The 97,382-nt window shown below is 68.6% G+C and carries 69 protein-coding genes, 3 tRNA genes and 3 riboswitches; of the genes, 32 read left to right on the forward strand and 40 right to left on the reverse strand.

Going from position 1 to position 97,382, the window contains the following annotated elements; translation table 11 throughout:
• Positions 1-355: 355 nt before the first annotated feature.
• The 3 genes from glgB to FCK90_RS11740 form a co-directional block, all read right to left on the reverse strand.
• Positions 356-4,135: a 1,4-alpha-glucan branching protein GlgB gene (glgB, locus tag FCK90_RS11730; RefSeq protein ID WP_246180254.1), complete on the reverse strand. Its 3,780-nt coding sequence runs from the start codon at positions 4,133-4,135 to the stop codon at positions 356-358.
• A gap of 42 nt (positions 4,136-4,177) precedes the next feature.
• Positions 4,178-5,953, reverse strand: a complete 1,776-nt coding sequence (gene treS / locus FCK90_RS11735; protein ID WP_425481707.1) for a maltose alpha-D-glucosyltransferase — start codon at positions 5,951-5,953, stop codon at positions 4,178-4,180.
• A gap of 108 nt (positions 5,954-6,061) precedes the next feature.
• Entirely contained in the window at positions 6,062-8,122 is a 2,061-nt protein-coding gene (locus FCK90_RS11740; protein ID WP_158034550.1) for an alpha-1,4-glucan--maltose-1-phosphate maltosyltransferase, read from the reverse strand.
• 238 nt (positions 8,123-8,360) lie between these two features.
• Here FCK90_RS11740 and glgP point away from each other — a divergent pair, with 238 nt between their 5' ends.
• Entirely contained in the window at positions 8,361-10,943 is a 2,583-nt protein-coding gene (gene glgP, locus FCK90_RS11745) for an alpha-glucan family phosphorylase (RefSeq protein ID WP_158034494.1), read from the forward strand.
• A 96-nt stretch (positions 10,944-11,039) separates the two neighbouring features.
• On the opposite strand, the gene glgX is transcribed toward glgP, so the two are convergent.
• The 6 genes from glgX to FCK90_RS11775 form a co-directional block, all read right to left on the reverse strand.
• The gene (gene glgX, locus FCK90_RS11750; protein WP_246180256.1) at positions 11,040-13,253 is read right to left on the reverse strand and encodes a glycogen debranching protein GlgX; all 2,214 of its coding nucleotides are present in this window, start codon (positions 13,251-13,253) and stop codon (positions 11,040-11,042) included.
• Between the two features lie 10 nt (positions 13,254-13,263).
• Positions 13,264-14,265 carry a 23S rRNA (guanosine(2251)-2'-O)-methyltransferase RlmB gene (gene rlmB / locus FCK90_RS11755; protein ID WP_158034495.1) on the reverse strand — a complete coding sequence of 334 codons (1,002 nt, stop codon included), beginning with the start codon at positions 14,263-14,265 and terminating at the stop codon, positions 13,264-13,266.
• Between the two features lie 58 nt (positions 14,266-14,323).
• Complete coding sequence (gene cysS, locus FCK90_RS11760; protein WP_158034496.1) at positions 14,324-15,784, reverse strand: cysteine--tRNA ligase; 1,461 nt, start codon at positions 15,782-15,784, stop codon at positions 14,324-14,326.
• Between the two features lie 44 nt (positions 15,785-15,828).
• Positions 15,829-16,347, reverse strand: a complete 519-nt coding sequence (gene ispF / locus FCK90_RS15780; RefSeq protein ID WP_158034497.1) for a 2-C-methyl-D-erythritol 2,4-cyclodiphosphate synthase — start codon at positions 16,345-16,347, stop codon at positions 15,829-15,831.
• A gap of 69 nt (positions 16,348-16,416) precedes the next feature.
• Entirely contained in the window at positions 16,417-17,163 is a 747-nt protein-coding gene (ispD, locus tag FCK90_RS15785; RefSeq protein ID WP_158034498.1) for a 2-C-methyl-D-erythritol 4-phosphate cytidylyltransferase, read from the reverse strand.
• Between the two features lie 72 nt (positions 17,164-17,235).
• Positions 17,236-17,718, reverse strand: a complete 483-nt coding sequence (locus tag FCK90_RS11775; protein WP_047691866.1) for a CarD family transcriptional regulator — start codon at positions 17,716-17,718, stop codon at positions 17,236-17,238.
• A gap of 239 nt (positions 17,719-17,957) precedes the next feature.
• Between FCK90_RS11775 and FCK90_RS11780 the strand changes: the two genes are divergently transcribed.
• A complete protein-coding gene (locus tag FCK90_RS11780) occupies positions 17,958-18,503 on the forward strand; it encodes a hypothetical protein (RefSeq protein ID WP_158034499.1) in 546 nt (181 codons plus the stop codon).
• A gap of 49 nt (positions 18,504-18,552) precedes the next feature.
• Here the strand turns inward: FCK90_RS11780 and FCK90_RS11785 are convergent, their stop codons facing one another.
• Both FCK90_RS11785 and FCK90_RS11790 read right to left on the reverse strand, forming a co-directional pair.
• Positions 18,553-19,236: a response regulator transcription factor gene (locus tag FCK90_RS11785; protein ID WP_158034500.1), complete on the reverse strand. Its 684-nt coding sequence runs from the start codon at positions 19,234-19,236 to the stop codon at positions 18,553-18,555.
• Positions 19,233-20,546, reverse strand: a complete 1,314-nt coding sequence (locus FCK90_RS11790; protein ID WP_158034501.1) for a sensor histidine kinase — start codon at positions 20,544-20,546, stop codon at positions 19,233-19,235. Before FCK90_RS11790 ends, FCK90_RS11785 begins: the two co-directional genes overlap by 4 nt.
• Positions 20,547-20,837: 291 nt before the next feature.
• Here FCK90_RS11790 and phoU point away from each other — a divergent pair, with 291 nt between their 5' ends.
• Positions 20,838-21,533, forward strand: coding sequence for a phosphate signaling complex protein PhoU (gene phoU / locus FCK90_RS11795; RefSeq protein ID WP_158034552.1), 696 nt, complete (start codon positions 20,838-20,840; stop codon positions 21,531-21,533).
• Between the two features lie 178 nt (positions 21,534-21,711).
• On the opposite strand, the gene FCK90_RS11800 is transcribed toward phoU, so the two are convergent.
• The 3 genes from FCK90_RS11800 to FCK90_RS11810 form a co-directional block, all read right to left on the reverse strand.
• On the reverse strand, positions 21,712-22,467 hold the full coding sequence (locus FCK90_RS11800) for a phosphoglyceromutase (protein WP_158034502.1): 756 nt from the start codon (positions 22,465-22,467) through the stop codon (positions 21,712-21,714).
• 111 nt (positions 22,468-22,578) lie between these two features.
• A complete protein-coding gene (locus tag FCK90_RS11805; RefSeq protein WP_158034503.1) occupies positions 22,579-22,941 on the reverse strand; it encodes a DUF2516 family protein in 363 nt (120 codons plus the stop codon).
• Positions 22,938-24,089, reverse strand: a complete 1,152-nt coding sequence (locus FCK90_RS11810) for a trans-sulfuration enzyme family protein (RefSeq protein WP_158034504.1) — start codon at positions 24,087-24,089, stop codon at positions 22,938-22,940. The genes FCK90_RS11805 and FCK90_RS11810 overlap by 4 nt, the downstream gene beginning before the upstream one ends.
• Positions 24,090-24,143: 54 nt before the next feature.
• Between FCK90_RS11810 and tmk the strand changes: the two genes are divergently transcribed.
• The 4 genes from tmk to FCK90_RS11830 all read left to right on the forward strand — a co-directional run bounded on the left by tmk (position 24,144) and on the right by FCK90_RS11830 (position 27,680).
• Positions 24,144-24,839, forward strand: coding sequence for a dTMP kinase (tmk, locus tag FCK90_RS11815; RefSeq protein ID WP_425481708.1), 696 nt, complete (start codon positions 24,144-24,146; stop codon positions 24,837-24,839).
• On the forward strand, positions 24,836-25,975 hold the full coding sequence (locus tag FCK90_RS11820) for a DNA polymerase III subunit delta' (RefSeq protein WP_158034505.1): 1,140 nt from the start codon (positions 24,836-24,838) through the stop codon (positions 25,973-25,975). Before tmk ends, FCK90_RS11820 begins: the two co-directional genes overlap by 4 nt.
• 29 nt (positions 25,976-26,004) lie before the next feature.
• Positions 26,005-27,513: an alpha/beta hydrolase gene (locus FCK90_RS11825; protein WP_246180257.1), complete on the forward strand. Its 1,509-nt coding sequence runs from the start codon at positions 26,005-26,007 to the stop codon at positions 27,511-27,513.
• A gap of 94 nt (positions 27,514-27,607) precedes the next feature.
• A tRNA-Thr gene (locus FCK90_RS11830) sits at positions 27,608-27,680 on the forward strand.
• Positions 27,681-27,830: 150 nt separating this feature from the next.
• Here the strand turns inward: FCK90_RS11830 and FCK90_RS11835 are convergent.
• The 3 genes from FCK90_RS11835 to FCK90_RS11845 form a co-directional block, all read right to left on the reverse strand.
• Positions 27,831-28,310 carry a hypothetical protein gene (locus tag FCK90_RS11835; protein ID WP_158034507.1) on the reverse strand — a complete coding sequence of 160 codons (480 nt, stop codon included), beginning with the start codon at positions 28,308-28,310 and terminating at the stop codon, positions 27,831-27,833.
• A 189-nt stretch (positions 28,311-28,499) separates the two neighbouring features.
• Positions 28,500-28,715: a YbdD/YjiX family protein gene (locus tag FCK90_RS11840; RefSeq protein WP_158034508.1), complete on the reverse strand. Its 216-nt coding sequence runs from the start codon at positions 28,713-28,715 to the stop codon at positions 28,500-28,502.
• 42 nt (positions 28,716-28,757) lie between these two features.
• Positions 28,758-31,055, reverse strand: coding sequence for a carbon starvation CstA family protein (locus FCK90_RS11845; protein WP_158034509.1), 2,298 nt, complete (start codon positions 31,053-31,055; stop codon positions 28,758-28,760).
• Positions 31,056-31,309: 254 nt separating this feature from the next.
• Here FCK90_RS11845 and FCK90_RS11850 point away from each other — a divergent pair.
• Positions 31,310-31,397: transfer RNA gene (locus FCK90_RS11850), tRNA-Ser, on the forward strand.
• Positions 31,398-31,479: 82 nt separating this feature from the next.
• Here the strand turns inward: FCK90_RS11850 and FCK90_RS11855 are convergent.
• Together FCK90_RS11855 and FCK90_RS11860 are read right to left on the reverse strand one after the other, a co-directional pair.
• On the reverse strand, positions 31,480-32,046 hold the full coding sequence (locus FCK90_RS11855; RefSeq protein ID WP_158034510.1) for a hypothetical protein: 567 nt from the start codon (positions 32,044-32,046) through the stop codon (positions 31,480-31,482).
• A gap of 8 nt (positions 32,047-32,054) precedes the next feature.
• On the reverse strand, positions 32,055-32,915 hold the full coding sequence (locus tag FCK90_RS11860; protein WP_158034511.1) for a glycosyltransferase family A protein: 861 nt from the start codon (positions 32,913-32,915) through the stop codon (positions 32,055-32,057).
• 195 nt (positions 32,916-33,110) lie between these two features.
• Between FCK90_RS11860 and FCK90_RS11865 the strand changes: the two genes are divergently transcribed.
• Positions 33,111-34,118: an acyl-CoA thioesterase gene (locus FCK90_RS11865; protein WP_158034512.1), complete on the forward strand. Its 1,008-nt coding sequence runs from the start codon at positions 33,111-33,113 to the stop codon at positions 34,116-34,118.
• Positions 34,119-34,205: 87 nt separating this feature from the next.
• On the opposite strand, the gene FCK90_RS11870 is transcribed toward FCK90_RS11865, so the two are convergent.
• The gene (locus tag FCK90_RS11870; RefSeq protein WP_281347453.1) at positions 34,206-35,627 is read right to left on the reverse strand and encodes an LLM class flavin-dependent oxidoreductase; all 1,422 of its coding nucleotides are present in this window, start codon (positions 35,625-35,627) and stop codon (positions 34,206-34,208) included.
• A 77-nt stretch (positions 35,628-35,704) separates the two neighbouring features.
• Positions 35,705-35,820, reverse strand: a riboswitch (SAM riboswitch).
• A gap of 208 nt (positions 35,821-36,028) precedes the next feature.
• A riboswitch (SAM riboswitch) is annotated at positions 36,029-36,147 on the forward strand.
• Positions 36,148-36,151: 4 nt separating this feature from the next.
• On the opposite strand from FCK90_RS11870, the gene FCK90_RS11875 reads away from it, so the two are divergent.
• From FCK90_RS11875 to FCK90_RS11900, 6 genes are all read left to right on the forward strand, one after another.
• Positions 36,152-37,018 (forward strand): ABC transporter ATP-binding protein, encoded by an 867-nt coding sequence (locus tag FCK90_RS11875; RefSeq protein ID WP_158034513.1) that lies wholly within the window; start codon positions 36,152-36,154, stop codon positions 37,016-37,018.
• A gap of 51 nt (positions 37,019-37,069) precedes the next feature.
• Entirely contained in the window at positions 37,070-38,110 is a 1,041-nt protein-coding gene (locus FCK90_RS11880; protein ID WP_158034514.1) for an aliphatic sulfonate ABC transporter substrate-binding protein, read from the forward strand.
• A 6-nt stretch (positions 38,111-38,116) separates the two neighbouring features.
• Positions 38,117-39,052, forward strand: coding sequence for an ABC transporter permease (locus FCK90_RS11885; protein ID WP_246180261.1), 936 nt, complete (start codon positions 38,117-38,119; stop codon positions 39,050-39,052).
• Positions 39,053-39,140: 88 nt separating this feature from the next.
• Positions 39,141-41,282, forward strand: a complete 2,142-nt coding sequence (locus tag FCK90_RS11890) for an AMP-binding protein (RefSeq protein WP_158034515.1) — start codon at positions 39,141-39,143, stop codon at positions 41,280-41,282.
• 120 nt (positions 41,283-41,402) lie between these two features.
• Positions 41,403-42,722, forward strand: coding sequence for an O-acetylhomoserine aminocarboxypropyltransferase/cysteine synthase family protein (locus FCK90_RS11895; RefSeq protein ID WP_158034516.1), 1,320 nt, complete (start codon positions 41,403-41,405; stop codon positions 42,720-42,722).
• Positions 42,723-42,733: 11 nt separating this feature from the next.
• On the forward strand, positions 42,734-43,237 hold the full coding sequence (locus tag FCK90_RS11900; protein WP_158034517.1) for a CoA-binding protein: 504 nt from the start codon (positions 42,734-42,736) through the stop codon (positions 43,235-43,237).
• A 118-nt stretch (positions 43,238-43,355) separates the two neighbouring features.
• Here the strand turns inward: FCK90_RS11900 and FCK90_RS11905 are convergent, their stop codons facing one another.
• A complete protein-coding gene (locus tag FCK90_RS11905) occupies positions 43,356-45,413 on the reverse strand; it encodes an FAD/NAD(P)-binding protein (RefSeq protein WP_158034518.1) in 2,058 nt (685 codons plus the stop codon).
• Between the two features lie 54 nt (positions 45,414-45,467).
• Here FCK90_RS11905 and FCK90_RS11910 point away from each other — a divergent pair, with 54 nt between their 5' ends.
• The gene (locus FCK90_RS11910) at positions 45,468-47,603 is read left to right on the forward strand and encodes a prolyl oligopeptidase family serine peptidase (protein ID WP_158034519.1); all 2,136 of its coding nucleotides are present in this window, start codon (positions 45,468-45,470) and stop codon (positions 47,601-47,603) included.
• Between the two features lie 90 nt (positions 47,604-47,693).
• Here the strand turns inward: FCK90_RS11910 and FCK90_RS11915 are convergent, their stop codons facing one another.
• The 4 genes from FCK90_RS11915 to FCK90_RS11930 form a co-directional block, all read right to left on the reverse strand.
• Positions 47,694-50,495 (reverse strand): HAD-IC family P-type ATPase, encoded by a 2,802-nt coding sequence (locus FCK90_RS11915; RefSeq protein WP_246180263.1) that lies wholly within the window; start codon positions 50,493-50,495, stop codon positions 47,694-47,696.
• 422 nt (positions 50,496-50,917) lie between these two features.
• Positions 50,918-51,006, reverse strand: a tRNA-Ser gene (locus FCK90_RS11920).
• 155 nt (positions 51,007-51,161) lie between these two features.
• Entirely contained in the window at positions 51,162-53,351 is a 2,190-nt protein-coding gene (locus tag FCK90_RS11925) for a RecQ family ATP-dependent DNA helicase (RefSeq protein WP_158034520.1), read from the reverse strand.
• A gap of 536 nt (positions 53,352-53,887) precedes the next feature.
• Positions 53,888-56,038 carry an acyltransferase family protein gene (locus FCK90_RS11930; RefSeq protein WP_158034521.1) on the reverse strand — a complete coding sequence of 717 codons (2,151 nt, stop codon included), beginning with the start codon at positions 56,036-56,038 and terminating at the stop codon, positions 53,888-53,890.
• 137 nt (positions 56,039-56,175) lie between these two features.
• On the opposite strand from FCK90_RS11930, the gene FCK90_RS11935 reads away from it, so the two are divergent.
• Positions 56,176-57,747, forward strand: coding sequence for a peptide MFS transporter (locus tag FCK90_RS11935; RefSeq protein ID WP_158034557.1), 1,572 nt, complete (start codon positions 56,176-56,178; stop codon positions 57,745-57,747).
• A gap of 36 nt (positions 57,748-57,783) precedes the next feature.
• On the opposite strand, the gene FCK90_RS11940 is transcribed toward FCK90_RS11935, so the two are convergent.
• Positions 57,784-58,962, reverse strand: a complete 1,179-nt coding sequence (locus tag FCK90_RS11940; RefSeq protein ID WP_181954306.1) for a heparan-alpha-glucosaminide N-acetyltransferase domain-containing protein — start codon at positions 58,960-58,962, stop codon at positions 57,784-57,786.
• A 181-nt stretch (positions 58,963-59,143) separates the two neighbouring features.
• Between FCK90_RS11940 and FCK90_RS11945 the strand changes: the two genes are divergently transcribed.
• Positions 59,144-60,028 (forward strand): sugar phosphate isomerase/epimerase family protein, encoded by an 885-nt coding sequence (locus tag FCK90_RS11945; protein ID WP_158034523.1) that lies wholly within the window; start codon positions 59,144-59,146, stop codon positions 60,026-60,028.
• A 30-nt stretch (positions 60,029-60,058) separates the two neighbouring features.
• Positions 60,059-61,069 (forward strand): Gfo/Idh/MocA family protein, encoded by a 1,011-nt coding sequence (locus FCK90_RS11950; RefSeq protein WP_158034524.1) that lies wholly within the window; start codon positions 60,059-60,061, stop codon positions 61,067-61,069.
• Positions 61,070-61,105: 36 nt separating this feature from the next.
• Here the strand turns inward: FCK90_RS11950 and FCK90_RS11955 are convergent, their stop codons facing one another.
• From FCK90_RS11955 to FCK90_RS11970, 4 genes are all read right to left on the reverse strand, one after another.
• A complete protein-coding gene (locus FCK90_RS11955) occupies positions 61,106-62,140 on the reverse strand; it encodes a Gfo/Idh/MocA family protein (RefSeq protein ID WP_158034525.1) in 1,035 nt (344 codons plus the stop codon).
• Between the two features lie 93 nt (positions 62,141-62,233).
• Complete coding sequence (locus FCK90_RS11960; protein ID WP_158034526.1) at positions 62,234-64,090, reverse strand: glycoside hydrolase family 15 protein; 1,857 nt, start codon at positions 64,088-64,090, stop codon at positions 62,234-62,236.
• 121 nt (positions 64,091-64,211) lie between these two features.
• Positions 64,212-64,547, reverse strand: coding sequence for a branched-chain amino acid transporter permease (locus tag FCK90_RS11965; protein WP_158034527.1), 336 nt, complete (start codon positions 64,545-64,547; stop codon positions 64,212-64,214).
• A complete protein-coding gene (locus tag FCK90_RS11970; RefSeq protein ID WP_158034528.1) occupies positions 64,540-65,238 on the reverse strand; it encodes an AzlC family ABC transporter permease in 699 nt (232 codons plus the stop codon). Before FCK90_RS11970 ends, FCK90_RS11965 begins: the two co-directional genes overlap by 8 nt.
• A gap of 195 nt (positions 65,239-65,433) precedes the next feature.
• Positions 65,434-65,499: riboswitch (guanidine-III (ykkC-III) riboswitch) on the forward strand.
• 16 nt (positions 65,500-65,515) lie between these two features.
• Between FCK90_RS11970 and FCK90_RS11975 the strand changes: the two genes are divergently transcribed.
• The 5 genes from FCK90_RS11975 (at position 65,516) to FCK90_RS11995 (ending at position 70,365) form a co-directional block, all read left to right on the forward strand.
• Positions 65,516-65,830 carry a DMT family transporter gene (locus FCK90_RS11975; protein WP_158034529.1) on the forward strand — a complete coding sequence of 105 codons (315 nt, stop codon included), beginning with the start codon at positions 65,516-65,518 and terminating at the stop codon, positions 65,828-65,830.
• A 2-nt stretch (positions 65,831-65,832) separates the two neighbouring features.
• On the forward strand, positions 65,833-66,201 hold the full coding sequence (locus tag FCK90_RS11980) for a DMT family transporter (RefSeq protein ID WP_158034530.1): 369 nt from the start codon (positions 65,833-65,835) through the stop codon (positions 66,199-66,201).
• A gap of 210 nt (positions 66,202-66,411) precedes the next feature.
• On the forward strand, positions 66,412-67,362 hold the full coding sequence (locus FCK90_RS11985; protein ID WP_158034531.1) for a LysR family transcriptional regulator: 951 nt from the start codon (positions 66,412-66,414) through the stop codon (positions 67,360-67,362).
• A 301-nt stretch (positions 67,363-67,663) separates the two neighbouring features.
• A complete protein-coding gene (locus FCK90_RS11990; protein ID WP_158034532.1) occupies positions 67,664-68,968 on the forward strand; it encodes an aromatic ring-hydroxylating oxygenase subunit alpha in 1,305 nt (434 codons plus the stop codon).
• Positions 68,965-70,365, forward strand: a complete 1,401-nt coding sequence (locus tag FCK90_RS11995; RefSeq protein WP_158034533.1) for a flavin reductase family protein — start codon at positions 68,965-68,967, stop codon at positions 70,363-70,365. Before FCK90_RS11990 ends, FCK90_RS11995 begins: the two co-directional genes overlap by 4 nt.
• Positions 70,366-70,441: 76 nt before the next feature.
• On the opposite strand, the gene FCK90_RS12000 is transcribed toward FCK90_RS11995, so the two are convergent.
• Positions 70,442-73,063: a GcvT family protein gene (locus tag FCK90_RS12000; RefSeq protein ID WP_158034534.1), complete on the reverse strand. Its 2,622-nt coding sequence runs from the start codon at positions 73,061-73,063 to the stop codon at positions 70,442-70,444.
• Between the two features lie 136 nt (positions 73,064-73,199).
• On the opposite strand from FCK90_RS12000, the gene FCK90_RS12005 reads away from it, so the two are divergent.
• A complete protein-coding gene (locus tag FCK90_RS12005) occupies positions 73,200-73,934 on the forward strand; it encodes an IclR family transcriptional regulator (RefSeq protein ID WP_158034535.1) in 735 nt (244 codons plus the stop codon).
• A gap of 80 nt (positions 73,935-74,014) precedes the next feature.
• Here FCK90_RS12005 and FCK90_RS12010 read toward each other — a convergent pair whose 3' ends face one another.
• From FCK90_RS12010 to FCK90_RS12025, 4 genes are all read right to left on the reverse strand, one after another.
• Positions 74,015-76,441, reverse strand: coding sequence for a glycoside hydrolase family 31 protein (locus FCK90_RS12010; RefSeq protein WP_246180273.1), 2,427 nt, complete (start codon positions 76,439-76,441; stop codon positions 74,015-74,017).
• A 164-nt stretch (positions 76,442-76,605) separates the two neighbouring features.
• Positions 76,606-77,640, reverse strand: coding sequence for a sugar ABC transporter permease (locus tag FCK90_RS12015; protein WP_343029898.1), 1,035 nt, complete (start codon positions 77,638-77,640; stop codon positions 76,606-76,608).
• A gap of 1 nt (position 77,641) precedes the next feature.
• Complete coding sequence (locus FCK90_RS12020) at positions 77,642-79,261, reverse strand: ABC transporter permease subunit (RefSeq protein ID WP_158034537.1); 1,620 nt, start codon at positions 79,259-79,261, stop codon at positions 77,642-77,644.
• Positions 79,261-80,490, reverse strand: coding sequence for a sugar ABC transporter substrate-binding protein (locus FCK90_RS12025; RefSeq protein WP_158034538.1), 1,230 nt, complete (start codon positions 80,488-80,490; stop codon positions 79,261-79,263). The genes FCK90_RS12020 and FCK90_RS12025 overlap by 1 nt, the downstream gene beginning before the upstream one ends.
• A 373-nt stretch (positions 80,491-80,863) precedes the next feature.
• Here FCK90_RS12025 and FCK90_RS12030 point away from each other — a divergent pair, with 373 nt between their 5' ends.
• The 5 genes from FCK90_RS12030 to FCK90_RS12050 all read left to right on the forward strand — a co-directional run bounded on the left by FCK90_RS12030 (position 80,864) and on the right by FCK90_RS12050 (position 87,072).
• Complete coding sequence (locus FCK90_RS12030; RefSeq protein WP_246180280.1) at positions 80,864-81,925, forward strand: LacI family DNA-binding transcriptional regulator; 1,062 nt, start codon at positions 80,864-80,866, stop codon at positions 81,923-81,925.
• 210 nt (positions 81,926-82,135) lie between these two features.
• Entirely contained in the window at positions 82,136-83,053 is a 918-nt protein-coding gene (locus FCK90_RS12035; protein ID WP_246180282.1) for a methylenetetrahydrofolate reductase, read from the forward strand.
• Positions 83,054-83,147: 94 nt separating this feature from the next.
• The gene (locus FCK90_RS12040) at positions 83,148-84,452 is read left to right on the forward strand and encodes a glycine cleavage T C-terminal barrel domain-containing protein (protein WP_158034539.1); all 1,305 of its coding nucleotides are present in this window, start codon (positions 83,148-83,150) and stop codon (positions 84,450-84,452) included.
• 49 nt (positions 84,453-84,501) lie between these two features.
• Positions 84,502-86,217, forward strand: a complete 1,716-nt coding sequence (locus tag FCK90_RS12045) for a formate--tetrahydrofolate ligase (protein ID WP_158034540.1) — start codon at positions 84,502-84,504, stop codon at positions 86,215-86,217.
• 60 nt (positions 86,218-86,277) lie between these two features.
• Positions 86,278-87,072, forward strand: coding sequence for an IclR family transcriptional regulator (locus FCK90_RS12050; protein WP_158034541.1), 795 nt, complete (start codon positions 86,278-86,280; stop codon positions 87,070-87,072).
• A gap of 10 nt (positions 87,073-87,082) precedes the next feature.
• Here the strand turns inward: FCK90_RS12050 and nhaA are convergent, their stop codons facing one another.
• A complete protein-coding gene (nhaA, locus tag FCK90_RS12055; protein ID WP_158034542.1) occupies positions 87,083-88,882 on the reverse strand; it encodes a Na+/H+ antiporter NhaA in 1,800 nt (599 codons plus the stop codon).
• 278 nt (positions 88,883-89,160) lie between these two features.
• On the opposite strand from nhaA, the gene FCK90_RS12060 reads away from it, so the two are divergent.
• Positions 89,161-90,126, forward strand: coding sequence for an aldo/keto reductase (locus FCK90_RS12060; protein WP_220433327.1), 966 nt, complete (start codon positions 89,161-89,163; stop codon positions 90,124-90,126).
• A gap of 99 nt (positions 90,127-90,225) precedes the next feature.
• Here the strand turns inward: FCK90_RS12060 and FCK90_RS12065 are convergent, their stop codons facing one another.
• The 4 genes from FCK90_RS12065 to FCK90_RS12080 all read right to left on the reverse strand — a co-directional run bounded on the left by FCK90_RS12065 (position 90,226) and on the right by FCK90_RS12080 (position 96,265).
• Positions 90,226-91,674: a sugar porter family MFS transporter gene (locus FCK90_RS12065; RefSeq protein WP_158034543.1), complete on the reverse strand. Its 1,449-nt coding sequence runs from the start codon at positions 91,672-91,674 to the stop codon at positions 90,226-90,228.
• 145 nt (positions 91,675-91,819) lie between these two features.
• Complete coding sequence (locus tag FCK90_RS12070; protein ID WP_246180285.1) at positions 91,820-92,314, reverse strand: superoxide dismutase family protein; 495 nt, start codon at positions 92,312-92,314, stop codon at positions 91,820-91,822.
• A gap of 384 nt (positions 92,315-92,698) precedes the next feature.
• Positions 92,699-94,945 carry a multicopper oxidase family protein gene (locus tag FCK90_RS12075; RefSeq protein WP_158034545.1) on the reverse strand — a complete coding sequence of 749 codons (2,247 nt, stop codon included), beginning with the start codon at positions 94,943-94,945 and terminating at the stop codon, positions 92,699-92,701.
• Positions 94,946-95,206: 261 nt separating this feature from the next.
• Positions 95,207-96,265: a YeiH family protein gene (locus tag FCK90_RS12080; RefSeq protein ID WP_158034546.1), complete on the reverse strand. Its 1,059-nt coding sequence runs from the start codon at positions 96,263-96,265 to the stop codon at positions 95,207-95,209.
• A gap of 97 nt (positions 96,266-96,362) precedes the next feature.
• On the opposite strand from FCK90_RS12080, the gene FCK90_RS12085 reads away from it, so the two are divergent.
• The gene (locus tag FCK90_RS12085; protein WP_158034547.1) at positions 96,363-97,271 is read left to right on the forward strand and encodes a LysR family transcriptional regulator; all 909 of its coding nucleotides are present in this window, start codon (positions 96,363-96,365) and stop codon (positions 97,269-97,271) included.
• Positions 97,272-97,382 lie beyond the last annotated feature (111 nt).

Raw genomic sequence — 97,382 nt, forward strand, 5'->3', positions numbered from 1 at the left:
CAAAACACTATTGAGTTCTCAAACAACAGTCCGATCACGGTACCCACACCGCCGCAGACCGCTCAGCTCGTGCATCTGCCGTAGCTGATTCTTGGTTTTGCGGCTTCTCGGTGCTTCACACCGCGCCGAAGCGCTCCGCTACTCTACCGACTCGGTGTCCGTTCCGTCAACTCTGCGTTTCCAGCAGGTAAACGGTGAGGAACCGTGGTCGTCCGGTCGCCTTCCTCATCGGTCGGCGCCCTGAGCAACGACGTGAAACAGTACACCCACATCTGACCCCTCGCAACCAGGCCCGCATGACAGTGGCCCGGCCGTGGGGACGGCCGGGCCACTGCTCGATCTCTGGCTCAGAGGGCTAGCTCTGCACTGGCCGCAGCCACAGGGCCGCCAGCGGCGGGACGGTCACGATCGCATGAGCCGGCTGCGCATAGTGCGGCTTGTCGACAGCCGTGATGGTTCCGCCGTTGCCCACACCCGAACCGCCGTACTGCTCTTCGTCGGAGTTCAGCACCTCTTCCCACTCCCCGGCGAACGGCAGGGCCAGCCGGTAGTCGTAATGGGGGTTGCCCGCGAAGTTGACCAGGCACACCAGGGGATTGCCTTCACGGTCCCAGCGCACGAAGGAGAACGTGTTGCGGCCGGCGTCGTTGGCGTCCAGCCAGTTGAACCCGTCAGGGGTGTTGTCCTGCGCCCATAGTGCGGGGGTCTCCTTGTAGACCTCGTTGATCCTGGCCACCAGCTCCTGGACACCGTGATGCGGCTCCGTGTCGGCGAGCCACCAGTCCAGGCTGCGCTCGTTGTTCCACTCGGACTCCTGGGCGAACTCCTGACCCATGAACAGGAGCTGCTTGCCGGGGTGGGCCCACATGTACGCCAGGTACGCGCGGACCCCGGCCAGCTGCTTCCAGCGGTCGCCGGGCATCTTCCGCAGCAAGGAGCCCTTGCCGTAGACGACCTCATCGTGCGAGATCGGAAGGATGAAGTTCTCCGAGTAGGCGTAGACGAGGGAGAAGGTCATCTTGCCGTGGTGGTAGTGGCGGTACATGGGGTCTTCGGCCACGTACTCCAGCGAGTCGTGCATCCACCCCATGTTCCACTTGATCCCGAAGCCCAGTCCGTTGTTCTCGGTGGGCTGGGTGACGCCCGGGAAGGCGGTGGACTCCTCGGCGATCATCACGATGCCGGGGTTCCGGCGGTAGGCGGTGGCGTTGGCCTCCTGCAGGAAGGAGATCGCCTCCAGGTTCTCCCGGCCTCCGAACTGGTTGGGCTCCCATTCGCCGTCCTCGCGGGAGTAGTCGAGGTAGAGCATGGAGGCGACGGCGTCCACGCGCAGACCGTCGATATGGAACTCCTCGAGCCAGTACAGCGCATTGGCCACGAGGAAGTTGCGGACCTCGCTACGGCCGTAGTCGAAGATGAGGGTGCCCCAGTCCTTGTGCTCGCCGCGGCGAGGGTCCGGGTGCTCGTACAGGGGTGCGCCGTCGAACTTCGCGAGCGCCCAGTCATCCTTGGGGAAGTGCCCCGGGACCCAGTCCACGAGAACGCCGATGCCGGCTTCGTGCAGGGCGTTGACCAGGTACTTGAAGTCATCCGGGTCGCCGAATCGGGACGACGGCGCGTAGTAACCGGTGACCTGGTACCCCCAGGAACCGCCGAACGGATGCTCCGCGACCGGCATGAACTCCACATGGGTGAATCCGTGGGCCTGGACGTACTCGACCAGCTCGGTGGCCAGGTCCCGGTAGGACAGGCCCTGCCGCCACGACGCGATGTGCATCTCGTACACGCTCATCGGCGAGTTGTGCGGATCGGTCTGAGTCCGGCGGTCCATCCAGGTGTCGTCGGTGAACTCGTAGTCGCCGTCCCAGACGCGCGAGCCCGTCCGCGGCGGCTCCTCGGTCCAGCGAGCCATGGGATCGGCCTTGTCGCGCCACTGCCCGTCCTTGCCGAGCAGCCGGTACTTGTAGGTGGTGCCGACGCCCACGCCCGGGATGAAGACCTCCCACACACCGCTGCCGCCCAGCGACCGCATGGTGTGCTCCGTGCCGTCCCAGCCGTTGAAGTCGCCGATCACCCTCACGGCCTGGGCATTGGGGGCCCACACCGCGAAGCTCGTGCCGTGGATCTCGCCCATGGCCGACGGCCAGGAATGCACGTGCGAGCCCAGGACGTTCCACAGGGTTTCGTGCCGGCCCTCGCCGATCAGGTGCAGGTCCAGCTCGCCGAGGGTCGGCGCGTACCGGTAGGAGTCGTCGAGGTCGACCGGGTCCTGCCCGCCCCATGAGACGCGCAGCCGGTAGTCCGGGACTCCGTCTCCGTCAGCTGGAATCCGGCCCGAGAAGATCCCGCCCCACTCGTGGCTGAGGCGGCGCGTGGACCCGTCCGCGAGGACGACCGAGACCTCCTTGGCGAAACGGCGCAAGGTGCGGATGACGATCGTTCCATCTCCGATGGGGTGGGCGCCGAGAACCTGGTGCGGATCGTAGTATCTGCCTTCGGCCACTGCGGCCAAGACATCCTCAGAGGTGGTGTATGACACGGGATACTCGCTTCCGGTTTCTTCGGGCTCTCCAGCGGGATCCTCGCTGGATCCTTGCGCCCACGGTAGGAAAGTGGGGGTTTTCGGCTCAACCGCCACATCGGACTCGACGTCAATTTCCTGCTGTGTGACGTCGGACATACTCGGTTCGCCCGCAGCCGGGGCCAGGGCACGGTCGACCGCCTGGCGCGGAACGTCGACCCAGTCAGGACGGTTACGGGTCTCGTAGACCACCTCGTACAACGCCTTGTCCAGCCACAGGGCCCGGAAGGCCGGGTCCTGGCGGTCGACGGCGACGCGGCTGACGGAGGTCCACCCCTCCAGGAACGCGGCGGCGGCCGTCTCGCCCCACTCGGTGGTGTCGGCGCCAGAGCTCCTGTGTCCGAACGCCGCGGCGTAGTCCAGCGACCTCAGCATGCCGACGACGTCTCGCAGGGCGAGATCCGGCAGCACCCGCTCACGGATGGGGCGCAGCGGCTCACCCTCGAAATCCAGGATGCGGTAGGCGCCGTCGGCGCCTCTCAGCACCTGCCCCAGGTGGTAGTCGCCGTGGATGCGCTGGACGGCGGGCAGATCGCCCACCCGCTCGAGGTCTTCGACCACGCCCTCCAGGGCGGTGGCGTGCTCGTCCATCCGGGGGGCCAGGGCTTCTCCAGCCCACGCGATGCGCTTGGTGATCCCTTGCAGCAGCTGGCCGCGCTGCTGCGCGTCCATCGTCCGGGACCCGAAGGCGCTCTCCAGGTCACGGTGCATACGCGCGGTCGCGCGGCCCAGTTCACGGGCCTCCACGGAGAAGTCCCGGTTCTGCGCGGCCGCTTCCACGGCCGTGGCCCAGGCATCGGAGGCGCCGTCGATCAGTTCGGTGACGACGACGATCTGCCCGGTCTGCGCCGCACCTGCCGTTCCGGCTTCTGAGCCACCGTCACCGGTGTGATCGACCCAGCTCAGGTCCGCCCACCCCCAGGTCCGCGGGACCACTGAACAGCCCAGGTCGGTCAGCGCGCGGCCGACCTCCACATCCGGGTTGCTCCCCGGAGAGATCACCCGGAAGAACTTGAGGATGACCGCGTCCTCCCCCGGTTCGACGGGACGCACGATGACCGACGTGTTCGACTGTTCGCCGGAGATCACCTGGACCTGGTCCTCGGTGCGGACGGAGGTGGTGGCGATCAGCGCGGAGTTGGAGCCTCCGGTCAGCTCGGCGTCCTCCGCCCGCACCTTGCGCCGTCCCTCCATCAGGTTCAGGACCACTTCCAGGAACTCGACGTCGTCCACGGCTTCGCGGATGTGAAGCCTCGCCCCCGCACCGCCCTGGACGGTGCCGATGTCCTGCGGGCTCGCCTCGCGTGCGAACCGTAGGGGGATCTGCACGAGCTCGGTGCGGTCTCCGATGGTGGCGCGCACGAGGTAGACGAAGCTGCCGGTCTCGTCGTCGCCATGGCGGATCACGGGGATCCGGGCCACGACACCGAGCTGCGGCTCACCCTGGGCTGCGTCGAACGGGAACCAGCGGCGCGAGGGAAGCCACTGCCTCAGGAGCGCTTCCACGCCCTCGGACCTCTCTGGAGGTGCGGGCTCCGGGATCTCGGTGCTCAAGTGTGCTCCTGGTGATGAGTCGTATGGTGGCCGGTTCCGACCCTAGCCCAGGGAAGAGACGACGGGCAGGGCCCGGGTCTCCGGCTGGTTTCCTTCGGCGTCCGGTGCTCCGCGCAGCCGCAGCCAGTAGAAGTCCTGCGAGCCCAGGGTGACATGGAAGTTGCCGTCGTTGCCCACCATGCCGAACGTCTCGCCTCCGAAGATCTCGCGCAGTCCGCGCCCGGCGAACTCGGCCAGGTCCAGGACGGCGCGCACCGGGGTGTGGGACAGGTTGAAGACGCAGATCAGCGTCTCCGGGTACGGTCCGTGCCGGTCGTCCTCGGAACGGAATTCGCGGACGAAGGCCAGCACCGAATCGTGGTCCGCCGGAACGTTCCGGTAGTCGCCCAGCCCGAAGGCGGGGTGCTCGCGCCGGACCAGGAGCATGCGCCGGATCCAGTGCAGCAGCGACGAGGAGGAGGCGAGCTGCGCCTCGACGTTCGTCTGGGTGTAGTGGTGCACCAGCGACTGCACGACGGGCAGGTACAGCTTGCCCGGGTCGGCGGTCGAGAACCCCGCATTGCGATCCGGGGTCCACTGCATGGGCGTCCGGGAGGCGTCGCGGTCATCGAGCCAGATGTTGTCGCCCATGCCGATCTCGTCCCCGTAGTACAGGAACGGACTGCCGGGCAGGGCGAAGAGCAGGGCGTGGATCAGTTCGGTCTCCGCCCTGGAGTTGTCCAGCAGCGTGGCCAGACGACGACGGATGCCCACGTTCGCACGCATCCTCGAATCGGGTGCGTACCAGCCGAGCATGGCCTGCCGCTCCTCGGGGGTGACCATCTCGAGGGTCAGCTCGTCGTGGTTGCGCAGGAACGTGCCCCACTGGGTCCCCCGGGGAATCGAGGGGGTCTCCTCCATGGTCTCCACGATGGGGCCGGCCTTCTGGTCCCGCAGCGCGTAGAAGATCCGGGGCATGATCGGGAAGTGGAAGCACATGTGGCATTCGGGGTCCGTCTCCGTGCCGTAGTACTCGACCACCTCCTCCGGGGGCTGGTTGGCCTCCGCGATGATGACGCGGCCCGGATACTCCTCGTCCACCATGCGGCGCAGCCGCACCAGGAAGTCGTGGGTCCCGGGCAGGTTCTCGCAGTTGGTGCCGTCCTCCTCCACCAGATAGGGGATGGCGTCGGCGCGGAAGCCGTCGATCCCCATGTCCAGCCAGAACCTCACGACGTCGAAGACGGCCGCCTCGACCTTGGGGTTCTCGAAGTTCAGGTCCGGCTGGTGGGAGAAGAACCGGTGCCAGAAGAACTGGCGGCGCACGGGGTCGAAGGTCCAGTTGGACTCCTCCGTGTCCACGAAGATGATGCGCGCATCCTGGTACAGCTCGTCGGTGTCCGACCAGACGAAGAAATCCCCGAACGGGCCGTCCGGATCCTCCCGGGAGGCCTGGAACCAGGGGTGCTGATCCGAGGTGTGGTTCAGGGGCAGGTCCGTGATCACCCGAAGGCCCCGGGCATGCGCTTCGGCCACCAGGCGCTTGAAATCGGAGACCGTGCCGAAGTCGTCCAGTACGGAGTAGTAGTCGGAGATGTCATAACCGCCGTCGCGCAGCGGGGACTCGTAGAACGGCGGGACCCACAGGCAGTCGATGCCGAGCCACTGCAGATAGTCCAGCCGGTCGATCAGACCTGAGAAATCCCCCGAACCGTCGCCGTTCGCGTCGGAGAAGGCCCGGACGAGGACTTCGTAGAAGACCGCCTTGCGGAACCAGTCCGGATCGTGAGAGATGCCCGGGGCGTTGATACCGAAGTTCGAGGGGTTGATGGCATTCACAGAAGCACGGTCTCCTGACACTGGGGCGATGGGGAGTTCACGGGCGGAGCGAGCCGGAATCCGTGCGGCCCGGCTTCGAAGAGCCAGGCCGTACGGACACCTCGGGAGTCACCGGCTGCGACGGACCTGAACGATGTGCACCGGTTCGTAGAACGGGTCCAGCCGGACCCATACCCGCTCGCCCCAGCGCCAGGAGGCGCCGGTGAGGAGGTCGTCCGCGGCGAAGGCGCCGTCGTCCCCGACATCCTCGGGGCGGAGGCCCAGCTCGTTCAGGTCGAGGTCGATATTGGCCATCCGCACGGCGTGGGGGTCGGTGTTCACGACCACGATCAGGGTGTCCTCGTGCTCGCCGTCGTCGTCCATGACCGTCTTGGTCTTGGAGTAGCACAGCACCGCATCGTCGTCGGTGTTGTGCAGCGTGAGGTTCTGCAGATCCAGCAGGGCGGGGTGCTCGCGCCGGATCTGGTTCAGCCGCCGGACGTAGGGAGCCAGCGAGTCGCCGCGCGCCTCGGCCCCCTCGAAGTCCCGGGGCCTGTACTCGTACTTCTCGTTGTCGATGGCCTCTTCGGCGCCGGGCCGTTGCACGTTCTCGTAGAGCTCGTAGCCGGCGTACATCCCCCAGACCGGCGACGCCGTGGCCGCGAGCGCGGCACGGATCTTGAAAGCGGGCCGCCCGCCGTGGACGAAGTAGTCCGTCAGGATGTCGGGGGTGTTGACGAAGAAGTTCGGACGGTAGTGCGCCGAGGTCTCGTGCGAGATCTCCTGCAGGTACTCCTCGAGCTCCCACTTGGCGTTGCGCCACGTGAAGTAGGAGTAGGACTGCTGGAAGCCCGCCTTCGCCAGGCCCTGCATCATCGCCGGCCGGGTGAAGGCCTCCGCCAGGAACACGACTCCGGGGTCGATCTCGTAGACCTTTCCCAAGAGCCACTCCCAGAACCACAGCGGCTTGGTGTGCGGGTTGTCCACGCGGAAGATGCGCACGCCATGGGAGATCCACAGCTCGACGATCCGCAGGACCTCACGGGAGATCCCCTCGGGATCGTTGTCGAAGTTGACCGGGTAGATGTCCTGGTACTTCTTGGGCGGGTTCTCCGCGTAGGCGATCGTGCCGTCGGCCCGGGTGGTGAACCACTCCGGATGCGACTGGACCCACGGATGATCCGGGGAGGCCTGCAGGGCCAGGTCGAGAGCCACCTCGAGGCCCAGGGACTCGGCCCGGTCCACGAACGCGTCGAAATCGTCGAAGCCTCCCAGATCCGGGTGGATGGTGTCGTGACCGCCCTCAGCGGCGCCGACGGCCCACGGCGAACCGGGGTCCCCGGGGCCCGGGGTCAGCGAGTTGTTGGGGCCCTTGCGGTGGGCCACGCCGATCGGGTGGATGGGCGGCAGGTAGATGACGTCGAACCCCATCCCGGCCACGGCGTCCAGGCGCTGCGCCGCGGTCACGAGCGTGCCGGAGCGCCAGCGCCCGGTCTCGGGGTCCCACTCCGCGCCTTCGGAGCGGGGGAAGAACTCGTACCATGCGCCCCGGCCCGCCTTGTCGCGTTCGACGCGCAGCGGGTAGGCCCTGGACTCCGTCACCAGCGCACGGATGGGACGCGCCGCCACGGCGGCCAGGATCCCCCGGTCGGTGGCCTCGGCGAACCGCTGCCCGGCCGGTATCGAACGATCCTTCAGATGGTCGGAGACCTTGGCGAAGAGGCGTCGCTGCTCCTCGGGGCGATCCGTCTCGGCCGCCGCGCGCTCGAAGACCAGAGCGCCCTCGTCCATCATCAGCTCGACATCCTGGCCGACGGCCAGCTTGATGGCGGCGTCGTGGTGCCAGGTGCCGAAGACGTCCGACCAGCCCTCGACGGTGAAGCTCCACTCGCCTTCGGACTCGGGCGTCAGCCAGCCCTCGTAGCGGTCCGTGCCCTTGGCCTTGAGCTCCAGGGTCACGCGCTGCCGTTCCTCGCCGTCCGGACCGCGCAGGACGGCGGAGACCCCCAGCGCGTCGTGTCCTTCGCGGTAGACGGTGGCAGCCACCCGGATCGACTCTCCGGGGAGGGCGGTGGCGGGACGCCGCCCGTCGTGCACCACCGGGGAGACCTGCTCGATCGGAATGCGTCCGTAGACCAGCGACGAGCGGTCGACGACCGCCTCTGACTCGGGTTTGCCTGCCGCGGCCACCCCCGTCGTCGTCAACGGAGAACCGGCTGCCGGGGGCTTGGTGGCCGCATCGTTCGTCGAAGCTGGGACCTTGCGGTCCTGCGCGGGGGATGCGGGCTTGTTCGAGTCTGTCGAAGTCACAAGTCACACCGTAGTCAGTCCTGCCCCCAGACTGAAGTTCCATAAGAGATCTATGTCACGAAGACGAACGATTGCGGCGTGAATCGTGCGGGACTTCCCCAACGGATAGTCTGTGCCTGTGAAGGCTATCCGCAGGTTCACCGTACGTACTGTCCTCCCCGAGTCGATTCGCCCTCTGAGCAGGCTCGCCAACAATCTCCGCTGGTCGTGGAACAAACCCACCGAACAGCTGTTCGCTGAACTCAACCCACAGGCGTGGGACAGCGTCAACCACGATCCCGTCAAGCTCCTCGGCTCGCTCACCCGGGAAGAGATCCAGCAGATCGCCGAGGACACCGAGCTGGTGGAGCGCATCCAGGCCCTGGACGCTCAACTCGACACGTATCTGACCGAGCCGCAGTGGTACCAGCAGACCCAGCGGGCCGACGCCCCCAAGTCCATCGCCTACTTCTCCGCCGAGTACGGCATCACCTCCGTCCTTCCGCAGTACTCCGGCGGCCTGGGCATCCTGGCCGGCGACCATCTCAAGACCGCGTCCGACATGGGCGTCCCGATCGTGGGCGTCGGCCTGCTGTACCAGCACGGCTACTTCAAGCAGTCCCTGTCCCGGGATGCCTGGCAGCTCGAGGACTACCCCGTCCTGGATCCCGACGGCCTGCCCCTGAGCCTCCTGCGGGAGGAGGACGGCGCTCCCGCCCGGGTGGAGCTTCCGCTTCCCGATGGCCGCAGGCTCCTGGCGCAGATCTGGCGCGCCGACGTCGGGCGCGTCCCCCTGCTGCTGCTGGACTCCAACATCGCCGACAACGACGACCACGCCCGCAATATCACCGACCGCCTCTACGGGGGCGGCGGCGACCACCGCCTGCAGCAGGAGCTGCTGCTCGGCATGGGCGGCGTACGGGCGCTGCGCACCTTCTCCCGCCTCACCGGAGCCCCTGAGCCCGAGGTCTTCCACTGCAACGAGGGGCACGCGGGTTTCCTCGGCATCGAGCGGATCTCCGAGCTCATGTCCGCCGAGGAGGGGCGGAAGCCCCTGTCCTGGGAGGAGGCTCTCACGGCGGTCCGCGCGGCCACGGTCTTCACCACGCACACCCCCGTCCCCGCGGGCATCGACCGTTTCGAGAAGGACCAGATCTACCGTTTCTTCTCCGCGGGCCTCGCCCCCGGAGTCCCAGCCGAGAAGATCCTCGCCCTGGGCGACGAGAACTACCCCGGCGGCGACTCCTCGAAGTTCAACATGGCGGTGATGGGCCTGCGGCTGGCTCAGCGCGCCAACGGGGTGGCCAGGCTGCACGGCAAGGTCTCACGGGAGATGTTCGCCGGGCTGTGGCCGGGATTCGAGTTCGACGAGGTCCCGATCGGGTCGGTGACCAACGGAGTCCATGTGCCGTCCTGGATCGACCCCCGGATCGAGGCGCTGGCCGTGGACCGTTCCCAGCCCAGCCTCGAGTCCCGCTGGCGTGCGATCAACTCGATCGACGACGCCAGACTCTGGAGGATCCGCCGGGAACTGCGCGACACCCTGGTCCAGGACGTCCGGGCCCGCCTGCGGACCTCCTGGAAGAAGCGGGGTGCCGCGGATGCCGAGCTGGCCTGGACCGACTCCGTCCTCGACCCGAACGTGCTGACCATCGGCTTCGCGCGCCGGGTTCCCACCTACAAGCGGCTGACCCTGATGCTGCGGGATCCGCAGCGGCTCAAGCGTCTGCTGCTGGACCCGCAGCGGCCCGTCCAGCTGGTGGTCGCCGGCAAGTCCCACCCCGCGGACGAGATGGGCAAGCAGATGGTCCGCGACCTGGTGAAGTTCACGGACGACCCGGAGGTCCGCCACCGCATCGTGTTCCTGCCGAACTACGACATCGCCATGGCCCGCACGCTGTTCCCCGGCTGCGACGTCTGGCTGAACAATCCGCTTCGGCCCCTCGAGGCCTGCGGCACGTCCGGGATGAAGGCGGCCATCAACGGAGGGCTCAACCTCTCCGTGCTCGACGGCTGGTGGGACGAGATGTACGACGGCCAGAACGGATGGGCGATCCCCACCGCGGACAACCGCGCCACGGCCGAGGAGCGGGACAACATCGAGGCCGCCGCCCTCTACGAGCTGATCGAGGATCACGTCGCTCCGCGCTTCTACGGCGAGAAGATCGCCAACGGCGGCGATCAGGTCCCCCACCAGTGGCTGGCCATGGTCAAGCACACGCTCTCGACCCTGGGACCCAAGGTCTCCGCCAAGCGGATGATCGAGGACTACGTCACCGGCCTGTACGTTCCGGCGGCCCTGGCCGGCAGGACCGTGGCGGAGGAGGAGCATGCCCAGGCCCGGGAGGCCTCCCGCTGGGCGGCCCGGGTCCACGAGTCCTGGGGAGCCGTTCACGTCGAGCACGTGGAGGCGGCCGACGTGGCTGAGGTGCCGCAGATCGGCGACACCCTCCAGGTCACCGCCTATGTGCATCTCGGCAACCTGCGGCCCGAGGACGTCACCGTGGAGATCGGCTACGGCCGCGTCTCCGAGTCGGACCACATCCATGAACGCCAGTTCTCCGAACTCGACGAGCACCGCGGCACGGAGGCCGGCAAATGGGCGTTCGCGGGATCGATCACGATCGACCGGTCCGGCCCGTTCGGCTACACCGTGCGGGTGCTGCCGCACCACGAGTCGCTGACCAACCGGGCGGAGCTGGGGCTGGTGGCCAGCGCCTGAGCTCAAGACCATGATGACGGCCGTTCTCGATGGATCCTGGATCCATCGAGAACGGCCGTTCATTTTTAGGGATGCGAGCCCGAGACCCGGGCGCGCTCAGATCACCCGCAGCACCGTCATCGACAGGGCCGGCGCCACGGTGGAGGCACCCGCCCGGTACTGCGTTCCGTAGCTCGTACGCAGGGCGGCCTCCGTCGAGAACAGCAGCTCGAACCCGCTCGGGGATTCCTCGGGGTGGGTGTCCTCCCCCTGGGTGATGAGCCCCTGCAGCGCATCCAGCCCCGGGAGGGTGACCTCGACGTCGCTCGAGTCGCCGTTGACGAGCACCAGCCCCGTCGTCGTGCTGGCCCGGGCCCCCACCACCATCTGCACCGTGCGGAACCCGCTGGTCTGCCACTCATGGGGCTGCATGTGCTCCCCCGACGGTGAGAACCACTCCATGCGGACGTCGTTGACGCGCTTCATGTAGTCGTCGGGCTGGCTACGCAGGAAACGCCTGCGCAGCTGCAGCAGCTCCTTGGTGCACGCCAGCATGGCGCGGTCCGCCGGGGTCTTCTTCCAGTTCACCCAGCCGATCGGCGAGTCCTGGCAGTAGGCGTTGTTGTTGCCGTGCTGGGTCCTCAGGAACTCGTCGCCCGCGGTGATCATGGGAACGCCCTGGGAGAGCAGCAGCGTGGCCATGATGTTCCGTGCGGTCCGTGCGCGGGCTGCACGCACCGACGCCGTACGCGCCGGGCCCTCCTCGCCGTGGTTCCACGAGTGGTTGTCGTTGGTGCCGTCCCTGTTGCCCTCGCGGTTGGCCTCGTTGTGCTTCTGGTCGTAGGCGGTGAGGTCGTAGAGCGTGAAGCCGTCGTGCGCGGTCACGAAATTGACGGCGGCCAGCGGCGTGCGGCCCGAGGCGGCGAACCGGTCGACGGAGCCCGCCAGGGCGTCGGCCAGCCTGGACAGACCTCCGCCGGTACCGCCCGAGGCCTTGATGCGCTGGTCCGTGAGCCAGAAGTCGCGCACCGTGTCCCGGTAGGCGTCGTTCCAGTCGGCCCAGCCCGGGGGGAAGTTGCCCGTCTGCCACCCTCCCATGCCGACGTCCCAGGGCTCCGCGATCAGCTTGGAGGCCCCGATGACCGGATCGGCCACGGCCGCCACCAGGAAGGGGTGGCGCGGGCTGAAGATGTGGCGTGCACCGCGGGCCAGAGCCGGGGCGAGGTCGAACCGGAAGCCGTCCACGTGGAGCTGGCGCACCCAGTAGCGCAAGGAGTCCAGGGCCATGCGCACGACGTTGGTATTGGCGAAGTCCAGGGTGTTCCCGCACCCGGTCACGTCCAGGTAGTGGCCGTCGTGGTGCCGGTACCAGTCGGCGTCCCCGAGCCCCCGCCAGCAGTAGGCCGGTTCCGTGGGGCCGCCTTCGGCCGTGTGGTTGTAGACGACGTCCAGCACCACTTCCAGCCCCGCCGTATGCAGGGCCTTGACCATCGTCTTGATCTCCTCCAGCACGCCTTGCGTACCGCGAGCGCGGGCCTCGACCGTGGCGTACGCGGCGTGGGGCGCGAAGTAGGACAGGGTGTTGTAGCCCCAGTAGTTGCTCAGCCCGTTCTCGGTCAGATGGGGTTCGTCCAGGTGGGCGTGGATCGGCAGCAGCTCCACCGTGGTCACGCCCAGGTCGCGCAGATACCCGATCATCACGGGGTGGGCCAGCCCGGCGTAGGTGCCGCGCAGCTCCTCCGGGATGTCGGGGTGCTGGATCGTCAGGCCCTTGACGTGGGCCTCGTAGATCACGGTGTCCCGCCAGGGGATGTCCGGGTGGACGTCGCCGCCCCAGTCGAAGCGCTCGTCGACCACCGAGGAGACGTAACGGGTGCCGTAGGCATCCATCCGCGGGTCGTGCGCGCTCAGGGCGTCGGGCCGGGATACCCGCTCCAGGCCGTGCCCGTGGGGGTCCAGCAGGATCTGCTCGGTCTCCGGCGTCCGGTTGCCCTCGCGGAGCATGGCCGACGACGACGGGATGAAACCGTAGCGGGTCCCCGGCGGCAGGGCCATGAAGGTATAGGGGTCCAGGTCGCTGTCGGCCGCCGCCGCGGCGCGCTCGGCACTGACGTGGATCAGGTCGAAGTGCACGCCTCCCTCGAGGTACCCGAGGGTATGCCTCTGCCACGGAAGGCCGGGCTCCGACCAGATCAGGTCCACCGCCTCCAGGCCGGGCGCCCAGACGGCCACGTTGGCGGCCAGGCTGTCCCCCGGGGTCCGGGAGACGCCCAGCGGCCGGGCACGCGGGCGCGGGTAGTCCCCGCTGATCGGGCGGTCCGGCATCTGCATCAGGGGACGGTCAGACCTCAGCACGGCGACGCGCAATCTCGTACAGGGTGATACCCACGGCCATCGAGGCGTTGAGCGACTCCATGGCGGAGTCGATCGGGATGGACACGATCTGATCGCAGTTCTCGGTGGTCAGGCGGGACAGGCCCTTGCCCTCCGACCCCACCACCACGAGCAGCGGCTCGGTGGCCAGTTCCAGCGACGGCAGCTCGATATCGCCGCCCCCGTCCAGGCCCACCACGAAATAGCCGAGGGCCTTGGCCTTCTCGACGGCGCGGTTGAGGTTGGTGGCCTTGGCCACCGGGACCCGGGCAGCGGCGCCCGCACTGGTCTTCCAGGCGGTGGCGGTCACCCCGGTGGACCGTCGTTCGGGCAGGATGACCGCATCCCCCGCGAAGGCGGAGACGCTGCGGATGATGGCCCCCAGGTTGCGGGGGTCGGTGATCCCGTCCAGGGCGACGATCAGCGGAACCGTCCCGCTCTTGTCCCGCTGCCAGGTCTCCATGGTCTCGGCGATGAGATCCTCGGCGTCCTCGTATTCGTAGGGCGGTACCTGCAGCGCCACGCCCTGATGGACGGCGTCCTCGGTCAGGCGGTCCAGCTCGGGCTTGGAGGCCTCCAGGACGGGCACGCCGGACTCGGCGCACAGCTTGAGGATGTCGCGGATGCGGTCGTCCACCTCGAGGCGGCTGGCCAGGTAGAGGGTCCTCGCGGGAATGCCGGCCCGCAGCGACTCCAGGACGGCGTTGCGGCCGGTGACCAGGTCCTCGGTCTTGCCGGGGCCGCGGCGGTTGTGCCCTCGTGACGGACCGCGGTCCGGAGCGCCCTTGGGCCGTGCCGCGCTACGGCGTTCCGCGGCCTGCTTCATCTTGTACGCCTTGTGGTACGGGCGGTCCTCCGCCTTCGGAGTGGGGCCCTTTCCCTCGAGGCGCCGGCGTCCGTGCCCGCCCGTTCCTACGCTGGGTCCCTTCTTCTTGCTGTTACCCGAGCCCGGTCGACGACCTGCTGCCATGACTTTCAATCCCGCCTTTAGATATACGTTCTATACGTTCTGTAGGTTCTGCACTTGCTCAGGCCAAGGCCCAGGTGGAGCCGTCGGATCCGTCGGCCACGTGGATTCCGGCGGCCGCCAGAGTGTCGCGCAACCTGTCCGCCTCTGTCCAGTTCTTCTCCGCCCTGGCAGCGGCCCTGCGCTCGAGCAGGTCCTGCACCAGGTGATCCAATGCCGCGTGCTCGCCGCCGCCGGCCGACCCCTCCAGGTCCATGAGCTGGCGCAGTCCGAGAATCTCGGACATGGCGGCCACACCACGGGCGGCTGCCGCCGCGGGGTGGTCCGCCGTCGTGGACGACGGGTCGCCGGGACGCTGGGTATGCAGGGCCGCGTTGCCCTGGCGTACGGCCTCGTGCAGGGCACCCAGCGCCCTCGGGACGTTGAGATCGTCGTCCATGGCCTCCCCGAAACCGCCGGGGACGTCCGCGGGCGTCCAGACCAGATCGATCCCCGCGTCCTGCGCGGTCTTCAGGAAGGCCTCGATCCGCTCGACGGCGGCAGTGGCCTCATCCAGGGACCCCGGCCGGTAGTCCAGGACGGAGCGGTACTGCGCCTGCCCCAGGTAGTAGCGGACCGCCAGCGGGCGCGCCATCTGCAGCATCTCCTCCGGGGAGATGGTGTTGCCCACGGACTTGGACATCTTCTCGCCCTGATAGGCCACCAGCCCGTTGTGCATCCAGTACCTGGCGAACCCGCGCCCCGCCGCCGCGGACTGGGCCAGCTCGTTCTCATGGTGGGGGAACCGCAGGTCCAGGCCGCCGCCGTGGATGTCGAAGGTCTCCCCCAGGTACTTCCCCGCCATGGCCGAGCATTCGAGATGCCAGCCCGGCCTGCCGCGACCCCAGGGAGAATCCCAGGCCGCCGTGCCGGGATCCTCGGGCTTGTGCCCCTTCCACAGCGCGAAGTCGCGGGGATCCCGCTTGCCCCGGGGATCGGCGTCGGGGGCGTCCTGCATATCCTCCACGCGCTGGCGGGTCAGTTCGCCGTACCGCGGCCAGGAACGGACGTCGAAGTAGACGTCCCCGGAGCCGTCCTCGGCCGGATAGGCGTGGCCGGCCCGGATCAGCTGGTCGATCAGCTGATGCATCTCGGGAATGTGACCCGTGGCCCGGGGCTCGTAGGTGGGGTCCTCGATCCCCAGCGCGGCATAGGACTCGGCGAAGATCCTCTCGAAGCGGTAGGCCAGGGCCCACCAGCTCTCGTCCGGATGCTCGCCCTGGAAGCCGTCTGCGAAGGAGGCGGCCGAGTTGGCCAGGATCTTGTCGTCGATGTCGGTCACATTGCGCACGGAGATCACCCGGAACCCGCGGAACCGCAGCCAGCGGGTCAGGATGTCGAAGACGAGAGCGGACCGGACGTGACCGATGTGCGGGCGGCCCTGAACGGTGGCACCGCAGTAGTACAGCCGGACTTCCCCGTCGTGCACGGGCTCGAAGTCTTGGACGGAGGCTGAAGCTGTGTCGTAGAAGCGCAGGGTCACGCGCGCAAGTCTAGCGATCTCACAGGGTCGCCCCGACCGGCTGGTCAGGGCGCCGGGACCACCAGCGCGGTGGCCACGGCGGCGAGCCCTTCGGCGCGGCCGGTGAAACCCAGCCGGTCCGAGGTGGTGGCGGACACGGTGACCGGGCAGCCGGCTGCCTTCGAGAGGATCCTCTCGGCCTCCTCCCGCCGCGGGGCGAACCTGGGGCGCTGCCCGATCAGCTGCACCGCGATATTGCCGGGATCGAAGCCGGAGAGGATCACGATCTCGGCGGCCTCCGAGAGCACCCGGACCCCCGCCGCCCCCGCCATGTCCGGGCGGTCCACGCCGAAGTTCGAACCGAGGTCTCCGCAGCCCGCTGCCGAGAACAGGGCCTCCGCGGCCGCGTGCGCCACGACGTCGCCGTCGGAGTGACCCGACAGGCCCCGCTCACCGGGCCAGTGCAGCCCGGCCAGCCACAGCGGGACCATGCCCGCCGGGTCCAGCGCGCACTCCTCATCGGTCGCGAAGGCGTGGGCGTCCACCGAGATGCCGGTCCTGGGCAGGGGGTAAGGGGTGCGCACTCGCGGTTCTCCTTCGCTGCGATGAGGTCCAGCCGGGGTCGTAGCGCCTCGGCCGTGAAGCGCACGGCCTCAGGTACGGGCTGTGGCCAGGATAGCCTCCGCCAGGAGCAGGTCCATGGGCCGGGTGACTTTGAGGGCTGCCTCGTCACCAGGCACGGTGCGCACAGGCACCTCGGAGAACAGCTCGACGAGGGAGGCGTCGTCCGTGATCCGCTCGTCGCGTTCCCCCGCCGCGGCGTCGTTGACCTCGAGCAGCAGGTCCCAGGAGAAGCCCTGCGGGGTCTGGACGGCGCGCAGCAGGCCGCGGTCCACGGTGCCCTGGCTGCTGCCCTCCTCGTCCACCCGGCGGATGGTGTCCACGACGGGCAGCACCGGCACCACGGCCCCCTGGCCCGCGGCCACCGCGGCGGCCACCCGGTGGAAGACGGCCGCCGGCGTCAGGCAGCGAGCGGCGTCGTGCACCAGGACCCCTCGAGGCGAGCACCCCGCGGAACGCAGCTGTTCGAGGGCGTGCCGGACGCTCGCGGCGCGGGTGGCCCCTCCCTCCACAGCGCGGACGCCATGGCGGGTGGCCACGGCGGTGAGTTCGGTGTCGCCCGGGGGCACGGTCACCACAACCGGCCCGGCGGGCCAGGTGCCGTGCGCAGCGGTGACTCCGGACGCCTCGATCCTCTCCAGGCTGTGCTCGAGGATGCTCTTGCCGCTCACGTCCACCAGGGCCTTGGGGATCCCCCGGCCGAGCCGGGTGCCGGAACCGGCTGCGACGACGACGACGGCGAACCCACCGGTCTGCGATGGGTCCGCCGTCGTCGTCATTCTGAGTCTCAATTCGCCAGGCGTCGTGACACGCGCGGGGCTCGCCGTGGAGACGAGCCCTGCGGGCAGCGATCAAGCCGCCAGAACGTCGTCCAGCCGCTTCTCGGCCTCGTCCTCGTCGATGTCCTTGGCCAGGGCCAGCTCGGAGGTGAGGATGTGCCGCGCCTTGGTCAGCATGCGCTTCTCCCCGGCGGAGAGACCGCGGTCCTTGTCCCGGCGCCACAGGTCGCGGACGACCTCGGCCACCTTGAGCACATCGCCGGACGCGAGCTTCTCGACATTGGCCTTGTACCGGCGGGACCAGTTGCTGGCCTCCTCGACATCCTGCGCCTGCAGGACCGCGAAGACCTCCTTGAGGCCCTCCTCGTCGACGACGTCGCGCACGCCGACCAGGTCGACGTTCTCCGCCGGGACCTCAATCACCAGGTCACCCTGGGTGACCTTGAGCTTGAGGTACATCTTTTCTTCGCCCTTGATGGTGCGGGTCTTGATCTCCTCGATCAGTGCCGCCCCGTGGTGGGGGTAGACGACTGTCTCGCCAACCTCGAAAACCATGTATTGTGCCCCTTTCCGACGGTCGATTCTAGCATGCTGCGCATCACGGTCCCGGGCGTCCGCGACCAGCGATCACGTCGGCCGGGAGGGGTTCCTCACCCCCGGTGACGGGACAGGACCGGAAAGATGATCGCCCCCGCGGCAATCCGGCGGCTCATGACGGCCGCGGATGCGGACGAACCGTCGCCAAGCGGATAGCATGGGGCGGAAAGCCACCGAACCGTCGAGGAGTTCGCGCCGTGAACATCGCCGCCCGCAAGAAGGCCAAGATGGCTGGTCTCTGCGCAGCAGTCTTTGCAGCCACCCTGTCCGTGACAGGTTGCTCGTACATCAACCCCCAGACCACCACCCTGGAGTACTCGCCGGCCGATGGCATCGTGGAGGAGATGGAGGACGTGTCGCTGAACAACGTCCTCATCGTGGCGGAGTCGGGCGATCAGCCCGGCCGCCTTCTGGGCACCGTGGTGAACAAGACGGCGCAGGACGTCACCCTGAACGTCTCGACGAACGAAGCCTCCGCTCAGGTCGAGGTCCCCGCCAACGGGGAGACCCTCCTGGAGGACGCCGACAACGAGACCCTGCTCGATCCTGCGGGTGCCGAGCCCGGCATGATGATCGAGACCACCTTCAGCACCGACCTCGACTCCCTGACCAAGTCCTTGCAGGTGCTGGACCACACCTTCCCGCGTTATGCCGAGTACGTGCCCGGCGGCGCCCCCTCGACTCCCGCGAACCCGTCGAACACCCCCGGTGCGGCGGAAGAGGCGCACGGCGGCGGGCACTGACCTTCCAGGTTCGCCGCCGGTCCGTTCGCCGGACCGGCGGCGCCTGCGGTCACAGTTCGAACTTGTAGCCCAGTCCTCGCACCGTGATCAGGTGCCTGGGGCTCGAGGGGTCGGGCTCGATCTTCGAGCGCAGCCGCTTGACGTGCACATCCAGGGTCTTGGTATCGCCCACGTAGTCGGATCCCCAGATCCGGTCGATCAGCTGTCCTCGGGTCAGCACTCGCCCGGCGTTGCGCAGCAGCATCTCGAGCAGCTCGAACTCCTTGAGCGGCATGCTCACGGTCTGGCCGTCCACCGTGACCACGTGGCGTTCGACGTCCATCCGGACAGGCCCGGCCGCCACGGACGATACGGCCTCCGTCTCCTCCGGCTCCGTACGGCGGCGCAGCACCGCCCGGATGCGCGCCACCAGCTCCCGCGATGAATACGGCTTGGTGACGTAATCGTCCGCCCCGAGCTCCAGGCCGACCACCTTGTCGATCTCGGCGTCCTTGGCCGTGAGCATGATGATGGGCACCGCGGAGCGCTGCCGGATCTGCCGGCAGACCTCGGTGCCGGACTGCCCCGGCAGCATGAGGTCGAGCAGGACCAGGTCAGCGCCGTTGCGGTCGAACTCGGCGACGGCGTCGATGCCGTTGTCCACGACCTGCGTCTCGAAACCCTCACGACCGAGCAGGTAGGACAGGGGGTCGGACAGCGACTCCTCGTCTTCTACGATCATGATTCGGGTCATCGTTGCTCTCCATTCGTCTCTGGGGCCTTCACGGGCACGGATTCGGTCTCGGTACTGTCATCGGCGGCGCTGGCACCGACGTCATGCTCGGGATGCTCGGGGTCTGGGCGCGCCGCCCCGGAGGGCCGGGGTCCGGGCTGCGCGAGCACGGCGCCGTCCTCGCCGCGCGAGGCGTCACCGGCGCCCATGTCCTCCATGACGGGAATGGCCATGGTGAACGTCGACCCCTGGCCTTCGCGGGACCACACGGAGACCTCTCCGCCGTGCTGCTGCATCACGTGCTTGACGATGCTCAGCCCCAGGCCGGTGCCCCCGGTCTGCCGCGACCGCGCGGCATCTATGCGGTAGAAGCGTTCGAAGATGCGCCCCTGCTCGTCCTCGGAGATCCCCGGTCCCTGGTCGGTCACGGAGACCTGGACCATGCCGTCTCGTTCGCGTACGCCCACGCCCACGCGCGTTCCGGCCGGCGAGTACCGGATCGCGTTGTCGATGAGGTTCCGCAGTGCCGTGATCAGCAGATCCGCGTCCCCGAAGACCTGGGCGTCGACCTTGCGGCCGACCACGATGCTGATGTCACGGGACTCCGCCGTCAGCCGGTTCCGATCGACGGCCTCGTTGATCACCCGGTCGAGCTCGACGGGCAGACCCGCTGCGACCACGTCCGTCCCCTGCAGCCTGGACAGCTCCATGATGTCCTGCACCAGCGCGGTCAAACGTCCGGACTCCTTGTGCAGGCTCTTGGTGAAGTGCCGGATGGCCTCCGGGTCGTCGGCCGCATCGTCGATGGCCTCCGAGAGGAGACGGATGGCGCCCACCGGCGTCTTGAGCTCATGGGACACGTTGGCCACGAAGTCGCTGCGCACCGACTGTGCCCGCACGATCTCCGTCTGGTCGTCGGCCAGCAGCAGCACGTACTCGTCCCCCAGGATCGCGACGCGCATGTCCAGGACGGTCACCCCGAAATGGTCGGGCGCACGGCCCAGCTCCAGGCGGTGCTCCTCCGTCACCCCGGAGGCCCGCACGGTACGGATCATCCTCAGCAGCTCGGGCTGGGCCACCGAGTAACCGCGCACCAGTCCGAAGGCGTACGCCGCGGGTGAGGCCCGGACCACCCCGTCGACCCCGTCGACCACCACGTAGGCCTGGCCGATCACGGCCAGCACGTCTGCGGCGCCGTCGGGCAGCCCGGGCTCGTCGATCTCCATGGCGACGGCACGACGGCGCGACGTACCTCTGAGCACGAGCAGTCCGCTCAGGCCCAGGAGCAGGCCGATGAGTCCGGAGACGGCGGCGACGACGGATGAGTCCACGCCCCTTAGCGTATGCGGGCGATCGCTCCCTTGGGACCAGGTGCGGAACCCGTCCGGCATGAGATCGGGACCCGTCACCGACCATTCCCTGTTCGTTGGCCAGACGTTCACCCAGCCGTCTCCGGCTGTGCGCGATCCGACGGTCTCATGGGCGGAGGCCGCCGGTAGGCTTGTTGGCTGGATCGTGAACGGCACGACCGTGCCCGAACAACTCGGTGCTCAACCCCGGACCGGCGAACATGCAGTACAGCATTCATACCGGTCAGGCATCGGATTCGAGAGGAGCGCATGATGCGCGAAGTTTTCCAGGCTGAGCTCAAGCAGGTCGGCGAGGAGCTGGTGGAGATCGCCACGCTGGTGCACAAGGCCCTGTCCGAGGCCCGCCAGGCCTTCCTGGAGGCTGATCTGGAGACCGCCCAGGAGGTCATCGCGGGGGACGCCCGCATCGACTTCATGCAGAACGAGCTGGATGAACGGTCGATCGACATCCTGGCCCTGCAGGCGCCGGTGGCATCCGACCTGCGCATGATCGTGGGGGCCCTGCGCATGAGCTCCTCGCTCGAGCGCATGGGGGATCTCGCCCGCCACCTGGCTCAGGACGCCCGTCGTCGTTATCCCGACCCGGTGCTGCCCGAGCAGCTGGTGGCCACGTTCTCCCGGATGTTTGACCTGGATCTGGAGATCATCGACGGCGTCGTACAGATCCTGGAGACCCGGGACATGGGCGTGGCGGACACCATCTACGCCAAGAAGGCGGAGGTCAACGGCCTGCACCAGGACATCTTCAACGCCCTGAGCAGCGACTCCTGGGACTCGCCGGTCTCCACCGCCGTGGATGTGACGCTCTCGGCCCGCTACCTCGAGCGCATCGGCGATCACGGCGTGTCCGTGGCGCGCAAGGTCGCCTACCTCGTGACGGGCGAGTGGACGCCGTCGGCCACCATGGACCGCCCCACCGGGCACGGGCACATCACCATCGCGGACTGATACGCCGGCGGTCGGCGACGACCGGCCCGGCTGTGACCGCGAGCGGCACGACGAGGGGCGGGGCCCGCGAACCACATAGGTTCGCGGGCCCCGCCCCTCGTCGTGGTCGTTCACGTGCGCCCTCTGCGCAGGCTTCGACGCCTGCGCAGAGGGCGACCGGGTGAACGGCCTGAGACCGCTACTTCTTGCCCTGGTTGGCGACGGCCTGGATGTTGGCGGCCGCGGCCTCCGGATCCAGGTACTCGCCACCGGGGTGAACGGGCTTGAAGTTCTGGTCCAGCTCGTAGTACAGCGGGATGCCGGTGGGGATGTTCAGGCCGGCGATGTCGTCGTCCGAGATCCCGTCCAGGTGCTTGACCAGCGCGCGCAGGGAGTTGCCGTGGGCGGCGACCAGGACGGTCCGGCCGGCCTTCAGATCCGGGACGATCTGCTCCTTCCAGTACGGAAGGAAACGCTCCAGTACGTCCTTGAGGCACTCGGTGCGCGGCGCGTGGTGGATGTCCGCGTAGCGGGCGTCGTGCGCCTGCGAGTACTGGTCGTCGTCGTCCAGCTCGGGCGGCGGGACGTCGTAGGAACGGCGCCAGGTCATGAACTGCTCTTCACCGTATTCGTCGCGGACCTGGGCCTTGTCCTTGCCCTGCAGTGCACCGTAGTGGCGCTCGTTCAGGCGCCAGGAGCGCTTGACCGGGATCCAGTGACGGTCAGCCTCGTCCAGGGACAGGTTGGCGGTCATGATGGCGCGGCGCAGCAGGGAGGTGTGCACGAGATCCGGGAGGATGCCGCGCTCCTTGAGCAGCTGGCCACCGCGAGCGGCCTCGCTCTTGCCCAGCTCGGTCAGCGGGACATCCACCCAGCCGGTGAAGAGGTTCTTTTCGTTCCAGTCCGACTGCCCGTGGCGCAGGAGGATCAGCTTGTACTTGGTTTCATTAGCCATGGGCTCAGTATTCCATCGGCCACCGCCGTGGTGGACGGTGTTGCGGCCACGTGTCTGCGTTTTACCAGCCATATGCGGCGGACGGCTCTCGGCCGGCCACCGTTCGGTCGGTCACCAGGCCGAAGGACCCGACGACTCGATGTCCACGGCCGGTTTGACGTCGGCCAGGTACACCCCGCAGGCGGTGGCCGCGATCATGGAGACGATGTAGGAGACGGACAGCTCGAGCCGCCCGGCCACCACGGAGGCCACGGTGGTGACCGCGAGGAGGGCCGTGATCGCGAAGCAGGCGCCGGTCACGGCCATCCAGAAGTTCCGCGTGCGCTTGAAGGCGCGTTCGAACTGCACGGCCTTGGTCCTGGACAGGCAGTGGAAGAAGGCCATCGCGCACAGGACCGCCACGAACACCAGGACGGCTACGTTGGTCCACGACACGATCTGGGCGATCAAATACTGGAACGGCGTGGGGCTCATGGGACGAGCTTAACGGTCCGGAGGCCCTGGTCCAGATCGGCCCAGAGGTCCTCGACGTTCTCGATGCCGACCGACAGGCGCAGAAGGCTCTCGGGAACGGAGTCGGGTTCGTCGTGGTGGCGCCGGCGGCGTTCGATCAGCGATTCCACCCCGCCCAGCGAGGTGGCGGGGGTCCATACCTTGAGAGCCGACACCACCTGCTCGGCGCTGGCGGCATCGGCGGCCAGCTCGATGCTGATGATCGCGCCGAAACGGCCGTCCATCTGCTCGGAGGCGCGCTCATGGCCGGGATCGGTGACCAGGCCCGGATAGCGCACGCGCGTGACCGCGGGATGCTCCGTCAGGCGCTGCGCCAGGTCGAGGGCGTTCTGCCCCGCGCGCTCGACCCGCAGGGCGAGCGTGCGCATGCCGCGCAGCGCGAGCCAGGTCTCGAAGGCCCCGGGGATGGCCCCGCTCATGGTGCGGTGGTGGTGCAGTCTCTCCCGCAGCTGCGGGTCGGAGGTGACCACGGCGCCCAGGACGACGTCCGAGTGCCCGGCCAGGTATTTGGTCACCGAGTGCACGACGATGTCCGCCCCCAGCGTCAGCGGGCGCTGCAGCAGGGGGGTCGCGAACGTGTTGTCGACCGCGGTCAGCACGCCGGCGCTGCGAGCGCCGGCGAGGATGGCCGGGAGGTCCGCCACCTCGAGCATGGGGTTGGTGGGGGACTCGATCCACAGCAGGTCCGCGCCGGGGATCTCCGCCAGCACCGCCTCGGTGTCCTTGACGTCCACGCGGGTGACCGTGAACTGGCCCGCTCGGCAGGCGTCGTCCATCAGCACCTGGGAGCCCTGGTAGGCGTGGGTGGGCATGACCACCCGGCCGCCGATGGGGACCAGGGACATCACGGCGGCGACCGCGGCCAGGCCGGAGGCCATCGCCAGCGCGGGGTGGGCCGCTTCCTCCAGGTGCCCCAGCACGCCCTCGAAGTCCTCCCACGTGGGGTTCGACGTACGACCGTATCCGCGGTCCCCCTCGCGGGCCTCACCGGTTCCGCGGTACGTGGAGGTCAGGGTCAGGGACGGGCTCACGGGCGCGTCGTGGACGGGGTCCGGCCGGCCTCCCGTGACGACGACGGTATCCGGACGCAGATCTTCAGAGTGGAGCATGCAGCAAGTATGCCCGCCCCCAGGGCTGTCCGATGACGCCGCTACAGTTGAGCCGTGACTTCCACCGACTCCCCCGGCGCCCGGGCCGCCGACGCCGATCCACAGGCCGCAGGCACCCGCCCCGGGCTGTTCATCGCCCTGGAGGGCGGGGACGGAGCCGGCAAGTCCACGCAGATCAAGCGCTTGTCCCGGGCCCTGACCGAGGCCGGGACCAGCGTGCTGACCACGCGTGAGCCCGGTGGCTCCCCCTTGGGCGAACGGATCCGGCACCTCGTGCTCAGCCCGGAGTTCGCCCCGGTGGACGCCCGCACGGAGGCCCTTCTGTTCGCCGCCTCCCGCAGCGCGCACGTGGAGACCGTGATCCGTCCCGCCCTGCAGCGCGGCGAGGTGGTCATCACCGACCGTTTCCTGGATTCCTCCGTGGCCTACCAGGGCGCCGGCCGCGGTCTGGGCGCGGAGGCGGTCCGGGAGATCAGCATGTGGGCCGTGGCCGGCCTGGTACCGGACCTCACCGTCCTGCTGGATGTCAGCGAGGCCACCGGGCGGGCGCGGAGGTCGTCCCGGGAGCAGGACCGCATGGAGCAGGAGCCGGAGCAGTTCCATCGCGAGGTCCGGGAGGCCTTCCTGGCCCTGGCCTCCGATGCGCCGGACCGCTACCTGGTCCTGGACGCGGATGCCCCCGTGCCGGTCCTGGCGGAGGAGATCCTCCGCCAGGTCCGTGACCTGCTGACCGCCAGGAGGATGCTGTGAACGTGTGGGAGGAGCTGGTGGGCCAGGACGCCGTCGTCGCGCAGCTGCACCGCGCGGCGCAGGAGGAGAGCCCCACGCACGCCTGGCTGTTCACCGGCCCCCCGGGGTCGGGGAGGTCCAGCGCGGCGCTGGCGCTGGCGGCCGCCCTGTTGTGCGAGCAGCCCGACCCCGCCCAGCGCGGCTGCGGCCGGTGCCAGGGATGCCGCACCGTGGCCTCGGGATCTCACGCCGATCTGACCCATTTCCGCACGGAGCACAACGAGATCCGCATCGACGACGCCCGCGAGCTCGTCGTCCGCGCCCAGGACAAGCCCTCAGTGGGCCGGTGGCGGGTCATGGTCGTGGAGGACGCCGACCGTATGGTCGAGCGCACCTCCAACGTCATGCTCAAGGCCATCGAGGAACCGCCGCCCAGCACCATCTGGCTCCTGTGCGCCCCCAGCCCCATGGACGTCCTGGTCACCATCCGCTCACGGTGCCGTCCGGTCACGCTGCGCGTCCCGCCCGTCGAGGCCGTGGCCCAGCTGCTGGAGACCCGCGACCAGGTGCCCCCGGCCCTCGCCGCCGAATGCGCGCGGCTGGCCCAGTCCCACGTGGGGATCGCCCGGCGGCTGGCCCACTACGACGACGCCCGGGAACGCCGTCGTCGTGTGGTCGAGATGCCGCTGCGGCTGGGCGGCGTCTCGGATGCCGTCCGCGAGGCCGACCGGCTGACCAAGCTCGCCGAGGAGGAGGCGGCAGCCGACGCCGAGACCCGCCACGAGGACGAGAAGGCCCATCTCCTGGTGGCCATGGGAGCTCCCGAGTCCGGGCGGATGCCGCCCAACGTCCGCAGCGCCCTGAAACGGCTCGAGGACGACCAGAAACGCCGCTCCAAGCGGATCCGCACGGACACCCTGGACCGTTTCCTCATCGATCTCACCACGTTCTACCGCGACGTCCTGACCCTTCAGCTGGCCACGGGTTCCACGCTGATCAACCACCATCTCCAGGACGACCTGCGCGACTACGCCGCGAACAGCTCACCGGAGGAATCCTTGCAACGCATCGACGTGATCACCCGGACCCGTTCCAGGATCCGCACCAACGCCGCGGCCGGCCTGGCCTTCGAGGCGATGGCGGTGTCACTGCTGTGAGGACGGCGTTCAAGCGTTCCGGTCGGCTCGTGGCAGCGCTCTGCGCCGTCGTGCTGATCGCAGGGTGCGGTGGCCAGGAGACGTCCTCCGGAGGCCCGGACTCCCTCCAGGGCACGGATCCCGACCTGGCCCGCTTCTACGAGCAGGAGGTCTCCTGGGGCGATTGCGAGGAGACCAGCGGCGACACCGGCCTCGAATGCGCCGACCTGGAGGTCCCCGCCGACTACGACCAGCCGGACGGTGAGACCACCACCGTAGTGATGGCGCGTTCCGCCTCCACCTCCGACGCCGCCGGAGGCTCGCTGATCCTGAACCCCGGTGGTCCAGGCGGTTCGGGAGTGGATCTGATGCAGGTGGCCCCGGGGTACTTCGACAGCTCGATCCAGGAGCGGTACGACCTGGTCTCCTTCGATCCCCGCGGCGTCTTCCGCTCCGACGGCATCGACTGCCTCGATGCTGAAGGCCTGGACCGGTGGCGCGCCGAATCCGCCTACGACCCCGCCGCGGAATCACTGGACGAGCTGCGTTCGAGCTACCAGGAGGTCGGCGAGGCGTGCGCGGAGAACTCTGGCCCGGTCCTGGAGCACATGGACACCGATTCGGTCGCGCGCGACCTGGACGTCATGCGCGCGGTCCTCGGCGATGCCCGGACCAACTACGTCGGGTTCTCCTACGGCACCCAGATCGGGGCGGCCTATGCCGAGCTCTTCCCCGACCGAGTGGGGCGTTTCGTGCTGGACGGCGCCGTCGACCCCTCCTTGTCCAACGCCGAGATCACGCTCGGCCAGGCGGAGTCGTTCGAGGCCTCGCTCCGGCAGTTCATCCAGGAGTGCACGGAGACGAACGCCGAGTGCTTCACCGACGGCACGGTCGACGACGGCCTGGCCGAGGTGCAGCGCATCATCGCACGCACCCAGGACGAGACGATCACGGCGCGGGACGGCCGGCAGATCTCGGCGGTCTCCGCCGTCGAGGGCGTCCTGGTCCCGCTGTACAACCCGGCGGCGTACTCGACCCTGAACGAGGCGCTCGTGGATGCCCAGGGAGGCGACTACACCGCCCTGATGGGCATCTCCGACACCAACCACGGCCGACAGAGCGACGGGACCTACCGGGGCAACTCGAGCGTCGCCTTCGCCGCGGTGAACTGCCTGGACTACGACTCCCGGAACGTCACGGACGAGCAGATGGCGGCCGATCAGGGGGCTCTGGAGCAGGTCTCGCCCACGTTCGGGCAGTTCCTCGGCTACACGGACGCCGCCTGCCAGGGGTGGCCGTTCGGCCCCAGCGGTTCACCGCACGCCGCCCAGTACACGGGTGACTCGGAGGTCCTGGTGGTCGGGACCCGGCACGACCCTGCCACCCCGTACCCCTGGGCTGAAGCTCTGACGGAGCAGCTGGGCAACGCCCGTCTGCTGACCTACGAAGGGTGGGGCCACGGCGCCTATACCTCCGGCAACGCCTGCGTGGTCTCCGCGGTCGATGCCTACCTCGTCGACGGCGAACTCCCTCCGGAGGGCGAAGTCTGCGGCGGGTGAGACGTGCGCTCCGCCGCGTCGTCGTGATTTGGGAAGCTGGCCCGCCACGGTGCTAAAGTGTCGTGCGCGCTGAACAAAGCGTTGTCTCGTGCGCGCCTCCTTAGCTCAGTCGGTAGAGCGATTCACTCGTAATGAATAGGTCGCCGGTTCGATTCCGGCAGGAGGCTCCCTGGAACGGCTCGTCACCCTCGGGTGGCGGGCCGTTCGTCGTCTCAGCCGCCAGCACCCCGATCCCGCCGAGATGGGAGTTGAGCCGCTCATCAGCCCTGATGGGCGGTCGAAGTCGCTGCTCGGCTGAAGAACGAGCTGGCGCGTGCTCAGCCGTGGTGGGCCCGCAGGAGTTCCTCGGCGCGCTCGACCCGTTCCGTCACCGTGTGCGCTCGCCGGTGCAGGGCCTGCGTGCTGAGTTCCATGCTCCGGGCGGTGGTCTCGCCGGGGCCGTGGAAGCGCGCCATGGCAAGGGCCTCCGCGGCCTGGGCGAGGTCGTTGCCGGCACGGGAGAGCTCACGGTGCAGATCGTGCAGCCAGCCGCCGTCGGAGGACGGGATCTCCTGGCTCTCGGCCGGCGCGAAGGACTGGGCGGTCATGCAGATGGACCGCACCCTGGGGAGCAGATCCGCCAGCTCGTTGGCCACGGGGACCACCTGCGTCACCAGATCCTGATCCTGGATCTGTTCCAGGACCTGATGGAACCGGTCCAGCCCACGGCGGAAGCGATCGTGTGCCCTGCGCCAGACGCCCTGGCCCAGCTCCTTCTGATCCCGGCGCCCCGCGAGGTGCTCTGTGAAAAATCCCATGGTGAACACATGTTCTCAGACGGGGCGCACCGATCAGGACACGCAGGGACCCGGGCAACGGCCGCACAAGAGCGCGCGGGGGCTCACCCGGAATGGATGAGCCCCCGCGCGACGGCCCTCTCGGCCGCACCAGCCGGCGAGCTTACTCAGAGCCCCCGCTTGACACGGGTGCCGAGCCGGCGGCGCGGATCAGCAGCAGCGCCCCTGCGGGTTGTTCTGCTGATAGTCCTGCCAGTCCCGCCAGAACTCCCTCTCGGTCATGGGGGTTTCCCCCGGATCGCCGTGGGCGGCGTGGTACTCCAGGTAGCGCTCGTACTTGTCGGCGCCCATGACCCCGGAGAACCAGCGGCGGGCTCCCCCGAGATTCCGGCCCACCGCAGCGGCAGCGGCGCGCAACGTGGTCATCGGAATCCACCTCCCGTTACGGGGCCGGGTCGCCGGCGTCGGTCAGTGCCCATGGCCGTGGTGCCCTTGAGCGGCTCCGGGAGTGCGCACTTCCAGGGGAAGCTTTGCCCACTGCTTCTCCAGGTCCTTCTCGGCCGCGGTGGGCAGGAAGCCGGCCGGCGCGAAGAACCTGGAATCGACGAAGGGATCCTCGTGGACCTCGGGGGTGCGCTGCCTGAAGCACTGGATCGTGCGGAGGATCGCAGTGACGGCGACCACCAGCGCCAGCACCACGAACACGATCGACAGGGTCCCCTGCACCGCGGTGTTGCGCACCACGGCCTCCATCGCCTCGACGCTCTGGGCCGTGCCATGGCTGGTCTCACCGGCGGCCAGGGCATCGCGGAAGGTGAAGTGATTGGCCCAGTAGCCGACGGCGGGTTCGGAGGAGAAGATCTTCTGATAGGAGCCCACGACCGTGACCACCAGGTCGAAGGCCAGCGGGACGATGATGATCCACAGATACTTGAAGCTGCCGCGCGAGGCGGCGATGGCCAGGCACACGGACAACGCGATCGCCGCCAGCAGCTGGTTGGCGATGCCGAACAGCGGGAAGAACGTGTTGATGCCGCCCAAGGGGTCCGTGACGCCCAGGATCAGGATCGACCCCCAGCCGGCCACCATGATCGCCGTCGTCAGCCAGGTGCCCAGCCGCCAGTTGGTATCGGCGAACCGCGGGAACGCGTTGCCCAGCGAGTCCTGGAGCATGAAGCGGGCCACGCGGGTGCCGGCGTCGACGGCGGTGAGGATGAACAGGGCCTCGAACATGATCGCGAAGTGGTACCAGAAGCTCATCATCGACGCACCGCCGAACCATTGCTGCATGATGTGCGCCAGGCCGACGGCAAGGGTGGGCGCACCGCCGGTGCGGGAGACGACGGTCTCCTCCCCCACGGCGTCGGCCGTCCCCTGGAGCAGCTCGGGGGTCACGTGCACGCCCGTGAGCCCGAGCGAGTTCACCCACGCCACCGCGCCTTCGACGGTCCCGCCGGTCACGGCGGCCGAGGAGTTCATGGCGAAGTAGATGCCACGATCGATCGAGATGGCGGCCACCAGGGCCATGATCGCCACGAAGGACTCCATGAGCATGCCGCCGTAGCCGATCATGCGGGTCTGGCGTTCCTTCTCGACCATCTTGGGCGTGGTGCCCGACGCGATGAGGGCGTGGAAGCCGGAGAGCGCACCGCACGCGATCGTCACGAACAGGAAGGGGAAGAGGGAGCCGGAGAACACGGGGCCGTCGCTGCGCCCGGCGAACTCGGAGACCGCGGGAACCGTGATCTCCGGTCGCACGACGACGATGGCGAGCGCCAGCAGCACGATCACCCCCACCTTCATGAAGGTGGAGAGGTAGTCGCGCGGGCTGAGCAGCAGCCACACCGGCAGGACCGCGGCGATGAAGCCGTACAGGATCACGAACCAGGCCAGGGTGGTGCGGTCCAGGGTGAAGAGCTCGGCGCCCCAGGAGGTCTCGGCGACCCAGCCGCCCGCCACGATGGCCAGCATCAGGAGGGCGAAGCCGATCACGGAGATCTCCATGACCTTGCCCGGCCTGATGTAACGCAGGTAGAGCCCCATGAAGATCGCGATGGGGATGGTCATGCCCACGGAGAACACGCCCCACGGGGATTCGCCCAGCGCGTTGACCACGACCAGGGCCAGGATGGCCACGATGATGATCATGATGGTCAAGGTCGCGATGATCGCCGCCCAGCCGCCGATGGGTCCGAGCTCGTCGCGCGCCATCTGGCCCAGGGAGCGGCCGCCGCGGCGCATCGAGAAGAACAGGACCAGGTAGTCCTGGACGGCGCCGGCGAGGATCACGCCCACGATGATCCAGATGGTTCCGGGCAGGTAGCCCATCTGCGCTGCGAGGACCGGACCGACCAGGGGCCCGGCACCCGCGATCGCGGCGAAGTGGTGCCCGTAGAGGACCCGGCGGTCGGTGGCCAGGTAGTCCCGGCCGTTGGCCTTGTACTCGGCCGGCGTGGCCCGGGTGTCATCGGGCTTGACCAGTTTGTTCTCGATGAACTTGGAGTAGAAGCGGTAGGCGATCAGGTAGCTGCACACCGCGGCCATGACGAACCAGATGGCGTTGACCGTCTCGCCGCGCACGATGGCCAGCATCACCCAGGCCACTCCGCCGAGCAATGCGATGGCCACCCACAGGGCGATCTTCGCCGGGGTCCACCGGCGGTGCTCCTCTTCGAGCACCTCGGGGTCGACTGCAACCGGGGGCAGTTCCATGTCGGGTTCGGATCCTGAGCCGCCGGAGCTCGGCGGGTTGACTGTGGTACTCATGTCGCTCCTGAGGGGAAGGTGGCCGATCGGATGAAGGGGTGGGATCAGCCAGGGGACAAGGAGAGTGTAAATGTCTTGGTGATCCAGGTCACGCTCTGTCCGGACAACCTTCTCTCCGCAGATCAGTGAGCCCTCCCTGGCCGCCGTGCCGCCGTCGTCACCGCCGGACCACGACGACGGGGCTCCTGTCAGGCCGGCTGCGGGGATATGGAACAATGGGGCCGGTGCGAACGCCGGAAGCCGGATCGCCACCTGGAAGGTTGTCCGAGCGGCCGAAGGAGCCGGTCTTGAAAACCGGTGTGCGGTAACCCCGTACCGTGGGTTCGAATCCCACACCTTCCGCTTGAGTCAAGGCCCTCCCGCCCCCGTGAACACGGGGAAGGGAGGGCCTTCGTCATACCCCGGATGATCCGGGAGGCCCGGCCTAGGCGGGCCGCCGGTGCAGCGCCACCAGCGCCGCCCCCGCGCATCCCGCGAGGACGTCCGTGACGGTGTCCAGGGGCGGGACGTGGATGTCGGGCGAGACGAAGAGGTAGCCGAGCAGTTCCATGGCCTCCCATACCAGCGCCAAGATCAGGCCGACGAGCGTGCACGCGACGACGCGTTGACGCGCACGACGGCGGTTCAGCGCACCCGCGGCGGTCGCCGCCCAGCCGAAGACCGCCCGGTCGCGCAGGACGCAGTAGTTCCACCACACCCGTACCAGGCCATAGGTCAGGAGGAAGTGGACGATCAGATCCAGTGGGAGGAAACGCTCGTACAGCAGCTCGGCAGCGCTCACGCCGGCGATCAGCAGGACGGCGCCGACCAGCGCTCGCGGCGCGCCCGTGCGGAAGGCCAGCAACGTCATGACCTGCCCGAGGCCCACGAGCATGAGTACCGCGACGTCGACGATCCGGCCCTGGGACCAGTAGAAGGCGGCGGCGAGGATCCCCGTGAAGCACAGGGCGGTCCCCAGCGTCTCGACCGGTGTCGACGTCGCGACCTTCATCCCGGTCTTCATCCGGATCCGCGCATCCGGTGTCGCCCGGCCGCCGGATTGTCGAGGAACCTGCGCTGCAGCCGTTCCCACGGCTTCTCCGAGCGCCACTGCTCGCGCAGCAGCGTTCGCGCCATGCACTGCTGCCTGACGATCCGCCGGGGCGACAGGACGGCGCGCCAGGACACCGCGACGACGCTGCTCCGGTCCATGAGGATGGCCTCGTGAGGTCGGAGTTGGAAACTGAGACCGTAGTCGTCGTGGACGTCGGCGCCGAGCTGGACGTGATCGCGCACCTCGCGCCACCACGAGGCCCGCATGGCCATGTTCGAGCCCCACAGGGGCGCGTGCCCCAGGGCCAGCCCGGCCGCGCCGCGATAGGCGGCCAGGTAGAGGCGGCACAGGCTCTCACCGAGAAACCGCGGGCTCGGCGCGAACCTCCCGGACCCCGAGACCGCCACCACATCCCGGCCCGCCCGTGACTGCGATCGCAGCGGTGATCGCGGTTGTGATCGCGCCTGTAATCGCGGCCGCGCCAGGTGCACCGCCTGCCGGTGCACCCAGCAGGCGTCCGGGGTGCTGTCGGCGTCGCAGCGGGCGATGATCTCGAATCGGGCGGTGTCGTAGCCCGTCGCAGCCGCGTAGGCCACACCGGTCCGGGGCTCGTGGACCACCACGATCTCCAGGGGATGAGAGCGCCGAGCCGTCCGGACGGCGTCGTCCAGGTCGTCCGTGGAGCCGTTGTCCACCACCACGACCTCGTCCGGAACCTGCGTCTGACCGCTCAACGCCGTCAGGCAGCGCCGCAGATGCGCAGCGTCGTTGCGCACCGGTATTACCACGCTGACCCCGGTGGATCCATGGGCCGAATCGGGCGTCATCGTGGGCGGTTGTGCCGGCGTCCCCGGCAAGCGCACTGATGATTCATAAAGTGAAGCATATCGCGGCGTGATCTGGCTCGGACTGCTGGCTGGCTTTCAGCACGGATCAACGCGTCACGCCAGCTCCGAAGTGCTCTTATCCGTGTTCCGCGTCCTTCCGCCCGGCCCGGCACACGGTTCCGGTACCTTGAGCGCATGGATCACGCCACGCCGTCGTCGTCTCCCCCATCCGCGCAACCATCCGCGCATCGGAGGCACACCGAGACCCTGCGATTCCTCGCCGCGCCGACCGATCTGGGGCACTCCGGCACGGTGGATGCCGGGAGGGTCCTGGAGTGGGTGGACAAGGCCGCGTTCGCGGCGGCCACGGCCTGGTCGGGCTCGTACTGCGTGACCGCCTACGTGGGCAACATCCACTTCCGCCATCCCGTCCAGGTGGGCGAGATGGTCGAGGTCACGGGCACGATCCTGCATACCGGGCGTTCGTCCATGCACGTCAGCACCGTGGTGCGCTCCGGCGACCCCAAGACCGGGGAACTCGAGGAGCGGGCGCGGTGCCTGGTGATCTTCGTGGCGGTCGACGACGGCGGGAAGTCCACCCCCGTCCCCGTCTTCTCGCCTCAGTCCCTCGAACAGGAGCTGGCCCAGGAATACGCGCTGGCCCGGATCCCGACCCGCAACGAGATCACCGAGCTGCTGGCGGGCCAGGGCCCGGTGGAGGACGGCACCGCGGAGCACGTCGTGCTGCGTTTCATGGCGGCACCCACCGATGTCAACTGGGGCGGCAAGGTCCACGGCGGCATCGTCATGGAATGGATCGACCAGGCCGCATATCTGTGCGCCAGCCGCTACTGCGGGCAGGACACCGTGGCGGTGTTCTCCGGCGGCATCCGTTTCCTGCAGCCGTTGCGCATCGGGGACCTCGTCGAGGTCGACGCCCGGCTGATCTACACCGGCAACAAGGGCATGCACATCCGGGTCGAGGTCCGTTCGGGAGACCCCAAGAGCGGCGACCTGCACGTGACCACCAACTGCATCACGGTCATGGTCGCCCGCGACGCCGAGGGCACCTCCGTACCGGTCCCCCGATGGGAGCCTCGCACCGCGGACGATCAGCGCCTGTGGCAGCTGGCCCGGGACCTGCTGAAGATCCGCGGCCACGCACCGGGCAACCGGCTGCCCCATCACCTCGTGGAGAAGTAGCGGGCGCGTTCCAGCCGCCGAAACCGGAGTCCGGTCGCCGATCGAAGCTGATCGGCGACCGGACTCCGGTTTCGGCGCAGCGGATGGTCAGGCCCCGGCGAGATCCCGCGCCGGGGTGTCCGCCGTCGACGGCCGACCCGCGAACGCGCCCCGGTACTTGGCGGCCGGATGGCTGTCCAGGACCTTGGACCGGCCCGCACCGTAGAGGTTCTCCCGGAGCGTGGAGCCCTCGTACTCGGTGCGGTAGCGCCCGCGCTTCTGCAGCTCGGGCACCACGTAGTCCACGAAGTCCTCGAAGGAGCCGGGAGAGACGTGGTAGGCCAGGTTGATACCGTCCAGGCCGCCGTCGTCGATCCAGGTCTCGAGCTGATCGGCGACTGTCTCCGGGGAACCCACCAGCACGGAGCCCATCCCGCCGATCGCGCAGTGGGCGGCGATGTCCCGGCGGGTCCACTCGCGGCTCTTGTCCTGCATGGTGAACGGGGCCAGGAAGGACTGGATGGACTCGGTCTGGACGTACTTGAGCACCTCGTCCTCGTCGAACCGTGAAAGGTCCACCCCGGACCATCCGCCGATGATCGCCTGCGAGGACTCGAGGTTCACGTACTGGAGGTAGTCGCGGTACTTCGCCTCGGCCTTGGCATCGGTCTCGTCGACCACCACCGAGAGCATCGCGTAGATCTTCAGGTCATCGCGGTCCCGCCCGGCCTCCTCGACCTTGTCCCGGAAGCGATCGGTCATGAACCGGGTGAGATCCGGGCGCAGCGCGGTGATGAAAGCCGCCTCGGCGTGCTTGCCGGCAAAGGCCTGTCCTCGGGAGGAGGCGCCGGCCTGGAAGATCAGCGGGGTCCGCTGAGGGCTGGGCTCGGTGAGGCCCGCGCCGGGAACCGTGAAGTGCTTGCCGTGATGCTGGATCGGGTGGACCAGGGCGGGATCCGCGTAGAGACCGCGCTCGCGGTCCTTGACCACCGCACCGTCCTCCCAAGATCCCTCCCAGAGCTTGTAGCAGACATCCAGGAACTCGTCGGCGATCTCATACCGCAGATCATGCTCGATCTGCTGCGGCAGCCCCTGGTTCTCGGCCGCGGAGGCCAGATAGGAGGTCACCACGTTGAAACCCACGCGACCACGGGTCAGGTGATCGAGCGTGGCGTACTTGCGGGCCAGGGTGTAGGGCTGTTCATAGGTGACTGCGCTGGTCACGCCGAACCCCAGGCCCTGGGTCACGGCGGCCATGGCGGAGATCTGCATGAACGGATCGTTCACCGGGACCTGCGCGCCGTCGGCGATCGAGGGGGCGGCGGAGTTCTTGTAGACGTCGTAGATCCCCACCACATCGGCCAGGAACAGGGCGTCGAAACGACCGCGTTCCAGCGTCCTGGCCAGGTCCGTCCAGTATTCGATCGTGTTGTATTCGGTGGCACGTGAGCGGGGGTGACGCCACAGGCCGAAGCTCTGATGCCCTACGCAGGTCATGTCGAAGGCATTGAGGGAAATCCGCTTGCTCACCCAGGGTCTCCTTGGAGTTCGTCCGACCCGCTCCCCGTGCCCCGCCGACGGCGGCCATCCTGCGGGTCCGGCGCTCGGCGCCGTACTTGCCGCACGCGGTATGTCGTGCGGCCCGATCCTCACCTGGGGCACCCCGCTACGGGGAGAGGGTTGCCGTCCGGCCAGCCAGGGCTTCGCACCGGAACTCATGATCGTTCTGGTGGCGATTCTAGCGACGCGTTCCGGCCGCCGAAACCGGACTCCGGTCGGCGGTCAGCGCTGATCGGCGACTGGAGTCCGGTTTCGGCGGCGGGGCACGGGGCACGGGGCACGGGACGCGGGGGCGGGGATGGCACCGCTGGGGACACCCGGCGTCACACCGATTTGCCTCAACCCGGGTCGACCGCGTTGAATCGCCTCGGTTCCCATCCAGAGCGACCGAGAGACCTGGCTCCGTGACGTCGCAGCAACCCGCAGATCGCGCCTCGCTCCGCTGAGGCCGTCAATCCGGCGTGGTGCTAACGCCAGGATTCGATGGAGTGGTGATGACGGCTGCCCCTGCCTCGCCCTCGTTGAATGCGACCGCCGGACGCGGCACGCGCGCTTACCCCGTACAGGCCGCGACCGTGTCCTTCGACGGTGTCGGCAAGTCCTTTCCCGCCGCCCGCGGCACCAAGAGGGGCGCTTCCGCTCCCGGAGGCGGCCTCAGGCAGGTCCTCTCGGACGTCTCCTTCGACGTGGAACCCGGGCAGATCGTGTCCATCCTGGGGCCGTCGGGCTGCGGCAAGTCCACTCTCCTGCGGGCTGCCGCCGGGCTGAGCACCGCGACGGCGGGACAGGTCCGGATCGACGGCTCCCCGGTGAGCGGGATCGACCCCCGTTGCGCCGTCGGGTTCCAGGAGCCCCGGCCGCTGCCCTGGCGCTCCGTGACGGACAACGTTGCCATGGGCCTGCCCCGGGGGACGCCCAAGGCCGACGGCGGACGGCGCGTGGCCGAACTGATCGACCTGGTGGGCCTGACCGGCTCAGCGGGCCATCGCCCCGCCGAGATCTCCGGCGGTATGGCCCAGCGCGCCTCCCTGGCCAGGGCCCTGGCCCGCAATCCCGGCGTGCTGCTGCTCGACGAGCCGTTCGGCGCACTGGACGCCCTGACCAGGCTCAAGATGCAGGATCTGCTCCTGGACGTCCACGCCGCGGATCCCACGACCGTCCTGATGGTCACCCACGACGTCGAGGAGGCCCTCTACCTCTCGGACCGGGTGATCCTGCTGGGCAGCCGCGACCCCGCCGGCCCTGCCGGCATCGCCGAGGACATCAGGATCAGGGTGCCCCGTCCCCGCTCGCGCGAGGACGCCGAGCTGGCCCGGCTCCGCTCGCATCTCCTGGCCCAGCTGGGCGTCGAAGGCCACTGACCACACCCCCTGCCGGCTCCCCGGCACCCGAGGACGGACACTCCCACGAACATGGCTGATCTCTCACGACGCAATCTGCTCCGCGCCACCGGCCTGGGCGCGGCGACCCTGGCGCTGTCCGGCTGCATGGCGGGCGAGGGCGCCGGCACCGGCGTGGCCAACGCCGATTCGGCCGGGTCCATCACCCTGGACTACGCCACGTACAACCCGCTGTCCCTGATCATCCGCAGCAAGGGCTGGCTGGAGAAGGTCGCCGACGGCATCGGGCAGTCGGTGGAGTGGGTCAACTCCGCCGGGTCCAACAAGGCCAACGAGTACCTGCGCGCCGGGGTGATCGACGTCGGTTCGACGGCCGGCTCCGCCGCGCTGCTGGCCCGCGCCAACGGCTCCCCCATCAAGGTCATCGACATCTTCTCCCAGCCCGAATGGTCGGCACTGGTCAAGACCCCGGATTCCGATATCGACTCCGTAGCCGACCTCAAGGGCGCCTCCATCGCGGCGACCCTGGGCACGGACCCGTATTTCCTGCTGCTGCAGGCTCTCGAGACGGCCGGTCTGAGCGCAGACGACGTCTCGGTGCAGAACCTCCAGCACGCGGATGGCCGCACCGCACTGGACACCGGGCAGGTGGACGCGTGGGCGGGGCTGGACCCGATCATGGCCGCGGCCGAAGAGGGCGGGGACCTCCTGTTCTACCGGAACCTGGACTTCAACACCTACGGCTTCCTCAACGCCAGGGAGTCCTTCCTGACGCAGAACCCGACGGGAGCCCACGCCGTCGTGAACACCTATGCGTACGCGCGCGAGTGGGCCCTGGCCCACGAGGAGGAAGCCGTGACGATCCTGGGCGAGGAAGCCGGGATCGAGCCGGGCACCGCCCAGAAGGTCTGGGAGCGGACCCACCTGGACATCGACCCCGTCCCGGGAGACGACCAGATCGCCGTCCTGGAGAACATCGGCCCGATCCTGGTCGAGTCCGGGGACGTCTCCTCCCAGGAGAACGTCGACGATGCGCTGGCGAGCATCGTGGAGAAGAGCTATGCCGAAGCGGCCGACCGCACCGCCGTCGCCGGCGCTATCGAGGGGAACTGACGCACGATGAGCATCAACACGGGTCCCACCCGGACCATCGACCGTAGCCGCTCCGTCCCGGAGGCCGAGAGACCCGGTGCCCTCGGCCCGGCCACGGGATCCGCTCGCGGTTCCGGCATGCCGGAGACCCCCGCCCCGGTGCGCTCCCGCGGATCGTTGTTACGCGCCGTCGCCCGCAACAAGTGGCTGGCGGGCGCGCTGGGTCTCGCCCTTCCGGTCCTCATACTGCTCCTGTGGCACACGTTGTCCTCCAACGGCACCTTCTCCCCCGTGCAGCTGCCTGCACCGAGCACCGTGCTGGCCGCCGGTGTGGAGCTGGCCCAACGCGGTGACCTGTGGTTCAACGTGGCGATCTCCGTCCAGCGGGTGGTGCTCGGCTTCCTGATCGGCTCCACGCTGGGGATGGTGCTCGGCGCACTGATCGGCCTGTCCCGCTGGGCCTCCGTGCTGGCCGGCCCGACCATCGGCGCCATACGCGCGGTCCCCTCCCTGGCCTGGGTCCCGCTGCTCATGCTGTGGATCGGCATCGGAGAGAACTCGAAGGTCACCCTCGTGGCCATCGGAGCGTTCTTCCCCGTCTACACCACCGTGTCCGCGGCCCTGAAACACGTGGACCGGCAGCTGATCGAAGCCGCTCGCTCCTTCGGGATCACGGGCCTCCAGCTCTTCTTCCAGGTGCAGCTGCCCGCCGTCCTCCCCTCCGTGATCTCGGGCCTGCGCCTGGCGCTGGCCCAGGCCTGGCTGTTCCTGGTGGCCGCCGAGCTGCTGGGCGCCGCGATGGGCCTGGGCTTCCTGCTCACGGAGTCCCAGGGCAACGGCCGCACCGACCGGCTGCTGCTCGCCATCCTGCTGCTGGCGATCCTGGGCAAGCTCTCCGATGCCCTGGTGGGCGTCTTCGAGCGCTGGGCGGCCCGCCGGTGGGGCGCGGCGCCCGCGGCCTGATCCGGGCCGCCCGGGGTGCCGCTCCCCGACCAAGCCCTTCCGAAACCTCCTGTCATCAGTTCTCACCGCGAAACCGAGGATCTCGTCCATGACCAGCCCGGCCCGCCACTCGTTCTCCGATCCGCTGAACCCCACGCCCAACCCGGCGCTGGTCTCCGACGACGACCGGGTGGCCTTCTGGGCCCGTCAGGCCGGACGCCTGGACTGGGCCGAGCCCTGGCATACGACCCACCGCTTCGACCGCCCACGGATCATCGGCCAGGACGACGACGGCAACCCCACCTACTCCGTCCCGGAGATCGCCTGGTTCGAAGGCGGGAAGCTCAACGTCGCCTACAACTGCGTGGACCGGCACGTGGAGGCCGGGCGGGGCAACCACGTGGCCCTGTACTTCGAGGGCGAGCCGGGCGACCAGCTCGTCTACACCTACGCCGACCTGCAGCGGGAGGTCTCCCGGGCGGCCAACGCCCTGCTCGGACTGGGCGTCGGCAAGGGCGACCGGGTGGTGATCTACCTGCCGGTGATCCCCGAGACCGTGATCATCACCCTGGCCTGCGCGAGGATCGGGGCGGTGCATTCGCTGGTCTTCGGCGGGTTCTCGGCAGAGGCGCTGAAGTTCCGCGTGGAGGACACCGGCGCCAAGGTGCTCGTGACCACCGACGGGCAGAACCGCCGCGGCAAGGTGGTGCCCGTCAAGGCCGATGCGGACGAGGCCTGCACCGGCGAGAACCGGATCGAGCACGTGATCGTCGTCCGCCGCACCTCCCGGCCGGGTAACAAGCAGCTGGCGGCGGGCACCCGCGGGTCGCGGTCCAACGACGAGCTCGAGGTCCCCTGGACGCCGGGGCGCGACGTGTGGTGGCACGACCTGGTCAAAGACGCCTCGCCCGTGCACGAACCCGAGTCCTTCGACGCCGAGACCCCGCTGTTCATCATCTACACCTCCGGAACCACGGGGCGCCCCAAAGGCCTGGTCCACACGATGGGCGGCTACCTGGTGCAGACCGCCTACACCCACGCCCTGCTGTTCGACCTGCTGCCCGACGTCGAGGACGGCAACGGCACGCTGCGCCCCGACGAGCTGTCCACCGTGAACGATCCGGCCAAGGTGGACTCCACCGTCCACTGGTGCACGGCGGACCTGGCCTGGGTCACCGCGCACACCTACGAGATCTACGGCCCCCTGGTCAACGGCGTCTCCGAGGTGATCTACGAGGGCACCCCGAACACACCCCACCCCGGCAGGCACTTCGAGGTCATCGAACGCTACGGGGTGACCAACTACTACACCGCGCCCACCCTGATCCGCTCGCTCATGGGGGCCTTCCCCCACGGGATCCCGCAGATCTACAACCTGTCCTCGATCCGCCTGCTGGGCTCCGTCGGGGAGTCGATCAATCCGGAGGCCTGGAGGTGGCTGCGTCATCAGATCGGCCGGGATGAGGTGCCGTTCGTGGACACGTGGTGGCAGTCGGAGACCGGCTCCTGCGTGGCCTCCCCGCGCCCCCACGACCCCCAGTTCGCCCCCGCCGGGACCTTCGCCGCCGGCACGCCGCGCACCACGGTCAAGCCGGGGTGCGCCACGCGCGCGATCCCCGGTGTATCGGTCCGTGTGCTGGACGAGGCGGGCCGGGAGGTCGGACCCGATCAGCAGGGCCTGGCGGTCGTCGACGCCATCGGGCCCTCCATGGCCCGGACGGTGTGGGGCGACCCCCAGCGCTACCTGAACTCCTACTGGGCGCAGTACGGCGAGCGCGGCTGGTTCCTGGCCGGCGACGGGGCACGGACCGATGCCGAGGGCGACCTCTACATCCTGGGACGGGTGGACGACGTCATCAATGTCTCCGGCCACCGGCTGTCCACGATCGAGATCGAGTCGGCGCTGGTGACCCACCCGTTCGTCGTCGAGGCCGGCACCACGCCCGTCGAGGACCCGCTCACGGGTCACGCCGTGCTCGCGTGCGTCGTGCTCAACGACGACGGACTGGCGCTGACCGAGACCGAGCTGCACGCCGAGCTGTGCGCCCACGTCACCCGGGAGATCGGCCCCATCGCCAAGCCGCGCGAGGTGGTCGCCGTGCCGGACCTGCCCAAGACGCGCTCGGGTAAGATCACCCGGCGGCTGCTGGCCCAGCTCTACGAGGGCAAGCCCCTGGGCGATCGTTCCTCGTTGCAGAACGAGGAGGCCCTGGACGCCATCGCACGGGCCATGGCGGACCGCCGCTCGTAGCGGTCGGCGTCCTCCCAGCGGGTGCGGCTAGTTTTCATCACGGAGCCATACCCTTCACACACGTTCGCAGAGGTTCCAGAGGGAAGTTCCGGAAGGAAGTTCCAGAAGCAGGAGGAATGCATGGCTGAGCACCAGTTCGGGTTCCGCACCCGGGCACTGCACGCCGGTGGCACGCCCGACGCCGAGCACGGCGCGCGCGCGGTTCCGATCTACCAGACCAGTTCGTTCGTGTTCAAGGACGCCGACGACGCCGCCAACCTCTTCGCGCTGCAGAAGTACGGCAATATCTACTCGCGGATCGGCAACCCCACGGTGGCGGCCTTCGAGGAGCGCATCGCCTCGCTCGAAGGCGGCATCGGCGCCGTGGCCACCGCCTCGGGCATGGCGGCGGAGTTCATCACCTTCGCCGCGCTGTGCGGGTACGGCGACCACGTGGTCGCCTCCTCCCAGCTGTACGGCGGGACGGTGACGCAGCTTGACGTGACCCTGCGCCGCTTCGGCGTGGAGAACACGTTCGTGCCGGGCACCGACCCGGCCGACTTCAAGGCCGCCCTCCGGCCGGAGACCAAGGCGGTCTACACCGAGCTGGTGGCCAACCCCTCGGGCGAGGTGGCGGATCTGGCGGGGCTGGCCGCCGTCGCGCACGAGGCCGGGGTTCCGCTGATCGTGGACGCGACGCTGAACACCCCGTACCTTTCACGGCCGCTCGAACACGGCGCGGACATCGTGATCCACTCGGCCACCAAGTTCCTGGGCGGGCACGGCACGACCCTGGGCGGCGTGGTGGTCGAGTCCGGCCGGTTCGACTGGGGCAACGGGAACTTCCCGTCCATGACCGAGCCCGTCCCCTCCTACAACGGCGTGAGCTGGTGGGGGAACTTCGGCGAGTACGGGTTCCTGACCAAGCTGCGGTCGGAGCAGCTGCGCGACATCGGCCCGGCTCTGGCCCCGCAGTCCGCCTGGAACCTGCTCCAAGGGGTGGAGACGCTGCCGCAGCGCATGGACGCGCACGTGGCCAACGCACGGCAGGTCGCCGAGTGGCTGGACTCCGACCCGCGCGTGGCCTACGTCAACTACGCCGGGCTCCCGGGGCATCCGCACCACGAGCGGGCGCGGAAGTACCTGCCGGACGGCGTGGGCTCCGTCTTCGCCTTCGGTGTGGCCGGCACGGCCGAGCGCTCGCCCCGCGAGGTCGACGCGCGGTTCATCGAAGGCCTCCAGCTGGCCTCCCACCTGGCCAACATCGGGGACGCCCGGACCCTGGTACTGCATCCGGCATCGACGACCCACCAGCAGCTGACCCCCGAACAGCTCGCCTCGGGCGGTGTGGGCGAGGACCTCATCCGCATCTCGGTGGGTCTCGAGGATCCCGCGGACATCCTGTGGGATCTCGACCAGGCACTGACGGCAGCCACGGGCCTGACCCGCGAGCAGAACTGAGGAGGCAGCTGATGAGCACCGAACGCACCTGGGTGGGCCCTTCCGCCCCGGAACGACTGTCGATCCTGCACGGCACCACGTCCATCGCGATCGTGGGGATGTCCGATAAACCGGCCCGTGCCTCCTATTTCGTCTCGACCTACCTGTTGTCGTCGTCGCCGTACACGGTGTACTTCGTCAACCCGATCCTCGCCGCCAAGGGCAAGGAGGTCCTGGGGCAGCCGGTCTACGCGTCCCTCGAGGACCTGCCGGAGGCGCCCGACGTCGTCGACGTCTTCCGCAAGCACGACGACCTGCCCGAGGTCGCGCGCGAGGCCGTTGCCGTGGGGGCCAAGACCCTGTGGCTGCAGCTGGGTTCCTGGAACGAGGAAGCCGCGGCGATCGCGGAGGAGGCCGGCCTGAACGTGGTCATGGACCGTTGCGTGAAGATCGAGCACGCCCGGTTCCACGGTGGCCTGCACCTGGCCGGGTTCAATACCGGCGTGATCTCCGCCAAACGGCAGGTGCTCGCCTGAGCCCTCCGCCCGGACGCCCTTGACGTGCTGATGACCGCGGATCGACCTGATCCGCGGTCATCAGCACGTCAAGGGCGTTCTTCTCCCCCGGCTCAGCCTGGATACTCGGCCCGGATACTCAGCCCAGGATCGCTGCGGCCACCCGGTCGGCGTCGGCGAGGGTGCGCGCGCCGAGCCCGGCGGGGGCGCCGGCCTCCGCCGCGATCGAGGTGCCCCACTGGGCGGAGGCCAGCTGCAGTCCCAGCAGCCAGATGCCCTCGCGCGGCTGCCCGTCCGTTCCCACCGCCCGGTAGGGGGCCGGGGTGACGTCCAGGCCGGGCCCAGCCACGTGGGCGGCGCCGTCGGCGAGGTGCAGGGACTTCGCCCGGACCAGGCCGTGGTCGTGCATCGCGGTCAGCAGCGGGGAGATATTGCGGCGCACCTCGTTGGGCGGGGACATCGCCTCGATGAACCAGGCGCCCCGGAAGGGCTCGTCGGCCACCCACGGCGAGCTGGCCTCGAAGCAGCCGTGCTCGGCCTCGATGCGGAACACGGGGTTCGGTCCCAGGAAACGCACCACCCCCGCACGGGCCAGGGCGGCCAGCTGCTTGATCCGCAGGGCGGGCGGGCCCGAGGCCACGCCCTCGACCAAGGGCGAGAAGGACTGCATGAGCTCCTCGTACCAGGACTCGTCCTGGAGGCCGCGCTCCGCGATGATCTGCTTGAGCAGCGTCCGCGACCAGTTCAGCGAGGAGAACGCGACCTTGGCCGGGTCGTCCTCGCCGGCCTCCGACCCGGCGGCGTCCCGGTCGAGCCAGTGCACCACGGCCGCGGCGTACTCCTCGTGCGAGCCGAACCTCTCGTCCAGGAACGGATAGGACTGCCACTTGATGTTCAAGTGGTCCTCGTAGGGGACGGCCTGGTTGACCAGGCGTTCCACGCGCACGTCCCACGGCGTCGTCTCCTCCGAGCCGGCGGCCCCCGGTACGCCCAGCTCCCGGTCCAGATCGGCCAGGAAGCGCTGGGCCGGCCGGTCGAAGGCCTCCGGACGGACCCGTGCCAGGGTCCGGTAATACGAGCGGATGGCGTCCTTGCGGGCCAGCGGCAGCAGGTCCCGGTCGAAGACCAGGGGCCCTCCCTCAGCCAGGCTCCGCACGGTCTGCGGGGTGAGGAACCTGTGGTCCAGGCAGCTGGCGTAGTAGCCGCCCATCTCCGCCTTGGCCCGGTAGGGCGTCCCCCGCCTGGAACCGACGACGACGAACGGCTCTTCGCCCGACGGGAGGTACACCAGCCGAGCCGGATCGTTCTGCGCGGGGGTGAAGACTCCCCCGCGGCCTTCGGTGAGCTCGGCGATGACATCGTGGAAGTTCAGCCCCATGCCGCGCACCAGGATCGTCTCCCCGGCCGGCAGCTCGTCCCAGTGGACGTCCGAGGGGACCGCGGGAGGCCGGTAGTTCAGCCCGTGCTCCGCGGCACCGTCCACGAGGTCCTTCTGGTCGCGGCGCAGATGGGCGTCCAGGTGGCCCAAGGCCAGCACGATGTGGTCGGCGGGAAGTTCCTGCTGTCCGCCGATCTCCACCGCGAAGCGGTGCCGCCCGGCCTCCACGGGCCGGGCCCCGACGGCTTCGTCCCGGTGCACCCTCAGCTCGACCGAGTCCGGCAGCCCGGCCACGAGGGCGTGAAACACCCAGTCCAGGTAGCGTCCGTAGAGCTGCCGCGGAGGGAAATCCGTGCTGCCCATGGCTCGTAGGACCTCGAGCTCCTCGGGGGTCAGGTTCGGGTCGGCGAGCGAACCGGCCGCGGCAGCCCTCCTCCAGGCGTCGAAGGACATCCCCCGGAGAGCGGGGATCGGATCGACGGGGAGGACGCCGTCGTCGGCGATCACCGTGGGGAAGAGGCTCGGCGTGTTCATGAGGAACCGCGGCGACTGGCTGGTGCGCCACACGTGGCCGGGTCCCGGCGGGAAAGGATCCACGAGATCCACGACGACCCGCCGCCCGGTCGCGGCCGAACGCGCCACGATGCGCTCCAGCGCGGAGAGCCCGCGGGGGCCGGCACCGACGATCACCACCCGCGGAACGCCCGCGGGAGCCGACGGCTCCCCGGGGATCTCCGAGCCCGCCCCGGGATCGCCGGTGCCCTTGACAGAGCCTTCGGGGGCATGCGGAGATCGTCCGAGTTCAGGTGGGAGCGTCATGGTCTTCAGCATAGAACGGGCATGCGGACCCCGCCGGGGCTTAGGCTCGCGTGCATGAGCGTTCAAGACATCCACGACGACGTCCTCTGGCTGGAGGAGATCCACGACCCTGCGGCTCTCGAGTGGGTTCAGCGTCAGAACGACCGGACCGAGACGCTCCTGGTCACGGATTCGTTGCGGCGCATCGAGGCCGGCGCGCTGGAGGTCATGGACTCCACCGCCAAGATCCCCATGGTCTCCAAGCAGGGGCCCTTCTACTACAACTTCTGGCGCGACGCAGATCACCCCCGCGGCCTATTCCGCCGGACCACCTGGGACTCCTGGGCCGGCGAATCCCCGGAATGGGAGATCCTCCTGGACCTGGACCGGCTCGCGGAGGCCGAGGGCACGCCGTGGGTGTGGGCCGGATCCCGCCTGCTGCGCCCCCAGTACACGGACGGGCAGTGGCGCCGGGCTCTGATCTCGCTGACCCCGGACGGCGGCGATGCCCGGCGGGTCCGCGAATTCGATCTCACCACCCGCGAGTTCGTGGCTCCAGCCGACGGCGGTTTCGACATTCCCGTGGCCAAGACCTCCGCCTCCTGGGTGGATGCGGACACCCTGCTCGTGGCCACGGAGACAGGGCCGGGATCGCTCACCTCGTCCTCCTACCCGGCCCAGGTGAGACGGCTCCGCCGGGGCGAGGCCCTCGCGGAGGCCCCCGTGGTGTTCGAGGTCGCCCACGACCACGTCCAGGCATGGGCGGGACGCGATCACACCCCCGGGTTCGAGCGCATGCTGGCCATGGACGTCATCGACTTCTTCCGCTCGGTGACCTACGTGTTCGACGACGACGGCCGGCCCGTCCCGATCCGGGTGCCCGAGTCCGTGGAGGTGTCCGTCCACAAGCAGTGGGTGCTGTTCCGGCCCCAGGAGACCTGGCGCCATCAGGATGCCGAATACGCACCCGGGACGCTGCTGGCCGCCGACCTGGAGGCCTTCCAGGGCGGGGAGCGCGAGCTGGACGTCCTGTTCGCGCCGGATCCGCATGTCAGCCTGCAGGGCTGGTCCTGGACCGCCGACCGCCTGGTCCTCCAGCTGCTGCACGACGTCTCCTCGGAGATCCGGATCCTGACCCCCGGCACCTGGGAGTCCCGCCCGTTCGAGGCGGGCCTGGCCCACCACTCGACCTCCGTCTGGGCGGTCGACGACGAGGACCCGGACGAGGGCGACGACGTCTGGGTCAGCACGTCCGGTTTCCTGCGCCCCACCACGATCATGCGCGGCACCCTGGGAGTGGAGTCCGCCGAAGGGACGGCGCCGCGCACGATCAAGCGGGCGCCGTCGTTCTTCGACGAGTCCGGACTCAGCGTCGAGCAGCACTGGGCGGTCTCCGCCGACGGCACCCGGGTCCCCTACTACCAGGTGGGCCCGGCAGGGCTACCGCTGGACGGGCGCAATCCCGTGCTGCTGTCGGGCTACGGAGGGTTCGAGGTCTCCCGCACGCCCGCCTACTCCGGGGTGATCGGCCGTTCGTGGCTCACCCGGCGCCTCGAGGACGACGCAGCGCACACCGGGGGACCCGTGGCCGCCGGACGCACCGGCGTGTACGTCGTCGCCAATATCCGAGGCGGTGGCGAGTTCGGCCCCGGCTGGCACCGCGCGGCGCTCAAGGAGAACCGGCACCGGGCCTACGAGGACTTCGCCGCCGTGGCTCAGGACCTGCACGACCGCGGTGTCAGCTCCCCCGCGACGCTGGCGTGCTCGGGTGGTTCGAACGGCGGGCTGCTGGTGGGCAACATGCTCGTGAGCTACCCGCACCTGTTCGGCGGGATCTCCTGCGGCGTCCCGCTCCTGGACATGCGCCGCTATACGAAGCTCTCGGCGGGCACGTCGTGGATGGCCGAATACGGCGATCCCGAGGACCCGGCGCAGTGGGAGTTCATCCGGACGTTCTCCCCGTACCACCTGGTACAGCAGGGCGGGGTCTATCCTCCCGTGCTGTTCTGGACCGCCACGAGCGACGACCGCGTGGGCCCCGTGCAGGCCCGCAAGATGGCGGCCCGCATGATCACCCAGGGACACGACCGGGTGTGGTTCCACGAGACGCTCGAGGGCGGACATGCCGGGGCGGGCGACAACAAGCAGGCCGCCCGCTCCCACGCACTGTCCTTCGAGTTCCTGTGGCGGTGCGTGACGGGAACGCTGTAGGCGCGGGCCGGTCCGTGCCGAATCCGGAGTCCGGTCGCTCATCGGGGTCGATGGGCGACCGGACTCCCGTCTGGGCGGTCGTTGGGGCGGTCAGCGTACGACGGCGCCGGCCTCCCGCCTGCCGTAGATGATCAGCTTGGCCATCTCCATGACGAGGAAGACGATCACGCCGGCGGCCGCGGTCATGCCGATCTCGACGAGCTGCAGGTCCGAGGTGCCGAAGGCCTCGTGGAACACCGGCCAGTAGATGAACACGAGCTGCAAGGCCGTCAGGATCCCGACGACCAGCCAGGCCACCTTGTTGTTGAGGAACGTCCTGGGATGCAGGCTGGAGGTCTCCAGGGCCTTGACGTTGAACAGATAGACGACCTGCGCCGCCACGAGCACGGTGGTGGCCACCGTGCGGGCCGATTCCAGGGTGTCCCCCGCGCCCAGGCGCCAGTAGAACACGCCCATCGTCAAGCCGCTGATGAGCACGGAGGCCACCGCGATCTGCACGATGTGCCGTAACCGCACGATGGACTCCCCCGCCGCCGCCGGCTTGCGCTTCATGATGTCGCCCTCGGCCGGCTCGAAAGCAAAAGCGAAGGCGAGGGTCACGCCGGTGACCATGTTCACCCACAGGATCTGCAGCGGCGTCAGCGGCAAGGTCCAGCCGAAGAAGACCGCGAACAGCATCACCAGCGATTGAGCGCCGTTGGTGGGCAGCAGGAACACGATGGCCTTCCGCAGGTTGTCGTAGATCCGCCGCCCCTCCTCCACCGCGGTCTCGATGGTGGAGAAGTTGTCGTCGCCCAGGACGACCTCGGCCGACTCCTTGGTCACCTCGGTCCCCTTGATGCCCATGGCCACGCCGACGTCGGCCCGCCGCAGGGCGGGAGCGTCGTTGACGCCGTCGCCGGTCATCGCGACGACCTCCCCCTCCGCCTGCAGCGCGCGGACCAGCCGCAGCTTGTGCTCGGGGCTGGTCCGGGCGAAGACATTGTGGGTACGGACCAGGGTGCGCAGCTCGTCGTCGCCGGCCTCCTCGAGCTCCTGGCCGGTGATCGCTCCCGCGCCGTCGTCGATGCCCATCTGGCGGGCGATGGCGGTGGCCGTTCCCGCGTGGTCGCCGGTGATCATCTTGATCACGATGCCCGCCTCCTGGCAGGCCTTGACGGCGGTGATGGCCTCGCTGCGCGGCGGGTCCACGATGCCCACCACGCCCACGAACTGGAGTTCCTGCCCCAGGGACTCCGGAGTGAGCGCATCGGTGTCTCCGTCGCGGGCAGGCCGGCGGGCTGCTGCGAGCACGCGCAGCCCCTGGTCGCTCAGGTCCTGGATGCGCCGCTCCCAGCCTTCACGGTCCAGGTCACGGGCGCCCCCGGAGGCATCGATCTGGCTGGCCGATCGCGATAGCAGAACGTCCGGCGCCCCCTTGACCATGACGCAGGCGCCGTCACCGCCGGGCAGCTCCAGGGTCGCGGCCATGAATTTGTAGTCCGAGCTGAAGGGCAGGACCGCCCGGCGGCCGATGGATGAGCGGTCGAGGTCGAGCTTGGCGGCGAACGAACGCAGAGCGCCCTCGGTGGGCTCGCCCACGACCTTCCAGCCCTCCTCGTCTTCGACCAGGTCGGCATCGTTGACTGCGCCCATGGCCTCGGCCAGCGGGCGCAGAGCGGGATGGTCCAGGCCCAAGTTTTGCCCGCCGGCTGTCACGGAGCCGTGCGGATCGTATCCGGATCCCGAGACCTCGAATTCGAGGTCTCCCACCACCCCGCGAACCACGGTCATCTCGTTCTTGGTCAGCGTGCCCGTCTTGTCCGAGCAGATCGTGGTCACGCTGCCCAGCGTCTGGACCGCGGGCAGTTTCCGGGTGATGGCCTTCTGGCGGGCCATGGCCTGCACACCCAGCGCCAGGGTGATCGTGATCAGCGCGGGCAGCCCCTCGGGAATGGCGGCGACGGCGAAGCCCACCGCCGCCAGCAGCAGCTCCAGCAGGTCCGTGCCGTGGACCAGCCAGCCCACCAGGACCAGGGCCACGGAGACCACCAGCACGCCCAGCGACAGCCACTTGCTGAACACGGCGACCTGGCGGGTCAACGGGGTCTCCAGGGTCTCGACCTCGGACATCATCTCGTTGATGCGCCCGATCTCCGCCGTGGGGCCAGTTTCGACAACGATGCCCGCCCCCGCCCCGGAGGCCAGCATCGAGCCGGAGAACACCATGGAGGTGCGGTCCCCCAGGGCAGCGCCCTCGGCGACCTCCGGAACGGATTTCTCGGCGGGAACGGACTCGCCGGTCAGCGCGGATTCCTCGGAGGTCATGTTCGCGGCGTCGAGCAGCCGGATATCGGCCGGGATCTTGTCACCGGCGCTGAGCCGGACGACGTCGCCGGGCACCAGGTCCTCGGCGTCCACGGTGGACCAGGAACCGTCGCGTTTCACGCTGGCCGTGGCGGAGAGCATGTCCCGGATGCCCTCCAGTGCCTTCTCGGCCCGGCCTTCCTGGATGAAGCCGATCGCCGCGTTGACGAGCACGACCACCAGGATGACCGCCATGTCCACCCATTCCTGCAGGATGCCTGTCAGGACGGCGGCCACCAGCAGGACGTAGATCAGGACATCGTTGAAGTGCCGCAGGAACCTGACCACGGCGTTGTCCCGTGGCGGATCGGGAAGCCTGTTCGGTCCGGCCTGCTGGCGCCGGGTCTCCACGTCGTGGGAGCCGAGCCCCCGGTCCGGATCCACCCCCAGCTGTTCGCGGACCGCCTCCGCGGGCAAGGCGTAGGCATCCTCCACCGGGGTGAACCCCGGCGTCTCCTGCACCACGTCATGCGACACGTCGTGCAAGGAGATCTTGCTGTCGGCGGGGGTCTCGATGGTTCCGGACGGACGGGGGTCGGCTGGCACTCGTGAGCTCTCCTCAAGCGGGTTCGGCGGCCCCGGGGGTGGCTCCGTTTCCTGCGGACCTTCCTGCGGTGCGGATCGCCTTCTCCGAGGTGCAGACCGTCGGAGGCGACCCGCTGGATCCGGTTGCGGAGAGGAACCGTCGGGGCCGTCTTTCCAGATTAGAAAGCTTGCTCCCTACTTTCACGCCGAGAGCGTCCGGTGGCAGGAGTTGCCCTGTTGCGCTGGTCACGTAGGGTGCCCCTCCGCCGGCTCTTCCCCCGCCGAGTAGTGACTTCGGCCGCCCATCAGCGCTGATGGGCGGCCGAAGTCGCTACTCGCGCTTCAGGCGGCGCTGCACGGGCCCGTGTCAACGAAATGCGTCTCGCATCAACGAAAAACGACGCCCCTGCCAGTGGCAGGGGCGTCGTTGCTGGTCAAACCAGCGGAGACGGAGGGATTTGAACCCTCGATCCAGGTTTCCCCGGATCCTTCATTAGCAGTGAAGTCCATTCGGCCGCTCTGGCACGTCTCCTGGCCATATCCCGGGCGACGAAGCCGCCGATGGGAAACAGCATCAGCCATGGTAGTCGGAGCGGGTGATCCGGGTCAAAACCTCGAACGACGCGCACCCGCCGCCCGGTCCCCGACGATCTAGCGGTGCCGGGTCGCGGTCAGCCGGGCAGGCGGTCAGCCTCGTGAGGCGAGGACGAAGGGAAGGACCGGGCCCAACCCGGCCAGGCGGAGCTCACGAGCGGCGACCGTCAGGGACCACCGGCTGTCCACCAGGTCGTCGATGAGCAGCACTGGTGCGCCGGCCAGGTCCTCCATGGCTTCGCGGAGCTGAGGGGTGACCACGAACTTCTCCCATACCGCCGCCAGCTGATACGCGCCGTTGCCGCCTCCCCCTCCGGGATGGTCAGGGGCCAGGCCGAGCTCCCCCAGGTACGGCAGATGGCCCGCGCTCGCGAGACCGGCCGCCAGTGACCGCACCAGCCGAGGACGGGCGACGGAGGGCATCGAGATGATCCCCTCCGGGCGTCCCGTACCGCCCCAGCCGTCGTGGCTCCACTGGGCGAGGACCTCGACGCAGGCGCGCCCCAGCCCCTTGTCGACCTCCTGGTCCATCGGCAACCCCTGGGCATCCGTGTGGAAGACCTCTCGTAAACGATTACCCCAGCCGAGGTCGGTGAGGCGGGCCACGGCCCGCCCGGCGGAGGCCCGCTCCTCCGGCGGGATGTTCCCCTTCAAGGGCACGCCCAGCCTCTGCATGCCGACCGGCCACTGGGCCCGGGGATCGATCTCCACCCCCACCCGCTTGAGGGCGGTCGTGGCGGAGTCGGAGGCCTCACGGCTGATCTGGGTGGCATACCAGGCGCCCGCGCAGTTGTCGCACCGCCCGCATGGCGCCGCCTGAGGATCATCCAGCTGCTCGACCAGCATCTCCATGCGGCAGGTGGACTTGTTCTCGTAGTCCAGCATCGCGTTCTGCTCGACGATCCGCGCCTGATGGATCCGCGCATATCGTTCGGCGTCATAGCTCCAGGGTCTGCCGGTCGACTGCCAGCCGCCCTGGACCTGCTCGACGGCGCCGTCCACGGCCAGCACCCGGAGGAGCATGTTCAGGGGCGAGCGCTTGATGTCCACGCGAGCCTCCAGCGCTCCCACGCTCAGCGGCCGCTCCGAGGCCCCCAGCTCCCCCAGGACGGCCGTCGCCTTGGCCTCCGTGGGCATGGACGCCGTGGCGAAGTACTCCCAGATCTCGCGGTCCTCGGTTCCGGGCAGCAGCAGTACGTCCGCCCTTTCGGTGGCTCGTCCGGCTCGGCCCACCTGCTGGTAGTAGGCCACCGGCGACGACGGCGCCCCGAGATGCACCACGAAGCCCAGGTCCGGCTTGTCGAACCCCATGCCCAGCGCGGAAGTCGCCACGAGCGCTTTGACCCGGTTCTCCTTGAGCTCCAGTTCGAGCCGTTCGCGATCCGCGGGGTCCGTACGGCCGGTGTAGGCCTCCACCGTGTACCCGGCCTCCGACAGCGCATGAGCGGTGTCCTCGGCGGCGCTGATGGTCAGGGCGTAGATGATGCCGGACCCCTGGAAGTCGTTCAGATGCTCCAGCAGCCATGCCAGCCGAACCGTGTTCGACGGCAGGCGCAGGACCCCCAGGCGCAGGGAGTCGCGTGCCAGAGGGCCCCGCAGGGTCAGCACGGGCTCCCTGCCGTCGGAGGCGAGCCCCACGCCCAGCTGCTCCTCGACGTCGTGGACCACCCGCTGATTCGCGGTGGCCGTGGTGGCGAGCACCGGAACGCTCTGCGGGAGACGACCGATCAGGTCCCGGATCCGCCGGTAGTCCGGCCTGAAGTCGTGCCCCCAGTCGGAGATGCAATGGGCTTCGTCGATGACCAGCAGCCCCATGCGTTCGACCAGCTGGGGGAGCCTCTCCTCCCGGAAACGGGCGTTGTTGAGGCGTTCGGGCGAAATCAGGAGGACGTCCACGTCGTCGTGGTCCAGCCGCTCCAGGATCTCCCCCCACTCGGTGGCGTTGGCGGAGCTGATGGAGGCCGCGCGCACCCCGGCCCGGGCGGCCGCCGCGACCTGGTCGCGCATGAGGGCCAGCAGCGGCGAGACGATCAGGGTGGGGCCTCTCCCCCGGGCCCGCAGAAGCAGCGAAGCGATGAAATAGACGGCGGACTTGCCCCAGCCGGTGCGTTGCACCACGAGCGCCCTGCGCCCCTGGGCGACCAGCGCCTCGATGGCCTCGAACTGCCCGGGGTGGAACACGGCGTCGTCGCGCCCCGTGAGCGCGCGCAGCAGCTCGATCGCCTGATCCTTCAGACCGGGATCGGTACCAGCGGTGGGTGCTGCTCTTTCCGGAATCGCCATGCGGCCAGTCTGCCAACAGGCTCGGACAGCACAACAGGCTGCAGCGCCGGCTGTGGAGAAGTCACGGGAAAGTCATGGGGGTTGGGACCGGCCCCCCGACCGATCCCAACCCCTTGAACTCGCCGCCTCTCCCCAGATGCGGCGGGCCACTTGGCGGCCTAGCACCCCCCGATGCTCAGCACGCCGAAGCTCGTCCATGGATCCCTGGATGGGCAAGTAATCTGCCGTCCAGACGTCTCTGAGGTCGAGCCGTTGAATGAAATCGTGACAGATCTACAACCGCCGAGTACATAGCCGTTGGCAACTTGTTCTCAGCCACCACAGAACGGGTGAACGGCATCGCCGCGGATCAGCGCATGATTGCGCCCATCAGGGGCATGCGGGACCCTCCCTCGCACCCACCCCTGTCAGGCAAAATGGGGACAGGAAACGCCCTCCATCGGCTCGCTGAGGCGGCGTAATGCAGCTTCATCTAGGGATGCATCCACTCTGGAGGGCGCGGAGGACCACTCCGGGGCCACGGCCGTCAGCGGCCCTCACCAGTCGAGTGCCGCCAGCAACCGCCGTTCGAGCTCGGGTGCAGTGGTCAGCCCGAAGGTCCGGGTGACGTGGTCCATGTCCCGGTAGACCATCATGTTGCCCGTCACGGGACCGCACTGGCCATCCGGGCAGTACAGGTCTGTCAGGTCCACCAACGGCACGTCCGGATGCTCTGCCTCATGCTGGTCCACGATCGCCTGGCCGCCCAGGGCGTCCTCCAGGGAATCGGAGCACATGGCGCTGTCGGCGCCGTACAGGTCCACGCACTCGTACATGTCGCGTTCCCAGCGGGGGTTGTCCCGGACGCTCACGATGGAGATGCCCTCCGCCGCGAACGGCTCCATGCCCTCGTCCCAGTGGGCGACGAGCTCCTCCCGGTCGCCGTCCTTGAGCGAGCGGGTGCCCTGCCCGATCACGGCGTCGGGGTCCAGGTCCAGGACGGCGGCGCGGGCGGTCTCGTTGAAGGCGTTGCACTCGTCGGTGTAGTCGTCGTTGTGGCCGGCGTAGCGGCAGGCCGGGTAGAGGTAGCTGACCAGCTGCCAGTTCTGCGCGTCGGCCACGGCCTTCAGCGGCTCGGAGAGCTGCTTGGCATGCGAGTCTCCCAGCAGGACGACGGTGCGCTGGGGCTGGTCCCCGTCCTGCTTCAACGGGGTGGCGGCGACCTCGTCGCCGACCGCCTCCGCATCCTCGGCCCCGGGATTGGGGTCGTAGACGTAGCATTCGCCGCCGTCCTCGAAGCCGTCAGGGATCTGGTCCCCGGTGCACTCCGGGCCGGGATCGCCCCATTCCCCGTCGATCTCCGACCACATGGGGATCGGTTCCAGGTCCGGCAGCGCCGAGGAGTCGTAGGCGTCCGTGGCCACCGCCGCCCCGGGGTAGTTCTCCGCCGAGCGGTCGTAGTCGGCCTGCACCCGCGCTTTCGTGTCGGTCCAGGCCTGGGCGGCGGTCACCGGAAGGGCGACGACGCCGACGATCGCCACGAGTCGGACCAGTTCCTTGCGCGTGGAGGCGCGTTGCTTGGCCGAACGCGGACGGGTGACGAACTTGACCGCCTGCTCCGTCCCCAGGGACAGCAGGATCGAGAGGGCGACGATGGCCAGCCCGACGTGCAGCGGCACGGTCTCGCGCCCGGTGCGCAGCAGGTAGGTGATCAGCAGCGGCCAGTGCCACAGGTAGATGCCGTAGGAGCGGTCGCCCACCCAGGTGAGCCAGCGGGCGCGCAAGGGGGCCTGGACCCCGTGAGCGCCGCCGTCGTCCTTGACCATGAGGACCATGGCTGCACCCACGGTCGGCAGCAGCGCGGCCCAGCCCGGGAAGAGCGCATCGGGGCCCACGATGAAACCGGTGCCGAAGACCGCCGCCGCACCGGTCCAGCCCAGGACGACCGCGAGCCGGCGGGGGATGGGCCGGGTGACGATCAGCGCGACCAGCGCACCCAGTGCGAACTCCCACAGCCGCAGGCGGGTGTCGAAGTAGGCCGGGGCCGGGTTCAGGTGCGTGGTGGCGATCGACGCCGCCAGGGAGGTGACGAGAACCGTCGCGAAGACGACGACGGCCACCGGCCGGAACCGGAACCCGCAGATCCGGGCGATCAGCACCGCCACGGCGATGAGCACCGGGAACAGCACGAAGACCTGGCCCTGGACGGCCAGCGACCACATGTGCTGAACCGGGCTCGAGGTGGCCCCTCCGCCCGCGTAGTAGTCCACGGAGCTCTGCGCCAGGTTCCAGTTCAGGTGGTAGGTGGCCGCTGCCAGCAGCTGCTCCCACAACGCCTGCCACCTCGACCGCGGATAGATGGCGATGGCACAGGCCAGGACGGTCAGCAGCACGATGCCCACCGGCACCAGGAGACGCACGAACGTCCTCGACCAGTAGTGCAGCAGCCCCAGCGGCCTGCCGCCCTCGGCCTTGCGCATGAAGGAGAGGGTCAGGAGGTAGGCGGAGATCACGAAGAAGACGTCGACGCCGCCGGAGACGCCGCTGCCCCAGAGGTGGAAGCCCACGACCAGCAGCAGGGCCAGGCCGCGCAGGCCCTGGATCTCGGGCCGGCGAGCCGCCTGTCGTTCCTTCCGGCCGGCTCCGGCAACGGGCTCTCCCCGTACCGCCCCGACGGCGGACGGGTCCGGGGGAAGCCCGGCGGACATGCTGGCGCTGGTGCTGCTAGTGATGCTGGGACCTCAACCGGTGGGAAAGCCTTTACCAGCAGGCCAGTTTACGCATGCTAACTACGCGGGGAAAGGGTCTGGGGCGGGAGTTCGGTCACTCCCCCGCGCCGCACATGATGCGCACCACCACGGCAAGAATCATTGGCGGCGGACCCGAACGGGTGCATGGTAGTTACGCGAATACACCGAATGATCATGAGGACCGGCCCCCGGCGGCGATCTCGCCGGTGGGCGCCGATCCCTCATCGCAGCACCCCAGCCCCACCAAGACCTTCCTGGGACAGCCCCGCATGCTGGCGGCCCTGTTCTCCGTCGAGTTGTGGGAACGTTTCTCCTTCTACGGCATGCAGGGCATCGTGCTGCTCTACATGTACTACCAGACCACCGAAGGCGGCCTGGGCATGGACCAGGGCGTCGCCGCGGGCATCGTCGGCGCCTACGGCGGCACGGTCTACCTCTGCACCATCCTGGGCGCATGGGTGGCCGACCGCCTGATCGGCTCGGAACGGGCGATGTTCGCCAGCGCCATCATGATCATGGCCGGCCATGTGGCGCTCTCCCTGCTGCCCGGCTACACCGGCCTGGGTGTGGGCCTGATCCTGATCGCGATCGGGTCCGGCGGTCTGAAGGCCAATATCACCAGCCTGGTGGGCAATCTCTACGACCTCGACGATCCTCGCCGCGATGCCGGCTTCTCCATCTTCTACATGGGCATCAACGTGGGCGGCCTGATCGGACCGCTCGTCACCGGCTGGGTGCAGCAGTCTTGGGGGTTCCATCTGGGCTTCGCGCTGGCGGCCGTGGGCATGGCCATCGGCCTGATCCAGTACACGATCAACCGGCGGCGTCTGCCCCATGAGGTGCACTCCGTGCCCAACCCGCTCCCGCGCTCCCACTATCCGCGGTGGATCGTCATCGCGGTGGCCGCGATCGCCCTCATCCTGGTGGCCGTCTTCGCGGGATGGCTGCATGCGGGCAACCTGGCGGACGTGATCGTCGTGGCCATCATCGTGGCCGCGGTCGCGCTCTTCGTCCTGCTGCTGACCAGCAAGAAGCTCGACGCCACCGAGCGTTCGCGCGTGACCGCGTTCATCCCCATGTTCATCGGCTCGGCGGCGTTCTTCGCGTTGTTCCAGCAGCAGTTCACGGTGATCACGATCTACTCGGACGAACGGCTCAACCGCATGATCGGCACCTGGGAGATCCCCGTGCCGTGGGTGCAGTCCTTCAACCCGTTCTTCATCATCGTGCTGGCTCCGGTCTTCGCCGCCTTGTGGACCAAGCTCGGCAAGCGCCAGCCGGCCACCCCCACCAAGTTCGCCCTGGGCATCATGCTGATGGGAGCCGCGTTCCTGGTGTTCCTGAGCCAGGTGAACGTGGCCGCCGTGGCGGTGCTGTGGGTCGCGCTGATCATGCTCATGGCCACCATGGGCGAGCTGATGCTCTCGCCCGTGGGACTCTCGGTGTCCACCAAGCTGGCCCCGAAGTCCTATCCGGTCATGATGGTCTCGCTCAACTACCTCTCGGTGGCCCTGGGAACGGCGCTGTCCGGCTCGCTCGCGCAGTTCTACAGCCCCGAGAACGAGGCCGCCTACTTCGGCACTCTGGGTGCCGTGACCATCGCCATCGGCCTGGTGATCCTGGCGCTGTCCAGGCCGGTCACCAAGCTCATGCGCGGAGTCCGGTAGCGCGGCACCATCACCACCCACGGGGCACCTGGGCGGCTACGGGCCCGGACGCCGGCCCGCATCGCCGCTCAGGTGCCCCACCGTCTCGGACAGGTAGTGCACCAGACGCTCCAGCGGGCCTCTCCCCCATAGCAGGGTCCAGGCCACGCATCCGGAGACGATGCCCAGAGTCATGGGCCAGAACGGGTCGGCTGCCCTGAACGCGGACAACGAGTCGGCCTGGGCACCGCTCCCCGGTGCGAGCATCATCCAGATCCACCAGGCGATCAGGTGAGCGGTATAGGCGGTCAGGGGCATCGACCCGACCGCCCGGAGGGGCCAGGCGACCCAGCGCAGGGGCGTCCTACCGATCAGGACGCAGAGCGCGACCAGCGCCAGCGCGAAGCCCCCGGAGCCGATCGCCTCCCCCACCCCGGAGGAATGCGGGAAGTCCTGCAGCACCGACAAGACCCACAGCCGGGTCCCGGGCTGGAGAGCCTCGCCGTACCGGTCGACGACGGCGTTGCCGACCGGGCCGATCAGCCCGTATCCCACGACGGCCAGCCCGGCCCCGAGGCCCAGCAGCAGCCACGCCCGGGCGATCCCGTGCGCCAGGAACCTCCCGGCACCCAGGCCCGCCGCCACGAAAGCGATCCAGACGACGAACGGATAGTTCCAGCCCAGCAGGAACGACACCATCTCGGCGAAGCCCCCGGGTGCGGGCGGGCCTCCGGCATTGATCAGCGCGACGACGAACGGACCGGTCACCGCGGCGGCCCCCGCCGCGGTGAACAGGGCGCGGGTGGACCATCCCACCATGCGGGCACCTGCCCAGAGCAGCAGCCCGTAGGCGGGGAGCACCACGTACACGGGGACCTCGAGCCCGAGCAGGAACAGCCCCAGTGCCCAGATGAGGACGGCGCGGGTGGTGATGGACTCGCGTGCGCGCTCGAGACCGGAACCGGCCGGCGCGGCTGCATCCGCCGGAAGCGCCTCCCGGGAGGACGAGGTCGTGAGCAGTCCCAGCGAGACTCCCGCCAACGTGGCGAACGTGATCGCCGAGCGGCCCTCCACGATGCCCAGCCAGGTGTCCGGCGCCGTCCAGGAGAGGGGCGTCACCGCCAGCAGATGGGCCGCGAACATCCCCAGGACGGCCAGCCCCCGGGCCAGATCGATCCCCGGGGAACGGCGCGGCGGCTCCAGCCGGGCGATGTTGGCGCGAAGGCGGTCGTTCACGGTGGAGGTGAGGCTCTCGGGCTCAGGGACACGGACGGTGCCTACGATTCTGCCCCACATCGACGGAACGATTGAACGCCCCATTCATGTCCAGATGTACTAACATTTGGGGAGGCCGATGTGACCTGCATCGCAATCACCGCGGAGGTCACGAACTCCGATGAAGGGGACATGGAAGCCCATGACCAAGATCTCCATGAACGTCACGACGACCTTCCACGGCAACGTCGTCAACGACATCGCCGTCGCCAAGGCTGCGGGATACGGCGGGATCGAGCTGCAGAGTCCCAAGCTCTACCGGTATCTGGACGCGGGATTCCCGGTCGACTCCCTGCCGCCGCTGCTCGAAGGGCTCGAGGTGACCGGACTGGGCGCCGTGCTCGACATCGAACGACGCGGCCGGGAACGCGAAGACTTCATCGCCGAGGTGGAGCGCATGGCCGATATCGCCGTGGTCGTGGGAGCACCCATCGTGCAGCTGTGCACGGGCCCCGTCGACTGGAACGTCGTCAAGGACTTCCGGGCCGGCTCCCTGGCGGCCGATGACCCCCGCTACCGCGGCACCCTGGGTCTCGACGAGGACGAGGCGATCGAGGTGCTCGCCGCCAACGTGCGGGAGGCGGCCGACGTCGCGGGTGCCCGCGGGCTCGATCTCTACCTCGAGCCCCTCGCGTGGTCGAACGTGAACCGTCACCGCCACTCGCTGGAGATCATCGAGCGCGCCGGCCGGGAGAACGTGGGCATCGCCCTCGACACCTGGCACTACTGGACGGTCGGCGACACGCTCGAGGAGGTCGCGGCCACCCCGAAGGAACTGATCAAGGCGGTGCACATCTCCGACGGCCTCGATCTCGATCGCGCCAACGACGTGCCCGATCAGAGCGTCCACCGCAACGTGGTGATCGGCGGCGGGGCCATTCCGCTCCAGGAATGGGTGGACGCCGTGAAGACGACCGGCTACGACGGCTGGTGGGTCTCGGAGATGTTCTCCGACAAGGCCAACGAACACGACTTCCTCAAGGTGGCGACCACGATGCGCAACCTGCTCGACATCCTCGTCAGCTGAACCGGACCTGATCCAGAACGGAGACATGCCATGCAGCGATTCGCTCTCCTGGGCGCGGGTTTCATCGGCGCCGTCCACGCCGGGAACCTGGCGGCCAACCCCGATATCGCCTTCGAGCTCGTCTACGACGCCGCCGTCGAGCGCGCCACGACGATCGCGAAGACGCACGGTGCCAGCGTCGCGCGGTCCATCGACGAGGTGTTCGACCCGGCAGCGGTCGATGCCGTGCTGATCGCCTCCTCGACGGACACGCACGCGCAGTACCTCCGCCTGGCCGCTGATGCGGGCATCGCGGCCTTCGTCGAGAAGCCCATCGATCTCGATCTCCCCGCCGCGCGCGGGACCATCGCGCACGTCGAGGACCGGGGCATCACGGCGATGGTCGACTTCAATCGCCGCTTCGACCGGGACCATGCGGAGCTGCGACGACTCATCCAGGCGGATGAGGTGGGCAAGGTCGAACTCGTCCAGCTGACCTCACGGGGGCCGGCGTCGCCGCCGCTCGACTACGTGAAGGTCTCCGGGGGCCAGATGCGGGACCAGACGGTGCACTTCTTCGATCTCGCACGGTGGATCTGCGGCGAGGACCCCGTGGAGGTCTTCGTGGCCGGATCCGCACTCGCCGACCCGCGGATCACCGAGTTCGGGGACGTCGACACCTCGGTCGCCACGCTGCGGATGCCCAGCGGTGCGCTGGTGCAGATCGACAGCGTCCGGCGCACGGGCTACGGATACGACGAGCGCATCGAGGTCATGGGGGCCACGGGCCTCGCCGAATCCCGGCGGCAGCCATCCGGCAATGTCGTGCGGTACGGCGGAGGCCATGCCGTCGCCGACGGCCTGCACGCGGGCTGGTTCGAGCGGGTCAGGCCGACCTATGCCTCCGCGCTGGCCGGGTTCGTGGACGCCCTGGAGAACGGCGCCCCTCCCCCGGTGACTCTCGACGACGGCCTCAAGGCGCAGGCGATCGCCGAAGCCGCGACGCTCTCGCTGCGCAGCGGCCGGCCGCAGGCGGTCGACTACCGCGGTGACGCCGGCTGAGGTGCCGAAGGCCTGGTTCTCCCGGCCCCGGCAACCTCACCCGTCCACCACGACCGTGCGCCGTTCGCGGTCGCTGCGCCGGACGGCGTCGAGCACGCGCAGTACGGCCACGCCCTCCTCGGCGGGAACGGGTCCGGGCCCGCCCTGGCTGACGGCCCTGCCGAATTCGTCGTAGTAGACCGTGTAGTCGCCCTGCTCCGATGGCACGATCGTCGCGCCGTCGTCGGTACGGAGCACACCCCAGCGAGCGCGGTCCTCGAACCCCCAGGCCTCGCGGTCCTCCGAGGGCCGGGCGCCGCGCCTGATCGCATCGATCTGAACGTCCGAGTAGTCCGAGGTATACGAGCCCTCGCTCCCGTAGACCCGTAGCTCCTTCGAGACGAGGTGATTCGTCTTCGACGCCGAGACGCGCGAGACGGCGCCCGATCCGTGCTCGAGGACCAGCGCTAAACCCGCGTCCGTGCGGCCCTCGGGCAGATCGATCCACGACAGCTGCGCGGTCACGGCCCGTACCGGGCCCATCAGGTGGATCGCCTGGTCCACGACGTGCGAACCGAGGTCCCGCAGGAGACCGCCGGACTCGCCGGCCTCCAGCGTTTCCGGTTCGTCGAGGTCCAACCTCAGGTCCAGACCCCGGAGGCTGCCCAGCCGGCCGCTGTCGATGACACGACGCGCCGTCACGATATCGGTGTCCTGACGTCGATTGTGGAAGACATTGAGGAGGGCTCCGTACTCGCGAGCGCGATCGGCCAGCCGCTGCCCGTCGGCACCGGTCGGCGCGAACGGCTTGTCGGCCACGACGGCGACTCCCCGTTCGAGCGCCTCCAGGACCAGGGCGCGGCGCGTCTGAGGCGGGGTCGAGACGACGACGGCGTCGACCCCCGCATCGAGCAGGTCCGTCAGGGACGGATAGGCCGAGACGCCGGGAAGGTCGTCCCGCACCCGCGCGATCGATGCTTCCGAGCGGGCGACAACCCCAACGAGTTCGCATTCCGGCGACGCCTGGATATACGGGGCATGGAAGAGCTGCCCGCCGTCGCCGTATCCGACCAGACCCATACGTATCGCCATGCTCTTCTCCTCCCGCCGGGTGCGAAACCCATATGTCAGAACGTCAGGACTAATGACTATCACAGCTGAATACCGCAGCCGTGTCCATGCGGCTCAGGACCGGTCCGCGAGGGTGAGCGCGGCCTGGATGAGCGCCAGGTGACTGAGGGCCTGGGGCAGGTTGCCGAGGAAGTCACCGGTCGCGGGGTCGATCATCTCGGGCCACACGCCGACGTCGTTCGCCAGGGCGAGCAGCTCCTCCATCCATTCGCCGGCTTCCTCGGCACGATCGACCAGGGCGAGCGCGGCAACGCCCCAGAAGGCGCAGGCGACGAACGCGCCTTCCTCGTCCGGCATGCCCGTGTAGCGGTAGAGCAGCGGCCCGGAGCCGAGCTCGGCGCGCAGCGCGTCGATGGTGCGGCTCATCCGCTCGCCGGTGTCGAAGCCGCTGCGGGCATGCAGCAGGATCGACGCATCGAGCGCGTCGCCGCCGGGGTACATGAGATAGGCGCCGCGTTCCTCGGACCAGCAATGCTGATCGACCCACGCGCTGATGCGGTCGGCCTCGGCGTTCCACCGGCCTGCATCGCCGGGGATCTGCCCCAGTTCCGCCAGATGCGCCGCGCATTTCAAGGCCTGCCAGCAGCCCAGCTTGGAGGACGTGTAATGGTGCTCGTCGGGAAGCTCCCACATGCCGGCGTCGCGCCGATGCCAGGCATCCGCGGCCTCGTCCGCGACCGAGGCCAGCAACCTGCCGGTCTCGGCGTCCAGGAGGTTGCCGGCGTCGACGTAGCCGCGCACCACGGCCAGGATGTCCCCGTAGACCCCCAGCTGCAGCTGGTCATGGGCCCGGTTGCCGGTCAGGACCGGGCCGATCCCCCGCCATCCCGGCACGTCGGAGGCCCGCGGCTCGGGCGGCAGCGAACCGTCGAGGGCAAAGAAGATCTGCATGCCGTGCTCGCGCAGCGTGCGCAGCGTCCAGGAGATGGCGGCGTGGACCTCCTCCCGCAGCCCGAAGCCGAGCCATGCGTCCAGTGTGTAGGCGGCGTCGCGGACCCATGCGTACCGGTAGTCCCAGTTCTTGCCGCCGGCTCGGCTCTCGGGCAGCGACGTGGTTCCCGCTGCGGCGATCGCCCCCGTGGGCTCGTGCAGCAGGAGCTTGAGGGCGAGAGCGCTGCGCTGCACGGCCTTGCCCCACGGCCCGTCGTAGTGGAACTCCCGCGACCAGGCCCTCCAGTTGTCGATGGACCGATCGATGCCGCGGTCGACATCCTCGGGATCCGGCAGGAAGACGGGCTCGCCGAGGGTGCCGGCCAGCACCACCAGGTGCCGGGAACCCTCGGCGGTCGCGAACTCGCCGCGGCAGGACTGCTGACCGGCCTCGGTGTCCATCTCCCCGAGCGTGCGCACGGCCAGGGTCACGCCGTCGTCGTGGATCACCGGGCCCAGATGCGTCTGCTCCACCCACGGCGAGGCCATGCCCAGCACGGTGCCGGGCGCTACCTGCCAGGCCATCGGCACGGCTCCGGACAGTCCTTCGACACGACAGGCGAGCTCGCTCCACGGCAAGCGCCCGGCCACGCCCGTGTTCATCGACAGGGTGACCCGCACCCGTCCGTCCTCGGTGTCGTACGTCGTGACCAGCACGTTGGTCCCGACGACGTATTGCCGGCTCAGGTGGTAGGGCACCGTCGGCACCAGCTCGGCGAATCCGCCGTTCTCCGCGTCCAGCAGTGCGGCGAAGACCGGGGGCGTGTCCAGGTCGGGGACGGGGAACCAGTCGATCCGGCCGTCGTCGGCGACGAGGGCGACCGTCCGGCCGTCGCCGAGCGCGGCGTACGCCCGCAGGTCCGCATAGCCGTCCGTCCGCGGGGTGGGGCGACGGGATTCCTCCCCCGCCGCGTGGCCGGACCCCTGGGTGCGCGTGCCGGCATCGCCGTCGAGGTTCCCGAGACCTGAGTCGTCCGTCATAGGGCGTTGTCCCTCCCAAGCTTCTCCCCGAAGCTCTTCGTTCGCTTATGCCGGGCAGGCCTCGCGTCGGGCGCCAAGCATACTTACGACCCTACAAGGCCTGAGGCTTGCCCCGCCCGCCTCAACCGCTCGCGGCGGCGACGGAGGCGAGGATCACGTACACCGCGGTCCCGGCGAAGATGCTCAGCAGCATGTTTCCGCGCCAGAGCTGCACACCGATCGTGAGCCCCAGCGCCAGAGCGGTGGGCCCCACGGAGGTGATGAGGGCCGGATCGGTGTCGCGCAGGGTGTAGGCGGCGAGGATCACCATGATCCCGACGGGCATCCGCTGCTCCAGATAGGCCAGGAGCTCGCTCTCCCGCAAGGGGGCGAGCATGGCGAACGGGATGGCGCGCAGGCCCCAGGTGACCGCGGCCGCGACCAGGATGCCCGAGAGGATGTACCACTGATCAGGCAAGACGCCGCCTCCGGACGGTCAGGAAACGGGAGCAGATCAGCGCGGCGACGAACAGACCCATCGCGATCAGGAGCATGTTCTCCCGCGAGATGAGCACGGCCAGGATCGCGCAGCCCAGAGCGAGCGCCGGCACCGGCAGTGACCTGCGGACCTTGTACGCCTCGATCCCGAGCACCACGAACAGCGCGGTGACGGCGAAATCGAGACCGACGATCTGCGGAGGGATCAGCATGCCCAGGCCGGCCCCCGCCAGGACGCAGGAGACCCACACGAGGTGGAAGAACGCCTGAATGCTGATGATCCGCGCTCGCGACCAGCGCACCGACTCCGGGGTGGCGGTCAGCGCATACGCCTCATCGGTCAGGGCGAACGTGCTGTAGGCCTTCCATCCGCCTCCGGTCACCCGGTGCAGAGGAAAGGAGAGGGCATAGAAGACATGGCGGAAGTTGACCAGCAGGGTGCTGACGGCGATCTGCGCCAGCGGGGCGGCAGCGGCGAGCAGACCGACCAGGAGGAACTCCATGGATCCGGCGAACACCACGGCAGCCAGGACCGGCGCCCACCACCACGCCAGACCGGATTGGACCACCAGGACCCCGAGGGCGAGCCCGAGGGGCACGACGGCGGCGCAGGCGGGAAAGACGATCCTCCATCCCGCGGCGACCTCGTCCCGCGTCCCCTGGTCCTCCATCGTTCAACCTCTTCCGTCATGGTGATCCGGCGCTATGAGGAGATCGCCGGCATTCAGATCTCGCCGGACAGCATCGCCGAGCCCGAAGAAGATATCAGGAGCAGCGGACGCGACTCGTGGGCCATCCGGCATCGCCGCCGGTGGCGGTCACCCTCCGAACTGGCCGCACCTGAACCGGTTCCGGTACCTTCGTCAGCGGAGCCCCGTTCCGGGCTCGCGGACGAGGGAGCAGTACCCGCACCACGACAAGACTGCCGCGAAAGGGGTACTGCTCCTCATGGCATGGATCATCCTGATCCTCTCGGGCATGCTGGAGGCGGTCTGGGCCGCAGCACTGTCCGCATCCGAGAACTTCAAGAAGCTCAGGCCTACCGTCCTGTTCTTCGCCGCCCTCGCACTGAGCATGGCCGGGCTCGCCTGGGCGATGACGGACCTGCCCACCGGCACCGCCTATGCCGTCTGGGTCGGGATCGGTGCGACCCTGACCGTGCTCTGGGGTTTCGTTACCGGGCAGGAGAGACCCACGATCATTCGCATCCTCCTGCTGGTCCTGCTGGTCGGGTCGGTCATCGGCCTCAAGGCGGTGAGCTGACCATGGCATGGGCCCTCCTGCTCGTCAGCGCCGTCTTCGAAGCCGTCTGGGCGACCGCGCTGGGAACCTCGGACGGACTCAGCGAACCGGCGCCCACGATCGTGTTCTTCATCGCCCTGGCGGCCAGCATGGCCGGGCTGGGCTGGTCAGTGAAGCACATCCCCATCGGCACCGCCTATGCGGTCTGGACTGGTGTGGGCGCGGCATTGACCGTCACCTACGCGATGACCACCGGCGCCGAGTCCATCTCGGCGGGCAAGATCGTCTTCATCACCGGCATCATCGTCGCCGTCGTCGGCCTCAAACTCGCCCCTGACGGCGCCACGGAGGAACACCGGGAAGCTGCCGGGGATGGACCGGCGGAGAAATGAGGCGTACCCGTGAAAACGGCGACCAGCAGGCGACCGTGGCCTTCTGGCACGAGTGGTCAGACGCCGAGAGGGAGCACTTCGGCCTGATCGGGGACGGCCCCAGGCCATGAGGCCGTCGGCCGGAGAGGGGCACCTGCCGGCCTGGTCTGGAATACCGATTTCGCGGAGAATCGGCATAATTCTCGATGACCGCCGTGGAAGGGGAAGACCGTGCTCGACCACCGGCTCATCGTGCTGAGGACCTTTGCCGTCGCCGGGACCGTCGCGGCCACTGCGGAAGCGCTGGGTTATTCGCCTTCAGCCGTCTCCAACCAGTTGCGCGAGTACCAGCGCATCCTGGGCGTGCGTCTGGTGGTCAAGGACGGGCGCGGCTTGCGGCTCACGCCCGCCGGCGCAGCGCTGGTGAGACGCTCCGACGAGCTCACCGCCATGTGGGAGGGGATCCACAGCGAGGTCAAAGGCGCCGACGAGGACTCCACCCCGGTGCTGCTCAGACTGGGCGGGTTCTCCACCGCCACCGGGTCCCTGCTCTCGCCGGCGGCCGCCCGGCTGCAGAGAACGCACCCGACGCTCGACGTCCACATCATCGAGGCCGACCCGGGCCGTTGCCTGGAGCTGCTCATCGCGGATCGCCTGGACATCGCCGTCGTCGTCGCCATGCAGGCGACACCGGAGCTGAGCGACAGCCGCGTCGAGCAGGTCCCGTTGATCGACGATCCCCTCGACGTGCTCATCCCGGCCAGCCACCCCCTCGCGGGGCGGGAGTCGATCGTCCTGGAGGAACTGGCCGGGGAACCGTGGATCACCGACCGCCCCGGGACCCCGTACCGGGCGCTCTTCGTCACGGGGTTCACCGCCACAGGGGTCATCCCCCAGGTGGTGCACCAGGTCTCGGACTGGGGCTCCCAGGAGGCCCTGGTGGAGAACGGGCTGGGCGTCGCGTTCATCCCGCGGCTCATGAGGCTCAGCGGCAACGGCGGGGTGGTCCGCATCCCCCTGCGGGACACCGACGCTCCCAGCCGCCGAATCTTGGCCGTGCTCCGGCGCGGAGCCCGGTCCCATACGATCTTCGCCGAGGCGATCTCCACCCTGCAGGCCATCGCCGACGAGCACGAGAGATCCACGGCGATACCCCGGGGGCCCGAGCCTCGGAAGCGCTAACCCTCGGTACCGATCGAAGAGTGCGGTAGCCGATTTCATGAATTCCTGACGCGCAGTTCACAGAATTGAAAAGATTCTGTTTTGGGCGATATCCGCCTTATCCACCGTGCGGAAAACCTGCACGGTATTCACGCGGATATTGCGCTTGTTGCACGGATCGAGGCTTCCTACGATCGGGGAATGTCAAGGGGGCGAGGGGATACCGGCCGGCTGTCGGCCCGGGTGTCACTCCTCGTCGGAGTCCGGCCACGGAGTCTCTCCCCCTGTGCCCATGAGCAGACCAAGCATCGGAGATCAGCACATGAGCCACCCCGTGAAGCCGCGCCCGATCTCACGAAACCGTCTGACCTCGGCGATCGGGCCTGAACGGCTCCGCGAGATCAGCACCGCATTCGCCGAACGCCGGGCCGGTTATTCGCTCGAGTCCCCGTTCTACACCGATCCGGGGATCTTCGCCGCCGACATGGAAGGGATCTTCGGCCAGCACTGGGTATTCGCCGGAAGCATCGCCGAGATCCCCGAACCCGGGGACTACCTCACGGTCGACTACGGCCCGTACGCACTCATCCTCCTGCGCAACGACGACGGCGGGGTGAACGCCCTGCACAACGTCTGCCGTCACCGCGGCGCCCGCGTGCTGACCGAACCAACGGGCACCACGGGCAACCTCGTCTGCGGATACCACTCCTGGACCTACTCCCCGGAGGGCGCCCTCATCCACGCCTCGGCACCCGGTGAGGCCGGCTTCGACAAGGGATGCTTCGGGCTCAAGCGCGCTCACAGCCGTGTGGTCGCCGGTCTGGTCTTCGTCTGCCTGGCCGAGGAGCCCCCCGAGGACTTCGACGAGGTCGCGCAGATCTTCGAGCCCTACCTCGCGCCTCATGACCTGGGCAAGGTCAAGGTGGCCTACCAGCAGGAGCTGGTCGAGGAGGGCAACTGGAAGCTCGTCATGGAGAACAACCGCGAGTGCTACCACTGCGACGGTCACCCGGAACTCGCGTGCTCCCTGTTCCCAACCTGGGGGCTCACCGACGAGACCGTGCCCACTCACCTCGCCGATGTGTGGCAGCGGAACCTCTCGGCCGAGGAGGCGCTGCGCACCCGGTGCGATCGCTATGGCCTTCCCTTCGAGGTGGTCGAAGAGCTCGACACCCGCGTGGCGGGGATCCGGATCTCCCGCGAGCCCCTGGACGGCGCGGGAGAGTCGTTCTCCGCGACCGGCCGGCGGCTCTCCAAGAAGCTGCTCGGCGATCTGAGGGACTTCCGGCTCGGACGCTGTTCCATGCACCTGCAGCCGAACAGCTGGTTCCATTTCCTGGCCGACCATGTGATCACCTTCTCGGCATTCCCGGTCAACGAGCGCCAGACCCTGGTACGCACCACGTGGCTGGTCGCGGACGACGCGATCGAGGGCGTCGACTACGACCTCGAGAAGCTCACCCATACCTGGAAGCAGACCAACCTCCAGGACAAGAACTTCGTGGAGCTCTGCCAGCGCGGCGCCGCCAGCCCCGCTTACGAACCCGGTCCGTACATGAAGAGCGAGTACCAGGTCGAGGCCTTCATCAGCTGGTACGTGGAGCGCATGAAGGAGCATCTGGCATGACGGTGAGCACCTTCGCGCCGCTGCCGACGAACCTGCACATCCGCGGCCTGGAGATGCCGTGGAACCGGGTTCTGCAGAACAGCGCCGAGCCCGCCGGTGCCGCCAAGGCGCTGGGGCCGTGGCATCCCCAGGAGTTCCAGGCCGAATGCGTGGAGGCGGTGCCCGAGGCCGGGGACATGCTGACCCTGGTGTTCCGCCGCCTGGACGGAGCCCCGCTGGCCTTCCGGTCCGGGCAGTACCTGAACATCGCGTTCCCGGTCCATGGTCCCCACGAGGAGCCGGTGGACCGGAGCTACTCCATCTCCACCGCCCCCACGGCGCCCTGGACCTTCGCCATCACCCTCAAACGCGACGCCGCCGGGCTGGTCTCCCCCTGGGTGCACGAGAACGTGCGGCCGGGCACCATCCTGGACATGCTCGGTCCCGTCGGGGCGTTCCATCTGCCCGACGCGGACCGCAGGGCCCGCTACCTGTTCCTGGCCGCGGGTTCCGGGATCACCCCGATCATGTCGATGATCCGGACCATCCATTCCTTGCCGGGCAGTGCCGACGTCGTCGTGCTCTACCACGGGGCCAGGCCCGGGGCGTTCGCGTTCTCCCGGGAACTCGAGTACCTCGCCTCGGTGGACTGGCGCATCAGGATCTACTACTCCCTGGGCGACCGGAGCGTCAGCGGCACCTGGGAGGGCATGGTCGGCCGGCTCACCTCGGCGATGATCGACGAAGTGGCCCCGGACGCGAACGGGCGCCAGGTGTACGCGTGCGGTCCGGAAGGCTACCTCGACGTCGCGGTGGAACTGCTGCGCGAAGTCGGCGTGGACGACACCTCCATCCACGTGGAGTACTTCACCGGGGGCCGAACCACCCTCCTCGAATACGAGGAAGAGGTCGCGCTCGCCGAGGAGGCAGCGGCGGCCTCGGCCGAGGAACTCCACCGGCAAGCAGCACCCGTGGACGTCTACGGCCCCGCGTACGACTCCGATGGCCTGGGCGATCCGCTCGAGACGGAGGCGCCGGAGCGCGAGGAGGAGACGCCGGTGCCGGTGGTCGGCGAGCGCGCACTGGAGGTGGCGGAGGGCGGGCGACGGAACCGCACCCCCGAGGAACCCGGGGCTTTCGCCACCGTGGGCGAGGGCAGCCTGACCATGACGTTCGTGCGCAGTCGTCTCAACGTCAGGATCGATCGGGACGAGCGGATCCTCGAGGCCGCCAAGAGCGCAGGAATCCGGATCGGCTCGAACTGCCAGGACGGCATGTGCGGCTCATGCAAGACGGTCAAACTGGAGGGCGAGGTGGAGATGCACCATCAGGGAGGCATCCGCGCCCGGGAGATCGACGCCGGCAAGTTCCTCCCGTGCTGCTCCACGCCGACCACGGATCTGGTCATCGACGCCTGAGCCGCCCGGCAGGCGATCGGAGAAGCTGAGGAACAGGTCGGGGCCGGGTGCTCCCGGCCCCGACCCCATCCCGCGGTCACCGGCGGATGCGGCCCATGCCGGGATCGTAGACCGGCTCGGCGAGGACCTCGGCGTCAAGCACGCGCCCGAATCGCATGATCCCCAGGGGCGTTCCCGGATCCGAGAGGCCGGCCGGCACCCAGGCCAGCCCGATGATCTGTCCCGTGACATAGCCGAAGTCGGCGCTCGTCACCCAGCCCGCCACGGCGTCGTCACCCCGGGCGAGAACCGGGGAGCCGCTCTCCGGGCGCCCCGAGTCCAGGCGCATGCCGAAGGCGACGAGCCGGCGTCCGCGTGAAGGCTGCGCGTTCAGGGCGTCACGGCCGATGAAGCCGCCCTCCTTCTCCGGACGCACGGCGAAGGCGAGACCCGCGTCCTGCGGGGTGTCCTCCCGGGTCATGTCCGAGCCCCATGCGCGGTATCCCTTCTCGAGCCGGAGACTGCTGAAAGCGGCCCGCCCCGCCGGGACGATGCCGTGCTCGGCGCCGGCCGCCATGATCTGATCCCAGAGCCGCAGCCCATGGGCCGCCTGGGTGTAGAGCTCCCATCCCAGCTCCCCCACGTAGCTCACGCGAAGGGCCAGTACGGGGACCCCGGCCACGCGGATGCGCGCGGAGCGGAAGTACGTCAGTCCCTCATGGCTGATGTCCCCCTCGGTGAGCGGTGCGAGGACGTCCCGGGCGCGGGGGCCCCACAGTCCGATGCAGCACGTGCTGGTGGTGATGTCGTCGAGGGTGACGGTGCCGGAGGCGGGCAGCAGGCTCGTGAGGCGGTCCAGGTCCAGAGGGCCGTTGGCGCCGATCATGTACTCTTCGCCGGCGAGCCTGGTGACCGTGACGTCGGAGAGAATGCCGCCTTTCCCGTCGAGCATCAGGGAGTAGGTGACCGCACCGACCGACTTGCCGATCTTGTTGCTGTTGAGCGATTCCAGCCACTCGGTCGCCCCGGCTCCCCGGACCCGGTAGCGCGTCAGCGATGTCATGTCGTAGACCGCAACGCGGTTGCGGGTCGCCCACGCTTCGGCGGCGGCGATGGGGGACCAGTTCACCTGATCCCAGGCGTCGCGCCGGGGCACCGCGACGGGAACCGGCGCATCCGGGTCCGCGTCGGCTGCTGGGTCGTGGAGGGCGCTGCTCGCCCCGGCGGCTGCGCCGAAGGCCTTCGCAGGGCGCGACCTGAACTGCGGGTCGCTGAACAGGGCGGCGTTCTTCTCATGCCATAGCGGGCGTTCCCAGCCGTTGGCCTCGGTGAAGACGCCGCCGGCGTCCTGGATGCGCGTGTGGAAGGGGCTGGTCTTCAGCCCGCGGGTGATCGTCGTGGCCTGGTGGGAGAAGTGGACATCGTAGACCTCGTCGTAGTTCTCCGAGGCCCGACCGCGGATCCACTCGTCGCTGAGCATCGCGGGATCGAACCGGTTGAGGTCGAGTCCGTGGGTGTCCATCCCGGGATCGCCGTCGAGAATCCACCGCGCGACCACTTCGGCGCATCCGGCCGACTGCGTCACCCAGATCGCCTGCGCCGCCCAGAACCCCTTCAGCTCCGGGGAGGGGCCGAGCATCGGGCCTCCGTCCGGGGTGAAGGAGAACACGCCGTTGAACGGGTCCTGCAGCGGGAGGTGCTCGATGGCGGGCAGGACGCGGGCGACTTCGGAGCGGCAGTACTCGAAGTCCTCGAGCGAGAAACCCCGCTTGGCGGGCTCCTCCCCTGAATCGAGCAGATGGGCGGTGTCGGTGAGATCTTCGGGCCTCACCGGCAAAGGGCCGTGCTCATAGGCGCCGATCCCGATCCTGTTCCCGAACTCCCGGAAGTAGAGTCCCGAACCCTGGTGGCGGACGACAGGACGGCCGGGTTCGTCCTCCGCCAGGGGTTCGCCGTCCATGTTCCGGCCGGACAGCTCGGGAACGGGGGCCGTCCACGCGAACCCGTGCTCCATCGGGTGCATCGGCAGGCGGAGTCCCCCGAACGACCCCAGGGGGTGGCCCCAGATGCCCCCGGCGGCTATCACGACCTCGGCTGGGATCGTGCGCCGCCCCTCTCCCGTGGTCGCATCCTCGACGACGACGCCGGTCACCCGGCCGTCCTCGGCTTCCACGTCGACGGCCCGCGTCAGGCCCAGGAACTCCGCTCCGCCCGCTTCGGCGCGTCTGGCCTGGTACTCGACGGCCCGGGCGGAGAACACGACGCCGTCAGTGGGGGTGTGGAGGGAGCCGAGGATCTGGGTGACGTCGAGTCCCGGCCAGAGCCGCACCGTCTGCTCCGCATCCAGCAGCTCGGCGGGAACCCCCCAGGCGCGCGCGAAGCCGTAGCGCCGCTGCAGCTCCTGGAGCTGTCCTTGCGTGCTGGCCAGCTCCAGGCCTCCGACCCTGTTCACGAGCGGCTTCCCGTCGAGCTCCAGCCCGTCGAGTTTGTTCAGGGTGCGCTGCGCGAGCTGGCACATGGTGCGCGACCCGCTGGTCTGGAAGACGAATCCCGGTGCGTGCGAGGACGAGCCGCCAGTCTTGTACAGCGGACCCTGGTCGATGACCGTGACGTTGCGGGCACCCCGGGCGACGAATTCGTCCGCGAGGGCCGTCCCCACGATGCCTGCGCCGATCACGACGACGGGGGCCGAGAGATCTGTGGGAGTGACGTGGGGCATGATGCTCCTCCGGGGAGATTTGTTGCGTAATATGCAACTCACGCATATAGTGCAACTATTCAACCGTGGCCAGAGGTGTCAGGTCAAGAGTTCGACGCAGTCCGAGAGTCCGAGGCAGAGAGGGCGGGGGTCTTCCATGGGAGTGCAGTCCGTGGATCGTACGGTCGAGGTGCTGGAGGCTCTCGCGGCCAAGGGGGGTACGAGCGTGAACTCCATCGCCGCTCAGCTGGGGGTTCACAAGTCGACGGCTTCGCGCATCCTGTCCTCCCTGGCGGAGCACGGGCTCGTCGAGAAGGACGCCTTGACAGGCAGTTACAGGCTCGGCTTCGGCCTGGTGAGGCTTGCGAGCGCCGTGACGAGCCGGATGGACCTGTCGCAGATCGCGCAGAAGCTCTGCGACGACGTGTCCGCCGAGCTGGGACTCACCGCGAACGTGGCGGTCCTCGACGAGATCTACGCCGTCAACGTGTCTCAGGCGATGGGGCCGGGCCTCCTCGCCCCCCGGCACTACGTCGGCCTGCGGACGCCCGGACATGCGACGAGCTCCGGGAAGATGCTGCTCGCCCACCACCCCCGGGCCGCCGAGGCGGCCATGCACTCCACGCTCGAACCGCACACCGATCGCACGATCACCGACCCGCAGGCACTCGCAGCCGAGCTGGAGCGCGTCCGGGAGCGGGGCTGGGCGGGCTCGGATGAGGAATGGGAACAGCACATCACGGCGGTGGCCGTGCCCCTGCGACTACCCGACGGCGCCGTCGAGGCGGCGCTGACGGTCACCGGCCCGGCGCACAGCCTGCAGCCTGACCGGTTCTCAGATGTCGCGCACCGGCTGCGGGAGTTCGCGGCCGGCTCCAGCCGGTGGGTATAGGCCGGGCCGGCTCGGAGGACCACGCCGGGCGAGCAGGGTGGCACGCCCCCGGCAGGAACTCTGCCCGTCTGCTGGTCGGGCTACCCCCTGCGCGGAGTGGTGGTCGCGGTGACGACCTCGACGAGAACGCCCTGGAGGTTTCCCGGCAGGTCCAGAGTGTGGAGTGCTGAGAGAAGCGCCAGCTCGTCGAGTCCCGTCACGAGGTCCATGACCCTGCTCTTGAGGTCGTACTCGATCTCGGCCTGGTCGAGGATCCGGAAGATGCGTTCATGCTGATCGCCGGTGCGCAGACGGACGCCATCGAGGCGTAGTTCCAGCCCCGCGGACAGGTCGAGGTCCCCGAGGTCTACGCGGACCGACGTCTCCCCCGCCGTGATGACCGGATGGCTCTCGTCGCCCTCCGCCCCGGTCGAGGACGCCTGGGCTATCTCCTCGGCTCCCATGATGTCGAGGGCGAGGGCTCGCCGGGTGAGGACCCCGGGGCCCGCGGGCGGCGCGACCGTGAGGACGGCGCTGGCCGGAGCGGCCTCGGACTCACCCTGAGCCCATCGCAGGGAGAACACCGTCTCCTGGCGCTCGGGCGCATCGCTTCCGTCGTCCTCCACGAGCGTGCACGCTCCATCCGCCCCGGGGAACACCTTGAGCAGGAGGGACCCGGGCACCTCTCCGGCATCGGCCGAGGACTCGGAAGCCAGGGGGATGATCGATCCGGCAGCGGCGAGGACGGGCATGGCCTCCAGGTCCCGGTGCAGGTTCAGGACGCGTCCGCCGTCGTAACGGCGCCCGTCGAAGAAGTCGTACCAGGTCCCCTGGGGCAGCCAGGCGGATGTCCGGGCGTGGTGGGTGCTGCGGTCGGCGGGGGTGGTGATGGGTGCCACCAGGAGATCCGGCCCGAACATGTACTGGTTCGGGACCTCGTAGGCTTCCGCGGACCGCGGGTGCCGGTGGTACATGGGCTGGACCGGGGCTTTGCCCTCGGTATGAGACCGCCACATCGCGGAGTAGAGGTAGGGCACGAGCCGGTGGCGGAGTCTCAGATAACGGGTCATGACCCGCTGCGCTTCGCTTCCGAAGCGCCACGGCTCCTTGGAGTTGAACGGGCTGCTGGAGGAATGCAGCCGGTTGATGGGCGAGAAGACCCCCAGCTGGTACCAGCGGGCGGCAAGCTCGTTGTCCTTGATGCCGCCGAGGTGCCCGCCGATGTCATGGCTCCACCAGAAGTATCCGGCGTTGGCGGCGGTAGCCGTGAAGTACGGCTGGAAGTCCAGGGATGCCCAGGAGGTGACGGCGTCGCCGGAGAAACCGATGGGGTATCGGTGGCTGCCCAGCCCCGCGTAGCGGGAGAAGGTCAGCGGGCGGCGGCCCTTGCGAGCGGAATCCCGATAGTGCACATGGTTGAGCATCCACAGCGGATCCAGCCCCGGCACCCGGGTATTGCTGCCTGACTGCCAGTCCAGCCACCAGAAGTCCACTCCGATGTCTTCGTGAGGATGATGCAGGTGCTTGAAATAGGCGTCCACGAAGGCCCTGGATGTGATGTCGAAAGGGACTCCCAGACCGGTCTCGGGATCCAGCCCCAGGTCCCGGGCGACGTCGGCGTAGGCGGCTTCGTGGGAGCGCACGCCGTCGGCGGGGTGCACGTTCAGGGTGACTCTCAGGCCTCGCTCGTGCAGCTCCCGGAGGAAGGCGGCGGGGTCCGGGAAGAGTTCGGTGTTCCAGGTGTAGCCCGTCCATCCGGACCCCAGCGCTGGGTCGATGTCGACCAGGTGCCAGTCCATGTCCAGGACCGCCACGGAGAACGGGATGCCGGCCTCGCGGAACCGGTCCATGAGCGCCAGGTAGTCGTCGGCGGAATACCGGTGGTAGCGGCTCCACCAGTTGCCCAGTGCCCATCGGGGCAGCAGTGGGCTGGGGCCGGTCAGCGCGAAATAGTCCTTCAAGGCAGCCGTGTAGTCCCTGCCGTAGCCGAAGAAGTACAGGTCCTCCCCCGGGGCCGGACGACGGGAGACCCAGCCGTCCGGGGCCAGCAGCAGGGAGTGCGAGTCATCCACCACGGCATACCCGTTCTCGGAGAGCAGGCCGGGTTCGAGGTCCACCGCTCCGTCGACGTCGTCGAGGGTACGAGCGGTTCCTCCGAGGTTGCCCCGGCCATGAGGCCCGTAGGCGGGGTCGCCGTAGTGCCAGGTGGTGCGGTGGGAGCCCTGGGCCCGGCGCCGCATGCTGACGGACAGGCCGGCGGGGCTGAACGGCTTCCTGTCGTAGCGGAGGTGGAGATCCTCGGTCCACAGGTCGAGGCCCTCTTCCGTGTGCGTCACGGTGAACTCGGGGACCGGGAACCGGCGTCGCCGGACGAGCTGGGTGGGGGCATCGGTGAAGACACCGTCCTCCTGGAACTCCAGCCGCAGCAATCTGCTGGTGAGCACCGTGATGCGATACCCCGGTCCTTCCACGAGGGCGCTCTGGTCCACCTCGAGGGGTTCGGCCGGGGTCGTGGCGGGGTTCGGCACGGTGATGTCCTTTGCTGTGGCCTGTACTGCGGACTCGGATGAGGGTAGGGGAGACCGGCGACGCACCGGAATCATGACGACGACGGCGCCTCCACCCACCCGGGTATCGGCGCTGCAGAACCCTCGCGGGGACCCCGATCATGGGGTCCCCGCGATACATGGCCTCAGCCCTTGACTGCACCGCCGGTGAGCCCGGAGACGATATAACGCTGGAGGAACAGGAACAGGGCGACGACCGGGACCGCTGCCAGGACCGCCCCCGCTGAGAACACGCCCCAGTTCTCGCCGAACTGCACGGCGACGAACTGGTACAGACCCACGGCCAGCGTGTACTGGCTGGGCTCCTGCAGCACGATCTGGGCCAGCAGGAAGTCCGAGAAGGACGAGATGAACGAGAGCATCCCGACCACCACGAGGATGGGGGTCACCAGCGGCAGGATCATGGTCCAGTAGATCTGGGCGTGCGAGGCGCCGTCGATCTCCGCCGCTTCGTCCAGGTCCCGGGGGATGGTGTTGAAGAAGCCGTACATCAGGAAAGTGTTGGCTCCCAGCGCCCCGCCCAGGTAGACGGCCACCAGTCCCAGCCGGGAGTTCAGCCCCAGGAAGGGGTAGACCTCCGAGACCGCGAACAACAGCAGGAAGATCGCCACGAAGGCCAGCAGCTGCGGGAACATCTGGATGATCAGGAGAGCCAGCAGCCCGCCCTTCCGGGCACGGAAGCGGAAGCGCGAAAAGGCGTACGCTGCCGCCGCCCCCATGAGGACGGTGCCCACAGCCGTGGTGACGGAGACGAACATGGAGTTCGCGAACCACGTCAGATAGGGATTCTGCGGGTCCGTCAGCAGTTCGGTGTAGTTGGCGCCGGTGATCTCCGAGAACAGCCGGTTGGAGCCGAGCAGGGATCCCGAGGCCGACAACGAGGCCGAGAAGGCATAGACCAGCGGGAAGAGAGCGAAGATGCACGCCGCGATCGCTGCGGGGTGTTTGAACCCTCCGCGGGCGAAACGACGGCCCGCGCCGGCCCGGGGCCGGCGTCTCGGCGCCGGTACCCTGGCCCCCTCCGCTTCGAGCGAGCCAGGGGGCTGCGCCGTGTTCGAGGTGCCGGTGGCCGGAGCAGGAGTGGCCGCGGCCCAGGGAGCGCGATCCGATCCCTCGGGACCGGAGCCGTCGCCGGTCGGGGGCGTTGTGGGACTGGTCATATCAGTTGATCTCCTCCAGGGCCTTGCTGCGGCGGAACGTCAGGGCGGAGATGACGGCCACCATGATGAAGATGAGGATGGACAACGCCGAGGCCAGGCCGTAGTCGTTGGTTCCCCCGGCGAATGCGATCTTGTAGACGAACGAGATGAGGATGTCCGTAGCACCGACCCCGGTCGTGGACTCCAGGTTCTGGGGGCCGCCACCGGTGAGCAGGTAGATCACGTTGAAGTTGTTGAAGTTCATGGCGAAGGACGCGATGAGCAGCGGCCCCACGGCCACCATGAGCAACGGCAGCGTGATCGATCGGAACTTGCGCACGGCACCCGCTCCATCCATCTCCGCGGACTCGTAGATCTCCTTCGGGATGGCCTGAAGGGCGCCCGTGGTCACCAGGAACATGTACGGGAAGCCCAGCCAGAGATTGACCAGCAGCAGGGACAGTCTCGCCAGCCACGGATTCTCGAGCCAGGGGACCGCAGCACCGCCCAGCAGGACGTCGTTGATGAAGCCGTAGTCCGTGTTCAGCAGACCAGCCCAGATGAGGATGGACAGGAACCCCGGGAAGGCGTAGGGCAGGAAGATGATGGCGCGATAGAAGTTCCGGAACTTCAGCTTCTCGTCGTTGAACAGGATCGCCAGCAGCAGCCCCAGGAGGAAGGTCAGGGCCACCGACAGGATCGCGAAGGCGAAGGTCCACAGGGTGACGGAGACGAACGGCCCTCCCAGGGTGCCGGGGTCGAAGATCGCGCCGAAGTTGTCCAGCCCCACGAAGATCTGCCAGCCCGGCCGCAGTTCCTCGCCGTCGGGCCCGGCGAACGCGCCTTCTCCATTGTTCGCGTAGACGGTGCCGTCGTCGGCGACCATGGCATCGGCGTTCTCGTCGTAGACGAGCGTGGAGTCGTACGCGTAGGCGGTGCGGCCGTCGTCGGTGCGCAGCACCCCTTCTGCCTCCTGCCCGCTCACGGGCACCCGCAGCTCGGACAGCTCGGTAGCGGCGGCCACGGTCCCCGCATAGTCGAGCGTCTCGAAACCGGGAGCCTCCACCACGCGGCCGTCGGAGGCTCGTGCGCCCTCGAGCGGTGCGAGCGCCTGATCGGCGGTGCCCACGAGCACCTGGTCGCCCTCTACCGTGGCCAGCGCGAGCCCGTCATCGCCCGAGAGCACCGTGATCGGATAGGCCTCGGATCCCTCGATGCGCTGCTCATACGTGTTGGTGAGCTGCGAGATGGCCGCTTCCTTGGTGGAGTTGTGGCCGTCGCCGTAGTTCGTGAAGGCGGTGGTCGCCGTGTAGAGCAGCACGAAGATCTGGAAGACGAGAAGGAAGATCAAGCCGGGGAAGAGGTACTTGGCGGGCAGGATCCTCTTGCCCGGCAGGAAGTAGACGAGGTCGGCGACGATCAGCGCGATGACCAGGAATGCCAGGATGCCCCACGACCCCGCGGCCCAGGCGGCCAGGATGCCGAAGAGCCCGAAGGCGTTGATACCGGCCATGAGGATCAACTTGACCACGAAGCCCAGGCCGAACCCCCGGGCGTGGGAGTGACGGAGCTCGAGGGGCTCGCCGAGACCGGTTTCCCCGCGGTTGGAGGTCCCGTCCCGGGATGTGGTGCTCGTGCTCATCAGATCTGCCCCTCGATGTTGTCGATCATGCGGTCCCACAGCTGCACCGGGTCTCCACGGCCGTCCACGATGGCGTTCTCCGTGGTGCCCCAGAAGTTCCACACCGCGCCCATCTCGGGAATGGCCGGCATGGGCAGACCTGCCTCGGCGAGTTCGGCGTAGGCGGAGCGCAGCGGATCGCCCTGCATGCGGTCGACCGCGACCGTGCTGGCAGGGGGCCGCCCCGTCGCCTCGTACATCGCCGTCTGCGCCTCCGGGCGCGTGAGGTAGTTGGTGGCGAAGTCCTGAGCGGCCACCGGGTTCTGCGCATAGGCGTTGACGTTGAAGGCCTGGACCCCCACGAACGGACGAGCCTCTTCCTCGCCTGCCGGAGGCACGGGTAGGACGCTCACGTCCATGCCGGCCGCCTCGATGTCGGTCAGCTCCCAGGGTCCGGCCATGTGGAAGGCGGATTGGCCGTTGAGGAAGGACTCCTTGGCGATGTCGGGGCTCATCGAGGTCCTCAGATCCCCGCTCTGCCCGAGGTCTTGCAGATACTGAGCGAAGGCGTGACCGTTCTCGCCTCCCATGGCGAGCTCTCCGGTGTACTCGCCGTCGTCGGTCCGCTCGAAGACCTCGGCTCCGAAGGAGGTCTGCAAGGCGTACAGGTGATAGGGGTCGCCGGACTCCGGCGACTGGCTCACGGTGAAGGGATACTGGATGCCCTGCTCCTCCATGAGCCGGTGCCCCTCTGCCCTCAGCTCGTCGAACGTCGCGGGCTCGGCGGTGGTGAGCTCGTTGTTGCGGATCAGCGCCACGTTCTCGACGGCGTACGGCACGCCGTAGCTCACTCCGTCGTACATCACGGCGTTACGCGCGTTCTCGGTGAAGTCCTCGGAACGATCGCCCAGTTCCACGGGAGCGACGACGCCGTTGGAGGCCAGCTGCCCCAGATTGTCGTGCGGCCCCACGATGATGTCCGGGGCCTGCCCCGTGGGCGCCTGGGAGATGAAGTTGGACGTGGTCTGCGCGGTGACCTCGCGCTGGATGAAGTTCACGGTCACGCCGGTCTCGTCGGTGAAGACCTCTGCGATCTCCTCCAGCGCCGGCATCTCATCCGGCCCCGCCTGGATCGAGATGCTGCCGGGGCCACCGGCCAGGCCGGTCACACCGCCTGTCTGCGCCGATGAGCACCCGGCGAGCAGGAGCGCGGCTCCCACGGCTATGACTGCCCGTTGAATGTGTTTCACAGTGGGGGTTCCTCATGGTCGTTCGTCGTCAGGTCAGCGCGGAGCGTGACCTGACTCACTACTGTAAGCGCTACCATAATTGGTGTCTACGAACTGATGGAACGTTGCATACACACTGGTAAATAGATGACAGCGATTACATTTTGATCGCATTGGCACCCATAGCGGGGCACCCGCGTCCATCAGGGTCCCGGTGCCCTGGCGGACTCGCTCCGTCCGGACCCGAACCGTCGCTCTCGGTGGCAGGTCCGTGAACCGGCATGGACCGCGGACTTCGGCCGGCCGAATGCCTAGGCTTGATCGACGACGACACCTTTGCCCCGCTCAGTACCGGCGCGAAACCCGCTATACACCCCGAACCCGAGGAATGCAGATGGCCACAGACAGGGAGCCTCCCCGAAACGGGCACGTGACCCCTCCCCGGCTCCAGGACGTAGCCGCCCGCGCTGGCGTGTCCACCGCGACCGTCTCCCGCGCCCTGTCCGGCAAGGGGCACGTCTCCTCCCGGGCCAAGCTCAGGGTGCAGCAGGCGGCACAGGAGCTCGGCTTCGTCGTCTCGTATCACGCTTCGAGCCTGGCCAGCGGCCGGAGCCGCAACATCGGAGTCGTGCTCCCCCATATCGACCGCTGGTATTTCTCCACCGTGCTCGAGGGCGTTTCCAGGGCACTGCTGGAGGCCGGCTACGACCTGTCCCTGTACAACTTCGACGGCGACCGGTACCGCGAGACCGTCCTGACCGACTTCCTGCTGCGCAAACGACTCGACGCGGCTGTGGCGGTCGCGCTGCAGCTGGAACCGGCGGAGACACGGCAGCTGTTCTCGGCGGGGATTCCCTTCGTCGGGGTCGGGGGCCCGCTCGTGGGCGCTCCCACCGTCAGCATCGACGATCTCGACGTCGGGCACCGGGCGACGCAGCACCTGATCGGACTGGGCCACCGGCGCATCGGCCACCTCGGCGGCGTCGATGAGCAGGGGCGCTATTTCACGATGTCCAGCAACCGGCGTGCCGGCTACGAACGAGCCATGACCGAGGCCGGCCTGCCCATCGATCCGGAATGGTCGATCGTCTCCGACTACACGCTCATGGATGCCTACCAGCGCGCCAAGAATCTCCTGGCGGACCCCGACAACCGACCCACGGCCATCTTCAGCGCTTCCGACGAGATGGCCGCAGGCGCCATCCTGGCTGCGAGAGACCTCGGCCTCTCGGTGCCCGCGGATCTCTCAGTGATCGGCATCGACGCCCACCCGATCGGGGAGGCCTTGGGACTGACGACCATCGATCAGCACGCCCAGCAGCAAGGGGTCCGGGCCGTCAGACGGCTCTTGGACCACATATCGGGCGCGGACAACGAGCCTACGGACGAGATCCTCCCGGCCCACTTCATCGCCCGGGCCTCCACCGGCCCCGCGGCGGGTTCTTCCGGCTCCTGAATCCGGACGTCAGCTCCTGCATGCCTTGCTATGTGTGCATCTGGGACGTCTTGTCGACGACATCCATCCGACCGCCTCTGATAGGCGAGGCCATACCGCCATCCCCGGTTGACTCCCCCGCGGGAAAATCTGCTCCCGCCCTCTACCGCCGGAGGCCCCCGACAACGTACGGTGGCCTCATCAGATGCGTATCACGAAACGGATTGCACGATGCGCAACATAAAATTCCCCATCGGGCGCCGGGGGCACACGGGGCGATGGATGCCGTCGAGCCGGTCGGCCGTGGAAGCCGTCGCCCGTTCGCTCACCTCGCCGCGGTTCGAGGTCCTGCCCACGGCGGGCGCTGCGGAACTCGTCGCACAGCACCTCCCGCCGGGGCGCATCGTGACGGTCACCGCTTCCCCCTCCCGCGGCCTGGAGGCCACTCTCGCCCTCGCGGAAGGGCTCAGCGCGCTCGGGTACCGGGCAGTTCCGCACCTGGCCGCTCGTATGGTCACCGATGCGGAGGAGCTGGCTGAGATCGTGACCCGCCTGCGCGCGGCGGGCATCGACGAGGTGTTCATCCCCAGCGGCGACGCCGCGGAAGCCGGGGCCTATCCCGACGCCTTCAGCCTGCTGCATGCCCTGGACGAGCTCGGGCGCCCGTTCGCCTCCACGGGCATCACGGCCTACCCGGAGTCGCATCCCACGATCCCGGACGATATGACGATCCAGGCGATGTGGGACAAACGCGAACTCGCCACCACGATGGTGAGCAACATGACCTTCGACCCGCAGGTGGTCCAGACCTGGCTGACGCGGGTGCGACGCCGCGGTGTGACCCTGCCGCTGTGGCTGGGGATCCCCGGCCCGGTCAGCACGGCCCAGCTGCTGCGTGTCGCCTCCCGTATCGGCGTCGGCGACTCAACCCGCTTCCTGACCAAGCATCCTCGTGCCGTCATGAGGCTCCTACGACCCGACGGGTTCTCCAGCGAGTCCTTCCTGCGGCACCTCGGGCCCGCCCTGGCCCGGGAGGAATCGCGGATCGCGGGGCTCCACGTCTTCACCTTCAACCATGTGGCAGAGGCCGAGACATGGCGCACCGACCTCTTGAGCCGCCTCGGGAAGGAGCACCACCTTCCTGCCTGAATTTCCAGCGTGAACCACTGCCGAGCAGCCGCAACCCGCCACGGGGAGCACTCACCGCATCCGCCCTCAACCGACGAAACACCAGGAGCACCCCATGAGCCACAACGTCCCGTCGGTCGACCAGTCCGACCGCCTCGTCCCGATCAACCTGCGCCAGTCCGGCCGGACCCCGGTCGAGATGCTCATCGACACCCGCGTGCGCAAGTCCCCGTACTGGCACCTCTCCGCGGAAGCGGGCTGCTGGCGCGCGTCCGTCTACAACCGCATGTACCACCCGCGCGGTTACGTCCGCCCCGAGGACGGCGGGGCGATGGTGGAGTACGACTCCCTCGTGAATCACGTGACGATGTGGAACGTCGCGGTGGAGCGCCAGATCCAGATCAAGGGCCCCGACGCCGCGGCATTCGTCGACTTCGTGATCACCCGCGATGCCACCAAGATCCCGCCGATGCGGGCGCGCTACGTCATCCTGTGCAACGAGGCCGGCGGCATCCTCAACGACCCGGTGCTCCTGCGCATCGCCGAGGACGAGTACTGGTTCAGCCTGTCGGACTCGGACCTGATGTTCTGGCTCCAGGGCGTCAACGTCGGCCGTCGCTTCGACGTCGACATCCACGAGATCGACGTCGCCCCGGTCCAGATCCAGGGTCCGAAGTCCGTCGATCTGATGGCCGATCTCTTCGGACCGGAGATCGCCGAGATCCCCTCCTACGGCCTGTACGCGGGAACGCTCGCCGGGTGCGACGTCATCGTGTCCCAGACGGGCTTCTCCGGCGAGAAGGGCTACGAGATCTACCTCTACGACGCCTCCCTGCACGCCGAGACGTTGTGGAACGCGGTGCTCGAGGCGGGCCGGCCCCACCAGCTCGCGGTGATCGCCCCGGCGCACCACCGTCGCATCGCGGCCGGCATCCTGTCCTGGGGCCAGGACATGGATCACGAGACGCTGCCGTTCCAGGTGAACCTCGGCTACCAGGTGCCGCGGACCAAGGAAGCCGACTACATCGGCAAGGCCGCGCTGGAACGGGCCCGCGCCGCCCTGGAATCCGGCGAGCCGACCTATACCCACACGCTCGTCGGCCTACGGCTGGGAGGCCGACCGATCGACGACTACGCCCCTGACTTCTGGCTGGTCTCCATCAATCCTGAGGAGGAGCCGATCGGATACGTGACATCGCCGTGGTACTCCCCCGAGCTCGAGGGCAACATCGCGATGGCACACGTCCCCATCGCGCACAGCGCTCTCGGGACGCCGCTGTGGGTCCACCTGCCCGACGAGTACTCCGAGGAGCCCGGTGTCCCGGTACCCGCCGAGGTGGTCGAGATGCCGTTCCGTCCCTCGGTGAACCCCAATCAGCGTGAGCGCCTGCGCTCGCGCGGCCTCGATGCAGCCGTATGAGCCCGGACCGTGACCCGGCCGTGAGGCCCGATGGAGGGAGAACCCCGCGATGACCGTCAACACCGACCGCTCCGCACCGGACGACGAACTCCTGGACGACGGGTCGATCGCCGACTCGGTGACGCCGTGGCCCATCAGCTGGGTCGCGGAGCAGATGCTGGGCCTGCCGGAAGAGGCTCTCGTGCCGCACGGCCGGCACGTGGCCAAGATCGACCGGACCTGGCTCAGGCGGCTCGAAGACGCTCCGCAGGGCCGTCTGGTGCTCGTCACGGGGATCTCCCCCACTCCCGCGGGAGAGGGCAAGACCACGACGACGGTGGGGCTCACCGACGGGTTGCGGCATCTCGGCGTCCGGGCCAGTGCCGCGCTGCGCGAGCCGAGCATGGGGCCGGTCTTCGGGATGAAGGGCGGCGCCGCCGGCGGCGGATGGTCGCAGGTGGTGCCGATGGTCGACATCAACCTCCATTTCACCGGGGATTTCGCGGCGATCGCCTCCGCCAACAACCTGCTGTCCGCTCTGATCGACAATCACCTGCACCAGGGCAACGCCCTGGACATCGACCCGCGGAGGATCACCTGGAAACGGGTGCTCGATGTCAACGACCGGGCGCTGCGGGAAGTCGTGATCGGCCTTGGCGGTCCGTCGAACGGAGTACCCCGCCAGGACGGATGGGACATCGTCGTGGCGAGCGAGCTCATGGCGATCTTCTGCCTGGCGACGTCGCTGACGGACCTGAAGGAACGGATCGGCAGGATCGTCGTCGCGTACACGCGTGACCGCCGGCCCGTCACCGCGGCGGACCTGCAGGCCCAGGAGGCCATGACCATCCTGCTCTCCACGGCGCTGCAGCCGAATCTGGTGCAGACGCTGGAGCACTCCCCGGCGTTCGTCCACGGAGGGCCGTTCGCCAACATCGCCCACGGCTGCAGTTCCGTCCTGGCGACCAGGACCGCCCTGGCCACCTCGGAGGTCGTGGTGACCGAGGCCGGATTCGGTGCGGATCTCGGCGCGGAGAAGTTCATCGACCTCAAGTGCCGGCTCTCCGGGTTGCGTCCGGGTGCCGCGGTGGTCGTCGCGACCGTCCGTGCCCTGAAGTTCCACGGCGGTGTCGCACTGCCCGATCTGCAGGAGGAGGACATCTGCGCGGTGCGGGCGGGGGCGGCGAATCTACGCCGCCACCTGCAGAACCTGCGGGAGGTCTTCCGCATCCCGGCCGTGGTCGCGATCAACCGTTTTCCGCAGGACACCGATGCCGAGATCGCCGCGGTCCGGGAGATCGCCGCCGCCGAAGGGGCCGAGGCCGTCGAGGCCACGCATGCCGCCCACGGCGGCGCCGGTGCCGCGGGCCTGGCCCAGGCGGTGCAGCGCCTGCTGGCCGAGGACGACGGCGAGGTGTCCTTCTGCTACCCGGACGAAGCAGACATGGTCACCAAGGCCGAGGCGGTCGCGCACCGCGTCTACCGGGCCTCGCAGGTGACCTGGAGCGCGACGGCACGGCGGCAGCTGAAGCAGATCGAGACCGACGGATACGGCCACCTGCCCGTCTGCTTCGCCAAGACGCCCTATTCCTTCTCCACGGACCCGAGCCGCCTGGGGGCGCCGGAGGACCACGTCGTCGACATCCGAGAGGTCCGGCTGAGGGCGGGCGCCGGTTTCGTCGTCCTCATGACGGGAGACGTCATGACCATGCCCGGGCTGCCCCGCCGCCCCGCCAGCGCCACGATGTCGATCGAAGAGGATGGCCGAGTGAGCGGACTCTCCTAATATGTTGCGCAATACGCTCGATAAAATCGCGATACGCAACAGACTTGCTATCCTGCCGCCATGAGCACCGAGTCGCAGCAGAACCGAGACACCGGCATCGTGCAGTCGGTGGACCGCGCCGTCACCATCCTCGAGTTCCTCGCCCATGAGGGCGAGGCGGGGGTCACCACGGTGGCAGAGGCCCTCGGCGTGCACAAGAGCACCGCCTTCCGGCTCATCGGGACGCTGGAGGCCCGGGGCATGGTGGAGCAGACGGAGGACCGCGGTAAATACCGTCTCGGCGTCGGCCTGATCCGGATGGCGGGTACGACGGCGGCCCGGATCGACATCGTGCAGGCCTCACGCCCGATCGGCAAACGACTGGCCGCCGATACCGGTGAGACGGTCAATCTGGCCGTGCTGGTCGACGCCTCGGCCCTCTACCTCGACCAGATCGCCGGAGCCGCGACCCTGCAGCCCTACAACTGGGTCGGCCAGCGCATCCCCCTGCACGCCACCAGCAACGGCAAGGTCCTCGCCGCAGCGCTCGAGGCCGACGAGGTGGACCGGCTGCTGCCCGATCTGAAGCGGTATACCGAACGCACCATCACCCGTCGCCGGACGCTGCACCGCGAGCTCGCCGAGGTCCGCCGAGAGGGATACGCCGTGACCGTCGACGAGCTCGAGGAGGGGATGACGGCGCTCGCCGCACCGGTGCGCGATGCCCATGGCGACATCGTCGCCTCCCTCAGCGTGAGCGGCTCGAGCTTCCGCCTCACCCCCGATTCCCGTGAGGAGATCGTGGCGCTGGTCGTCACCGCCGCCGACGAGGTGTCTGAGGCCCTCGGCTGGGTGCCGCCCGTCGACCCGGCGTGAGCGCAGCCGCTCACGCCGGCTGCGTGTCGAGGGCGCGCCGGACCCCTGAGGCCATGGCGAGGCTGTTCAACGGTCCGTCGAAACGGGTTCCGTTGATGTAGACGATCGGAGCGCTGCCGGCTTCGGCCTCCTCCAGATCCAGGTTGTCGTCGTCGACCCGGCCGCGATCGATCTGCCGGTTGATGCGCTCCTCGAATTTCGCGACGTCGAGCCCGACCCGCTCGGCGGCCGCGCTGACCAGGTCGTTGTCGATCTCCGGGCGGATCCGGGTGAGTTCGTCGTGCATCTCCCAGAACCGGCCCTGTGCTCCGGCCGCTTCGAGGGCGAGCGCCGCCGTCCTGGCCGCCTCGGAGGTCGTGTGATGACGGAGGACCATCCGGACCCTGTCCCCCATGACGCGACGCACCTGGGAGAGGGCCTCGGCGGTGTCATGCCGGTAGGCCAGGTTCATCGCCGCGTAGACCACGAGCGTGGCAGGGGCTTGGAGGTCGCCGCGAATGTGATCGGTCTCAGGGTCAACCTCCCGGTCCAGGTGCATGCCCGCCGGTGGAGGCAAGGGCCGGAACCGCTCGCCCGCGCGGAAGACGACCCAGGCGCACAGCAGCGCCACCACAGAGGCCAGTAGCACGCCGACCCGCGCCTGGTCCGCGACCGCGCCGTCGTCGATGGCCAGCCCGACCACCAGCAGGGAGATCGTGAACCCCATCCCGGACAGTGCCGCGGCACCGGCGATACGGGGAAGGTCCAGGCCCGGCAGGCGGGAGGAGGGCACGAGTTTGAGCACGCAGGCAGCGGCGGCCGTGATGCCCACGGCCTTCCCGACCACGAGGCCCAGGACCACGCCCCACGTGAGCTTGGAGGTGAAGGCCGATCCGAGCGCATCGGGCGTCAGCGCGACGCCCGCGTTCGCCAGGGCGAAGAGCGGCACCACGATGTAGTTGACGTACGGCGGCAGCACCGCGGAGAGGCGCTGGTTCAAGGGGACGGAGTAGGAGACCACCGCGCGGACGCTGCGGGCCATATCGGGCTGCGGGGCCTGACGGAAGAGCTGGAACATCCGCGACGCCAGCACCACGTCGCGGCGCCGGGGCGGATAGACCGGCATGATGAGCGCGATCAGGACACCGGCGAGGGTCGCGTGCACGCCCGAGGCGTAGAAGCACGCCCAGGTGTAGATGCCGAGCACGGCATACGGCATGACCCGCCAGACGTTGAGCTTCTGCAGCGCCCACACCCCGGCCAGGCCGAGGATCCCCAGCGCGAGCGCCCAGATATTGAGGTCATCGGTATAGAAGACCGCGATGACCGAGAGCGCGCCGATGTCGTCGACCACCGCCAGCGCCAGCAGGAAGACCTTGAGCCGGGGAGCGTTCCGCGGCCCGATGAGGGCGAGCATGCCGAGTGCGAAGGCCGTATCGGTGGATATCACCGATCCCCAGGCGGTGGAGTACCCCTCTCCCCAGGTGACGAGCAGGAAGATCAGCGCCGGGGCCGCCAGCCCGCCCAGGGCGGCCACCACGGGCAAGATCGCGCGCTCCTTGGTGCGCAGCTCACCCAGCGTGAGCTCGCGACGCACATCCAGGCCGACCATGAAGAAGAACAGGGCCATCAGACCCTCGTCGACCCATTCGCTCAGAGGCAGCTGGAAGGTGAAGGAACCGGTGGTGAACCCGAACTCCGTGCTCCAGACGCTTTCGTAACTGGAGCCGATATTGGCCCACACCAGAGCCGCGACCGTGGCTGCCGCCAGCGCGAGGGCCGAATAGGTCTCGTTGTTCAGCAGGTTCTTGAGACGTACTTTCCTCTGCATCGCACGCCGAAAATCACTTCCGTGGTTACCGTCGCGCGATCCTGGAGCTTCTTCCACGCAGCGAACCCTCCCTCATATGTGCTCGATACCCCAGATGAGAGTCGAAGACCCGGCCGCCCGCGGGGATGGACGACCCGCCTCCCGACTCTACGCCTCCGGTGACAGGCGGCCGGCGGCCTCGGACGGTGACGGGTTTGAACGGCGGCGGCTCGGAACATCGAAGCGGCGGTGCGCGTTGCCCGGGGTGGAAGCAGAGCATCCATCAGTGAGGAGTAGTAGTGAACAACGCAACTCGCACAGCCACCGTGCAGATCCCGGGGACCGATCTGGAGATCTTCCCCGTCAACCTCGGGGGCAACACCTTTGGATGGACCACCGACGAGCGGGAATCCTTCGCCGTACTGGACTCCTTCGTGGAGCAGGGCGGCAACTTCATCGATACGGCGGACGTCTACTCCGCCTGGGCCGAGGGAAATTCCGGCGGCGAGTCCGAGACCGTGCTGGGATCCTGGCTGGCCACCCGAGGCGTGCGGGATCAGGTCGTGATCGCCACCAAGGCCGGCCAGCTGGAAGGCCGCAGCGGGCAGTCCCGGGAGACCGTTCACGCCGCGCTCGATGGCTCGCTCAAGCGCCTCCGCACGGACTACGTCGATCTCTTCTACGCCCACTTCGACGACGAGTCGGTGCGGATCGCAGACCAGGCTCGCACCTACGACGAGCTGGTGCGCGCAGGCAAGGCGCGGCACATCGGGGTCTCGAACTACTCACCCGAACGGATGCGCGAGTGGTTCGAGGTCGCCGCGGCGGAGGGTCTGGCCCAGCCGGTGGCGATCCAGCCGCAGTACAGCCTGGTCCATCGCAAGGACTTCGAGACCGCCTACGCACCGATCGCCCGGGAGTTCGGGGCCGGGGTCTTCTCCTATTTCTCCCTCGCCTCCGGCTTCCTCACCGGCAAGTACCAGACCCAGGAGGACCTGGCGGGCGCGGACCGCGAGTCCATGGCCGAGGGCTACTTCTCGGAGGACGGCCTGAAGACGGTCCGTACCGTCATGGATATCGCCGGGGCCCACGATGTTCCGGCGTCGTCCATCGCCCTGGCCTGGCTGCTGGCCAAGGGGGTCACCGCGCCGATCGCATCGGCACGGAACGAGGAGCAGCTCACCGCGCTGATGGCCGCCCCCTCCGTGCAGCTCTCCGAGGAGGAGGTCCGCCGGCTCGACGACGCCTCCTCGCCGTTCGCCTGAGCGAGGCAGAACAGGCGAAACCGGCTGCGCCGTGTCCCTCGCCGGGAGATACCCGCGAGAGACACCGCGCAGCCGGTGAAGCCGATACGGAAGGGGTGGTCAGCGGTCCTCCGCGAGCTCGCTCTCGGGCAGTCCGAGGACCCCTGCCATCTCCTCGAGCGGCACCTGCTTGGTCTCGGGCATGATCTTGAGGACCCAGAAGAGCTGCAGCACCATGCAGACGAAGAAGATCGCGAAGGCCGTTCCGCCTCCGAAGGCCCCGGAGACGGCGGGGAACGTCCAGGAGATGACGGCGGCGAAGAACCAGTGGGTGAAGCTGCCGAGGGCCTGACCCTGGGCGCGGACCTTGTTGGGGAAGATCTCGGCGATGAAGACCCAGATCACGGAACCCTGGCCGAAGGCGTGAGCGGCGATGAACACGATCAGGCCGACGAGGACGAAGACGGACGAGGCGGGGCTGAAGCCGGCTTCGGGGTCACCCGTGAAGAAGACCAAGGCCACGGCTCCGAGGGAGACCAGGTAGCCGATCGAACCGACGAGCATCAGCTTGCGGCGGCCGATCTTATCGATCACCGTCAGCGCGGCCATCGTGGCGAACAGGTTCACCAGGCCGACGACGACGGACTGCAGCAGCGCCACGTCACCGCTCGCACCTGCCATCTCGAAGATCGAGGGAGCGTAGTAGAGGATCGCGTTGATGCCGGAGAGCTGGTTGAAGGCCGCGATCGCGATCGCGAGCAGGATCACCTTGCGGTAGCGGGAGGTGAACAGATTCACCTTGCCGATGTTCTGATCCCGCAGAGCGGCCTCCTCCATCTCGCGGAACTCCGCGACGAGCTCCTCGCGGGAGCTGGTCAGGCGCGTGAGCACCCCGAAGGCACGGTCACCGAGGCCCTGGATGTAGAGCCAGCGCGGGCTTTCGGGAAGGGTGAAGACCAGGATGAAGAAGACCAGCGCCGGGAGCGCCTCGACGATGAACATCCACCGCCAGGCCACGGAGTCGTCGATGGTCCGCGAGATGACCCAGTTGGACAGGTAGGCCAGGAGAATACCCAGCACCACGTTGAACTGGACGAGGCCCACCAGACGGCCGCGCAGCCGGGCCGGCGAGATCTCGGTGGTATAGATCGGCGCGACCACGCTGGCCGCGCCCACCCCGACGCCGCCGACGAAGCGGGCGATCATGAAGAAGTACCAGCCGGCGGTCGACTCGCTGGCGACCCCGCTGCCGATCGACGAGAAGAAGTACAGGATCGCGATCGCGAACAGCACCTTCTTCCGCCCGTACCGGTTGGAGGGATAACCCGCGAACAACGCACCGATGATGGTGCCGATCAGGGCCGTAGCGACGGTGAAGCCGAGTCCGAAGCCGCCGAGGTCGAAGACCCGCTGAAGCGAGCTGGTCGTTCCCGAGATGACAGCGGTGTCGAAGCCGAACAGCAGACCGCCCAGGGCTGCGACGATCGCGCTGCGCAGGACCAGGCCGTTGGCTCCGCGAGACGCTGCGACCGAGCCTGCGGATGAGGACGACGTAGGGGATGTGGACACGAGGACTCCTTTGTCGGTGTGAGCCACGGGTGGTGGACCCACCTAGTATGTGACTGTCCTCACACCAAAGGAAGAGTCCGCAGGTCACATTGCGTTGCCCAGGGCCGTCGAGCCGCCCTGGACCCAGCTTGTTACGCCCGTCGGGTCACGGCGCCTCGATGACGCCGCACGCCAGCCGGTCACCGGCGTCGCCGGTCGCCGTCGTGTCCTCGTCGGGGCCTTCCGAGGCGTAGCGCTCCGGAATGTTGGCGAAGTTGTCGGGGTCGGCATGGATCATGATGGCGCTGCCGTCGTCGTCCATGAGCAAGGATTCATCCAGGCGGTCGGTGATGACCGTCATCGATCCGCTGCCGTCCTCGTTGACCAGAAGAGTCGGCAGGTCCCCGGCATGACCTGGGTGATCGGCCCCTCCCTCACCGGGTATATGGGATCCGGCGGACAGGAACGCCCCGGTGTCCGAGGGATCGTCAGGCGCAGCGCTTTCGGCTTCGCACTCGCCTACCTGATGAACATGGAACCCGTAGAAACCGGGTTCCAGGTTCTCCACGTCAGCGTCGATCTGAACGCCTCCATCAGTCGGGACCACCCTCACCTCCCCGACGGAACCGCCGTCGACCCCGGCCAGGGCGGCAGTTCCCAAAGGCGCCGATCCTCCTTGGGTCGCCTCCGAAGTCGTCCCGTTCGACTGGGACGTCGCGTCGCCCTCAGGAGTGGCCGTGTCTGCACCATCGCCGTTCGCGCAGGCGCTGAGAGCCAGGACCGCGCCCAGTGACAGCGCCACCAGGCGGAGACGCCCAGGCGGGAGCGGTCGGCTCAGAGCGGATGTGTTCGTGTACGGGGCGGGGGTAGGCATCTTTGTCGTCCTCACTCGGCAGTACTGCCGGATCGTACTGGTTCGTTACCCCTGATCCCGGGCGGGACGCCCGTTCTCAGGCTGCTGACAATTGCTTCGGGCTCCTCCACGACTCCGGGGCGATCCGTCGGTGATCCGTCGGTGATCCGTCAGTGATCCGTCAGTGATCCGTCAGTGATGGTCACCACCGTGGCCGCCGTGGAAAGCCATGATGCTGGCGGGCAGGACCACGAAGGGACGCATCATCGTGTGGTCCTCGTGGTCGAGGATGTGGCAGTGGTACATGAACGACCCGTTCGCCCCGGCGAAGTGCCCCAGCACCGTGACGATCTCACCGGGCCTCACGACCCAGGTCTCCTTCGTCCCGCCGGTGATCGCGTCGATGGGCACCAGGCCCGGCAGGGGCAACGGCTGAGCGGTCGATCCGGTCACGGGATCGAATCCGGGTACGTTGCCCCCAGCGATCCCCCAGGAGCGGCGCTCGATCATCTGGAACGTGGTCATGTGGATGTGGATCGGATGCGCGGGTCCGCCGAGGTGGACGACATGCCACATCGCCCAGTCCTTCTCCGCGAGCAGGATCCGCACGGCGTCGTCGAACAGCTTGGGCCCCGCGCGCAGGATCAGCGGATCGCCGCCCTCCCGCGACAGGCGGATCACCTCCGTGTCGCCGATCTCTTCCGGGGCCAGATGGCTCACGTCCTCGAGTTCCCACATCTGCGGATGCACGTTGCCGCGCGTACCGGGCGGGATCACCCCGATCCAGACGTGCTTGACGTCCTCGATCTTGTCCTTGACGGGGTCGGGGCCGACCACCGGAGCGCCATCGCTGTCCAGGCGCCACCGGTAATAGGCGGGGTTGAGCTTCTTCGGGAGCTTGAAGGGATCCTTGCGCTGCCGCTTGTCCACGGTGAATTGCATCACCGTGGCATCGGGCTGGCCCAGGCGGGGGTTGAGGTTGGTGGCGTTCTCGTTGCGCAGCTCCACCGTGCGCCCGCGCAGGGCCGCGAAATCCACCAGCACATCCGTACGCTCCCCCGGCCCGAGTTCAACGACGCCGTTCGGCGCGATGACGGGCTCGGGCAGGAATCCGCCCTCGGTCCCGATGACCACCAGGGCCTGGGACTTCCGGTCCATCCCGAAGGCAGTCGGATCAGCACCGAAGCCTCCCGCCGGGTTCGACGCCAGATTCGTATCCAGCGGAACCGCTTCGTCGGTGGTGTCGTAGAGCGCGAAGCGGTAGATGCGGGAGTTGGACGCGTTCAGCAGGCGAATGCGGTGCCAGCGGGCCTCCACCCGGTGAGTCGGCCAGATCTTCCCGTTCACGGAGTTGAACGGACCGGTGACGGGGATCTCGGTGGCCGTATCGTCGGCGCCGATACCTGCCTGCTTGTACAGGAACCGCCCCGTGGGCCGGAAGTCCTCCGGGCTGCCGGGCTCCGATTCGAGGTTGCGGTCGGCCACCATCAGCTGCAGCTCGAAGGCACCTGCGGGAAGGCGGAGTCTCTCCTCATTCGCGTCGCGGATCAGATAGAAGCCGGCCAGCCCCGCGTAGACGCTGAAGCGGGTCACCGCCATGGCGTGGTCGTGGTACCACATCGTGCATGCCTCTTGCCGGTTGGGATAGGTGCACCGGGCAGTGTGGCCGGGCAGCATCACGTTGTGCGCCCAGCCGTCGTTGTGACCGTCGGTGAGGGCACCGTGAAGGTGCACGCTCGTGGCGGCGCGGATCCCGTCGGTGCCGGCAAGGCGAGGATAGGCGTTCTCCGGCTGCGGATGCAGGTGGCCGTGGCCATGGTCCTCCTGCGCCATCCCGCCCGGCTGGCCCGCGATGCGGATGGTCTCCCCGATCCCGCTCGGATGCGGTGGCACCCGGACGACGTCATAGGGAAGGCCCGCCGGTTCGTCCTCGAGATGGTCCTGATGGCCGTGGGAATGCCGGCCGTCCTCGGTGAGCGCGTTCCTCCAGTCGATCAGGACGAGGCGATGGGACTGGACTTCGATCGTGGGCCCCGGCATCTTGCCCTCGTAGGTCCAGGCGTCGACGAGGGGCAGATCGGCATGGTGGCGGACCTTTGCGATCTCGGCGGAGACGGAGACCGGGATGCCCCTGGGTCGTTCCCACGCGCGAATGACACTGGGCATGGGCAGGTGGTCGCGGAACTTGCGCAGTCCGAGCGTCGACGCCTCTCCGGGGAAGTGAGATCGAGAAAGCCCCTCCTCCTCGTCGGGGTGCACGATCCCGTCCGGGGCGCCGACCAGGGTGATCTCGGACTGGACCACCGCGCTGCCGGTCTCCGCGTCGTTGCGGAGGAGCTGTTCCTCGCGGTTCCCGGCACCCTCCGGAGGATCTTGGTGAATGTCGTTCTGTGCATCCGTGGATGACGCGGATCGCCCGGATGGTGTCGCCGTTGACATGATGAACCCGATTTCTCAGCTGCCATTATTTCCGCGCCGATTACCGTATATTCCGCGCAGTTCGTCTCTGAATCCGGAAAACGACTATCGGCATATTGGCAACGATTGATCTTTACGATAAAACTGTCAAGGGATCATGAGGCGATTTCACAAGTTCCACGATCAGGGCCGGCGGAACGAACAGGACAGGACCGCCGTTTTGCACAGTTCCCGCAGGCAGGCGGCCCTTGAGCGCATCATTATCCCAACGCAGTCAAGGAATCAGGCCACCCACACGACGCCGATGTACGCGATGGACGTGACAAGAAAAGTCGACAGTGCGGCGAGAGCGAAGGGCCTGAACCCGACCCGCAAGAGGTTCTTGATCCGCACCCCGCAACCGAGAGCGAACATGGCCGCCGCCAGAAGGGCCGTCTGCGCTATCGACCCGAATTCCAGAATAACCTCCGGCAGGGGAACGAAAGACCTCAGAACCACCATTGCCATGAATCCCAGGACGAACAACGGCACGATCGGCGGCAGCTTCGCGTCCGGGCTCCGCTGACCCGAGCGCTCCAGCTCGAGGAGGGATCGCCGTCGTTGAATGCTGATGATCGTGACCACCGGAGCGAGCAGCAGGACACGGGCGAGCTTCACGACGACAGCCGCAGTCAGGGCTCCTCCGCCGATCGCTCCGCCGACGGCGATGACCTGGGCGATCTCCTGGATCGACCCGCCGGCCCACATCCCCGCGCTCTCGTCACTCAGCCCCAGCAGGCTCGCCGCGAACGGCATGAGGGGAATCATGAGCGTCCCGAAGATCACCACGAGGGCGACGGCCGTGACGGCGTCCTCATCCGTCCCGTCGTCCGTCCTGGTCGCCCCCGCCACGCCGGCCACCGCCGCAGCTCCGCAGATGGAGAATCCGCACGCGATGAGCAGGGTGAGGTGGGCGGGCACCCGAAGCGCCCGGCCCATGAGCACCGTGCCGAGCAGGCCCGCGGCCACAATGCCGCCGATGACGAACAGCATCGCAGCACCCAGGCCGGCGATATCGGAGAGCACGAGCTGCAGGCCGAGGAAGACGATGCCCAGGCGCAGCAGCCTCCGGGCGGAGAAGTCGATGCCGCTGGTCGTGGCGGCCGGCAGGCGGAAGATGTTCGCCGTCGCGATTCCCAGAGCCACCGCGATGATCAGGGGACTGGTCCCCGCGAACACCAGGCCGAGTACGCAGGAGAGCCCCGCCGCCGCGAGACACAGCCCCAGCCCGGGAACCAGCGGAGCGGCCTCCCCGGACAGCCGCTTTCGCAGAGAGGGTGAGGCGGGACGTACGTGAAGCATGGTTCCCATCGTCGTCTTGAGCGCCTTAGGCCAGTAGAGGCAAATACCGCCATGGCCACAAGCTAAGGTTGTGGCGACCAATCGGGCGGAGGCCGACATGCATCGAGAACCTGACCTGGAGGCGCTGCGCGCTCTGGCCCTGGTGGCCGAGCAGGGCAGCATCTCATCCGCGAGCTCACAGCTCGGCGTGAGCCAGCAGGCGGTATCGCTGCGCATCAGGAACCTGGAGTCAGATCTGCGCACCCGATTGCTGGTGCGCTCCGCCCGGGGTTCTCGACTCACGCCGTCGGGCGAACTCGTCGTCGGCTGGGCTGCCGGGCTGCTCAGGGCCGCCGATGATTTCACCGGCACCGTCGACTCACTCCGTGCGCACCGAGCGCAGATCATGGACGTTGCGGCGAGCCTCACGGTCGCAGAGCACCTCCTCCCCGAGTGGATCGCGCGGTGGCGCATTCAGCGTGGCGACGACGGCCCGGTGGTTCGGCTCCAGGCCGAGAACAGCAGCGCAGTGATCAACGCCGTTCGTGAAGGCACCGCCGACCTCGGGTTCATCGAGTCCCCGACGGTACCGACGGATCTGGGTTCCAGGACCGTGGGGCACGACAGCATCGAGGTGGTCGTGCAACGCCAGCATCCGTGGGCCAGGAAAGGTGCCGTATCCGCGCGGGAGCTCACCAGGACCGGGCTGGTCCTGCGGGAGAGCGGGAGCGGCACCCGGCAGGCACTGGAGAACGCGATGGCCGAGGCGGGCCACCCTTTGCAGGCGGAGCCGGTGGCCGAGTTCTCCACGACGCTCGGTATTCGCAGCGCCGTCATGGCAGGTGTCGCCCCAGGGGCGCTGAGCTCCCTCGCGGTCTCCGAGGACGTCCGTACGGGACGCCTAGTACGTATCCGGATCAGGAACCTTCAGATCACACGCCCGCTGACGGCCATCTGGGCCGGCTCCGGCCCATCGCGGAATGCGCGAGACTTCCTGGAGGTCATCTCACGAGACGCGAAGGGCTGAGCCCCAGGGCTTTCATGCCCTCCCCCGAATGCTCGGCAGACGAGTGGACCTAAGAAGAAATAAGAAGAAAAAGGGGCGGGGTCTTAGAAGGGTGGTGGGTCGTCCGGGGTG

It is taken from the genome of Kocuria coralli, from assembly GCF_008831305.1.
GTDB lineage: Bacteria > Actinomycetota > Actinomycetes > Actinomycetales > Micrococcaceae > Kocuria > Kocuria coralli.

Bases quoted from the DNA above. Each gene is read 5' to 3' on its own strand.
- glgX (WP_246180256.1), bottom strand. From the start codon at position 13,253: ATGCAGATGCCGGACCGCCCGATCAGCGGGGACTACCCGCGCCCGCGT.
- rlmB (WP_158034495.1), bottom strand. From the start codon at position 14,265: ATGGCAGCAGGTCGTCGACCGGGCTCGGGTAACAGCAAGAAGAAGGGA.
- ispD (WP_158034498.1), bottom strand. From the start codon at position 17,163: ATGACGACGACGGCGGACCCATCGCAGACCGGTGGGTTCGCCGTCGTC.
- FCK90_RS11775 (WP_047691866.1), bottom strand. From the start codon at position 17,718: ATGGTTTTCGAGGTTGGCGAGACAGTCGTCTACCCCCACCACGGGGCG.
- FCK90_RS11785 (WP_158034500.1), bottom strand. From the start codon at position 19,236: ATGACCCGAATCATGATCGTAGAAGACGAGGAGTCGCTGTCCGACCCC.
- phoU (WP_158034552.1), top strand. From the start codon at position 20,838: ATGCGCGAAGTTTTCCAGGCTGAGCTCAAGCAGGTCGGCGAGGAGCTG.
- FCK90_RS11800 (WP_158034502.1), bottom strand. From the start codon at position 22,467: ATGGCTAATGAAACCAAGTACAAGCTGATCCTCCTGCGCCACGGGCAG.
- FCK90_RS11805 (WP_158034503.1), bottom strand. From the start codon at position 22,941: ATGAGCCCCACGCCGTTCCAGTATTTGATCGCCCAGATCGTGTCGTGG.
- FCK90_RS11810 (WP_158034504.1), bottom strand. From the start codon at position 24,089: ATGCTCCACTCTGAAGATCTGCGTCCGGATACCGTCGTCGTCACGGGA.
- FCK90_RS11835 (WP_158034507.1), bottom strand. From the start codon at position 28,310: ATGGGATTTTTCACAGAGCACCTCGCGGGGCGCCGGGATCAGAAGGAG.
- FCK90_RS11840 (WP_158034508.1), bottom strand. From the start codon at position 28,715: ATGACCACGTTGCGCGCCGCTGCCGCTGCGGTGGGCCGGAATCTCGGG.
- FCK90_RS11845 (WP_158034509.1), bottom strand. From the start codon at position 31,055: ATGAGTACCACAGTCAACCCGCCGAGCTCCGGCGGCTCAGGATCCGAA.
- FCK90_RS11855 (WP_158034510.1), bottom strand. From the start codon at position 32,046: ATGAAGGTCGCGACGTCGACACCGGTCGAGACGCTGGGGACCGCCCTG.
- FCK90_RS11860 (WP_158034511.1), bottom strand. From the start codon at position 32,915: ATGACGCCCGATTCGGCCCATGGATCCACCGGGGTCAGCGTGGTAATA.
- FCK90_RS11865 (WP_158034512.1), top strand. From the start codon at position 33,111: ATGGATCACGCCACGCCGTCGTCGTCTCCCCCATCCGCGCAACCATCC.
- FCK90_RS11875 (WP_158034513.1), top strand. From the start codon at position 36,152: ATGACGGCTGCCCCTGCCTCGCCCTCGTTGAATGCGACCGCCGGACGC.
- FCK90_RS11880 (WP_158034514.1), top strand. From the start codon at position 37,070: ATGGCTGATCTCTCACGACGCAATCTGCTCCGCGCCACCGGCCTGGGC.
- FCK90_RS11885 (WP_246180261.1), top strand. From the start codon at position 38,117: ATGAGCATCAACACGGGTCCCACCCGGACCATCGACCGTAGCCGCTCC.
- FCK90_RS11890 (WP_158034515.1), top strand. From the start codon at position 39,141: ATGACCAGCCCGGCCCGCCACTCGTTCTCCGATCCGCTGAACCCCACG.
- FCK90_RS11895 (WP_158034516.1), top strand. From the start codon at position 41,403: ATGGCTGAGCACCAGTTCGGGTTCCGCACCCGGGCACTGCACGCCGGT.
- FCK90_RS11900 (WP_158034517.1), top strand. From the start codon at position 42,734: ATGAGCACCGAACGCACCTGGGTGGGCCCTTCCGCCCCGGAACGACTG.
- FCK90_RS11905 (WP_158034518.1), bottom strand. From the start codon at position 45,413: ATGACGCTCCCACCTGAACTCGGACGATCTCCGCATGCCCCCGAAGGC.
- FCK90_RS11910 (WP_158034519.1), top strand. From the start codon at position 45,468: ATGAGCGTTCAAGACATCCACGACGACGTCCTCTGGCTGGAGGAGATC.
- FCK90_RS11925 (WP_158034520.1), bottom strand. From the start codon at position 53,351: ATGGCGATTCCGGAAAGAGCAGCACCCACCGCTGGTACCGATCCCGGT.
- FCK90_RS11930 (WP_158034521.1), bottom strand. From the start codon at position 56,038: ATGTCCGCCGGGCTTCCCCCGGACCCGTCCGCCGTCGGGGCGGTACGG.
- FCK90_RS11935 (WP_158034557.1), top strand. From the start codon at position 56,176: ATGCGCACCACCACGGCAAGAATCATTGGCGGCGGACCCGAACGGGTG.
- FCK90_RS11945 (WP_158034523.1), top strand. From the start codon at position 59,144: ATGACCAAGATCTCCATGAACGTCACGACGACCTTCCACGGCAACGTC.
- FCK90_RS11950 (WP_158034524.1), top strand. From the start codon at position 60,059: ATGCAGCGATTCGCTCTCCTGGGCGCGGGTTTCATCGGCGCCGTCCAC.
- FCK90_RS11955 (WP_158034525.1), bottom strand. From the start codon at position 62,140: ATGGCGATACGTATGGGTCTGGTCGGATACGGCGACGGCGGGCAGCTC.
- FCK90_RS11960 (WP_158034526.1), bottom strand. From the start codon at position 64,090: ATGACGGACGACTCAGGTCTCGGGAACCTCGACGGCGATGCCGGCACG.
- FCK90_RS11970 (WP_158034528.1), bottom strand. From the start codon at position 65,238: ATGGAGGACCAGGGGACGCGGGACGAGGTCGCCGCGGGATGGAGGATC.
- FCK90_RS11975 (WP_158034529.1), top strand. From the start codon at position 65,516: ATGGCATGGATCATCCTGATCCTCTCGGGCATGCTGGAGGCGGTCTGG.
- FCK90_RS11980 (WP_158034530.1), top strand. From the start codon at position 65,833: ATGGCATGGGCCCTCCTGCTCGTCAGCGCCGTCTTCGAAGCCGTCTGG.
- FCK90_RS11990 (WP_158034532.1), top strand. From the start codon at position 67,664: ATGAGCCACCCCGTGAAGCCGCGCCCGATCTCACGAAACCGTCTGACC.
- FCK90_RS11995 (WP_158034533.1), top strand. From the start codon at position 68,965: ATGACGGTGAGCACCTTCGCGCCGCTGCCGACGAACCTGCACATCCGC.
- FCK90_RS12000 (WP_158034534.1), bottom strand. From the start codon at position 73,063: ATGCCCCACGTCACTCCCACAGATCTCTCGGCCCCCGTCGTCGTGATC.
- FCK90_RS12005 (WP_158034535.1), top strand. From the start codon at position 73,200: ATGGGAGTGCAGTCCGTGGATCGTACGGTCGAGGTGCTGGAGGCTCTC.
- FCK90_RS12015 (WP_343029898.1), bottom strand. From the start codon at position 77,640: ATGACCAGTCCCACAACGCCCCCGACCGGCGACGGCTCCGGTCCCGAG.
- FCK90_RS12020 (WP_158034537.1), bottom strand. From the start codon at position 79,261: ATGAGCACGAGCACCACATCCCGGGACGGGACCTCCAACCGCGGGGAA.
- FCK90_RS12030 (WP_246180280.1), top strand. From the start codon at position 80,864: ATGGCCACAGACAGGGAGCCTCCCCGAAACGGGCACGTGACCCCTCCC.
- FCK90_RS12035 (WP_246180282.1), top strand. From the start codon at position 82,136: ATGCGCAACATAAAATTCCCCATCGGGCGCCGGGGGCACACGGGGCGA.
- FCK90_RS12040 (WP_158034539.1), top strand. From the start codon at position 83,148: ATGAGCCACAACGTCCCGTCGGTCGACCAGTCCGACCGCCTCGTCCCG.
- FCK90_RS12045 (WP_158034540.1), top strand. From the start codon at position 84,502: ATGACCGTCAACACCGACCGCTCCGCACCGGACGACGAACTCCTGGAC.
- FCK90_RS12050 (WP_158034541.1), top strand. From the start codon at position 86,278: ATGAGCACCGAGTCGCAGCAGAACCGAGACACCGGCATCGTGCAGTCG.
- nhaA (WP_158034542.1), bottom strand. From the start codon at position 88,882: ATGCAGAGGAAAGTACGTCTCAAGAACCTGCTGAACAACGAGACCTAT.
- FCK90_RS12075 (WP_158034545.1), bottom strand. From the start codon at position 94,945: ATGTCAACGGCGACACCATCCGGGCGATCCGCGTCATCCACGGATGCA.
- FCK90_RS12080 (WP_158034546.1), bottom strand. From the start codon at position 96,265: ATGCTTCACGTACGTCCCGCCTCACCCTCTCTGCGAAAGCGGCTGTCC.
- FCK90_RS12085 (WP_158034547.1), top strand. From the start codon at position 96,363: ATGCATCGAGAACCTGACCTGGAGGCGCTGCGCGCTCTGGCCCTGGTG.